Source organism: Devosia marina (genome assembly GCF_009758415.1).
Taxonomy (GTDB): Bacteria; Pseudomonadota; Alphaproteobacteria; order Rhizobiales; family Devosiaceae; genus Devosia; species Devosia marina.
This window is the reverse complement of the sequence record NZ_WQRF01000001.1, coordinates 1,473,313-1,588,655: the sequence shown is the minus strand read 5'-3', so window position 1 is coordinate 1,588,655 and position 115,343 is coordinate 1,473,313. Positions and strand designations below refer to the sequence as shown.

The 115,343-nt window shown below is 59.1% G+C and carries 89 protein-coding genes, 4 pseudogenes and 1 other annotated feature (1 of these 94 running past the window's edge); of the genes and pseudogenes, 65 read left to right on the top strand and 28 right to left on the bottom strand.

Annotated elements, in window-relative coordinates; translation table 11 throughout:
* Positions 1-238 precede the first annotated feature (238 nt).
* Genes GO014_RS07570 through GO014_RS07560 form a run of 3 tightly spaced genes read right to left on the bottom strand, consistent with a single transcriptional unit; the run spans position 239 to position 7,795 of the window.
* Positions 239-1,594: an MgtC/SapB family protein gene (locus tag GO014_RS07570; RefSeq protein ID WP_210252418.1), complete on the bottom strand. Its 1,356-nt coding sequence runs from the start codon at positions 1,592-1,594 to the stop codon at positions 239-241.
* Positions 1,560-2,843, bottom strand: a complete 1,284-nt coding sequence (locus GO014_RS07565) for a hypothetical protein (protein ID WP_157289714.1) — start codon at positions 2,841-2,843, stop codon at positions 1,560-1,562. Before GO014_RS07565 ends, GO014_RS07570 begins: the two co-directional genes overlap by 35 nt.
* Positions 2,840-7,795 (bottom strand): AAA domain-containing protein, encoded by a 4,956-nt coding sequence (locus GO014_RS07560; protein ID WP_157289713.1) that lies wholly within the window; start codon positions 7,793-7,795, stop codon positions 2,840-2,842. Before GO014_RS07560 ends, GO014_RS07565 begins: the two co-directional genes overlap by 4 nt.
* Before the next feature lie 597 nt (positions 7,796-8,392).
* On the opposite strand from GO014_RS07560, the gene GO014_RS07555 reads away from it, so the two are divergent.
* The 15 genes and pseudogenes from GO014_RS07555 to GO014_RS07490 all read left to right on the top strand — a co-directional run bounded on the left by GO014_RS07555 (position 8,393) and on the right by GO014_RS07490 (position 23,286).
* On the top strand, positions 8,393-10,357 hold the full coding sequence (locus tag GO014_RS07555) for an AAA family ATPase (protein ID WP_157289712.1): 1,965 nt from the start codon (positions 8,393-8,395) through the stop codon (positions 10,355-10,357).
* Positions 10,350-10,586 carry a hypothetical protein gene (locus GO014_RS07550; protein WP_157289711.1) on the top strand — a complete coding sequence of 79 codons (237 nt, stop codon included), beginning with the start codon at positions 10,350-10,352 and terminating at the stop codon, positions 10,584-10,586. The genes GO014_RS07555 and GO014_RS07550 overlap by 8 nt, the downstream gene beginning before the upstream one ends.
* 295 nt (positions 10,587-10,881) lie before the next feature.
* Complete coding sequence (locus GO014_RS07545; protein ID WP_179952935.1) at positions 10,882-11,586, top strand: hypothetical protein; 705 nt, start codon at positions 10,882-10,884, stop codon at positions 11,584-11,586.
* A complete protein-coding gene (locus GO014_RS07540) occupies positions 11,580-12,221 on the top strand; it encodes a hypothetical protein (protein ID WP_157289709.1) in 642 nt (213 codons plus the stop codon). Before GO014_RS07545 ends, GO014_RS07540 begins: the two co-directional genes overlap by 7 nt.
* A gap of 52 nt (positions 12,222-12,273) precedes the next feature.
* Positions 12,274-12,426, top strand: a pseudogene (locus tag GO014_RS19100) (transposase); the annotation flags it as partial.
* A complete protein-coding gene (locus tag GO014_RS07535) occupies positions 12,393-13,463 on the top strand; it encodes an IS3 family transposase (protein ID WP_246204516.1) in 1,071 nt (356 codons plus the stop codon). The pseudogene GO014_RS19100 and the gene GO014_RS07535, both read left to right, overlap by 34 nt.
* 51 nt (positions 13,464-13,514) lie before the next feature.
* Positions 13,515-15,215 carry a DDE-type integrase/transposase/recombinase gene (locus GO014_RS07530; protein ID WP_157289707.1) on the top strand — a complete coding sequence of 567 codons (1,701 nt, stop codon included), beginning with the start codon at positions 13,515-13,517 and terminating at the stop codon, positions 15,213-15,215.
* Positions 15,212-16,249, top strand: coding sequence for an AAA family ATPase (locus tag GO014_RS07525; protein ID WP_157289706.1), 1,038 nt, complete (start codon positions 15,212-15,214; stop codon positions 16,247-16,249). Before GO014_RS07530 ends, GO014_RS07525 begins: the two co-directional genes overlap by 4 nt.
* Positions 16,250-16,251: 2 nt before the next feature.
* Positions 16,252-18,198 (top strand): hypothetical protein, encoded by a 1,947-nt coding sequence (locus GO014_RS07520; protein ID WP_157289705.1) that lies wholly within the window; start codon positions 16,252-16,254, stop codon positions 18,196-18,198.
* Positions 18,199-18,373: 175 nt separating this feature from the next.
* Positions 18,374-19,270 (top strand): AAA family ATPase, encoded by an 897-nt coding sequence (locus tag GO014_RS07515; protein ID WP_157289704.1) that lies wholly within the window; start codon positions 18,374-18,376, stop codon positions 19,268-19,270.
* Positions 19,267-19,734 carry a hypothetical protein gene (locus GO014_RS07510; protein ID WP_157289703.1) on the top strand — a complete coding sequence of 156 codons (468 nt, stop codon included), beginning with the start codon at positions 19,267-19,269 and terminating at the stop codon, positions 19,732-19,734. Before GO014_RS07515 ends, GO014_RS07510 begins: the two co-directional genes overlap by 4 nt.
* Positions 19,731-20,234 carry an HORMA domain containing protein gene (locus GO014_RS07505; protein ID WP_157289702.1) on the top strand — a complete coding sequence of 168 codons (504 nt, stop codon included), beginning with the start codon at positions 19,731-19,733 and terminating at the stop codon, positions 20,232-20,234. Before GO014_RS07510 ends, GO014_RS07505 begins: the two co-directional genes overlap by 4 nt.
* A complete protein-coding gene (locus GO014_RS07500) occupies positions 20,234-21,130 on the top strand; it encodes a CBASS oligonucleotide cyclase (protein ID WP_157289701.1) in 897 nt (298 codons plus the stop codon). Before GO014_RS07505 ends, GO014_RS07500 begins: the two co-directional genes overlap by 1 nt.
* 11 nt (positions 21,131-21,141) lie before the next feature.
* On the top strand, positions 21,142-21,867 hold the full coding sequence (locus tag GO014_RS07495; protein WP_157289700.1) for a DUF6602 domain-containing protein: 726 nt from the start codon (positions 21,142-21,144) through the stop codon (positions 21,865-21,867).
* A gap of 39 nt (positions 21,868-21,906) precedes the next feature.
* Positions 21,907-23,286, top strand: coding sequence for a hypothetical protein (locus GO014_RS07490; RefSeq protein WP_157289699.1), 1,380 nt, complete (start codon positions 21,907-21,909; stop codon positions 23,284-23,286).
* A gap of 250 nt (positions 23,287-23,536) precedes the next feature.
* Here the strand turns inward: GO014_RS07490 and GO014_RS07485 are convergent, their stop codons facing one another.
* Positions 23,537-25,429, bottom strand: coding sequence for a DUF262 domain-containing protein (locus GO014_RS07485; RefSeq protein ID WP_179952934.1), 1,893 nt, complete (start codon positions 25,427-25,429; stop codon positions 23,537-23,539).
* Positions 25,430-25,848: 419 nt separating this feature from the next.
* Here GO014_RS07485 and GO014_RS19630 point away from each other — a divergent pair.
* Positions 25,849-25,962, top strand: a pseudogene (locus GO014_RS19630) (hypothetical protein); the annotation flags it as partial.
* Positions 25,963-26,383: 421 nt separating this feature from the next.
* Here the strand turns inward: GO014_RS19630 and GO014_RS07475 are convergent.
* Genes GO014_RS07475 through dgoD form a run of 3 tightly spaced genes read right to left on the bottom strand, consistent with a single transcriptional unit; the run spans position 26,384 to position 29,099 of the window.
* The gene (locus GO014_RS07475; RefSeq protein ID WP_179952933.1) at positions 26,384-27,103 is read right to left on the bottom strand and encodes an FCD domain-containing protein; all 720 of its coding nucleotides are present in this window, start codon (positions 27,101-27,103) and stop codon (positions 26,384-26,386) included.
* A gap of 59 nt (positions 27,104-27,162) precedes the next feature.
* Positions 27,163-27,924: an SDR family oxidoreductase gene (locus GO014_RS07470; RefSeq protein WP_246204404.1), complete on the bottom strand. Its 762-nt coding sequence runs from the start codon at positions 27,922-27,924 to the stop codon at positions 27,163-27,165.
* 2 nt (positions 27,925-27,926) lie between these two features.
* Entirely contained in the window at positions 27,927-29,099 is a 1,173-nt protein-coding gene (gene dgoD, locus GO014_RS07465) for a galactonate dehydratase (protein ID WP_157289695.1), read from the bottom strand.
* Between the two features lie 135 nt (positions 29,100-29,234).
* Here dgoD and GO014_RS07460 point away from each other — a divergent pair, with 135 nt between their 5' ends.
* The 6 genes from GO014_RS07460 (at position 29,235) to GO014_RS19625 (ending at position 36,545) form a co-directional block, all read left to right on the top strand.
* On the top strand, positions 29,235-30,140 hold the full coding sequence (locus tag GO014_RS07460) for a carbohydrate ABC transporter permease (RefSeq protein ID WP_210252417.1): 906 nt from the start codon (positions 29,235-29,237) through the stop codon (positions 30,138-30,140).
* Positions 30,141-30,142: 2 nt separating this feature from the next.
* Positions 30,143-30,988, top strand: a complete 846-nt coding sequence (locus GO014_RS07455) for an ABC transporter permease subunit (RefSeq protein WP_157289694.1) — start codon at positions 30,143-30,145, stop codon at positions 30,986-30,988.
* Positions 30,989-31,022: 34 nt separating this feature from the next.
* The gene (locus GO014_RS07450) at positions 31,023-32,315 is read left to right on the top strand and encodes an ABC transporter substrate-binding protein (RefSeq protein WP_157289693.1); all 1,293 of its coding nucleotides are present in this window, start codon (positions 31,023-31,025) and stop codon (positions 32,313-32,315) included.
* Positions 32,316-32,377: 62 nt separating this feature from the next.
* Positions 32,378-35,068 carry a glycoside hydrolase family 2 protein gene (locus GO014_RS07445; protein WP_179952932.1) on the top strand — a complete coding sequence of 897 codons (2,691 nt, stop codon included), beginning with the start codon at positions 32,378-32,380 and terminating at the stop codon, positions 35,066-35,068.
* Entirely contained in the window at positions 35,065-36,123 is a 1,059-nt protein-coding gene (locus GO014_RS07440; protein WP_157289691.1) for an ABC transporter ATP-binding protein, read from the top strand. The genes GO014_RS07445 and GO014_RS07440 overlap by 4 nt, the downstream gene beginning before the upstream one ends.
* Before the next feature lie 98 nt (positions 36,124-36,221).
* Positions 36,222-36,545 carry an SMP-30/gluconolactonase/LRE family protein gene (locus tag GO014_RS19625; RefSeq protein WP_157289854.1) on the top strand — a complete coding sequence of 108 codons (324 nt, stop codon included), beginning with the start codon at positions 36,222-36,224 and terminating at the stop codon, positions 36,543-36,545.
* Positions 36,546-36,967: 422 nt separating this feature from the next.
* On the opposite strand, the gene GO014_RS07430 is transcribed toward GO014_RS19625, so the two are convergent.
* From GO014_RS07430 to GO014_RS19520, 7 genes are all read right to left on the bottom strand, one after another.
* Positions 36,968-37,642 (bottom strand): ABC transporter ATP-binding protein, encoded by a 675-nt coding sequence (locus tag GO014_RS07430; RefSeq protein WP_157289690.1) that lies wholly within the window; start codon positions 37,640-37,642, stop codon positions 36,968-36,970.
* Positions 37,639-38,844 carry an ABC transporter permease gene (locus GO014_RS07425; RefSeq protein ID WP_116589526.1) on the bottom strand — a complete coding sequence of 402 codons (1,206 nt, stop codon included), beginning with the start codon at positions 38,842-38,844 and terminating at the stop codon, positions 37,639-37,641. The genes GO014_RS07430 and GO014_RS07425 overlap by 4 nt, the downstream gene beginning before the upstream one ends.
* 4 nt (positions 38,845-38,848) lie before the next feature.
* Positions 38,849-39,946 (bottom strand): efflux RND transporter periplasmic adaptor subunit, encoded by a 1,098-nt coding sequence (locus tag GO014_RS07420; protein ID WP_157289689.1) that lies wholly within the window; start codon positions 39,944-39,946, stop codon positions 38,849-38,851.
* A gap of 1,022 nt (positions 39,947-40,968) precedes the next feature.
* The gene (gene glgX / locus GO014_RS07415) at positions 40,969-43,029 is read right to left on the bottom strand and encodes a glycogen debranching protein GlgX (protein WP_157289688.1); all 2,061 of its coding nucleotides are present in this window, start codon (positions 43,027-43,029) and stop codon (positions 40,969-40,971) included.
* A gap of 88 nt (positions 43,030-43,117) precedes the next feature.
* On the bottom strand, positions 43,118-45,382 hold the full coding sequence (gene treY / locus GO014_RS07410; RefSeq protein WP_157289687.1) for a malto-oligosyltrehalose synthase: 2,265 nt from the start codon (positions 45,380-45,382) through the stop codon (positions 43,118-43,120).
* Positions 45,379-47,091: a malto-oligosyltrehalose trehalohydrolase gene (gene treZ / locus GO014_RS07405; RefSeq protein ID WP_281351144.1), complete on the bottom strand. Its 1,713-nt coding sequence runs from the start codon at positions 47,089-47,091 to the stop codon at positions 45,379-45,381. The genes treY and treZ overlap by 4 nt, the downstream gene beginning before the upstream one ends.
* Entirely contained in the window at positions 47,091-47,432 is a 342-nt protein-coding gene (locus GO014_RS19520; RefSeq protein ID WP_343030818.1) for a DUF2934 domain-containing protein, read from the bottom strand. Before GO014_RS19520 ends, treZ begins: the two co-directional genes overlap by 1 nt.
* Before the next feature lie 236 nt (positions 47,433-47,668).
* Between GO014_RS19520 and GO014_RS07395 the strand changes: the two genes are divergently transcribed.
* The 3 genes and pseudogenes from GO014_RS07395 to GO014_RS07385 all read left to right on the top strand — a co-directional run bounded on the left by GO014_RS07395 (position 47,669) and on the right by GO014_RS07385 (position 49,671).
* On the top strand, positions 47,669-47,899 hold the full coding sequence (locus tag GO014_RS07395; RefSeq protein WP_157289685.1) for a TOBE domain-containing protein: 231 nt from the start codon (positions 47,669-47,671) through the stop codon (positions 47,897-47,899).
* Positions 47,884-47,991 (top strand) — a sequence feature (AL1L pseudoknot). (Overlaps the previous gene by 16 nt.)
* A pseudogene (locus GO014_RS07390) lies at positions 47,902-48,822 on the top strand (IS3 family transposase); the annotation flags it as partial. (Overlaps the previous feature by 90 nt.)
* Positions 48,823-49,020: 198 nt before the next feature.
* Entirely contained in the window at positions 49,021-49,671 is a 651-nt protein-coding gene (locus tag GO014_RS07385) for a response regulator transcription factor (protein WP_157289684.1), read from the top strand.
* Positions 49,672-49,772: 101 nt separating this feature from the next.
* Here GO014_RS07385 and GO014_RS19515 read toward each other — a convergent pair whose 3' ends face one another.
* Complete coding sequence (locus GO014_RS19515) at positions 49,773-51,062, bottom strand: ATP-binding protein (RefSeq protein ID WP_179952931.1); 1,290 nt, start codon at positions 51,060-51,062, stop codon at positions 49,773-49,775.
* 282 nt (positions 51,063-51,344) lie between these two features.
* On the opposite strand from GO014_RS19515, the gene GO014_RS07375 reads away from it, so the two are divergent.
* From GO014_RS07375 to GO014_RS07360, 4 genes are read left to right on the top strand one after another with little or no spacing between them, the layout of a single operon-like run.
* Positions 51,345-59,951 (top strand): peroxidase family protein, encoded by an 8,607-nt coding sequence (locus GO014_RS07375; protein ID WP_157289682.1) that lies wholly within the window; start codon positions 51,345-51,347, stop codon positions 59,949-59,951.
* Positions 59,952-60,011: 60 nt separating this feature from the next.
* A complete protein-coding gene (locus tag GO014_RS07370; RefSeq protein ID WP_157289681.1) occupies positions 60,012-61,757 on the top strand; it encodes a type I secretion system permease/ATPase in 1,746 nt (581 codons plus the stop codon).
* 6 nt (positions 61,758-61,763) lie between these two features.
* On the top strand, positions 61,764-63,797 hold the full coding sequence (locus tag GO014_RS07365; RefSeq protein WP_157289680.1) for a cadherin-like domain-containing protein: 2,034 nt from the start codon (positions 61,764-61,766) through the stop codon (positions 63,795-63,797).
* Between the two features lie 27 nt (positions 63,798-63,824).
* A complete protein-coding gene (locus GO014_RS07360) occupies positions 63,825-65,165 on the top strand; it encodes an HlyD family type I secretion periplasmic adaptor subunit (RefSeq protein ID WP_157289679.1) in 1,341 nt (446 codons plus the stop codon).
* A 272-nt stretch (positions 65,166-65,437) separates the two neighbouring features.
* Here GO014_RS07360 and GO014_RS07355 read toward each other — a convergent pair whose 3' ends face one another.
* Together GO014_RS07355 and GO014_RS07350 are read right to left on the bottom strand one after the other, a co-directional pair.
* Positions 65,438-66,139: a FadR/GntR family transcriptional regulator gene (locus tag GO014_RS07355; RefSeq protein WP_157289678.1), complete on the bottom strand. Its 702-nt coding sequence runs from the start codon at positions 66,137-66,139 to the stop codon at positions 65,438-65,440.
* 24 nt (positions 66,140-66,163) lie between these two features.
* Positions 66,164-67,159 (bottom strand): Gfo/Idh/MocA family protein, encoded by a 996-nt coding sequence (locus tag GO014_RS07350; RefSeq protein WP_157289677.1) that lies wholly within the window; start codon positions 67,157-67,159, stop codon positions 66,164-66,166.
* Positions 67,160-67,270: 111 nt separating this feature from the next.
* Here GO014_RS07350 and GO014_RS07345 point away from each other — a divergent pair, with 111 nt between their 5' ends.
* The 5 genes from GO014_RS07345 (at position 67,271) to GO014_RS07325 (ending at position 71,609) form a co-directional block, all read left to right on the top strand.
* Positions 67,271-68,206 carry a dihydrodipicolinate synthase family protein gene (locus tag GO014_RS07345; RefSeq protein ID WP_157289676.1) on the top strand — a complete coding sequence of 312 codons (936 nt, stop codon included), beginning with the start codon at positions 67,271-67,273 and terminating at the stop codon, positions 68,204-68,206.
* 40 nt (positions 68,207-68,246) lie between these two features.
* Positions 68,247-69,242 carry a tripartite tricarboxylate transporter substrate binding protein gene (locus GO014_RS07340; protein ID WP_157289675.1) on the top strand — a complete coding sequence of 332 codons (996 nt, stop codon included), beginning with the start codon at positions 68,247-68,249 and terminating at the stop codon, positions 69,240-69,242.
* A gap of 70 nt (positions 69,243-69,312) precedes the next feature.
* A complete protein-coding gene (locus GO014_RS07335; protein ID WP_157289674.1) occupies positions 69,313-69,783 on the top strand; it encodes a tripartite tricarboxylate transporter TctB family protein in 471 nt (156 codons plus the stop codon).
* Positions 69,784-69,785: 2 nt separating this feature from the next.
* Complete coding sequence (locus GO014_RS07330; RefSeq protein ID WP_157289673.1) at positions 69,786-71,306, top strand: tripartite tricarboxylate transporter permease; 1,521 nt, start codon at positions 69,786-69,788, stop codon at positions 71,304-71,306.
* 117 nt (positions 71,307-71,423) lie between these two features.
* Complete coding sequence (locus GO014_RS07325; RefSeq protein WP_343030850.1) at positions 71,424-71,609, top strand: DUF3606 domain-containing protein; 186 nt, start codon at positions 71,424-71,426, stop codon at positions 71,607-71,609.
* A 75-nt stretch (positions 71,610-71,684) separates the two neighbouring features.
* Here GO014_RS07325 and GO014_RS07320 read toward each other — a convergent pair whose 3' ends face one another.
* Positions 71,685-73,532, bottom strand: a complete 1,848-nt coding sequence (locus tag GO014_RS07320; RefSeq protein WP_157289672.1) for a methyl-accepting chemotaxis protein — start codon at positions 73,530-73,532, stop codon at positions 71,685-71,687.
* Between the two features lie 208 nt (positions 73,533-73,740).
* On the opposite strand from GO014_RS07320, the gene GO014_RS07315 reads away from it, so the two are divergent.
* The 10 genes and pseudogenes from GO014_RS07315 (at position 73,741) to GO014_RS07270 (ending at position 85,417) form a co-directional block, all read left to right on the top strand.
* Positions 73,741-74,766 carry a diguanylate cyclase gene (locus tag GO014_RS07315; RefSeq protein ID WP_157289671.1) on the top strand — a complete coding sequence of 342 codons (1,026 nt, stop codon included), beginning with the start codon at positions 73,741-73,743 and terminating at the stop codon, positions 74,764-74,766.
* On the top strand, positions 74,760-75,389 hold the full coding sequence (locus GO014_RS07310; RefSeq protein ID WP_157289670.1) for a hypothetical protein: 630 nt from the start codon (positions 74,760-74,762) through the stop codon (positions 75,387-75,389). The genes GO014_RS07315 and GO014_RS07310 overlap by 7 nt, the downstream gene beginning before the upstream one ends.
* A complete protein-coding gene (locus GO014_RS07305) occupies positions 75,386-77,923 on the top strand; it encodes a sensor domain-containing protein (RefSeq protein ID WP_157289669.1) in 2,538 nt (845 codons plus the stop codon). The genes GO014_RS07310 and GO014_RS07305 overlap by 4 nt, the downstream gene beginning before the upstream one ends.
* 169 nt (positions 77,924-78,092) lie before the next feature.
* A pseudogene (locus GO014_RS19620) lies at positions 78,093-78,482 on the top strand (LysR substrate-binding domain-containing protein); the annotation flags it as partial.
* 450 nt (positions 78,483-78,932) lie between these two features.
* Entirely contained in the window at positions 78,933-80,009 is a 1,077-nt protein-coding gene (locus GO014_RS07295) for a substrate-binding domain-containing protein (protein ID WP_210252416.1), read from the top strand.
* Positions 80,006-81,262 (top strand): extracellular solute-binding protein, encoded by a 1,257-nt coding sequence (locus tag GO014_RS07290; RefSeq protein ID WP_157289668.1) that lies wholly within the window; start codon positions 80,006-80,008, stop codon positions 81,260-81,262. Before GO014_RS07295 ends, GO014_RS07290 begins: the two co-directional genes overlap by 4 nt.
* 72 nt (positions 81,263-81,334) lie before the next feature.
* A complete protein-coding gene (locus tag GO014_RS07285; RefSeq protein ID WP_116588181.1) occupies positions 81,335-82,408 on the top strand; it encodes a carbohydrate ABC transporter permease in 1,074 nt (357 codons plus the stop codon).
* Positions 82,408-83,286 carry a carbohydrate ABC transporter permease gene (locus GO014_RS07280; protein ID WP_116588661.1) on the top strand — a complete coding sequence of 293 codons (879 nt, stop codon included), beginning with the start codon at positions 82,408-82,410 and terminating at the stop codon, positions 83,284-83,286. The genes GO014_RS07285 and GO014_RS07280 overlap by 1 nt, the downstream gene beginning before the upstream one ends.
* Before the next feature lie 29 nt (positions 83,287-83,315).
* Positions 83,316-84,308: a glycoside hydrolase family protein gene (locus GO014_RS07275; RefSeq protein ID WP_210252415.1), complete on the top strand. Its 993-nt coding sequence runs from the start codon at positions 83,316-83,318 to the stop codon at positions 84,306-84,308.
* 26 nt (positions 84,309-84,334) lie between these two features.
* On the top strand, positions 84,335-85,417 hold the full coding sequence (locus tag GO014_RS07270) for an ABC transporter ATP-binding protein (RefSeq protein WP_157289667.1): 1,083 nt from the start codon (positions 84,335-84,337) through the stop codon (positions 85,415-85,417).
* Positions 85,418-86,058: 641 nt separating this feature from the next.
* On the opposite strand, the gene GO014_RS07265 is transcribed toward GO014_RS07270, so the two are convergent.
* A complete protein-coding gene (locus tag GO014_RS07265) occupies positions 86,059-86,712 on the bottom strand; it encodes a GntR family transcriptional regulator (protein WP_157289666.1) in 654 nt (217 codons plus the stop codon).
* Between the two features lie 79 nt (positions 86,713-86,791).
* On the opposite strand from GO014_RS07265, the gene GO014_RS07260 reads away from it, so the two are divergent.
* The 3 genes from GO014_RS07260 to GO014_RS07250 are packed head-to-tail and all read left to right on the top strand — an operon-like array spanning position 86,792 to position 90,544.
* Positions 86,792-87,802 (top strand): Ldh family oxidoreductase, encoded by a 1,011-nt coding sequence (locus GO014_RS07260; protein WP_343030814.1) that lies wholly within the window; start codon positions 86,792-86,794, stop codon positions 87,800-87,802.
* A 5-nt stretch (positions 87,803-87,807) separates the two neighbouring features.
* Complete coding sequence (locus GO014_RS07255) at positions 87,808-89,064, top strand: iron-containing alcohol dehydrogenase (RefSeq protein ID WP_246204403.1); 1,257 nt, start codon at positions 87,808-87,810, stop codon at positions 89,062-89,064.
* 1 nt (position 89,065) lies between these two features.
* On the top strand, positions 89,066-90,544 hold the full coding sequence (locus GO014_RS07250) for an NAD-dependent succinate-semialdehyde dehydrogenase (RefSeq protein ID WP_157289664.1): 1,479 nt from the start codon (positions 89,066-89,068) through the stop codon (positions 90,542-90,544).
* Here the strand turns inward: GO014_RS07250 and GO014_RS07245 are convergent.
* Positions 90,534-91,280 carry a FadR/GntR family transcriptional regulator gene (locus GO014_RS07245; protein ID WP_157289663.1) on the bottom strand — a complete coding sequence of 249 codons (747 nt, stop codon included), beginning with the start codon at positions 91,278-91,280 and terminating at the stop codon, positions 90,534-90,536. The genes GO014_RS07250 and GO014_RS07245 overlap by 11 nt on opposite strands.
* A gap of 132 nt (positions 91,281-91,412) precedes the next feature.
* Between GO014_RS07245 and GO014_RS07240 the strand changes: the two genes are divergently transcribed.
* Both GO014_RS07240 and GO014_RS07235 read left to right on the top strand, forming a co-directional pair.
* The gene (locus GO014_RS07240) at positions 91,413-91,910 is read left to right on the top strand and encodes an RpiB/LacA/LacB family sugar-phosphate isomerase (protein WP_343030813.1); all 498 of its coding nucleotides are present in this window, start codon (positions 91,413-91,415) and stop codon (positions 91,908-91,910) included.
* Positions 91,911-91,934: 24 nt separating this feature from the next.
* Entirely contained in the window at positions 91,935-92,711 is a 777-nt protein-coding gene (locus GO014_RS07235; protein ID WP_104893759.1) for an RraA family protein, read from the top strand.
* A gap of 133 nt (positions 92,712-92,844) precedes the next feature.
* On the opposite strand, the gene GO014_RS07230 is transcribed toward GO014_RS07235, so the two are convergent.
* From GO014_RS07230 to GO014_RS07220, 3 genes are read right to left on the bottom strand one after another with little or no spacing between them, the layout of a single operon-like run.
* The gene (locus GO014_RS07230; protein WP_157289661.1) at positions 92,845-94,602 is read right to left on the bottom strand and encodes an apiosidase-like domain-containing protein; all 1,758 of its coding nucleotides are present in this window, start codon (positions 94,600-94,602) and stop codon (positions 92,845-92,847) included.
* Between the two features lie 18 nt (positions 94,603-94,620).
* Complete coding sequence (locus GO014_RS07225; RefSeq protein WP_157289660.1) at positions 94,621-95,409, bottom strand: enoyl-CoA hydratase/isomerase family protein; 789 nt, start codon at positions 95,407-95,409, stop codon at positions 94,621-94,623.
* On the bottom strand, positions 95,406-96,632 hold the full coding sequence (locus tag GO014_RS07220; RefSeq protein WP_157289659.1) for a CaiB/BaiF CoA transferase family protein: 1,227 nt from the start codon (positions 96,630-96,632) through the stop codon (positions 95,406-95,408). Before GO014_RS07220 ends, GO014_RS07225 begins: the two co-directional genes overlap by 4 nt.
* A 139-nt stretch (positions 96,633-96,771) precedes the next feature.
* Between GO014_RS07220 and GO014_RS07215 the strand changes: the two genes are divergently transcribed.
* The 14 genes from GO014_RS07215 to GO014_RS07150 all read left to right on the top strand — a co-directional run bounded on the left by GO014_RS07215 (position 96,772) and on the right by GO014_RS07150 (position 110,041).
* Entirely contained in the window at positions 96,772-97,476 is a 705-nt protein-coding gene (locus tag GO014_RS07215; protein ID WP_157289658.1) for a GntR family transcriptional regulator, read from the top strand.
* 191 nt (positions 97,477-97,667) lie between these two features.
* Positions 97,668-98,441, top strand: coding sequence for an RraA family protein (locus tag GO014_RS07210; protein WP_116588663.1), 774 nt, complete (start codon positions 97,668-97,670; stop codon positions 98,439-98,441).
* A 52-nt stretch (positions 98,442-98,493) separates the two neighbouring features.
* Positions 98,494-99,405, top strand: coding sequence for an amidohydrolase family protein (locus tag GO014_RS07205; RefSeq protein ID WP_343030812.1), 912 nt, complete (start codon positions 98,494-98,496; stop codon positions 99,403-99,405).
* Complete coding sequence (locus GO014_RS19510) at positions 99,402-100,304, top strand: NAD(P)-dependent oxidoreductase (protein WP_343030811.1); 903 nt, start codon at positions 99,402-99,404, stop codon at positions 100,302-100,304. Before GO014_RS07205 ends, GO014_RS19510 begins: the two co-directional genes overlap by 4 nt.
* A 14-nt stretch (positions 100,305-100,318) precedes the next feature.
* On the top strand, positions 100,319-100,615 hold the full coding sequence (locus GO014_RS07195) for a YciI family protein (RefSeq protein WP_157289656.1): 297 nt from the start codon (positions 100,319-100,321) through the stop codon (positions 100,613-100,615).
* Between the two features lie 337 nt (positions 100,616-100,952).
* Complete coding sequence (locus tag GO014_RS07190; RefSeq protein WP_157289655.1) at positions 100,953-102,299, top strand: ABC transporter substrate-binding protein; 1,347 nt, start codon at positions 100,953-100,955, stop codon at positions 102,297-102,299.
* A gap of 112 nt (positions 102,300-102,411) precedes the next feature.
* Positions 102,412-103,389 carry a carbohydrate ABC transporter permease gene (locus GO014_RS07185; protein ID WP_246204402.1) on the top strand — a complete coding sequence of 326 codons (978 nt, stop codon included), beginning with the start codon at positions 102,412-102,414 and terminating at the stop codon, positions 103,387-103,389.
* Positions 103,376-104,272 carry a carbohydrate ABC transporter permease gene (locus GO014_RS07180; RefSeq protein ID WP_157289653.1) on the top strand — a complete coding sequence of 299 codons (897 nt, stop codon included), beginning with the start codon at positions 103,376-103,378 and terminating at the stop codon, positions 104,270-104,272. The genes GO014_RS07185 and GO014_RS07180 overlap by 14 nt, the downstream gene beginning before the upstream one ends.
* Before the next feature lie 18 nt (positions 104,273-104,290).
* Complete coding sequence (locus tag GO014_RS07175) at positions 104,291-105,469, top strand: ABC transporter ATP-binding protein (protein WP_157289652.1); 1,179 nt, start codon at positions 104,291-104,293, stop codon at positions 105,467-105,469.
* 61 nt (positions 105,470-105,530) lie between these two features.
* Positions 105,531-106,256, top strand: coding sequence for an RraA family protein (locus GO014_RS07170; protein ID WP_157289651.1), 726 nt, complete (start codon positions 105,531-105,533; stop codon positions 106,254-106,256).
* 51 nt (positions 106,257-106,307) lie between these two features.
* The gene (gene dld, locus GO014_RS07165) at positions 106,308-107,993 is read left to right on the top strand and encodes a D-lactate dehydrogenase (RefSeq protein WP_343030810.1); all 1,686 of its coding nucleotides are present in this window, start codon (positions 106,308-106,310) and stop codon (positions 107,991-107,993) included.
* Positions 107,994-108,238: 245 nt separating this feature from the next.
* Complete coding sequence (locus GO014_RS07160) at positions 108,239-108,790, top strand: gamma carbonic anhydrase family protein (protein WP_157289650.1); 552 nt, start codon at positions 108,239-108,241, stop codon at positions 108,788-108,790.
* A 253-nt stretch (positions 108,791-109,043) separates the two neighbouring features.
* A complete protein-coding gene (locus tag GO014_RS07155; RefSeq protein ID WP_157289649.1) occupies positions 109,044-109,298 on the top strand; it encodes a hypothetical protein in 255 nt (84 codons plus the stop codon).
* A gap of 221 nt (positions 109,299-109,519) precedes the next feature.
* Positions 109,520-110,041, top strand: coding sequence for a DUF2087 domain-containing protein (locus GO014_RS07150; RefSeq protein WP_157289648.1), 522 nt, complete (start codon positions 109,520-109,522; stop codon positions 110,039-110,041).
* Here GO014_RS07150 and GO014_RS07145 read toward each other — a convergent pair.
* From GO014_RS07145 to GO014_RS07135, 3 genes are all read right to left on the bottom strand, one after another.
* On the bottom strand, positions 110,038-110,256 hold the full coding sequence (locus tag GO014_RS07145; protein WP_157289647.1) for a hypothetical protein: 219 nt from the start codon (positions 110,254-110,256) through the stop codon (positions 110,038-110,040). The genes GO014_RS07150 and GO014_RS07145 overlap by 4 nt on opposite strands.
* Before the next feature lie 115 nt (positions 110,257-110,371).
* A complete protein-coding gene (locus tag GO014_RS07140; RefSeq protein WP_116588212.1) occupies positions 110,372-110,593 on the bottom strand; it encodes a hypothetical protein in 222 nt (73 codons plus the stop codon).
* A 61-nt stretch (positions 110,594-110,654) separates the two neighbouring features.
* Complete coding sequence (locus tag GO014_RS07135) at positions 110,655-111,299, bottom strand: LysE family translocator (RefSeq protein ID WP_343030808.1); 645 nt, start codon at positions 111,297-111,299, stop codon at positions 110,655-110,657.
* A 151-nt stretch (positions 111,300-111,450) separates the two neighbouring features.
* Between GO014_RS07135 and GO014_RS07130 the strand changes: the two genes are divergently transcribed.
* Positions 111,451-113,148, top strand: a complete 1,698-nt coding sequence (locus GO014_RS07130) for an ABC-F family ATP-binding cassette domain-containing protein (protein ID WP_157289646.1) — start codon at positions 111,451-111,453, stop codon at positions 113,146-113,148.
* Here the strand turns inward: GO014_RS07130 and GO014_RS07125 are convergent.
* Together GO014_RS07125 and GO014_RS07120 are read right to left on the bottom strand one after the other, a co-directional pair.
* Entirely contained in the window at positions 113,093-113,566 is a 474-nt protein-coding gene (locus tag GO014_RS07125) for a fasciclin domain-containing protein (protein WP_425482065.1), read from the bottom strand. The two genes, GO014_RS07130 and GO014_RS07125, sit on opposite strands and share 56 nt — an antisense overlap.
* A 191-nt stretch (positions 113,567-113,757) precedes the next feature.
* Positions 113,758-114,699 (bottom strand): nucleoside hydrolase, encoded by a 942-nt coding sequence (locus GO014_RS07120; RefSeq protein ID WP_157289644.1) that lies wholly within the window; start codon positions 114,697-114,699, stop codon positions 113,758-113,760.
* A 144-nt stretch (positions 114,700-114,843) separates the two neighbouring features.
* On the opposite strand from GO014_RS07120, the gene GO014_RS07115 reads away from it, so the two are divergent.
* Positions 114,844-115,343: the start of an AI-2E family transporter gene (locus tag GO014_RS07115; RefSeq protein WP_157289643.1), read on the top strand. 751 nt of this gene lie beyond the right edge of the window; 500 of the gene's 1,251 nt are visible here — the first part of the coding sequence; its start codon is at positions 114,844-114,846; its stop codon lies beyond the right edge, outside the window.

Below are 115,343 nucleotides of genomic sequence, written 5' to 3'. Positions count from 1 at the left end.
GGGGAGTCGGCTGGAATCGGCGTTCCCGGTTTTTACCAAAGTGGCGGAGGGGACGGGCCTGAAAGACAACCTTCTCCGCAAAAAACAGAACGGCATACTGCTTCGCTTGGGGTCAATCAAAGACCAACAGCTCGGCTATCTCAGAGCCTCAGAGCCGACATCTTCGCCGCGAAGTTGTTTTTGGACCATCCCATTCCTGATGTGTAGCGATTTACGCGTTTGCGCCGCGGCATGAGGCTCAGGGCGCGACCATTATGCTGATGGCTGCTGCAAACCACCACCCCGCCCAGACAGCAGCGGCCGTCAGCATCAGGCCGCCGGCAACAGACCAGCCGAACGCCGCCGCTCCTCCCCGCAAGGCCAGGACGATCCGTACCCCGGCATTCACGCTGATCGCTGCTGCCAGCGGCACGACCGCCTCGGATGCGGGCAGCTGTCCGGCCACAACCAGCGAGGCCAACGCAACCGCAGCGGATCCCGTGCTCACCAGCCCAGCGAGTGCCGCCGACACCAAGATGGCCTCGCTTCCGAAATACTCGTTCAGGACAGCGGAGACGACAATGACTGTTGCCACCATAGCCGCAAAGCTCACGGCGCCCCGGACGCTGAATATCCGACTGGGAAGTTCGAGCCCATCGGGCTCTGCTCCGCCGCCGCGCGATCCGATGCGTGCAAGCACGGTCCCGTAGAGCAATGCCACTAGCGAAGGGATGATCAGGATCGGGGCTGCAAGTGTGAACATCGAAGGGCTGAGAAACAGCAGTACGATACCGGTCTGCGCGAGCGACGAAACTGAGGAGAACGTAACACCCGCAGCGGCGGGATAGGCCTCGAGCGGCCGATCCTGCACCTTCTTCAACATAGCCACCACGGTGGCGGTGCTCGACACGAACCCGGAGAGGAAACCGCTTAATGGCAGACCCAGCCGTGAACCGAAGACCCGTGTGCAGATGTGGCCGACAGCGCCGATCGCCATGACAAGAATGACGATCACGAACAGTTTCTGTGGATTGATCGCCCCGCCCGGATCCAATGCTTCGTTGGGCAGGATCGGCAGGATCAGGAGCGCCGAGACGCCGAGGATGAGACCGTCGCGGATCTCGAAATCGTTTAGCACCGAGCGGCTGAAGTCGCGCAGCACCGTGCGCGCAGCCAAGAGCGCCGCAACCAGGACGCCCGATGCCGCCGCAAGGAACGTGTGCTCGATTGACAGCGCACCCAGCACGACCACGATCAACAGGGCAAGGCTGGTGGTCAGGCCCGCTTGGCGATCCGGTTGGGACAGGTGCGTCGCCATGCGAAGGCCGCCGATGACGGCGACGGCGACGGCGAGCATTGGCCATCCACCGGCAATCTGACTCAGCGCGCCGGTCAGTGAGGCGAGCGCAAAGGTGCGCACGCCTGCCGGGACAAGCCCCCCGGTCACGCCTGCATTCCGCTCGCGCTCGATCCCGATCAGAAGTCCGATGCCCAAGGCCTCGAGCAGCAATAATGCCTCTGATGTCTCCAAGTTTACTCCCCCATCCGTTGCCGTGTGCGACAAAACCACTATTCGTACGCTAAACTGTAGCGCGACAATCTGGAAGAGAAGCAAGCAATATCTCCAAGGTAGAAGAAAATGCTGGGGCCTCGCTGTTAGCTATTTGTCCAAATGCCTTCCTCAGATGAGCATCGGCCCACCCGGAAACCAGTCCCACCGAGATTGCAGATTTTTCATCAGCTTGCCGATCCATCCGAGAGACCATGTTCCTGACCAGCTCAGGCAGGGCCTTTGTCGCTCCCCAACACTTTACCCTGGGGACAAGCCAAACCAACGTTGATGGGGTAGCGTAATTCCGCAGTCCGTAACCATATGCCTCGGTTAGCTTGCGGACGTTGTCTCGCGTTAAAAGAGAACCAACGAATGGAATCGTCTGTCTGTTGGAGCGTACTTCGCCAACCCGATTGAACGTTTCACGATAGTATTTATCGACGGCCAACCCATCCTTCCGAGTGAATTCCTTCATGAATTCTGGGGCTATCGAGACCAAGGCTTCATAGGCGTCGGCATCTTCGCTACGCTGGCTGACCGAAAGCTCATCAACGAACGCAGCCACGGCATCCAGTATTTCGGCCCGATCCTCCTGCTCGACTTCACTGCGCCATTCGCTCAAATCCGCCTCCCCCGCCCAGGGGCGCAATCCGGTGGACCGGATGGTGAACTTCACAAGTCCCGAAAACCGGTCGCCTGGTGTGACGTTGTCAATTGAGTAGAGAGAGCGCTTGTCCGCCGCTCCTTTTTCCTTGCGGTTGGCGATCTCTGGATAGGCTTTCCTGAACGCAGGTTTTAGATTGGCCGCGGCCGCGCTGGCACGTTCTGGATGCAGTAAGGGAAGTTCAGGCAGCATCCTCGAAAACTCATCGAGTCCACGGGGCTGTTCGTATGCCAATGAGATTAGATCAAAACCGACGTTTTCTGTTCGAGATTCAACGTCGAAGATGCTCGGCTCGTCGGACTTCTCCAAAAACAAAGACATGCCTGAAATGGTCATCCATAGGCGACCTTCCCTGCGGTCCACGTATCCGAGGCCGACAACTTCAGCCAGGACATAGGACATGTCCCTCAGCGCAAAGCCGAAGAAGGCAGCGGCTTCGTTTTCATCTATCCCATCGACGGATTTCACAAGTCGCAACAAGAATTCCGCGGTAAGTGAAACTCGTCCCAGGACGGCAACCTTGTGATCGACGTCGAAACGGCGACAAGGCAGAAGAACCTCATAGCTCGCCAGTTCGAGTTCCTTGTCTTCTTCGGGTCTTACTAATCCGGCGATGGACAATATTGGCCTAGAGCGTGCCGCGATCATTCTTGAAGTTCCATTTCTTGCTTTTCGCTCTGGCCGTCGACGCGTTCACCCAGCAGTGCCGAGGAAGATAGGACTTTGGCTTCGCCGGCTCTGTATTGGGCTTCAACGGCTTCGGATAATCGATGCATTGGCGTTCCAGTTTCCCAGCGCGACTTCGCACCCACAATGATCAACCGGTCCATGGCACGGCTAACTGCAACGTTGATTCTGTTTGGCCTTTTCAAGAACCCAGCTCGAATCGTAGCGACGCCTCCCTCGGCGGGACCGGAGGTGTTATTGCGGACCAGAGAAAGGATCACGATTGGGTTCTCCTTGCCTTGGTAACTGTCGACCGTGTCAATTTTGATCGTGCGCCGAAAAGCTTCTGGCAAGTTAGCCGCTTGAATTTTCCTACGAATGAGATCGCGTTGAGCCGCATACATGCAAATAACGCCAATCACATGAGAGTGCTTGGTTTGGCCTGCGATCCAGTCGGCGAACTCCGAGGTGGCCGCCCATTGCTTTATTAGAGCGACGATACTGTCAGCCTCTCGCGGATTTACGCGGCTGGTACCCGCGCCTTCCAACTTCTCCTCACCGCCAGCTCCCAGGCCATCTGTAGTGATCCAAGTCAGCGGAAGATCCAGACCTTCTGGCAAAATTTTTGGATCGATTTCAGGCTGTGAACGTCCTGCCTGAAGCTCGCCATTGTAGAAGGCGTCAGAGACCACCTTCCCGATTGGAGGAAGCATGCGGTACTGCGTCTTCAGTCTGGCTCCGACAAGTTTGCCGTAGCCATTTTCAAAGAGACGCTCGAAGTCACTCTGAATGACGGCCAATTCCGTGGTTCCAAGCTCGGCCGCAACCTTTGAAGCGACGGTTGCAGGATGCTGAGGCTCAAGTTGGGCATGATCTCCCACCAGAACAACCCAACGTCCTGACTGCATCGGGACAGCAAGTTCACTTGCGGTGCAGCGAGCCGCCTCATCAATAATAACAAGATCAAATGGCGTATTCGTCAGACCTAGGGATGTGCGACCGAGCCCGACACATGTGCCAGCAACAATCTGTCGAGTTCCGGCCAAAAACGCTTCAAAACCGCGCTGTTGCGTTGAAACGCTACCGACGAAGTCCTTGGCCAGCCGGAACACGGATCTCATTCTGCCCATCCGCTCTGGTGCTGGTCGTTCCCCGGCAGGCATTTTGTGCACAACAAGGTCAAGCACCTGTTCCAGCACTTCCAGAGGATCGTCAGCGACAAAATTTAGCGGGTCAGCGCCGGATATTTTGGCTCCCATGGCCTCTAAAGACTCCGTCAAGCCATTTAGGCGATTCAAGTCTGGATCGGCCTGTTCCCTGAGCCGCAATATCATTTCGGCAACTGGTCGCATGTTGCGTTCGATATCGACCATTGCCTCAACGACTGGCGACGGCACACCTAGGGAACGTCCAGCGATCCTCATTCTCTCTCGAAATTCCGCCCCAAAGCGGTCTTTGTACAGTTGCTCCAGGCGGTCGGTGAAAAAGGGCATCAGCCTTTCGGAGACCACGCCTTCATTACCCACCCGAAGGATGCTGGGCTGCTCGTCCTGGTTGGCGAACAGTCGCAATACTGCCTCCGCCGCATTATTCACGGCTTCATGGGACTGACTGGCCAAAAGGATGTTTTTCGCAAGCCCGCGGGTCAACGCGAAGTGAGCAAGCGCAGCAATAAAGAGTGTTTTGCCGGTGCCTGGAGGACCCTGCAGGGCCCCTAGTGGGCGAACGGATATTAACTTCTTGAATGCCTCACGCTGATCGCTATTCAAGCCATAGCGGGCAAGGTCCTCGTCGCTCACCTGCACATCAAGCCGAGATGGAACTGCTTTAGTTTGAGGCTCGAATAACGACGGCAGGGATTTAATGCGAGCTTGCCCAGCGAGCGTCCTGCTAATTGCAGATTCCCGTCGTTTCAAGCTTTGCACTGAGAAGTGGCTTATGAACCTCAGACGTTGCTCTTCGCTGACCAAACTTGACGGTGAAGATGAAGTCCAACCGGCACCGTCAATGAGTATGCGGTCTGGCTTCGATCGCGAAATGTCGAGCTCGCCTATGCGATGCCAAGCTCCCTTCCGATCCAGCCTTTCGACCCCGACGCGATCATTCTTATTGAAGTCAAAAGTTCCGCTGGTCAGTTCAAATGGCACTATGTGACGATCCAGATCGCGGTTGTATCCGCTATCGGCTGCTGCCACACCGTCCGTGGTGAGCTCGCCCTCGGCTGCGATCAGTGATTGCCACAAGCGCGGAATGTCTATGCTCTGCAAAACGCGCGTCGGTGGCACACTTGCGGATTCACTGAACTGGTCAAATGCACTGTCGTCGAATGCGGGTTCGGGTTGCGACTCGGGGATCTCGTCAGTGGAACCAGCGTCGACACCTTCGACGTTTTTGCTGACCCAGTTGGAGAGGAATGACTGGTCGGAGAGAAGAAAATCAAGGCACTCAGAATTGAGCGCCATTGAGCCCACCATTTCGATTTCGGCTTCGAAATTCATGAACTCGAACCTGGTCAGGCGGCCGATTTTCTTTTGGTCAATCGTCCTGAGATTTGCCCGAAGCAGGCGCAGTTTATCATCTATGAAAACCTCCAGCTCCTCACAGGCTCCACGGATAATTACGCTTGATCTCTCAATGCTTCCCTTGCGAACGTAGTATCTTCCCTCGTCGGAGAGCAGCGGTCTGTCTGCGAGGCCTGGGAAGCTCAACTTGATCGACCGAACTGCTGGTCCCTGGCTTTCGGGCGACAGGGCGTTTTGTAGAGCCTCTATCAAGGGTAGAAGTGTACCGTTCTCTGGCGCCGTCTCGCGACAGTTAGTAATCGACCTCGATATGGCAGCTGCCACAAGCGCATCCAAGTCGGCTGCGGCCATCACTTCATCTACGATCCGCGTTACCGCAAAGCGGTCCCTTTCGAGGCGACCTCCTGTGTTTGGTGAATAAGCTGTATTTGCAGGTTCGCCGTCGTCGCTGGCCTGGAAGTCAAGAGTGTCGATCAAGATCGGGCTGCCATCGTCTGTCACGATGATATTCTGTGGTTTCAGGTCTCCATGCGTCAGCCCCAGGTCATGCAGTGACGTCACTGTATTGGCAAGGGCAAGGCAAAATTCGATGCAGCGTGTGGTTTCACCTTGGAAGCGGCTCGAAACCAAATCCTCCGACAACACCGTGCCTTCGACCCATTTCTGGACAATTGCCATGGCATCGTCGAGCCAATAGGCATGCAGGATTTCAGCGCAGCCACTTATTGGAGATAGGGCCATATCTTGTGCCTTCGACAGAAAGTCCAAGATGCGTGGCCCTTCACGCGTCTGATCCCCCCAAGCAGCCCGTTTCCACAATTTGACCAATAGGGAATTGCCATCGGCGTCTATGCTTTTCCAGATGTCGACGCGGTCGCTCTCTTTCAGAATTTCAACTTCGGGATAGGCTTGAAAGAACTGTCGTTGGGAGCGGAAAGTCTCCCTAAATCGTTCCAATCCGCGAATGACCTCACCGGCGTTGGGCCGGTCTGCGGTGGCAGCATTAAACGCCTCTAGTGCGGCCTGTGCGTCCGGAAATCGGTCCTGCGGGTCAAAAGAGAGTCCCACGTCCAGCCAGTGGTGCAACGCTTCGTACTTGGCGTCTGTGTCTATAGAGGGTGACCATTCAAATGGCATGCTGTCGTCACCCGCGGACGCAGGCTGTACACCAAATAATAGCCAATGGACGGCGGCCGCGAGGAGGAACACATCCCGACGCTTCGGTATATTTTCTCCGCCCAACACGTCTTCAGGGAGAGTAGCACTCGCAAGGAACTGGTATCTGCTCTCTCCCAAGGATTCTACCTGGGGGAACTTTGCGGCCATCAGGTGAGAGAGCTTTACCGTCGAAGGTGACTCTAACCAGATGCTATGACCACCAAGGTCGAGGTGGGCCGCATCGACTGCATGCAAAGCAGCAACACGGGCCACCAACTGCCTCGCAAGCTCAAGCCGCCTGTCTCGTTCAAGATGTGAATTTTCAGAAGTGACGAATTCAGACAGACGTCGAAGTCGCTGACGTCTGTCAAAAATCTCCCAGTATGCAACGCCACGTTCGGGATCTTCTGCACGCGGGTGAAGAATAGCGTTTTCGCAAGCCTCGCCCCGGTCCTTCAAATACTCGACAACGTTTCGCTCACGTCCAGCAATTTCTTGCCGTGCTTCATCGTTTTGGAAACGCGTATCCGCCTTCGTGAAGTCCCAGATACGCAAGGTACCCAGTGTTTGCGCAGCGTTCTCATCTACGGCATCGTACTCGCTATATATCTTTTGCGGGTGCTGGAATGTCGCCTCGTCGGAATTGGCTACGAAGCTATTGTAGCGGCGCCTCCCAGGTACCAGAGGCCCAGTTCGCGCATTGAAAAATTTGCTCAACTGATCCTTCCAGACCCTCTCGGTCAGCAATCCCTGTGAGGAAATTGCTACTTTTCCAAAAGTCGCCAAGCGAGAACCGGTATTGCTAACCAGCGCCGAGAAATCCTCAACGTTGAATACCGATCCTTTTTCAGTTTCTGAGATGCCCGTGAGGTCTGCTTTGCCGGTGACTACAACCAAGCCTACAACCCGAGGAACTATCTCCCCCTTCATGTGCCGTTTGAGATGTTCGGTCAGAAGCTGCCAAACCGCCTTAGCGTTGGCATGAATTTTTGAAACAGGGGACAGACCGGTGTCTCTGCCGTTGTGCAGCCAATTCCCGCCCTCGCTCTCAATTCGGCCATGCCAGTCCTTGAGGTCGATAAGGAATATGCGGTCTTCAGCAACCAGCACCAGATCTATTTCGCGGGAACGACCCCTGCCAGTGGCGATGTCGAGGTTGGTGAAGCCGTACCAGTCGTTAGGAAGTTTTCGCAGTCGTTCGATACCAACGACTTCCCGAATATGTACGCCTCGCCCACAGGTTGTAATTTGCATGCTTTATCGCCCCGTAATTGTAATTACGCTCGTCCGAAAATAGATGCATTGCAATACCCTGGCGGTGGATTGGCATGGAAATGCTGTTCCTAAACTGCCGCTCTCTAGAAAATTAGAGGCATTGCGCAGTCTGAAGATGTTGTGCCACCAACCGTATAATGGCGCGGCTTGACAGGCCTTCCCTAGTTCACTATTTGTTCACTTATGTATGAGGAAAAAACGATATCCCAACGCGAGAACCTATGGGCGGCGCCGACCGGCAGCCGCACGGATCGCGTTGTCCTCCAGCGCTCCGAACCGCAGGTTTAACCGCGGTTCTTGGGAGGACCCCATCGGGTATTCTCCCATGTCGTTTTCCAACATCGACGTTTTCGGCGAAGCTGATCCGGAAGCGCGAATGCGTCTCCTGTCCGCTCGTCCTGCCGTGCGCCTGGTCCAGGGTCGAATAGACCACCGACTATGGGTCAACGCGCCCACTCTCTGAGAACACACATGCACATTTTCAATTTCGGGCGACCTGAATGGCGCCCAAGGAACCGGCCAGGTCTGGTGGGCGCGTAGGCGCTCGGCCAGCTCCTGCCGGAGAACGAGGCAGCAATGGCCGACAATGACGAAGAACTCGACGACATGTCGATGGAAGAGCTGAACGCGCTGGAGGAAGCGATTATCCAGCGGGACGACGACCGTCGCTCAGCAACGCACACCATCCCCGAACTGATGGTGCAGAAGGGGTTGAGCCCTGCCCAAGCCAAGGTGCTCCGTCGCGATTACCGCATCTGCGTAGTGATCCAGGCGCCATCATCAGACTGGGTCGCGCCGCTGGCGCGTGCCTGCCGGCGGATGGGTGAATGGCGCTATATCCATAGCGTCAACGAAGCCCCGCGCCGGACGATCAGCCAGGACACCATCACGGATCAACTGACGACCTACCTGTCTGACGGTCATCGGATCCTGGCGATCTCGCACAATCTTGACTATCTGCCAACCAGCATCGTGGCGTCGGCCGACATCGTGCTCAAGCTCGGTCCTCCCGACGATCATATCGTGCGCGAGGCCATCAAAGCAGCAACCCGCCGTACGCCGCGCGACATGCCTGATGGGATTGCACAGGGACTGAACTACGGCGAGATCTGCGGGGCCATCCGCACCGGCAGTTCGGCAAAGCGGTGCGTTGAGCGCCTGGTTGCTGCGCGCAATGCAGTGTCTAAGCCCGCCTCCGGCTTGTCCGACGTACCGGCCCTTGAGAACTTGCACGGTTATGGCAAGGCCATGGACTGGGCTCAGGCACTGATCACTGATCTCGATGCCTGGCGGGCCGGCAAGCTGGATTTTTCCGCGATCGAGCGCACGGTCGTGTTGGCTTCAGAACCAGGGTTGGGCAAGACAACCTTCGCCCGGAGTTTGGCTAAGTCCGCTGGCGTGCCGTTCTTTCCCACATCGGTGAGCCAATGGTTCTCCAACAGCCCCGGCTATCTCGACAGCATCATCAAGCAGATCGATGAGCTCTTTGCCACTGCGGCAGCGGTAGCGCCGGCGTGCATTTTCCTCGATGAAATTGAGAGTTTGCCAAGCAGATCCAGCAATGATCGACATTCGTCTTGGTGGACGCCAGTGGTCGGTCACATGCTGCTCAAGCTGGATAGCGCCGCTTCCGGCGTCAGTTCCAAGTTGATCATCATCGGCGCCACCAATCATCCCGAAAAGCTGGATGCCGCTCTGGTGCGCCCGGGTCGGCTGTCGAAGATCATTCGCATCGAGACACCGGACGCCAAGGCACTGGCTGGCATTGTTCGCCAGCATCTGGGTCCGGACCTGCCGAACGCCGACCTGACCATGTTGGCAAAAATGGCCGTCGGCGCCAGCGGAGCTGATGTGCATGACTGGGTGAAGGCTGCCCGTCGCGTCGCGCGCCAAGCCCATCGTCCGATCGCACTCGCCGATGTGATGGATCAGGTACTGCCGCCAGAAAGCCGGCCGCCGGAGTTTGTGCGCCGCGTTGCGGTGCATGAAGCGGGCCACGCCGTCGTTAGCCACATCCTCAAGCCTGGCTCCGTCAACGCGATTCATACGGTTGGGCGGAACGCCAGTGAGGGCGGTCGCACCTCGACTAGTTGGGACGCCGGCGGCCTGTGGCTGCGCGCTGAGATCGAGAACGCCGCCACGGTCTTTCTCGCGGGCCGGTGCAGCGAACAGGTCTTGCTCGGCTCCGCAAGCGGCGGATCTGGCGGGGGAGTCTACAGCGATCTTGCCCGTGCCAGCCACATGCTCGCAATGGTCCATGGCTCTCTGGGACTGGGTGAAGACCTGCTGCACCGTGCCACTTCTGAAACAATCGGCGCAGTCCTTTCACTCGACGTCCGGTTGGCCAAAGCCGTTGAAGCGGATCTGCAGCGGCTCAACAAAAAGGCGATGGGCATCGTCCAGGACAGCTTTGTCATGATCAACGCTGTCGCCGATGCCCTGGTTGAGCACCGTCACCTGACGGGTGAGCAGTTCGCTGCCATCTGCGACCAGGTCCGCGGCCGAGCTACCAAGAAGTTGATGGGAGGCAATCATGGATGAATTGTTGATCCGAGTCCTGACTCGCCTGCTGCGCGTCCATGACGAGCTGGGTGAAGAGAGCTTCGAGGAAGCGGCTCACCGCGCACTCGTCGCCATTGCCTTGGCGGTTCAGTTCGAGGCCGATCGGAAAGCCGGAACGCTGAAGCCGACGACCGTGGAGGGCGGGGTTGTCGCATTCCCGCTGTCAACCAGCCGACGGAAGACAAAGGTTCCTGACCAGTCGTCATAGGATTGGGACTGCCTCGCGAGTTCACCGCTCGTTAGGCAGTCCTTCTCAGCCTTTTACAAGATTTGATGCCGTATCAATCCCTTGGGGGAAATGGAGGAGACCAGTCATTGTGGTCTTCGTCCATCTCATCGCCGCAGAAAGACGGTGCAACATGGCACAGACACATCAACTGGCAACCAGACGGCACATCCATCTTGAGGATGGTGGCGCCATTGCAGAGATTTTCACCCGCGGGTCGGACCCATACCGCAAGATCGTCAACGGACGGCAGCGCAAACCTGTCGGCCGGCCAGTCATGATCAAGGCCGGAATGCGAGCGGTGGAATGGGAGTCCATCAAGGCCGAAAAGCCGATGTATGAGCTCTGTGAAGTCGCCACGCCTGTGCATTCAATGTTTGCGCAACCGCATCTGCTTCGAATGAAGATCGTCGGGAAATATGAGCGACTCGACTTCATCCCCGATCTCAGGTTGTCAGTCGATACCGGCTTTGCGGTTCAAGTCGCCAAGGGGGCATTTGTAGAAGCGGTGCGGAACTGGACTCCGGTTCGGCAAGGCACGTTGTCGACCCTGATCGTCGAGGTGAAGGACGACGCCGATCCACGCATTGAGGATCCCGACTATCAGAACAAGCTGCGCCTCGCTGAGCAGGTATACCGAAACGTCGGGTGGTTTTTCACGACTGTTGTGCGGTCGACGCACATCTCTCATCCCAAGACCGATCCCGCCATCGCAGCCCTGTTCTTGAAGCGGAAGACCACTCTTTCGCCTGGTGATCTTTCCGCCGTGCGTGAAGCGTTCGGCTCGCAGGAAAAATTGCCATGGAAAGAAGTCGTGGCCGCCTTGGGTGGTGGTCCAACCGGCGTCCGTAAGGCCTCTGCCATGCATGTGCGCCGGCTGATCAGCGTCACTGTAACTGAGCCGCTGACTGATCGCTCAACCGTCGTCCGGGTCCAGGATGGCCGACCGCTGTTCGAGCTGCCGGGGAACTACCCATGGTAAACGATAGCGATGTCGCCGAGGGCCAGGTTTACGAACTGCGATTGCCTGAACACGAAGGGCCAGTTCTGGCGGAGTACCGTGAGTGCATTGATGAGCGCGGTGCGGAGCCGGCCTTTGTGTTTCGCCAAAAGGTCGTCAATGCCCCGATTGTCCTCGAGAAGTCCGTTTTTGACCAGATGCGCGGTGACGGCCAGGCCATTCGCTTGGGTAAAACCAATATTGTTCGGCGTGCGGGTGATATTGACCCGCTGGCTTTGCTCTCGATCGATGATCCGAACATTAACGTTCGCGAGCGTGATCGGCGGGTGAAGGCGCGAGCGCGCCTTCAGGACGCACGGACCCTCCGGTTCTATTGTCTGGAGTATGACAAAGCCGGCGATGTTGGTTACGGCACGGTCGGCGTGCGCAGGTTCATTAGCGAAATTTATCCAGAAGCCCAATCCGCCGGATTTGATTGGAAGCCCTCTCCGGGCGCTTTGTTGCGGGCGGTAAAAGGCTGCGGCACCCCTCACGAACGCCATCTGGGTTATTTCTACGACAATCGTGGCAAGCATGACCGTGCCGAACGCTGGCCAGAAGAAGTCCTTCGGCTCGCGAGTGCTGTCATTGCCTGGTACTGGGTGACCTGCCACTGAGTTTTTCCTCCAGTTGAGATTAGAGTCCGGCCCTCATTTGAAGGACGGACTGATGAAGCGAAAGCGGTTTACGGAAGAGCAGATCATCGCGGTTTTGCGCGAGCATGAGGCGGGTGCGAAGGCGGGCGATCTGGCCCGCAAGCACGGGGTCTCGGAGGCGACGCTGTATAACTGGAAGGCGAAGTATGGCGGCATGGACGTGTCGGACGCCAAACGCCTGAAGGCCCTGGAAGACGAGAACACGAAGCTGAAGAAGCTGCTCGCCGACCAGATGCTCGAAGCCTCGGCGCTCCGCGAGCTTCTGTCAAAAAAATGGTAGGGCCCGCCGCCAAGCGCGAAGCCGTCGCGCATCTGCAGACCATCATGGGCCTGTCGGAGCGTCGGGCCTGTTCCTTCGTCGAGGCCGATCGCAAGATGATCCGCTACCAGTCCCGGCGTCCGCCCGAGACGGAGTTGCGCGGCCGGCTGCGCGACCTCGCCAACGAGCGCCGGCGGTTCGGCTATCGGCGTCTGTTCATCCTGCTGAGGCGCGAGGGGGAGACTTCAGGGATCAACCGCATCTATCGTCTTTACCGCGAGGAAAGACTGGCGGTGCGCAAGCGCCGCTCACGACGGCGAGCGGTGGGAACGCGGGCGCCGATCCTGGTCGAAGCTCGGCCGAACGCGCGCTGGTCGCTGGATTTTGTGCATGACCAGTTTGCCTGCGGGCGACGCTTCCGGGTCCTCAACATCGTCGACGACGTGACGCGTGAATGCCTGGCAGCGATGCCGGACACGTCGATCTCCGGCCGCCGTGTGGCCCGGGAACTGACCGAGTTGATCGCCCGCCGCGGCAGGCCAGGCATGATCGTGTCCGACCACGGCACCGAGTTCACCTCGAACGCCATCCTCGCCTGGTCGAAGAACCACAGGATCGAATGGCACTACATCGCGCCGGGCAAGCCGATGCAGAACGGATTCTGCGAAAGCTTCAATGGCCGGATGCGCGACGAGCTTTTGAACGAGAGCCTGTTCTTCGGCCTCGATCATGCCCGCAGCGCCATCTCCGAATGGGTGGAGGATTACAACACCGCCAGGCCGCATTCCTCGCTCGGCTATCAGACCCCGGCAGCCTATGCAGGAACTATCACCGCAACCGGCTCCGACGCTCCGCTGATTGAAGGCTCCGCGCCTTCACCGGTTGCTCAACCCGCGCCCTACGGCGTAACAGAAATGGTCGAGGCTCTAATGGCAGCTGGATGAAAGTTCAGTGGCAGGTCATGGGCCAAACGATCTCGCAGGGAGATCGACGCGTTGGCACTCTTTGGCCGAGGCTACCGACTTTTGGCAGCACGGCGGGCGAAAGGCCAGCCAACCGACGACCTTGATCCATTCGGCAGGCCCCATGACCAGACTATTCGGAACTGGATCAAGGTCAGCACCAACTACTGGAACGTAGAGCAGAAATACGGAGCCAAGGAAGCGCAGCGTCGGTTCGGCGGGCGTCAACGTCAGATCACGGCGACCGAGCCGCTGGAAATGGTCATGATGGACCACACCCAGATCGACGTATGGTCCACGGTTCTGGATGAATATGGCAATCCCGTCGCGGTAGGCCGCCTTTGGCTGACCTATGCGATCGACTGCTACAGCCGCATGATCCTCGGAGCCGTGTTCACCTATGAGCGCCCGAGCTTGAATTCAGTGGTCGAATGCCTCCGGCAGGTGGTTCGTCGCAAGAAGTTTCTGATTGATGAGTATGGCCCACATAAGGGCGCTACCGATGGATATGGCAAGCCATCAACCGTGATCGTGGATAATGGCTGGGAGCTCGTCGGCACTTCGTTTCAGACTAGCTGCGAGGCGGCCAATATCGACGTCATCTGGGCGCCGGTGAAAATCCCCATGTTCAAGGCCTACGTTGAGCGCTTCTTCGGCACCCTCAATGAAAACATCTGGCATCGTCTCGACGGTGGCCTTCCCCTGACGCCGCGGGACAGGTCGTTGCTGGACATCGATCCAACCGCGGACGCAGTGCATGATCGGGAACGGATCCAGGACTTGTTCTGGCAATACGTCGTCACCCGATACCATGTCGAAGTGCATTCCGGCATTGGCTCTTCGCCGACGCTGAAATGGCGCAAGGGTTTGGTCAAGAACGGACGGCCGACAGTGGATGATCCCGTGGTCTTGGATACTATCATGGGTATTACCCAAGATTGTCTGCTCACGGCGGAAGGGGTCGCATTTCGGGGGCAGCGTTTCCATGACCCTGCAATCACGACGCAGTTGATGAGCGACCTCGCGCGCCACATCAAGGTGCGCAAGCAGCGCAAGGGCGTCACGTCAACGCGATCGATTGATGTGGTCGTCACAGCCTCTCCTGGAAATGCCGACCAACTCTACGTCTGGCATCCGGACATGCGAAAGGCCATTGCCCTCCCGAACTGGGACGTCAACTACAAGAAGGGCACGTCCTGGTATCTGCTCGACAAGATCAAGAAATTTGCCCGACGAGAAAACCTGGCATTTCACACGCCAGAAGAGCAGGCGGAAGCCAGGGTCGCCTTCCTTGCTGCTGTCGAAGGCGCGCCATTGCGAGGCAAATATGCAGAGCGGAAGCGCCTTGCGCCGTTCCTCGACACGACACCCCAGCTCGCGCCCGGCCATGAGGTCATTTTCAAGCATCTGGAACGGTCTGAGGACATTGCGCAGGACCTTGCCGCAATCCGAACGCCTGAGGACCGGGTTGTCAGCCATTCGCCACGTCGGGGAGGCAAGAAGGCAACAGCGAAGGCGGTGCGTACTCGGGCCGAAAACAGGCGGAAAAAGTCCGAGGATGGTGCGGTGATCGACGGCGTGTTGGCGCCGGAAGAATTTGCGTCACCTGTTCATCGCGTTACCTCGACCATTCCGGCAAGCACCCGGGCAGCACCGCCGCGTGAAAATCAGATTTCGGCAGCAGAGCGACTTGCTGAACTCATGAAGCAGGTTGAACAGGAATCCAAAAAGTGACCGCGACCTTATCCCTGTCCGAAATTCATGCCGTGTTCAAACAGATGCGCATTGTCCATCCCCGCGTCGACAATATTGCCCGGGTGTGTGAAGGCGCTAGAAGAGCCGCCCAGCTTGCTCCCAATGAGTCTCAGGGTTGGCTGGGGCTTTTTGCCCTCAGCCATTCCGGTAAGTCGCACGCCATCAAAATGTATCTCGAGCGGGTTGTGGTCCCGGAGCTCATCGCTTCCGGCGCCTTCCCCAAAGAGATGCCGGCTGAGGAAATTGCCCGAAAGCAATCTCGCGTCATTCACGTAACGCTTAACGAGAAGGCGACCCGGGAGAGCCTCTACGTGGACATTCTGCTTCGACTGGGGTGTTCGGTTAAGGCTAGTGCCAAGATCGGTACATTGCGTCGGCAGCTTTATCAGTTTCTCCGAGGCGAAAATGATCCAATCAACAATCCTAACAAGAAGCGACCCTGCGATCTGCTCATCATCGATGAAATTCAGCACCTCTCTCAAGGCGTGCTGAAACAGATTAAGGGCAGCAACACCAAGTCTTTTGAGGCGACGGGAACGGATGTCACTGACGCTCTGAAATTCATGATGATCGAAGGCATGGTGCCTCTCATGTTTGTTGGTGTGCCAGAATCCAGGGTTCATCTGTCTGTCGACCCACAACTGCGCAATCGCCACATTGAGGCGATTGACTTCTCGCCATTGCGCTGGAGTTCGGACTCAGATGCTGAAATGTTCACGAACTACGTTGGCAAAATTGGCATTATGATCAATAGGCACGGCCTCCTGCCTAAGGTGTGCGACCTGCTCGACCACGACATCCCTCATAGACTTTGGGCATCCTCCGGCGGGCTTATGGGGCTTGCCAGCCGAATTGCCGAAATGGCTGTTTACCACGCGCTGCGGGTGGGCAAGGACCGAATTGGTTTCGAGGAACTGGCGCTTGCGGTGGACACACGCGCCATCCCGGATGGGTATTGCCTGTATAATCCCTTCCGTGAAGGGGTCATCGAATCCGGCGACGACAGGGTGTGACCATGACTCTGTTCCGTCCCATGCCACCTATCCACGATGAGTCGTTAACTGCATTGGTGTCTCGAGCAGCCGCCACCAACGGATATGACCATGCAAAGGACATCCTCTACTTCGCAAACCTGAGTATGAAGAGGGTCGAAAACCTGTCCTTTTCCGACCCACAGATTGCAAAGCAGCTCGCCTGGCTTCTGGGTGTTCCCGTGCATTCTATTGAGGATCGATTCTACAGGAAGCTGAGGCGCGGTACCGTTGACTTTTTTGGCACGCCGGTAAGGGAGGTCTTTATTGAGCGCAGCATCCGGCGCGTCTCTCCGGTCGCATTAAAACAGCTCCCGTATGGCAGGGCGATTTGGCACATCCGAACTTTTGGTTTTGATCCTGATACCCTCGATCCGCTGCTTGACACATGTCCCGAATGCCAAAGCCAGTTGGGTTTTTCCCGAACTCAAGGGATGGATTACTGCGACTACTGTATTGCGGAAACGCCGATGGGCTTTCCGGCTCCCTCAGTCGATCTGCGAAAATTAGAGCAACGTCCTTATGAGACAGATGATCGGACTGCCCTCGATTTTGTCACTGGCCTTCTTGATCCTCGAGTTTCTGGTTCCGAAGTCTCGGTTGTGCCAGATGCCGTGGGGACCAGGAACCGTGGTGAGTTGTTTGAATTGGCGCAAGCGATCGCAGCGGCTTTGAAAATTAATGCGGAAGGCAACTATTCGCAGGGCTATTTTGCGCGATCCGAAATTGGTGCCATTGAACCACAGTTCCTTTCACAAGCCGGCCGCGCGATTTTGAACTACCCCGAAGGCTTTTCAGAAATTTGTCTGACGGCGGCAACGGGAGCAACAAATCGAACAGGAGAGTGGGGGCTTTCAAAGGCATTTGGGGCAATTTCTTTGTTGGCCCAAGACGGCTATTTGCCCAAAATTGTTCGGAAGAATGTTTCTCTGTTGATGCGAGAGACGTTGGCTGGCTGCGCTGAGAATGCCGGTGTTGTCGGGAAAGGCAGCTTTCGACCAGATAAATACTGGCCCCTGCTTGAGCTCAAGCGAGCCTTCTTGGTTAGCCATCCCGTTGTTGCTAAGCTTGCAAAACACCCGAAGTCAAAACGCGTGTTCGCTGGGACTTCCGCAAAGGCGCCGATTCTACTTCACCGGTCTCAGAGCCAAATGACAATGATCCAGTATAAAGACCAGGTGCCTGCAATGGCGGTCGCGTGGTCACTGGGTGCACCGCCTCACGCCGTCTCGGACCTGGTTCGTCGTAGGTTGAATTTTGTTTACACCGGTGCCAGCACGCATATCACCACCGCTGACACCTACATGTCTGGTCGGTCAATGCGTCTCTTGGAAGAGCGGTTGGTTGGCGGCCGAAAGCCGATCAAGCCAGACCCGGCATTCTGCACATTTGCCCAGGCCATGCTGTTGTTTCCGGCCGGTCGGCGACCTTGGGTGCCTCTGATCGAGCGTTTGCTTGATAGTCGAATTGAGTATGTGCTTCACAAGCGCCCGGGCCAGGGGATCTTAAGAGCAATTTCGGTCAAGGGCGTCGAGCTTGTCCGCGACCTGCTGATTGAGGAGCAAGCCCATTTTCCGGCTTCGGAGTTCGACAGACTTTCGGCAGGCAGCGTCAATTTGATGCTTGGCATCTCCGCATATGGAGTGCTGCAGGCGCTGGTGGCAGCCAAGGAACTCGTTCCCGATGGCGATGCAAAATTTGCAAATGACAACGTCATTTCATTCGCGTCCATGTACATTTTCGCCAATGAAATCGCTGCTCGGGGAAGGAGACCAACCAGCTTGGTGAGGTCCTGGATGGAGGCGCATGAAGTTCACCCGGCCTTTGATTTTCCGACCAAGGGTGGACTTATCTACTTACGAGACAACGTTGAGCCCTTGCTGGAGCTCGGCTCCCCTTACGCTGCAAGCAAGATCCCGGCGGTTATTTGATAAGCACCTACTTAGACTGCAAAATTTCTTTTCACCAGGCCTTGACCTTGCGAAGGTGGCATCCCATCTCACTGGCGGACTTGGTTAATTTAGTGTGAAGATTCATCAAAAGAAGCGGTAACGCTCGAAGATGAAGGTAGCGCCTCCGAGTCTCACAGGATTTGGAGGTATTGTTATGCGTGACTTTGAGACTGCAAAAGGCATTCAGCGCGCCCGCGGTCTACCCGATCGTGGCCTCGAGGATCTGTGGGAATCCATCATCCTCGATAAAGTTGTGAAAGATCGCCTCGTAGCTCAAGCTATGCTGAATTTCACGCTGCGCCCGGCCGTTGATCGCAGTGTCCTCCCGCTCCACGGCGTTATCCTCTTGGTTGGGCCGCCAGGTACGGGCAAGACTTCACTGGCCAAGGGGCTTGCTAACCGCGCTGCCCAGTCCTTCCGTGGCCAGGAATTCAAGCTACTTGAAGTAGATCCTCATGCTTTGACAAGCTCGGCAATGGGAAAAACTCAGAAGGCCGTGTCCGAGCTGTTCTCTCAGTCCATCGCAGAAGTTGCCGCTTCAGGCCCAACTATCGTTCTTTTAGACGAGGTGGAAACGCTTGCTGCCGATCGCTCCAAGATGAGCCTTGAGGCAAATCCAATCGATATCCATCGCGCAACGGACGCTGTCCTGGTGCAGTTGGATGCCTTGGCCGAGACCCACAAGAATCTGCTTTTTATCGCCACCAGCAATTTTCCAGATGCGGTCGATGCTGCGTTTACCTCCCGCTGCGACCTGGTGATGACCATTCCCCTCCCAGATCGAGAAGCTTGCGGCCAGATCCTGCGAAGCTGTCTTGAAGGCTTGGGTGCGACTTATAAGCCAATCGCTCGTTTGGCCAGCTCCGGCACTCTTGATCGAGTCGCATCGGAATGCGTCGGACTCGATGGGCGCTCTATTCGCAAGATGGTTGTTAATGCGCTGGCCAGTTCGCCTGAAACGGCGATGAATCCTGAGAAGCTATCAATCGATCAACTAGTCGCTGCGGCGAAAGCTGCGAAGAAGAACCGGGCAACGGGGGCATCGAAATGAGCACCGTCGCCAGTCGCACTTTCCGCAGCTCACCTCATCGCAATGCCGTTGACACCTGGGTATCGATCGTCGACCTGCTGACCAAGGGTAAGAGTGGGAGTGATCGCGACAAGCTACTTGCGGTCAAAGGGATTGCCGCAAGCGTAATTGCAGATCAGGCACCAAAGGATGCAGCAATTGTTGTGACCTGTGATGGGCCACGTACCCGTATTTACTGCACATACGATGATGACGCGATCGACGGCACTGGCGAAAACGAGGCGTCGCTCGGCTTCGATCCGCTAGAGGGAAAATGGCATGTTTCACTGCCATGCCCACAATCTGATCTGTCTTGGGTGCAGTCGGCGCTGAAGCAGCACGGCGACCAAATCACCGCCCGCGACTTAAATGAGACCGTAGCCGAAACCAAAAGTGACAAAAGCTCTGCTTTGGTCTTCGATCCGAAAGGATTCTTGGGATCATGAGCGCCGTTACGGTCAATACCTACACGCACTCGGTCACTTATGTGGCCGACAACATTCTCAAGAGCATCAAAGATATCATCGTAAAGAGCGGCCTCGATCCCGCCGGCTTCTTTGGTGACTGGGATGTCCTAACTCGGGGCCTGCAGACCTGGTTGAATTCCCAACACCTTGAAAGAGTGGTGCTGGAGATCTTCAATCCGACGACGAACGCTCTGATCCACAGGTGGGATATCGATATCGTTTACAATTGGTCTGGTGGAGGCGATGGCAGCTTCTGGACGGACACCGATGCCCTGAACTACGCGATCAAGAAAAACGGCATCCCACCAAGCACAGCCAAGTACCGAATAATTACAACTCAGAAGACAGGGTATCCCGCAGTGGCGGGGTGGAGCGACACTACATACCGTTCGACAGAAGGCATGGTCCGTCAAAGCCTCGGTGGAACCGTCGACCACAATGGGTTGGGTGGGTCAACGTCATACTGGAGGAAAGCCTGATGCTTACCGTCGACGAAGCCTTCAGGAAGTTTAAAAGCCGTCTTGAATTGAATGACAAGGAGCAGAAGAACGCTTCCGCTCGTCAGCAAGAGGTCCGCGATTACCTGGACACCAAGTTCAAGATCGACCGTAGTTTTCTGACTGGCTCGTATGCCCGTTGGACCAAATCCAAGCCTCTGAAGGACGTTGATATCTTCTTTGTGTTGAAGGCGTCGGAAAACCACTATGTTTCGAAGGCGCCCTCGGTCATCCTTAAAGATTTCCACGACGCGCTGGTGGAAAAGTATGGTGACAACGCAAAGAAGCAAAATCGGTCCATCAACGTCGATTTCGGTGTGAAGGCAGATGCCGAGGACAACACTGACTATCGGGTCATCAGCGTCGATGTTGTTCCAGCCTTCGACAAGGGAAGCGATTATGAGATCCCAGACAATGACCTTGGAAAGTGGATCGGAACAAATCCGCAGACCCATGCGGAAAAAGCCGTAGCAGCCCACCAGGCCTATTCCAACGAGTGGAAGGGGTTGGTCCGCATGGCCAAGTACTGGAACAACAACCCCAAGCACGGCGAGAAACCTATCAAGCCATCCTTCCTCATCGAGGTTATGGCTATGCAGTGTCTGTACGGTGGGTGGGGAGGGTCATTCGACCGCGAAATGCAGGGTTTCTTCGCCACCCTTGCCGACCGAATCTTCGATGAGTGGCCGGATCCGGCGGGGCTTGGCCCGGCAATAAGCAACGGCATGGATTTGGCGCGCAAACAACGCGCTCAAACACTACTTCGCGCAGCAGAACGTGAGGCTACCCTGGCGATAAATCATGTTCGCCAAGGGCGAAATAAGGACGCACTGCGGGCATGGCGCGAATTGTTCGGGCCTAAGTTTCCTCTTTCATAACGGGTGATAAAATGGCCGAATGGTCACTTCCAACGCTATTATCTAGTCTTCACGAAGACATTCAATATCGGCTGCGCCTTGTTCGCGAAAGTATTCACCACCCGGGCTCCAAGGGTGATGCGAGCGAGGGCGTATGGATCAGCTTGCTCCAGAAATACCTTCCTCAGCGCTACCAAGCCGACAAGGCTTTTGTGGTGGATAGCAAGGGCATTTTCAGCCAGCAGATGGATGTGGTGGTTTTCGACCGCCAGTACTCACCTTTCGTTTTCAATCACGAAGGTCAGATCATCGTTCCGGCAGAAAGCGTCTACGCAGTTTTCGAAGCCAAGCAGTCTGCTGACAAACAAATGGTCGAGTATGCTCAAGAGAAGGTGGCGAGCGTACGTCGTTTGCATCGAACCAGCCTTCCGATCCCTCATGCTGGCGGGGTGTACCCACCCAAGCAGCTGATCCCGATTATGGGAGGCCTTTTGACTTTTGAAAGCGATTGGTCCCCAGCGTTTGGCGAGGCATTCAACTCATCCTTATGCTCCGATCTGGGCGACGGGCAGCTCGACATTGGCTGTGTTGCCTCTCATGGTCATTTCTATTTTGACCGTGACGCCGACCAGTACGTGTTCGAAAGTGAGACCAAAGCCGCTACGGCCTTTTTGTTCAAGCTTATTTCCCGGCTGCAGTTTAGTGGGACTGTGCCCATGATTGACGTCGATGCCTACGGTGAGTGGCTGACGAAATAGACCGAAGGCACTGGCTCGCGGCGTTCCCCCGGAAGAACAATGACTATCCCTCCTCTCACACCGAAGGAATTCTTGGCGACGGCCAATCGCCTTCATCCAGTTATTCTGCTTCAAAAGTTCGGTCCGGTATCTATCGATGACGCGACCGTCGACGCACTTTGGCAAAAATCGGTTGTGTGCTGGGATTTGAGCCAGCGTGCGGAAAATCTGGAATATATACTAGAGCTGCTACACAACGCGTTTCAAATGGATCCAGACCGATTCCTGGTCGAACTATTCGTACCGTGGACTGGGATTTCCAAACGCCTTGCAGACCAGATGATCCGCATCTCCGATGAATTCGCGAGGTTGAAGGATTTCGAAGCCTATTCCATCGAAGACACAGCACACATAGCAACCAAAATTTATCGCCCACTCGTTGCTGACATATTTGACCCAATGTTGACGTTGCTTTCGGGTTGCTATGACTTCTTGGAAGGAGAGTTCGTTAACATTGAAATTTCAAACCTCAGCAAGTCTGAGCGTAGCAAATCCGACATTGTTCTAGCTCGAGTTCGGAAACGGGGCGGACCTCTTAACCTTCTGGATGGCTACCATCCAATGGTAAGAAACGCTCTATCCCATCCTGGCAGTGATGGGGTTATCTATGAAGGCAGCGCGATACTCTTCAGAAACATCAAGCGCCAAATTCCCCCAGATATAACGACCGTACGCTGGTCACATGAAGAGTTGCACCATCGGGTCCTGCAGATCTTTGACCTAATCAATGCCATCAGAATAGCGTCTGAAATCTTCGCTTGCAGCAAGATGGATAGGTTGCTTACGAAGCCGGCTTTCGACCAGGTCTACTTGAAGGTTTTGGATAGAGGTCAGCGCGCTTCTGTCCGTGACGTTAAAGATCCGAAGATTACGGCAATTTTGGAAAGTCCAGAGGTTCCCCTTAAGGGCAAATTCGAGCTGATTTCCTATTTGCTATTTACTCACTTCCGAACGGTGGGCCTGCCCTGCAATTCCGCGTTTCTTAATATGGAACTGAGCGTCGCTGGTTTAGAAGTGCCCATGACGGAGGCACCAGTGACCGATGAGGAGATCAGAGAGTCTGTCGTCGGATTCATACGGTATCTTCTATGCATGGAAGATGTTGGACGGGCGAACTTCTCGCACTACCGTATCAGAGGTGTTGTTGGCACCGTAGAAACGTTTCAGGTTCAGCTGCCAGCTGCAGCACTTTCAGATCATCGGGATGAGAAAGCAGGCTTGATCGACTTGCTGAGCGAGGCTTGGGTATGGGTAGAGGGCGTCGGTCAGATAGGAATTGAGTGTGATCTATCCGCCGTGCAGCTGCTCGAAGACAAAATGCAGATGCCGAGATTCCCAAGGCGAGGCAGGGTTCTTCGGGATTATGATCCACTGCTATAACCATCGACTCGCGATTTTTGTTCTCAACCGCAAAATAGATTCGAACCTTCTGTAACAGTCGAATCTGGATTTTTGCTCGAAGTCAGGCTTTCTGCGGGTACCATCGATTCTCGATTTTCAGTTCCCGACACGGTTGTCGGATAAAATTGAGTCGGAGTCGATTTGTACGAATCGAGAATCGCCGGCCGCTTCATCCGACAGCGCTCCGCATCTATAACTTGTTGATCTCGTTTGCTGAACTGCTTCCCGCCTAAGGGGCAGGCCAGACGGTAGCGGCGCGCTTCGCGAGATCGGTGGAGCGGTCGGTGATGGATGTATGGGTCCAGGCATCTCCGGACGTCACCTCGAGGTTCAAGGCGAGAAGACTCTTCAGTAGCCACGGCTTCTTGTCGACAAAGCCCGAGTTCGAAGCCGCTGTATTTCCCGGAACAGTGATCAGGGTGAGATTTCCGAGTGTGTGAACAAGCCCATCACGAGCCCGGATATCTTCGAGCATTTTTTGGTCGGCGCCGGTGACCTTGTCGCCCGGAGCCAACCGCCCGTCGGGCAGAGGCCAGCGGGTCGCCCATGTCTGCGGCATAACATGTTCTACCGACATGTTGTCGGGCCTGGGGGTATCAACGCTGAACTTGGTTCGCGTTGCCATCTCCAGATCCCACAAGACATCCGCCAAGCGATCCTTGCGGTTGAACATGGTGTAGACTGCCTTCGTCCGTACCGCCTCCTCCAACTCAGTATCGGTAGGGAAGCGTACTGCGTTCCCGGTCTGGTTGGCGAAGGCGCCTTTGAAGGTCTCTAGCGACACCCCGTGAGACAGCATCTCCGCGGTAAGGCGAGCGAAGGTCTTGTTGAGGTTCTTGGGGGTTAGGCCACACAGGGCCCGCCGTACCAGATAGCTGTACACCAAGCGGTAGAGTGCCTTCTTCTCCTGGTCAGGTGCCGAAGAATTTGCGATGCGGAAGATCAAAGGATAGGCAGTGGAAACCTCCCAGATTGCCAACTTTCGCCCGATCCAGGTGAGGTCAGCGTCCGCACCGCCGGCCTCCAAGGTTTCGTAAATGGACGCGAACTCAACCAGTGCGTCCAGCTCTGCCTCAACGGTCTGGAAGCGCGGCTTGCCTCCAGGGCGCGTGAACGCTCGATACTCGGAGTACAACTCACGTAGCGACGTCTCCTGCCCGGTTTGGGCGGTTAGAGCGTGGCTGAGAAAGTGGTCGATCCTTGGGCGCTTCGGTTTCGCGCGAGGCGAGTCAGCCTTCCAGAAGGTCGAGTTCTTATCGAAGGGCCGCCACTTCTTGTCGAACAGTTCCTCGACCTGCTCGCCCTGAGCGGCAGCGCGATGGAATATGTTGTTGCGAACCAAATCCATTGCCAGCAATGGCTCTGCCTTGCTGTTAAGCGTTTCAAAGATGACTTGAGCGTCGTCATCCTCTGACAGTGTGATGACCACCAGCTTTAGGTGATGCAGCATGGCCTTCAGCAGGGCGTGGAGGCGCAGTCCTTGCGCTCCAGCATCTTCATCCGTCCCGCCGTTCCCATCCTGCTCCTCGTCCACGAGCCCAAGCCGGGCATAGCGCTCGATCTGCTCGATGAAATACCAAAAGGCTCGAACAGCGACGGGGGCAGAGCCACGGATCAGCTTGCCGTTCTGGAAGAAAAGCTTGGGATGCTGTTTCCGCACCCCTGCCAGACCGGAATCGATGATGAGGTGGAACACCGCGCGGTCTTCGGCCGTAGGCACTAGCCGGTGCTTCTTGGGCGAAGTGTCGCCCTCCATCTTGGGCATATAGAGATAGGGAAGTACCAGATTTCCCACATCTGGCACGTTGAGCCGATTTCCGACTTCGCGGAGGGCCGCAAGAAAGATCTGGAAGGTGGTAAGCCGCTGCTGACCGTCAATCACCTGTACCAACGGAGTGGCACCGATGGTGAAGCCGTCACTGCCAGGCGCCAGGATCAGTGCGCCCATGTAGTGATTGAACTTCGGCTTGCCTTCTGTGGTCTCCTCGGCTTTTGCAACGACGTCCTCCCAGAACGCCTTCAGCCGCTCCTCACCCCACGCATACTGCCGTTGGAAGATGGGCACCACGAGCTGGCGCTGGTCACCAAGAACAACAATTACGGGATGGTCCTTGGTATCCATACGTGCGCCCTCACAAACAGTAGGTAAAGTAGAAGATTCTTTTGAAGCATCAAGCTGCCTTAACATCCCCCAAGATCGGAAAGGTATCCGCTGCTTTTGGCATCGTGCTGGCACCAACCTCTACAAAATCGCTGTTGACTCGACTTTCCAGGTTCTCTATCTGTTCTCGCCATGAGCAAGCTGGTGACTATACCAAAACGTGAGAACCTACGGGCGGCGCCGATCGGTAGCCGCACGGATCGCGTTGTCCTCCAGCGTTCCGAACTGCATCTCTAGCTGCAGGTTCTGGGAGGACCTCACCGGGTATCCTCCCATGTTCATTCGAACCATCATCGACGGCGAAGCTGACCCAGAGACGCAAAAGCTAAGCTAGCCTAACTTCGTGTCCACCGAACCGGCAGCAGCTCACCCGTGAATACGGCCTACCATGCGTTCGTGGCCTGCCTGGCGTGACAGGAATCATAAAGGATGGCGACCTGCTCGAAGTCGACGGTACGAACGGTATCGTCAAGATGCTCGAGAATGTGTCCTAGACCGATAAGGGTGTCGCCAGTTCTGGCGGCGGCCAGCTTATTGTGGGAGAGGATTGAGCTATGCGCCAATTTGCATTTGGCGCGATCAGGATAGCTGGCGTCGAACGCCACCGTGGACTTGGGTATGAATAATGCCGCAGCGTTAGTACTCGAAATCGGTAGCAGCTGAACGAACGTCCGCTGTCTGCGTTTTTTCACCACAACTGGACTGGCCGCAGTCGGCCCCGCTTAAGACTCTGGCGTGGAGGACTGTGGGGCAGGGTGCTTCCACCGGGCAGGTGCGCGCCCATTCCTGCCGCTCAGCCGTCCTCGGCTGCCTCTGAAAAGCCGTCCGTCTGCATGCAGGTAGTCAACGTCAATGGCACAAAGCGGTTGGGTCTTTTACACGCGGTGGCGTGCTCCCAAACGCCATGATGAAGTTTCAGGCGAGTCCCAAATCAACCAGAGCGATGCTCAGTAGTCGTGCCATGGAGGCATATGCGCCCTCGCTATCACGCATCCGAATACGCTCTATGACCTCACCATGGTTTGGCAGGGAAGCGCCTGGTTCCTGGGCACGCGATACGGTCAGCCGGAACGAGTATGCCAGCGCTGCGCCGATGGTGTTCGACAGCTGCTGGAAAACGATATTTCCACTGGCCCGCAACAGGGCGGTGTGGAAATCGATGTCCGCCTTGTTGAACGCTTCAAAGTCCTGGGCGGACTTGAAGCGTGTCATTCTTACGAAGGCATCTTCCATCGGCGCAATGCTGGTTGCGGTCGCGCGCAGCGCGGCAAGCCGCGCCGCCGCAGGCTCTATGACCTGACGCGCCTCGATGAGGCTCAGCACCAGTTCCGCGCTCGGTTGCAGTTCCATGGACCAGGCGAGGATATCCGGGTCCAGGAGGTTCCAGTCTTCGCGCGGTCTGACGATGCTTCCAGTTCGCGGGCGCGTGGTCACCATACCTTTGCTATCGAGGACTTTGACAGCTTCACGCACGGCACTACGGCTGACACTGAACTCTTCACAGAGTTCCGGCTCTGATGGCAGTGCCGTGCCTGACGCAAACCTGTTCGACAAGATGCTTTGCGCGAGCGTCTTGACCACGTGACGGTGCACACGAGGTTTTAGAAGGGTCTTTGTGGTCTCGGCGACTGTCACGTCAAGGAGTTCTCCTGCTCTTTCAAATCCATGGCTTGCGGATGCCAATAAGGCAAACGCTAGTCATGATATAGCACCGATCGACCCCCATCGATGGTTATCGTGGCGGCGTTGATGAAAGGCGCCTCATCGCTGGCCAGAAACACGGCCGTCATGGCCACTTCCGCTGGCGTGCCGATGCGCTTTGGCGGGTGCAGGTCGTAGGTGCGCTGCCGTTCGGCTGCGGGGTCAGGAAACGTGTTCCAATATTCGATTGCCAGGTCGGTTTCGATATATCCCGGCGCAATCGCATTCACGCGAATGTTGCGACTGGCGTATTCAATCCCCAGCGAGCGTGTCAGCCCCAGCAGGCCGTGCTTGGCCACCGGGTATGGAAACGTGCCCGGTATGATGGTGAAGCTGTGCGAGGATGCGATGTTGACGATGCTGCCGCCCGATCCGGCCAGCATCGATGGCAGTACCGCGCGGCTCATGCGCCATACCCCTTCCAGGTCCACGGCCATGCATCTCGACCATTCCTCGTCGCTTGTGGCCAATGGCTCGTGAAACACGTTGATGCCCGCATTGTTGACAAGGATATCGATGCTGCCGAAGGTCTTCCTCGTTGCTTGCACGGTGGCATCCACCGACCCCTGATCGGTCACATCCGTTTGCACAAACAGCGCGTTTTCGCCAAGCCTTGACGCCGTGGCCGAGCCCGTCGCCGGATCTCGCTCGGCAATCACGACCTTTGCGCCTTCCCGCGCAAAGGCCTCGGCTATGGCTGCGCCTATGCCTCGGCCCGCGCCGGTGACAATGGCAATCTTGTCCTTGAGCCGCATAACTACCAATCCACAATAGTGCCGTCCGGCAATACCGCATTCTGTGTGTGCAGCACTTCCTGCTTGTAGGGGTGCCGGGCGCATTCGGCCTCGTCCACGACAATACCAAGACCGGGTGCATCAGGCACCTGCCAGCAACCGTCGACCCGACGGATCGGTCCCTGCACGACGTCAAAATACCAAGGCACCGCCCCCACCATCTCTTCCTGAATGACATGGTTTGGCGTCGAGACCGCAAAATGCAGCGCTGCCACGCCGGCGATGGGGCCGAGAGGGTTGTGCGGCGCTACGCCGATGCCCAAGGCCTCGGCGCGCGCGGCGATCTTCTTGGCCTCCATCAGTCCCCCGCAATGGCAGATGTCCGGCTGCACGATGTCAATGGCTCCCGTGGCAAAGAGGGCATCGAAATCCGATCGGTCGATGAGGCGTTCACCAGTCGCCAGAGGCAGGTTGGTTCGACGGGCCAGATTGGCCAGACTCTGGAGGTCCCCTGGCTGTACCGGCTCCTCGATGAACATCGGTCGTCCTGGCGCCAATGCCTCGATATAGGCGAGGGCTGCACCTGCCGAGGCAGGCCGACCGTGAAAATCCACCATGATCTCGATCTCGTCACCAACCGCGGAGCGCAGAGCGTCCATCATCCGGGCAACCTTGTCGATCTGCGGCAAGGGCGCATGGTAATGCGTGTAGGGCACGATGACCGCCTTGAAGGCCGTGTAGCCGTTCTCGACCACTTCCCGGGCCCGCTCTACCAGAAGATCCGCCGAGTCCGTTTCGTATACGGCGCGCATGTCCCCCATGCCCAGATGGGTGTAGACCCCCACACGGTCGCGAACCTTGCCGCCCAGAAGCCTCCAGACCGGCACATCAAGGTGCTTGCCCAGAATGTCCCATAGAGCCAGCTCAATGCCCGAAACCGCGCTCATTCCCACTGCGCCCAGCCGCCAGAAGCTCTGTTTGGTCATCGCCCGATAGGCTTGCTCGATGTCGCGCGGATCGCGCCCCAGCAACAGCGGGGTGAGGTCTTCTATGGCGCCGACAACCGCTCTGGTTTTCCACTCTAGTGTCGCTTCGCCCCAGCCCACCAGTCCTGGCTCGTCCGTGCTCACCTTGACGAACACCCAGTTCCGCATTTCGGCATTTACGACACGCGTTTCGATTGCGGTGATCTTCATGGGCATCTCAATAAATCAGATTAATATGGTAGGGTTTGCCTCTAAATGGGCAATGTGTCAACGGATTTTCGCCCATTGATCATATTGACGTTCATCAATCATCTGATTATAGAAGCGCCAAATGGGAAGGTGATCATGGCAGCAGCGAATGTGAGATCGGGAGTGATGGTTCGGCGCAACAGGGCGTTCTACGCCTCGGTCGCGCCATTCTTTGCGATCTTTGTGGCCTTCTCCATCTTCCCGGTGGTCTTTTCTTTCTATCTCGGCCTGTCGGACTGGGATGGCTTTTCCGAACCGGAATTCGTGGGCCTGGCCAACTATTCGCGTGCCCTTCAGGATCCAGTGTTTCAGAAGGCTATCTGGAACACGCTCTATCTGTGGTTCTGGTCCACCATACTGACGGTCGGCTTGGCACTCGGCCTGGCGGTGATGGTCAACGAGTACGTCCTGGGCGGAAAGACCTATTTTCGCCTGGTCTTTCTCTTGCCGCTGCTCGTTGCCCCTGCCATCGCGGCCATTCTGCTTCGGGTCTTCTTCACGTCAAACGGCGGCATTGTGAACATGCTGGTTGGCGCCGCGCAGGGGCAGCCGAGCTACTTCAACTGGCTTGCTTCCGAATTCTGGATCAAGCCGCTGGTCGTGCTGCTGGTCATCTGGCGATGGACAGGATGGCACATGATTATCTTTCTGGCCGGCCTGCAGTCCATCCCTAGAGACATCTATGAGGCGGCGCGCATGGATGGTGTCGGGCGATGGGCAATATTCTCGCGCATTACGCTGCCTCTGCTGTTTCCCTCGCTTGCCTTCTCGATCATCACCGCGACACTGGGTGGCGTTCAGATGTTCGATGAGCCCTTCGTGCTCACGCAGGGGCAGGGTGGCACCAACAACTCGACCACCACTCTGGGCATGTACCTTTACGCCACGGCCTTCTCGCAATTTGATTTCGGCCTCGGCGCAGCAGTGAGTTGGTACATCTTCGCCGCTGTTGTGGCTTTCACCCTTCTGCACCGGTCCATCACCAAGCGTCTGGGAGCCTGATCGTGAGAAACCTGCTCGCCAACCGGGAAAAGCGGTTCAATCTTGCGGTAACGGTAGCGCTCTTCCTGATGTCGTTGCTCTTCGTGCTGCCCCTCTACTGGACCGCAGTATTTGCGACGCGCACCCTGAGCGAAGTGTTCCAGTTTCCGCCGCCTATCTGGTTCGGTTCGTCAATGCTGGACAACTATGCGCGCATCGAGGCAGTGTTTCCGCCATTCCGGCCGATCATCAACAGCATCATCGTCGCCGTGCCCAAGACGATCGGTCTGGTGCTGGTCAGTGCTCTGGCCGGATATGGTTTCGCTCGCTATGTGCGCGCGCCCGGTCGCGGTTTCCTGCTCGGTGCCACCTTTGCGACCCTGTTCTTCCCGCCATCTCTGGCCCTTATCCCTTTCTTTCTGCAAATGGGTTGGCTGGGCTGGCTCAACACCTTCTGGCCACTGATCGTCCCAGCGGTAGCATCCGGCTTCGGGGTCATCTGGATGTACACCTATATCGGCTCGACCATCCCTCGCGAGCTTTACGAAGCGGCCGAGATGGACGGTGCCAAGGGCTTTGCGACTTTCTTTTTCGTGGTCTTGCCCATTATCCGGCCAGGACTGGCTGCGTTGGCCGTCTGGACCGTGATCGGCACCTGGAACGAGTTCCAGCTTCCGCTGGTCGTCCTGGGGGACGGAACCCTGTTCACAGTGCCGCTGGCGCTCACCACGCTATCGACCACCCACTATACCGACACTCCCGCCGTCATGCTGTCGACATTGATGGGCCTGGTGCCGGTCTTTCTTCTCTTCGCCCTTCTCAGCCGCCAGTTCATCGCGGGCCTGACCTCGGGTGCGGTGAAATCCTGACGAAATCGCTCGTACAATCTAGGGAGGATATTCGATGCGTTTCTTTTCACTCTTGGTAGCGGCGGGTTTGGCCGCCAGCATGGTTCCGGGCGTACTCGCCCAGGAGGCCCAGCTCTACCGGCCGGGCCCCGAGACTTCGGGAACCATTAAGGTCTGGACCTGGCCGAACAACGACCGCACTTTCCAGGCACTCATGCCCGCATTCAACGAGGCGTATCCGAACATCAAGGTTGAGGTGCAGGGGTTCCCCAACGCTGATAACAACTATCTCAATACCGTGCAGCGGGCTCTGTTGAGCAATACCGGCCCGGATGTGGCAATGATCGAAATCGGCGTTCTGGCGCTACTGCGGGAGCGTCCGCAATGGGTCGATCTGTCTCAAGACCCGTATAATGTCGATGACGTCATCGACGATTTTGCTCCCTTCGCCGCAGGCAATGTTACCCTCGACAGCGGCAAGATCGTTGCCTTGCCCAAGCATACCGGCCCAGGCGGTCTCTTCTACCGGCGCGATCTCTTTGAACAGGTAGGCTTGCCCACTGAGCCGACCGAAGTAGAGGCGACCTTCTCGGACTGGGATGTCTTTATCGAGGAAGGCAAGAAGGTCGTCGTGCCGAACGAGCGCTGGCTGCTGGCCAATGGGATGGAAATCCTCTCCACCATGATGGCGCAGAAGGGCGTGAGCTGGTTTGACGCCGAAGGTGAGCTGCAGCTGGACGATCCGATCGTTCTCGAGGCCTTGACGGTTATCGACAAAGCCGCCGATGCGGGACTGATTTCGCCCTTCAATATGTGGTCTCCTGAATGGCAGGGTGCTTTCGGGCGCGGTCAGATCGCCACAATCATGTCAGGCAATTGGTTTGGGGGTCTGCTCAAGCGGGCTTTTGCTCCGGACGATGCTGGCAAGTGGGGCGTGGCCTCGGCGCCGGCGGACGAAACCGGAAACCGTTCCTTCAATGCCGGTGGCGACCATATCGGCATCCTGGAAACGTCCCAGAACAAGGAGGCCGCCTGGGCCTTCGTCAGCTGGATCGTGACGGATGGGGAAAGCCTCCGCCAGCAGTATCAGAACGATGACCTCTACCCTGCCTGGACACCCGCGGGGTCGGCTGAATGGATCAACTTCGAAGATCCATACTACGATGGCCAGAACGTCAACGAAGTGTTCGCGGACGTGCAGGCCAACCTCATCCCGGCAACATTGAACGCAAACGACAATATTGTCGGCTCGGCGATGGAGACCGCCGTGAACAATGTCGTGCAGGGCGTCGCAACACCCGAAGAAGCGCTGGCTCAGGCAAAGACAGAGGTCGCCGCGCGCCTCTAGGCGTCCGCTCAATGGGCGGCGCCGACGGCGCCGCCCGCCCCACATTCAAGAAGAGAACAACTATGCTGCACCGCCTCGATCTTTCGGGCACCTGGTCATTCGCCCTGGACCCGGACAATGTCGGCCTTTCCTCAAAATGGGCCGCAACCACGCTTGGCGACTCCATAGCTCTGCCGGGCAGCGTGGACGAGGCAAGAAAGGCGCCAGCATCGTCGGCAATCACCATGGCGCATCTGAGCCGCCGGCACCCATATGTGGGCAAGGCATGGTATCAGCGGATCATTAAGATCGCCGCCGACCAGAGCCAGCTCTATCATTGGCTCTATCTCGAGCGCCCCCATGGCCAGGTCGATCTGTTCATCAATGGTATAAAGATTGGTCGCGACGAGAGCCTGTCGACGCCCAACCGCTTCTTTCTGGGACGGCTGGCCGAAGGCGAGCACACGGTTACACTGCTCATCGACAACGGACGGTTCGAGGCGGTCGGTGATGCCCACATTGCCGGTGACATGCCAGATGTGGCGCATTCAAAGACCGAGCACACCCAGACCAATTGGAATGGGGTTGTGGGCAGCATTGAGCTTCATTCAGCTGGTGGCGGGATTCACAATCTTGCCGTGGATGCGCCGTCGCGACACCTTCGCATCTGTATGGACCTGGAGGCCTACGACACCAACGCCTTCTGGCCGACCTTCTGGAAAGCCGATGCCACCGACATGGTCCGCTTGTCGTTCTCGATCGCGGGTCAGGACCGTCCTGTCGTTGAGGAGCATGCTGTGTCCATCAGCTCCGCTCTCACCAGCTTGCAGTTTGATGTCGAACTGCCCGAAGCCGCAGGAAATTGGGACGAATTCGATCCCATCGTCCATTCGCTCGTGGTGGAATGGTTCCGGGATGGTCAATTGCTGGATCGGGCCGAAACGCCTTTCGGTATCCGCACGATCCGCAGCCAGGGTCGACACATTCTGCTCAATGACCGTCGCGTGTTTCTTCGCGGCACGCTCGATTGCTGCATTTTCCCGCTCAGTGGCTACCCGCCAACTGACAAGCGGGGATGGCGCAAGGCCTTCGAGACCGCTGCTGCCTATGGCCTGAACCATATACGTTTCCATTCTTACTGCCCGCCAAAGGCGGCATTCGAGGTAGCAGACGAATTGGGTTTGCTTCTGCATGTGGAAACGCCCATCTGGGCCATTCTCGGCGCTGATCCTGCACTTGATCGCTACATCCTGACTGAAGCCGAGCGCATTGTTGCCGAGTATGGCAACCACCCCAGCTTCGTCATGCTGACAGTGGGCAATGAAGTTTATGGCGCACGGATGCATGCCTTCCTTGAGCGCTTTGTCGAATATTGGCAGGCAAAGGATGCGCGGCGCATCTATAGCGGTGGATCGGGATGGCCGACCATCGAACGGGCCAATTATGTGAGCAAGCCCGAGCCCCGCAGCCATCGCTGGGGCGAGGGGCTCAACAGCCGATTGAATGCCCGTCCGCTCGAAACGCGAACCGATTGGTCCGAGTGGGTCCAGAAGGTGCCGATGGCGCTGGTCAGCCACGAGATCGGACAGTGGTGCGTCTATCCCGACCTGCGGGCGATCGACAAATACACCGGCGTTCTGGAAGCGCGTAACTTCATTGTTGTGCGCGATGACCTGGCGGCCAAGTCCATGCTGCCGCTGGCCGACGACTTCACGTTCAATAGCGGGCGCCTGCAGACGATGCTCTACAAGGAGGACATCGAGGCAGCGCTGCGCACCCCCGATTTTGCTGGTTTCCAACTGCTTGGCCTGCAGGATTTTCCGGGCCAGGGCACGGCCCTCGTCGGGGTCGTCGACGCCTTCTGGGACGAAAAGTCCTATGTTTCTCCCCAGGCGTTCCGCGAGTTCTGCGCGCCGACCGTGCCATTGCTGCGGGCCGATGGGTTCGTCGTCGCCCAGGGAAGCGCCTTCACGGCTGACCTGCAGATTGCCCACTATGGTGCCAACAGCCTTCCCGCGGGTCAGGTGACTGTCACTCTGGTCGATAGCAATGGCGGCGAGCGTCGCAAAAGTCTCGTTGACGTCGAAGAACTCAAGACCGGTCAGTTGCACGACCTGGGACCAATCTCGATCGATACGACAGACCTGCCTGACGGACTTTACCAATGCGTCCTCTCCGGCAATGGCTTTGCCAATCGCTATGAGGTCGCCGTATTCGCGGACGCCGCACAGAGGACCCTGGACATCGTGGGTGCTCTGGACGCCACAACGCTCGAACGCATTGAAGAAGGCGCCACGGTCGTGTTCTCGCCTTCACCCGAGACCATCAAGCCGAATGCGGAACTCGGCCACACGACGGTCTTCTGGAACACGCTTTGGACCAAGGGGCAGGCGCCGCATACGCTGGGCCTGATCAACGACATCGATCACCCCATCTTCTCACTGTTCCCCGCCAACAGCCACTCCGGCTGGCATCAATGGGCGCTGACCTACGGTCGCCGCGCCCTCGACATGAAGACACTGGACGCTCGCGCACTCATTCGCGTCATCGATGACTGGAACCAGAATCGAAACCTGGTGCTCCTGGCGGAGGTGAAGATCGGACGCGGCCGCCTGCTATTGAGCGCCTGTGACCTCACAGCGGACAACGAGCACCTGGTTGCCCGGGCCCTTCGCAACGCCGTGGCCGGCTATCTCGAAGATGGCAGCTTCGCAAATGCGCCCAGTGCCTCGGTTGATGAACTCACAAGCTGGTGGGAGGACATACGAGCATGAGCGAGATCTCTCTAAAGGGCGTCCGAAAGAGCTTCGGTCAAACCGAAGTCGTGCATGGGGTCGATCTGGAAATCGCCTCCGGGGAGTTCTGCGTCTTCGTTGGTCCTTCCGGTTGCGGCAAGTCAACCTTATTGCGCATGATCGCGGGCCTCGAAGATATCTCTGCGGGCAGCGTCAGCATCGACGGCGACATGGTCAACGAGGTGGAGCCATCGGCACGCGGCTTGTCCATGGTCTTCCAGTCCTACGCGCTGTATCCGCACATGTCGGTGCGCGACAATATGAGCTTTGGTTTGCGCATGACAGGCACGCCAAAGGCTGAGGTGGCACGGCGGGTCACAGAGGCAGCGCGCATCCTGCAGCTTGAGCCGCTGCTTGCCCGCAAGCCGAGTCAATTGTCTGGTGGCCAGCGTCAGCGCGTCGCCATCGGCAGAGCAATCGTTCGCCAGCCCAAGGCGTTCCTGTTCGACGAACCATTGTCGAATCTGGATGCCGAGTTGCGCGTGGCCATGCGGGTGGAAATCGCCAAGCTCCACCAGGATCTGAAGTCCACGATGATCTATGTCACGCACGATCAGGTCGAGGCGATGACCCTGGCCGACCGCATCGTCGTGCTACGTGCGGGCCGGATAGAACAAGTGGGTACACCGGTAGAATTGTACTCGGACCCGGCAAACCTGTTCGTTGCCGGCTTCATCGGATCTCCGCGGATGAACCTCATCCAGGCTCAATACCATGCTGGCGTGGTCAGAATCGGTGAAACTCAGTTTTGCCCGACCATCGAGACCCAGATGGCGGATGGACCGGTCACGATCGGAATTCGCCCCGAGCAATTCAGTTGCGATACGTCGCTTGCGCTTTCTCTGCGACTGTCCGTCGAAGTCGCTGAAAACCTGGGTGCGACTTCAGTGCTGCACGGGCGATTGCCCGATGGTCAGATCATCTTGGTCGAGCAGCGCGGCAAGCACCGTTCAAGTGCCGGAGACCAAATCGATATCAGTTGTGACCCCAGCGAGATCCTTATGTTCGATAAAGATGGGCAAAGGGTTCGATGATATCGATCGAATTGGTTCTGGGTTGCCGCAATGGGGTGGGTGAAAGCCCTTTTTGGGTCGCCGCCGAGCAGAGTCGCTGCTGGACGGTTCCACATTGACTGCGGACAATATCCTTATCAAACGCGCTCGCGGGTGGTGGTGGGCTGGCCCTGCTGGAACCCGGCACGGGGTCGCTTGCAAACTTCATCGGATTACCGATGCATCGCCCAATAGTATGTGCTTTCGGCGGCCAAGAGCTCAGTACGCTGTTTGTGACATCTGCCCGGTTTGGACTGGACGCATGCCTCCATGCAGTCATCCCCGGAACAGGGTCGCACTCTCGCTATTCGCGGATTTGGCAAAGGCATGCCGACCGACGAATTCGGATAGTTGCCTGCAACGACCAAGGTGCTCGTACGCCTGCGGTGAGCAGCACGGGGTAAACGCAACATGCGATTTCCCGAGACTGCAAGGCGCCCCAACCCACACTTGGAAGGCTGCAACTAACGTTGACTCTGGAGACGCTCAGGCTGGCTCGCGGCCCCTTTTTCGCTGTCGGCGTGTCCGCCTCTCCGCAAGCACTCTAAATCGCAGCCAGACCGCTACCGGCCCCGCTGGAGGCGCTAGCGAGGAGAGTTGTGCGGCAGGGGTAGTTCTCCCAAGGCTGCACGTCGCTGGCTGACGAACTGTTCGTCATATTCGTTCTCCCCGATGGCCGATATTGGCCAAAGTAGAATGAAAATGGGTATCTCACAATATGACCCCGCCGCCAGAGGTCGGCCGGCGAGGAATGCCGGTCGGCAAGTTGGCGCCAAGCGTCCCCCTTTCCCTTGGGCGCGGTCACAGCCCTTGGTTGCGGAACGGTTCAGCCTACGCTGCCATCCAGCACACGGATCTGCCGGCGGCAGATTTCGGCGATCCTTTCGTCATGAGTCGAGATCAGAAAGCTGGTCTCTTCCTGGCGATTGATTTCCCCGATCAGGTCCATCACTTGCGTGGCCGACTCCCTGTCGAGATTTCCGGTTGGCTCGTCGGCAAGGACCAGCTCGGGCTGGTTCATCAGTGCACGCGCAATTGCCACCCGCTGCTTCTGTCCGCCAGAAAGCTGGGTGGCCAGATATTCCATGCGGTTGCCAAGCCCGACCCGGTCCAGCAATTCGCGTCCACGCGCCCGCGCTGCCGCGGTTTCGCGCCCCGCCTTCACAGCGGTTGGAAAGATGACGTTCTCCAAGGCCGTGAAATCGGGCAGCAAGTGATGGAACTGGAAGACGAAGCCGATGTGGCGGTTGCGAAACTCGGTGAGTTCGCGATCATCTGCCGAGGTCAGATCCTGGTCCAGCATGAGGTGCTGCCCCGATGTCGGCTTCATAAGCGTTCCCAGAATAGTCAGCAGCGTGCTCTTGCCAGAACCCGACGGGCCCAACAGGGCCGCCAATTCTCCGGTGTCCAGTGTCAGGTTGAGACCCTTGAGGACAGGGGTTGCCGTATCGCCTTCCCCATAGGTTTTAACCAGATCTCGAACTTCCACCAGCGTGCTCATTGGCCGATCACCGAGACCGGGTCGACACGGGCAGCGGCCCGGGCGGGAAGAATGGATGCCAGAATGGCGCCGATCGTGGTCAGTGTTATGGCCAGATCATAGGCGCCTTGTCGGACGTCTATGGGCAACCCCCCTTGCGGTGCTACTTCCGGTAAAGGAAAGGGAGAAAGGGCCGCATATCCCAGTCCGGCGCCTATAAGTCCGCCAAGCAGACCAATCATGGTGCCCTGGGTCACAAAGACGAAGATTACAAAGCCTTGGGTGGCCCCCATCGCGCGCATGATGCCAATTTCGGGCCGTCTTCTGTAGGTCGACAGCAGCAGCGCGCTGGCTACGCCGATCACGATGGTAATCAGTGCAAATCCCTTGATGAGATTGCCCGAATTGGCCTGCGCCCTCAGGCCATCCAGCAATTGGGCGTTGCCCTCCGTCCAGGGCTTGGCCTCAAGGCCGGTATCGGCTGCCAGTTGGCGCGCATAGTTCTCCGCCTGATTGAGGTCGTCGAGCTTGATTTCTAGACGTGAGATCCCTTGGGGAGCGTCGAACAGCGTTCGTGCGACAGAAAGGCTGACAAAGGCCGAGCGACTATCCAGCGCGTCCAAACCAAGTTCGAATAGGCCACCAACAACCAGTGGCAGTTCGAGCCCGTTGGCGGAGCGAAGGCGCACCACCTGCCCGACACGCAACCCCAGGTCCTCAGCCAGGCTTGTCCCCAGAAGCACATTGGAACTGTTGAGGTCGGTGCTGCCTGCCCGGATGTTCCTGCCGATATTGGCAATCGCAGAGACTTTGTCCGGCTGCACGCCAGTGACGCCCACGGGTGCTGTTGCCTGACCCCGCACCAGAAATCCGTTGCCTACGATTTGGGGCGACACTGCCGACACTCCGGGTGTCGCCTCGATCAGCGGGATGAAGGCATCTGCCGTGCGCAACAGTTCTAGCTGTGTGGTGTCACGCTGCCGAACAATAAGCAGGCCAGAATTCTCGGGCAGCAACGCGCTGGCGTCACGGCTGGGCGCTTCCATGGTCACATGCGCTATGTCGCCGACGGTGCGTTGCACCAAAAATACCGCAAGCCCTCCGATCAGGGCGCTCATGAATATGAAAACGAACACGCCAACGGCGACGCCCGTGATGAGCAACCCAGTTTGTGCCTTGTTTGCCGTCAAATAGCGCGTAGCGATCTTGAGACCGTAGAGCATAGGCCTACTCCGCAACCGCCAACTGGCCCGGAACCACGCTCGAGGGATTGAGCACCACAACATCGCCTGGTTCAATTCCATCGGTCACCATGACCCGTTCGGCCGGCCAGTCCGCGAAATTGATGACCTGCTCGCGGATCACGCCGTCTTCAAGAAGTAACAGATGGCTTTGCGTGCCCGCCGTCACGATTGCTCCCCTCGGCACGGAAATGGCCGAGTCTATCTCAGACACGATAATGTTGGCGTTTACGGTCAGTCCGACAGGCAGATCGACCGGGGTGCCAAAAGCAATTTTGATCGCCCGTCCGCCCGTGGTCGTATCGACAGTGGGGGAGGTAAATACGATTGTTCCTTCTTGAGCGACAGTATTGCCGGCTGGCCTGAGCAGGACATCGAGGCCGTTGGAAATGCGAGAGGAATACAACTCGTCGACGTTTGTCTCGACCAGCAGTTCGCTGAGGTCAGCGACAGTGTAGAGATTGGTCTGTGTAGCCACCAATTGTCCGCGATCAATGGACCGATCCAGCACAACCCCGTCGATTGGTGATTTGATCGTATATTGCTCCAACTGACTTCTGGCCTGGTCGAGCGCGGCTGCAAGGCGCGACACTTCATTGCTGGCCTCAGTCAGCGCAAGTTCAGCGTCTTCGCGAGTGGAGCGCGGCGTATTTTCGCCTAGGGCTCGCGCGCGTGCCGCATTAGCCTCGGCCTGTTGCTGGCGCACCAAGCCGGCATCCAGCGCGGCTTGCGCTTGTTCGAGCAGCGCGCGAGGTTGGGCAGTATCGAGTTGCACCAACACCTCGTTGGCGCTCACGCTTTCCCCCTCGCCTGCTCCGACTGAGACAGCCATCCCTGAGACAGCGGAGCGAACCTGGATGGTTTCACGCGCCACAACTCTGCCATTCACCGCCAAAGCCTGTATTAGCTGGTCCTGTTCGGCTATCTCGACGCTGACGCGGACGGGTTTTTCCTCCCACGGGCGTTCCAAGTAGGCATAGGCAGAAACGGCAGCGACCAGCAAAAAGCCCGCCACCATCCAGCCGAAGCGCCTCTTGCGACGCCCGCTGACTTGGGTGCCGGGAGTTTTTTGGTTCGATGCCATAACTTATGTCTCGTGATTGCTCTGAATCACTACGGCGTTGGTGCGCAACCAGATTTGATTGCATCCATCCCGATGGATGTTTCCTTCATCCCTGCGCGAGGCGCACAAACCCCTACCGTTGTTCGGCCATTCCCGGGCGGTGTCAGCCAAAGACCTTGACGGCATGATCTGCGGCGTCAACCCGAGTCCTGGGAGCATGGCCATATCCACCAGCACACCGCTTTCTCATTGGAAACACGACGAACCCCAGGTGGCACCAAGGCGACGAATGGGGTGAGAATTCCTGCTTTGCCGAGGATATGGTCGCCTGGGTTTTGGTTCCCGTGGCGCCGCCAACGTTCTGGGCAAGAGCAAGTCCATGGCCAATCGGTACCTCAAGGAGCTGGAGGACCGTGGCCTTCGTGCGCCAGTGGGAAAGCGCTTATTATCAGACTCGGATGACGGTGGAATGGTATTTGACGGATGCGCGGACCGACGTCACTGGCGAAACACCCACCCATCTTATTCCCAATTGGCCGAGCATCGAAAATCAAAGGCCAGTCCCACCAGTGGCTCGACCAGTCCGACCAGTGGGCCAGAAACAGAAACTTCCAGCGAGTTCGGCCTGCCACAGTCCAACCTGTGGGACTAAAACGACAAATAATGGCAAGGCGGGTGTTTGGGTGCGGGTGTTCGAGGAACTGGCCGCCAGACCCCCAGATTCTATGCAATTCATCGGCTCTTCAATCATCCGAGCCCACCAGCACGCGGCCACTGTTAAGAGGGGGCGGATCACGCCATCGGCCGTTCTCCTGGAGACCTGATCACCATAATCAATGCCATGGTCGACGCGAATGGACTGCCTGTCGCAATCACTTTGGCATCCGGTCTGGCCTCAGACAATGCGGCCGTTCTCGCTCTTCAGGCAACACGAGAGGTGGTCGGCGACATGGTCGCGGATCGCGGCCATCTAAGCGGAGCGATCATCCACTTACTGGCCCGAGCACGTCCCAACGCATCCATCCACGTCCGCCCGAAGGGGTTCAGCGCCCGTAAACCTGGACCCCCTGCCATGGCACCGCGACTGATCCAGACTCGGGAGTGGTCTCCACGAATGACCGCTCTGTTGTATCAATATGCCGTGTCCAGGAGCCCTCGGGCAGCAGGAATTGGCGGTCGTCGCCCGCGTTGAGCACGATGAGCAGTTCCGGGTCGAGCGGGAAGACGATCTTCAGGCCGAAGCATCTCAATTCGGCGTCTTCCCAATCGGCGTCTCCCATGGCTCTGCCATCGGGGTGGAGCCATTCCAGCACCGGATTCTCGTCAGGGCCATCGTTCTGCGCGACGCCGAAACGGGCGCGGGACAGGCTCGTCTCCCTGCGCAACTTGCTCAGCACCGAGACGGCCTCAATCAGTTCCGATCGCGCCTTGCTCCAGTCGAGCCAGCTGATCTCATTATCCTGGCAATAGGCGTTGTTGTTCCCACTCTGGCTATTGCCGAATTCGTCTCCTGCAAGGATCATCGGTACGCCCTGACTAAGCAGAACGGTAGCCAGCATGGCTTTGGCCCGGCGCAGCCTGGCTCGCAGGATGGCTTCGTCCTCGGTCTCGCCCTCTGCGCCCATATTGTCCGACAGGTTGTGGTCGTGACCGTCATTGTTGTCTTCGCCGTTGGCCTGGTTGTGCTTCTCGTTGAAACTCAGGGTGTCCCAAAGCGTGTAGCCATCGTGGGCGGCAACGAAATTTATGCTTGATGTGGCCGGGCGGTGGCTGTGGTTAAACTGGACGGGCGAACCTGACAGGCGTTCGGACATTGCCGCGATCCGGCCCGGATCCTTGCGCCAGAATGCCCGCGTATCGTCGCGGAACTTGTCGTTCCATTCCCGGAACGGCCAACGATAGCCGCCGACCTGGTAGCCCCCGTCACCAATGTCCCAAGGCTCGGCAATCAGCTTGACCCCGGCCAGCACTGGATCCTGTCGCAAGGCGTTGAAGAATGAGCCATCACGCTCGAAGCCCTCCGATTCCCGGCCCAGGGTTGAAGCAAGGTCGAAGCGGAACCCGTCGACATGCATGGCCTGCACCCAATAGCGCAGGCTGTCGAGCACCATACGCAGAACCATGGGATGGGCGACATTGAGCGTATTGCCGGTACCGGTCGTGTCAAAACTGTGCCGAGGGTTTTCGGGCGATAGTAGATAGTAGCTGGCGTTGTCGATGCCGCGGAAGGAAAGGGTCGAGCCCAGTTCGTTGCCTTCACAGGTATGGTTGAACACCACGTCGAGGATAACCTCGATGCCGGCGGCATGAAATTTGCGGATGGCTTGCTTCACTTCGCGGATCTGACCGGTGTGCAGATAGCGCGCGTGCGGGGCGAAGAAGGAAAGGGTGGAATAACCCCAATAGTTTGAGAGCCCTTTCTCGACCAGGTAGCGATCATTGGCGAAGGCGTGCACCGGCAGCAGTTCGATGGTGGTTGCGCCGATCTTGTGCAAATGCTCGATGATGGGATCGCTCGCCAGCCCCTGGAAGGTGCCGCGCAGATCTTGCGGGATATCGGGATGCAGCATGGTGAGGCCACGCACATGCCCTTCGTAGATCACCGTGTCCTGCCAGCGGGTTCGCAGGGCCCGGTCGGTGTCCCAGTCGAATGCCGGATCGGCAACAACGCCCTTGGGCATGAATGGGGCGCTATCGCGCTCATCAAAGCTCAGGTCATCCTCGCCGATTGTATAGCCATGCAGAGCGTCGTCCCAGACGATCTCGCCCTTGAGTTCACGGGCATAGGGGTCGAGCAGCAGCTTGTTGGGGTTGAAGCGATGGCCCTCTTCGGGGGCATAGGGACCATGCACGCGGTAGCCATAGACCTGGCCGGGCTTGATGCCAGGAAGATAACCGAACCAGATGCCGCCTTCCATGGCCGGCAGATCCAGGCGGTGGATTTCATTGGCTCCCGACTTGTCAAACAGACACAGCTCGACCCGCTGAGCGTGCTCGGAGAACAGGGCGAAATTGGTGCCCTCGCCCATGAACTCCGCGCCCAGGATATCAGGCCGGCCGGCGTGATGATCAAAGGTCGGCTTGGGGTTTTGCGCTTTACGCATTGGAGTGGTTCCTGGGGTGGAGCGGGTTGGGTCCGCTGGAGAGTTGCTTGTGAACGTGGATGACTCCACGCCAGTTCCGGCAGGTCGGCTATGTGGCGGACATTTCGGTGTCCCATCCGACAAAGATCACCTTACGGTTGATCTCGGTGTGCCAGATCGGCTCGATAATGGCAGGCAGATCAGTGGAGAAACCGGCAACCAAAGCCCGCTGCCCGTCGCTCCGGCGCAACAAGACGCTGTTCGGGTTGAGAACGACCTTGCTCGCTGCCCGCTCGAGGAATTTGCGTTCGGTCTTGCGCAACCCAAGCAGTTCACGGGTCAGGTTCATCTTGGCTGTGGCGATCGGGCTACTGACGGTGCCGGCGGCTAAGCTCCCCCAGTCCACAGGGCGTCGGTTGTCCGGGTCGGTCAACGCAAGCAAGACGGTTTCGCTGCCGCGATAAAAGTCGGGAAAGCCCGGCAGGAGAGCCTTAAGGGCAAGCTGGGTGAGGATCAGCGTGTCCGCGCTCGACACCAACTGCTCGAGTTCGATCGGCAGAGTGTCGCGCCATAGCGCAACCGCCGCATGGGCAAAAGCGATGGCCTTGTTCTCAGCATCCTCGTTGGGCTTGGTCCAGAAACTGGCTTGCTTGGCTTCACGCATGGCCTTGCGAATGTGATCGCGCAAACGCTCGTCGAGATGCGCGTCGGCTGGGTCCCAAATGGCCAGACAGGTCTGGATAATGTACCAGCGCCAGGCGGGGGTGACCTCGGCAGCTTCGCGTAGCTCGCAGGCCCGAAGGTAGAGGGCCTTGAACCCCTCCGGCTGATGGCTGATTGCCACCATGCGCATGCGCGAGTCCTCGGAACGCTTGGTGTCGTGCGTCGAACTCAGGTTCATGTCCCAAGGGGTTCGACCTGACAGGAACTGGTCGGCCTCCCGTTGATCCACGGTCGGCTCGGCCGGTTCGGCGCCGACTTCGTTGGCAGCCAGGTAGCGTGACCACCGGAAGCCGGCGGTATCTTCCTGCGCCTTGGCAAGCAGAGCGCCAGACACCTGCTGGAAACGCAAGGCGAAGGTCCGCGCCTGCGCTGTATCTGGCGACTGCATGAGCGAGGCCACCGCCTTAACGCCGACCTCCGAACGCAGGCCCCTTGCTGCCGTTTCGCTCATTCGGGTGACGATGGCGTGGTCAGCTTCCTCGATGCCGTTGCTGTCTATATAGGTCCGGTAGCGTGGCACGGCCCCGAGCAGGGCCATGACAGCTTCCCGCAGCGTCTCGGGACCCGGTTCTGCGAGCGGTGAGGCCTGGAGCGCAGCGGCAGCCAAGGCGACGAGCTGGTGCAGTTCAGCCGCGAGTTCGAACTCGAGGATGTCTTTCTTGGCTCGGGTCAGCGCCTGCGGAAAACTGTCTGGCTCCTGGACCAGATCGCGCCAGATTTGATCCAGTTCTTCAATACCCTGGCTGTGCGTAAGCGCGCGCGCCAGCAGACGGGCAGATTCGTAACCGGTCGTGCCCACCGTGTTCCAGTTTTCGGGCAGGCGTTCTTCGCCCACCAGAATTTTTTCGACCCATATGGGCGTGCCGGGGAGCGCTTGCGACAATCGTTCGAGATAAGCGGCCGGGTCGGCAAGTCCATCGATATGGTCCACGCGCAAGCCATCGACCAATCCAGCCCGGACCAGGTCCAGCGTCAGGGCATGGGTATCATCGAAGACCTCGGGATCCTCGACGCGCATGCCGATCAAGCTTGTGATGTTGAAAAAGCGACGGTGGGTAATTGAATCGCGTTCGGCTTCCCAGTGTCTGAGGCGCCAATGCTGCTGCTCATGCAGCTTTCGCAACGCGTCAGTTTCAGTGACGTCTTCACGCGCCGTCTCCGCAAGGGGAATCTGCGTTTCGTCGAAGACGAAATAGCCGCCATTTGCGCTGAAGCGGCCGGCGGCCAGCATTTGCTCGAAAGGTTGGGGCAGAATGGGCAATACCAGCGGCCCCGCATTCCAATCGATATCGAAATGCCTGGCATAGGCGCTGTTCTTTCCCTCCCTTAGCACCTCCTGCAGCCAGGGATTCTCCAAGGTGAAAGCGGTGTGGTTCGGAACGATGTCGAGCACGATCCCCAGTCCTGCTCGCCTTGCGGTCGCCACAAGACGTTCAAATGCCCGTCGCCCACCCAATGCGGGATCAATCTGATTCGGATTGATGACATCGTAGCCATGGGTAGAGCCGCTCGATGCGGTGAAGATCGGGGAGAGGTAGAGATGGGACATGCCCAGACCAGCGATATAGTCGACATGCCGGGCAAGATTGTCGAAGTCGACGCCCTCCCGCAACTGTACCCGGTATGTGGCGGTCGGGGCCGAGTGCATCATGTCAATTTGCTCCAGACGGCAAGGGCGTAGGGATCGCGTTTGAGGTCGAAGAGCGCGAAGTCGGGCGCGCGCGCCCTTGGCGCGTGCCGACCTACCTCTCCAAAATTGAGATCAACAATCAACTCGCCCGCCTCGAACTGCCAGTGCACAGTCAAGGCCTTGTCGCCGACGACGTGAGCCGCACTATGCTGGCGCGAGGTCGCGGTCAGCGGGAATATACAGGCCTTACGAAATGCGAGGACCTGCTGAGTGAGCCGCAGCCAGTCATCAGCGGCCGGAGATGAGGACCAATCCAGCCGGGAGCGCCGGAGGGTTGCCGGATCGATAGGGTCGGGTACCGCCTCTCCAAGTGCGGCGATGCCCGCGAATTCCTCGGCCCGCCCCTGGCGCACCGCTTCAGCAAGATCCCCCTCGTAGTGGGCGAAGAACTGGAATGGAGACACGGCGCCGCGTTCCTCGCCCATGAATATCATGGGCGTGTAGGGAGCAGTGAGCAGTAAGGCGTATGCCGTCTTTACGGCGCTTTCGTCCGCCAGCGCCAGCAGCCGTTCACCTTGGGCGCGGTTGCCGACCTGATCATGGGTCTGGATGGCATTGACAAAGCTGGTGACCGGCAAATGGGCGCAGTCCGAACCGCGTGGCGTGTCGAGCCCAACTCGCGGCTGGCCTTCCTCGATATGTCCACGCTCCAACGCCCGAACCAGATCTGCAATCGGGTCGTGTGCGAAAGAGACATAGTAATCCTGGCTTTCGCCGGTCAGGCTTGTATGCACCGCATGGTGGAAATCATCGTTCCAACTGGCGGCATAAAGCCCCGACTCGCGCAAAGTGGGCTCGTTACGTTCATCCTCGACGATGAGATGGAGCGGCCTGCCCAAGTCCAGTTTCCGGACAGCCTGGCCCAATTCCATCATGAACTCCGGCGCCCCTTCGCCCTGGATTTGATGCACCGCATCGAGCCGCAGCCCGTCGAGCCGGTACTCGTTTAGCCACATAAGGGCGCAATCGATCCAGAACTGACGCACCGCTTTCTGCGAGAAGTCGATGGCAGCGCCCCAGGGTGTGTGCCGGTCCGGGTCGAAAAATTCCGGCGCAATCGCGTGGAGATAGGCGCCGTCTGGACCGAAATGGTTCATGACCACGTCAAGAATGACGCATAGCCCGTGGCTCTGCGCGGTATTGACGAGATGCCTCAGATCGTTGGGTGTGCCGTAGCTTGGATGTGGGGCAAAGGGCAGCACCCCGTCATAGCCCCAGCCTCGCGACCCGGGAAACTGGCTGATCGGCATGATCTCGATTGCGGTGAAACCGAGCTTTGCCAATTCCTCCATCTTCTCGGCCGCGGCGCGGAATGTTCCGGTCGGTGCAAAGGTGCCTATGTGTAGTTCGTAAAGGACATATTCATTGAAGGGGCGACCTTTCCAGGAAGGTGACCACTCGAAATCCACGCCCGAAACAAGGCGTGAAGGCCCGTGGACGTCCGAGACCTGCAGGCGGCTGGCCGGATCGGGATAGCGTTCGTCGTCAACGATGAAGCTGTAGTCCTCACCTTCTTCAGCAGTGAAGGCCGCTTCCCAGAAACCATTGTCGCTACGAAGGAGGGGGATGGGCCGCTCTCTCCCATTTTCAACGGCCACCATGCTGGCGGAAGGCGCCCATAATCCGGCCCGCCACTGAGCGCCTATCCGCTTTACACCCCAATGTGACATCAGGAATGGCCTTTCGGCAAAGCGGGGGGTGGCTCTTGAATCATTTCGTCAGCTTGTCTTTCGCGCAGGCAACGATCGAGGGCTTCAAACCAGTATTGTTGTTCCTGACCAACGGGTCGACCAGCTTGTTCCCATAGAAAGTACGCGGTTTCACGTACCCGGAGCTCGAAAAGGGGATCGACCCAAGGGTCCGGTGCGGCATTCTGCATCAGCTTTCTCCAAATGCACATCGGTAATGCGGGAAAGCGCGTTTCGCTCCATTGAATGGGAAGCTGGTGGCCCTGGTGCAGCGCAATGGCTATCGCGAACGCGACGTGCAGACGCCGCAGCTTTTCGAGCACAACTGCCACTGTCCCCAACAGGCCCAGAAAACCTCCAGGCAGAAATGCGCGTTGGTCACAGGACTGCGTGATAGGACAGTTTCGCCTCCGGCCGGCCACATCGCGGACGGTATTCGAGACGGAGAGGTTCGCCACGACGTTTCTCCCGAGTTTGCCTCGCTTTCTTATCGCGAACCTTCGGGCGCAACGATGAAACGCCCCGACAGGTCCCATTTTCTTGCGGGAATTTGGGCGGATTGGGCACGCGGTCTGCGCGGCTGGGCACCGGCGAACCGGTCACGGTAGGCATCCGGCCCGAGCATCTGGGGCTCAAACATCCCGGTGATGTCGCGGTTGAAGGCACCATCATCCTGGTCGAATATCTGGGCAGCGAGCTGTTCGTCTATGCGAAGCTGGCCGATGGAGAGAGCCTGCTGGCCCAGGCGCCCGGCAACGCCCCGTTCAAGCGTGGCGCATATTTCGCTTGAGGGGAGCTCGACCGCCCACTGACGCGATGATCGCCGAACATCGTGGGCATTACGGGGTCGAGCCGATCTGCAGGGTCCTGCCAGTCGCCCCATCCACCTATCATGAGCATGTCGCTCAACGCCTTGATCCCTCGCGGCTGTCTGTCCGTGCCCAGCGCGATGAAGCCCTCAAGCCTGAGGTCATGCGGGTCTTTGCCGAGAACTTCTCGACCTATGGCGTCAGGAAGGTTTGGCGACAGATGCAGCGGGAAGGGTTCGATGTTGCGCGATGTACAGTGCAAAGGCTGATGCGGGACCTCGGTCTACAGGGTGTCATTCGCGGCAAACCGGTCCGCACCACGATCGGCGACAAGGCGGCGCCTTGCCCGCTCGATCGCGTCAACCGCCAGTTCCATGCCCCGGCGCCCAACAGGCTCTGGGTCTCCGATTTTACCTATGTGGCGACGTGGGCTGGGTTTGCCTATGTAGCCTTAGTGATCGCCGTATACGCCCGCTATATCGTGGGCTGGCGGGTCAGTCGCACGGCCCATGCCAGCTTCGTTCTTGACGCCCTCGAGCAGGCCATCCACGACCGCCGTCCCGTCCATAGCGGCGGTCTGGTTCATCATTCGGATCGCGGGGCGCAATACGTCAGCATCCGCTATACCGAGCGCCTGGCCGAGGCCGGCATTGGGCCCTCAGTGGGCAGCGTTGGAGACTCTTATGACAATGCCTTGGCCGAGACCATCAACGGTCTCTACAAGGCAGAGGTCATCCATCGACGCGGTCCCTGGCGCAGCTATGAAGCGGCAGAGTTTGCCACCCTCGAATGGGTCGACTGGTTCAACAATCGGCGCCTGCTCGAGCCAATCGGAAACATCCCGCTCGACGAAGCCGAGGCCAACTACTACGCCGCACTGGATCAACCGGCCATGGCCGCATAGCTTAGACCAAATGGCCTCCGGCAAAGCCGGCGTGGTTCAGGTTAAGGTAAGTCGCACAAGTCCAGTTCAGTCTACAATGGATGGTCTGGTGTCCTGAAAAGGTAATTAACGATCCCTTAACTACATTGTAGCCAAGCAACCTCTTCAGGTCTACTATTGGTGCAGCGTCCCAATTGAATAGCGTGCTGCGAGGGCGATATGAAAGACTCATTTAGAATTGCCTTCGCGGACGACCATCCCGTCCTGCTGAAAGGCATGGCATCGATTTTCGCGAGCGAACAGAATCTTGACGTCGTCGCTGAAGGGGCTTCAGCGGACGCTGCCATGGAGATCGTTGAGACGCACAGGCCGGATGTTCTGATCACCGATTTGTCCATGCCGGGAGATGTCTTCGCGATGATTTTGCGAGTGTCGCGCACCTTCCCCGATGTTCATGTCATCGTGCTCACGGCCTTTTCCAGCGCCGACTCCGTACTGAAGGCGCTTGACGCCGGTGCCACTGGCTTTGTCCTTAAAGGCGGCCGGGTTGAGGAGATAATTGAAGCTGTGGAAACTGTGATGCGCGGGGAGCTGTACATTACCAAACAGTTCGCAAGCCAGGTTTTGGGCGGACTGCGCGATAAGGAGGCGCGAAGCCGACTTAGCAATGCCATTCGTCTCAGTGTGCGAGAGAAGCAAATTATCGGGCACCTGATGCAGGCGAGAACCAATCGAGAGATTGCCACCCATCTATCAATCAGCGAAAAAACCGTAAAGTACTATATGAGCGGCTTGATGACGAAGTTGAACGCCAAGAATCGACTTGAGGTTGTTTTTGCTGCCCAGAAGCGCGGTGAGCTGGATGGTTAACGCAAGCGATGGTTTTACCGCTTTATGGATCGCCTATTGATCGGGAAAGTGGTCATTCCGCCGGTAGTGTCGCAAGCCCCGCTCTTTTGGACCACGGCCTGCTAACTAAGTGGCAAAATCACCTTCAGCAAAGTGCCTTCTCCCGGTGTCGAGGAAAACTCGACGTCACCGTTCAGCGCGGCCACACGGTTCCGTAGACCTGATAGCCCAAGTTGGGTCCGACCATTCTGTTGCTCAAGCGACTTCAAAGCTCCCGGTCCATCGTCGTGAACCTGAATCTCGACCGCATCACCCGAGAGCGCGACGCTTACCGTGGTTGCGGCGTTCGGCGAGTGTTTGGCGGCGTTGTTCAAGCCTTCCTGTATGACTCTAAAGGCGCAGGTCTTTAGCGCTTCACTGACAGGTTCGGGCACCGCCACCACAGACAGTTCTACATGGTTCCCGGTATGCGCCCTATGCCGCTCCACCGCTCGATATATGGTTTCTTGGAGAGTCAGGCCGGCAATTTCTGGCAAGCTCAGTCCGGTTGCAATTGCGCGGAGTTCACCCAAGGCGTTCTGGGTCATCTCTACAGCCGTCTCGATCTGTTGCTCTATGACACTTCTGTCAGTTCCTGCGTTTCGGAGAATTCTCACTGCGGAGGTCAATTTAAGTGTGGACAGCGTTAGCAACTGAAGGGGGCCGTCGTGCAAGTCCGAGCCGATCCGGCTCAAGTGGTGCTCAGTCTGAGTGCTTGCATTGAGACGGGCTTTATCCGCAGCCAGGCGCAACGCTCTATTTTGTTGCGCCAGTCGGCTCTGCTGAACAATTCGAGACCGCAGAAGCTTCCGCTGCGCCACGATGGTTTGACTCGCCCGCCAGACGATCAAATAGAGACACCCGACAAGCCCTGTGGCCGCAGTTGCGACTACGAGCCAGGTCATCTGCTGGCTTTGATCCAACGCGTCCGAGAGCGCGCTACCGCGCTCGTAGGTTTCCGCAATCGCGAGGACCTCATCTGACCCAGTCCGAAAGAGAGGTGCATAAACCTCGACCAGCTTGTCTTCAACCAAGCGTTCATGAGCGTGTTCAGAACGGTAGACGCTCTCGAATTGGGCCACGATCTTTCCAGCGGCAGCCTCGCGCACGTAGATAGGATCGAACAGCTGGCCGATTAGGTCGTGGTTGGTCGCGTAGAGTACAATGCCGTCACTCCGCCAGATTTTGATCGATACGTAGAGATCCGCAAAGGGCGTCTCGCCCAGGAGCGCGTCAATCGCATTGATGCTTGCTTCGTCAAGGGTTCCGCCCGCCTCCAGATTTTGCACGAACGGCGCCAAGATGGTTTCCGCGAACAGGCTTGTCTGGACGCCCGTCGTAACCAGGACTGAATGCTTGATCTGGTGGCTCACCCAGCTCCCAAGAACCAGCATTGACGCAAAGATCGTTACTACGGAAGCGATGAAAAATTGCGCTGCGACTGATCTGAAAAGGATTCCTCCTTTAGACCAAAGTCTAGTTCCAATACCGACCAAGGTCTCAACTCCGGATAGGTCCTTTTACAGATTAAATGACCTGACGATGTGCAGTATCGCTTAATTGCTGACAAGAGCAACACTGAACCCCAGCAATTCACAGTCGTGTCCGGCCCGAGCCCTGTCTCGGCGGTTTGGCTGTTGGAACAGGAGGGACAGATGGCGATCGAACTTAACCTCAATGACCTGCAATTCATTCTCAAGCAGATCAAGATTGGTGAGGCACATGCAAATGGTGCCGCGCTGACAGAGATCAGGATCGATCCTGCCTCCGGCGAAGTGATTACGGATGGCGTCTTCTACGATTCAAATGGGGTCTTCACGGGTGACGCCGGTTGGCCGCGGGCCATTCCGGACACCAAGACCCCTTTTGGCATTCGGACAGTTGACGGGAGCTACAACAACCTGGTCGCAGGCCGGGAACTCTGGGGCGCGTCCGACCAGCCAATGCCTCGCTTCCTGTCTCCGAACTACATGAATGATGCCGATGGCGACACGATGAATTTCGGCCCCGGAGGTTTAGTCACAAATACCGATTATAGCATCCTCAACGGCGTCCCCGGCGCTGCCAATGGCGGAAATACCGGCAACGTGGCCGATGCGGATCCTCGCATTATATCCAATCTCATCGCCGACATGAGCATTAATAACCCCGCTGCAATATTTGCTGCGTTGGTTTTCGCCGGTTCGGAAGACCCTTATGCCGACCTCGCGGCATTACTGAGCGTACGCGGTGCCGGTGGCGCGGACCTGACCACGTTGGAACAGGACCTGGCCGTAGCCGAAACGAATTTTCAGGCCGCGATGGCAGGTTATGATCCGCTGGACTCGACTACCTGGGATGCAATCCAGGATGCCGGTGCCGCCCTCACTATTGCTGAGCAAGCGCTTGCGAGTGCCCAGGCTGCCTCAGCCGATCCGAATGGAGCATTCCTCGCGATGGCCCATGACATGGGCATTCTCGATGAAACCAACGGACTCATCATCCCCAACGTGGCGCCCGATGAAGGCATCTCCGCACCCTTCAACGCCTGGATGACATTTTTTGGCCAGTTCTTTGATCATGGACTGGATCTGATCAGCAAGGGCGGCAATGGCACCATCTATGTCCCGCTCCAGAACGATGATCCGCTGGTGCTCGGTGCTGATGGCATCCTCGGTACCGCCGACGATTTGGCTCCGCAACTGCGCTTCATGGCGCTGACCAGAGCCACGACGGTTCTTGATGAAAACGGTATCCCGACGCAGAAAAACGTCACTACACCGCATGTGGACCAAAACCAGACCTATACGTCACACGCTTCGCATCAGGTGTTCCTGCGCGAATATGTGATGGGCCCAAATGGTCCTGTCTCGACGGGACGGCTTCTTGAGGGCCAACAGGGTGGGCTGGCAACCTGGGGCGACATCAAGGAACAAGCCCGGAGCTTGCTCGGGATAGAGCTGGACGACCGCGATGTGCACGCTGTTCCATTGCTTCGCACGGACGCATATGGCGAATTCGTCCGGGGTCCGAACGGATTGCCCCTGATTGTGACCAATATCGGCCTGGATGGTATCCCCAATACTGCCGACGATACGACGATTGAGGGGAACCTCACGACGCCCGTAGCCACGTGGAACGTCGCCGTGAAGATCTCCAACGCATTCCTGGATGACATCGCACACGATGCCGTACCGGTGTTCGTGGATCCTGACCGTAACCCTGCCACCCTCAACAGCGTCTGGACTTCAGCAGACGCGGATGGGGACACCGGGAATGCTCAGGCTCTCAACGCTTTTGGCGTTCGCACTGAATACGACAACGAACTGCTCGATCGTCATTTCATCACTGGCGACGGACGCGGCAACGAAAACTTTGGCCTGACCGCGGTCCACCATGTTTTCCACTCCGAACATAATCGCCAGACCGTAGTCCAGAAGCTCAAAATCCTGGAAGAAGGCGATCTTGCTTTTGTTAACGACTGGCTGGTGACCGACCTTACCGCCGGCGAACTGGCCAGCCTGCATGCCTCTCTGGATGCGGCCGTCGACAAGCACGCCTTTATCAACGGGCTAACGCTTGCGTGGGATGGCGAACGCATCTTTCAGGCGGCCCGCTTTGCTACCGAGATGCAGTATCAGCATTTGGTGTTTGAAGAATTTGGTCGCAAGATTCAGCCGGCGATCGACCCCTTCGTTTTCAACTCCGTCACTGACATCAATCCGGCAATTTTCGCTGAGTTTGCGAATGTGGTTTACCGGTTTGGCCATTCGATGCTGACTGACAGTCTGCCGCGCGCGTTTTATGATCCACTCGGTACGGCCGACACCGCCTTTCTCAATACAGTCGATAGCGGCTTGATCGCGGCGTTCCTCAACCCGGTGCAGTATGACAACGATGGTGGCATATCCAGTGAAGCAGCGGCGGGCGCCGTTGTCCGGGGGCTGACGAATGTGCGCGGCAATGCGATCGACGAGTTTGTCGTCGATGCCTTGCGCAATAACCTGCTTGGACTGCCACTCGACCTCGCGGCAATAAACATTGCTCGCGGTCGAGACACCGGAATGCCGACCTTAAACCAGGCACGCGAACAACTATTCTCTGCCACGGGTCATAGCTTCCTAAGACCCTATAACAACTGGGCCGACTTTGCGGTGGGCCTAAAAAACCCGCTCTCCGTCGTGAACTTCGTCGCCGCCTATGGCACTCATAGCCTGCTTTTGGCAGCGGACACCCTTGCAGAGAAGCGCGAAGTTGCAATGGAACTGGTGTTCGGTGTCGATGCCGCCGGCAACGCAACCGACATCGCGGACCGCAACTCCTTCATCAACGGCACGGGCACTTTTTCCGGCAATCTGGGCGGCCTGAATGACGTCGACTTGTGGATTGGCGGCCTTGCCGAGAAGATCTTGCTGTTTGGCGGCATGCTTGGTTCGACATTCACTGCAGTGTTCGAAGCGCAAATGGAGGCACTGCAGGATGCGGATCGATTCTACTACCTGACGCGCACACAGGGCTTGAATTTCCTGGACGCACTGGAGAACAACGCCTTTTCCAAAATGATAATGGCCAACACGGACCTGACCGAACCCGGTCTGGACGGCATTCGCGGCACCGCTGATGACGTGATCCGCCATCACATCGGCATCGACTCGTTCGCGAAGTATGACCTGGTGCTGGAGGTCAACCAGAACTACCAGCAGGACTATAACGGCACTGATCCTGGCAAGGACCCCAACGACATCGATGACGTTTTGGCCGGTCTTGGTTTCACCCAGGTGGGTCGGACTCTGCCCGCCGCCTTTCAGGCCTACTATGACAATTACCTCCGCTACATTGGCGGCGAGCATGTCGTGCTGGGCGGCACCTCAGCGAATGATGTGTTGATCGGCGATCTCGGCGACGATGCGATCTGGGGCGATGCCGGCAATGACTATATTGAGGGTGGCCAAGGTGTCGATCTCATCATGGGCGGGGCGGGCGATGACATCATCCTCGATGAGGGAGACGAGGGCGACTTCATCAAGGGCGATGCCGGCGACGACGTTATCGCCAGCTCCAACGGACTCGACGTCCTGATGGGCGGCGAAGGCAAAGATGTTGTCTTCGCCGGTAAGGACGACACCGAAGTGTTCGGCGGTGAAGGCGATGACTTCATCCTCGGCGGGGATGGTGCGGACTTCTTGCTCGGCAATGAAGGGGACGACTGGATAGAAGCTGGCGGGGGGTTCGACACCACCGCGGGTGACAACTCCGAACTATTCTTCAACTCGACAATTCTTGGTCATGACGTGATGTTCGCCGGCTCGGACGAGCACGACTTCGACGCCGAGTCGGGTGACGACATCATGGTGCAGGGCGAGAGCGTCATGCGCAATGAAGGCATGTTCGGCTTTGACTGGGTCAGCTACCAAGGCGCCACTTTTGATGCCAATGCCGACATGCGCATCCGCATCTTCACCACCGAAGAAGCCGATATCCTGCGAAACCGTTTTGACAAGGTCGAGGCACTCTCGGGCGGCGACGGCAACGACACTCTGCGCGGCGATGATCGCGTTGCTGGCACTCCCCCAGCCATACCCACGGTCAACAACACTGAAACCCTGTTCTTCAAGGACGAGCTGAGCCAGGCTGGCCTGGATCGCATCGAAGGTCTTCGCGAGCTCTTGGGCAACCTGGTGTCCGGTGTCCCGGTAGGGACCAGTGAAGACATAGTCGCCTTCACCGGTGGCAATATCTTGCTTGGCGGTGGCGGGAGCGACATCCTTCAGGGCAATGGAGGTGACGACTTCATCGACGGCAATGCTCGCCTCAACGTACGGATCCGCCTGACCGATCCGGGCGCTGAGAACACAGCTGCCAACGAGATCGCAACAATCTACACGCTCAAGCATGTGTTCACCGCCGTTGATGCGGTTGCACCGACCTGGATCGGCAAGTCGCTGTTCGAACTGCTGGTTTCACGGACGATCGTGCCCAGCCAAATGCACATCGTACGCGAAATCATTGCCGATGACGGTGCCGTCGAGGACGTCGACACCGCTGTTTTCAACGACAACTTCCTCGCCGATGACGGCACGGAAAACTATACGGTCACCCTGAACGCGGATGGTTCGGTCACGGTCGCTCATGTGAATGTTACCGCCGATATTGATCCGGTGACCGGTCGTCGGCTGATCTCGGATGGGGTGGACACTCTTCGCAATATCGAGCGGCTGCAATTCCGGGACCAGACCATTGTGCTGGCCGATCTTATCAACCAGCCAGCCCAGGGTGCGCCGGTCATCAGTGATCTAACGCCAACCGAAGGTCAGCCGCTCACCGTTGATGTGTCCTCAATCACGGATGCAAATGGCGTGGGCCCACTCAGCTTTCAGTGGCAGGTATCTGTCGATGGGGTCATCTGGGCAAACGTGCCGGCTCTTCTCGGTGGCAACAGCCCCAGCTTTACGCCCACCGATGTCGATCTCGGTCCTTTGGGCAATGCTGCCAATGCCTTTGCAGGAATGCAATTGAGGGTTGCGGTCAGCTTTACAGACGGAGGGGGAAATCTGGAAACACTGGTCTCTGACGCCACGGCGCCTGTGGGGGCCAACTGGGCGCGCGGCCCAATTGCCCCGAGCCCCTTCAATGGCACCGCCGGAGACGATATTGCAAATGGGTCCTTTCTCTCTGACGTCCTCAATGGTGCCGCCGGCAATGATATCCTCAACGGCAATGGTGGCGCCGATACTCTTAACGGGGGCTCCGGCGACGACATTTTGACCGGAGGGACCGGCAACGACACGGTCAATGGAGGCGACGACAACGACACCATCATCTGGCGAACTGGCGATGGCCGCGATCGTATCGACGGCGGCGCAGGCAACGATACCATTGTTATAACGGGCAACGCCGGCGCCGAGACCTTCCGCATCTATACAAGGGCTGAAGCAGTTTTGGCTGGCATGACTGGCCTGGCCGCTGCCACCGAAATAGTCATCACCAGGAACGGCACCAGTAATGCATCCATTATCGCCGAGCTCGACAATATCGAGGAGATCGTCGTCAACACGCTCGAGGTGTCAGCCAATGACGGCAACGGCGTACCAAATGGCGGCGCGACCGGCGGTGACACAGTTCTGGTGATCGGCAACTTCCTCGGAACGAGCCTTAACTTCTCGACCATCACCGTCAACGGCAGTGCGGCAGATGACACCGTCGATTTCTCGGCCCTGACTTCAGCGCATCGCATAGTATTCCGTTCCAATGGCGGTAACGACACCATTGTCGGCACGGTCCGGCCGCAGGATGTTATCGAACTTGCACCGGGTGAAGATGTCTCGGACTACACCCTCGTTGACAATGGCAACGGCACCCAGACCTATTCGAACGGCACACATTCAGTGATGTTCACCGGCTCGGTACCTCCCCAGTTCCAGAACGGCCCTGGCAACAGTGGCAACTTGCTGGACGACGAGGACATCGAGGACTTGCTCGACATGGTGCGAGACCCAGCCTTCGACAGGAACTCGTCCGGCTATGGCAACAATGTCGACAACCCGACCTGGGGAGCGGCCGATCATCGATTCATTCGCCTGACTGACGCTTACTTCACCGATGGCGCTACCGGGATCCGGCAGACGGCGCTCACCCCGCGCGAAATTTCCAATATCCTGTCCAACCAGGACAATGATGGGGATGGCATCGAGGAAAGCATCGTCAATGCCTTTGGCGGCACCAGCCTGCTGACCTTCTTCGGCCAGTATTTCGACCACGGTCTCGACTTCGTGGCCAAGGGGCAGCCTGGCTCGGTCTACATCGGCAATGTTGGTCCAGTACCGGTCAATGCCCCGCGATCCAATATCGTCTTGGGTACAGGTGTGGATCCGGACGGCATTCCCAACAATGGGGATGAGGTCCCGGCAGAGTACATTAATCATGCCTCGCCCTATGTCGACCAAAACCAAGCCTACGGGTCTCATGATGCCATCACCGACATCTTGCGCCGCTGGGAAGTCGGCAGCGATGGTGGCCCCGTCCAGACCGCCTATCTACTGACGGGCGACGCGGACTCGACAGGCTACATGCTTTTGCCCACGCTTGCTCATATCCGCGACAATTTCCGGCTCATGACCGGAGGCGGCGAGCTGACCTCGGACGATGTCGGGAACTACCAGGGCACCGGGCAACCACTGTTGATCGATTTCATTCCGAAATTCGTCACATTGCCCGATGGAACAGAGTCCAATTATCTCGACCTCGACCAGATCGGCCACTACTTCGTGGCCGGCGACGGTCGCGCCAATGAAAATGTGATGCTGACCTCGATCCACACGATCTGGCACCGAAATCACAATTTCTGGGTCGACGAGCTGAAGGCCCGCACCAACAACGAGTGGACCGAACAGGAATACTTCGAAGCGGCTCGTATCCGGAACATCGCAGAATACCAGCGCGTGGTGTTCACCGAGTTCATCACAGCAATGGCCGGTGGGTTTGGTGATAGCGACGACAATGAGCACGGTTTCGAGGGATACGACCCAACGATCAACGCTTCGATTTCGGTAGAGTTTGCCCAGGCGGCGTACCGCTTCGGTCATTCCATGCTCAACGAGACCGTGAGCTACGTCGATGAGAATGGTGCGCTCCAGGAAGTGTCCCTGGTTCAGGCCTTCCTCAGTCCCGCCCAGGTGGTCAATCTGGGCGTAAGCAACCTGCTGGCAGGCGCGATCCAGGTGCAGCATCAAGCGATTGACGAGGATGTGGTCAATGCGCTGCGCAACCAGCTCGTGGGTCGGCCACTCGATCTGGCCGCACTCAATATCTTCCGCGGCCGGGACATGGGCGTTGCGCCGTTCAATGTAGTGCGCTCGCAACTGTACGAACAGACGCACCTTAGTGCCTTGAAGCCCTATACCGGCTGGGCGGACTTTGCTCTGCGCAATGGCATCTCCAGCGTGATGCTTGCCAAGCTCCAGCAAGCCTATCCCGATGGGTTCGATTCGATGGATCTGTGGGTCGGAGGTCTGCTTGAAAAGCCTGTGGCTGGCCAACTTGGTTCGACCTTCGGCTACATTTTCCTTGAACAGCTCAACCGCCTGCAACACGGCGACCGTCTCTACTATCTGGAAATCTTCGATGACTCGCTGTTCCGTGGGGAGAGCAGCGTTACATTTGCCGACATCATCGCCCGCAACACGGGACTGACGGGGCTGCCGGACAACGTCTTTGATCTCGATGGCTCGAATGCACCGGAGAACGATGACGACCATATCTTCAATAGCGTGGATGCAGACGACGACGCCGTTGGCCAAGATGGCAACGACGACGATGATGATGATGCAGCCGGTCAGGATGATGACGACCTCGAGGAAGACTTCGAAGACGAAGACGATGAGGGCGACGAAGATGACAGCGGAACCGACGGCTCAGGTCTAGTCGCTCCCGTGATCGGGACGCCCGCTGGTGGTGTCCTCATGGGAACATCGGGGCCGGACCTGATCTTCGGGATGAGCGGTGTCGATTTCGTCATTGCCGGAGCCGGAGCAGATATCATCAGGCTTGGTGATGGCGACGACTTCGCCGACGCTGGAGCGGGCAACGATGTCGTCTGGAGCGGCACAGGTGATGACGACGTCCTAGGCGGCGACGGCAACGACATGCTCTATGGCGAGGCCGGCGATGATTGGATATCTGGCGACGCTGGCAATGACATGATCGACGGCGGTGCCGGCAACGACGAACTGTACGGCGGCTCCGGCGACGACAAATTCATCGGCCGCATCAATGACGGGGACGATCTGATTGATGGCGGGGCGGGCATCGATACGCTCGATCTCGGCTCAATGACCGAAGCGGTCCATGTGAACCTGGGTACAGGCATAGGTGGTAGAGGCCATGTGACTGGCAGCCAATCGGGTACTGATACGCTCTATGGTGTCGAGAATGTTACGACCGGCTCCGGCAATGACACCATCATCGCCAGCATTGCGGTTAACATCATGGATGGCGGTGCTGGAGAGGACGTATTCGTGTTCGGTAGCGCTGCCGCCGCCGACGGCGACACCATCCTCAATTTCGAGGCAGGCGACAAGATAGACCTGTCCGGCATGCTAGCCGGCGGGACCTCCTTCTCGCTGGTGAATGGCGCTCCTTCTGCTGGTCAGATCGCGCTAAGCCACGAAGTGCGGGAGGACGGCGAATACACCGTGGTGACCGGCAACGTCGATGGGGGTGATGCGGACTTCCGCATCTCGATAACTGGCAATCACAACCTGACATCCTCAGACTTCAATCTCTAGATGTCCTTGCCCGACCGGCGTCCCGCCGGTCGGGTTTCTTGCAGTTGAAGGGGTCGAAAAATGGCCAAGCCAACGTCTGGTAAGGCTCTCGCAGAGCGCCGCAATGACGCGATGCTCAAGCGAGAGTTCAAGGGAATTGGAGTCTTTCTGTTCTGGATCTCGGGCATCATCAACGTGCTGGCGCTCACCGGCTCGTTCTACATGCTGCAGATTTACGACCGGGCGCTCACGAGCGGATCTGTGCCGACACTGGCGGCGCTTTCGGTCCTGGCGTTAGGACTTTATCTCTTTCAGGGCGTTTTCGACATCATACGATCTCAACTGTTGGTGCGCATTGGGGCGAAGATCGATCGTATTCTCTCCCCGATTGCTCATCGCGTAAGCGTTGACATGCCTCGTTTTGGCTTCTCCTCGGCTGAAGCATTGGAACGCGGCCGAGACGTGGACACTCTGCGCACCTTCATGGGAAGTCAGGGGCCGGTAGCTCTGTTTGATCTGCCCTGGGTGCCGCTCTATATTCTCTTCGTCTATTTCCTGCATCCTGTGCTGGGTGCTGTGACACTGGGCGGGGCAGTATTGCTGACCCTTTTGACTGTCTGGACAGAACTCAAGTCCCGCCAGCTCGCCAATGCCGTCCACCAGGCGAACATAGCGCGTAGCGCGATCGCCGATTCCAACGCTCGCAACTCCGATATCATCAAGGCGATGGGCATTCAGGATCGTGCCGTCCATCGTTATACCCAGGCCAATTCCGAACACTTGGTCCTGCAGACGCAGGTGACCGACATTACAGGCACTTTCAGCGCCATTTCACGTGTGCTCCGGATGCTCCTGCAATCGGGCCTTCTGGGCTTGGGTGCCTATTTCACCATCCATGGCCAGATGTCAGCGGGGGCCATTATCGCTGTCTCAGTCGCGGCCTCTCGAGCGCTGGCCCCTATCGACATGGCCATCGGCAACTGGAAGGGAATGGTGACGGCCCGTCAGGCATACAAGCGCCTGCGTGAAACCATGGTGGCCCTGGCAGATCTGCCCGAGCGCATTGATCTGCCGGCCCCCAAAGAGACACTGCGGGTTGAGAAGATCACTGTAGCAGCTCCGTCCTCAGGCCAGGTCCTGCTTTCCGAAGTGAGCCTGGAGGTCAAGGCCGGACAGGGCTTGGCCATTATTGGCCCGAGCGGGGGTGGCAAGACGACACTGGTTCGTGCCTTGACCGGCATATGGCCGGTGTTGCGCGGCTCGGTGCGCCTGGACAATGCCGACCTGCTGCAGTGGAAAGAAGAGGTCCTGGGGCGCTATGTGGGCTACCTTTCCCAGGAAGTGGCGCTGATGGACGGCACCATTGTGGAGAACATCTCGCGCTTCGCGCCCAAGCGCGACGGTAAGGGTGTGGTAGCCGCCGCAATGGCCGCGGGCGTTCATGAGCTGATCGTGCGCCTGCCTGATGGCTACGATACTCCGCTCGGGTCCCAGGGCACCGCCCTGTCAGCCGGACAGCGCCAGCGCATTGGACTGGCCCGCGCGCTCTACGACGATCCATTTGTGGTGATTCTTGATGAGCCTAACGCCTTTTTGGACACCGAGGGAGAGCAGGCCCTGAACAAGGCGATTGCTGGCATCAAGAAGCGGGGTGGCATTGTCATCGTTGTCGCCCATCGCCCCAGCGTACTTGAGCAGATGGATCTCGTCGCCGTTGTGCAGGCGGGCAAACTGACAGCATTTGGCACCAAGGCGCAGGTTCTGGGGGCACAGCAGGCGCCCGAACGAAGCAAGCCGAACCTGCAGCCGGTGCGGGCAGCGGAGTGATGTGTCATGTTGATTGAGGTCAAATCCGCGCAGAACGACGAATCCGAACTTAAGGGCGCCAGGCGTTTCGAGTTCAATACGGCCGAGCGCCTGACGCGCCTTCCAGCCTACTTGGCGCTCATGGTCGTTGGCATTGCTGCCTATATTCGTTCGATCACGGCAGCGCAGGCGCGTTTGCCTGAAACGGACCGCGCTGAGGGGGGTGAAGGCGAGTCCGTCAATGCTCCCCCAGCTCAGGAAACTGATGACCTGGCGGTCGCAGGGATCGATGACACGGAGACCGCAAGCATTGAGGGCGAGGGAGGCCGGCGGGGCCTAGGTCTCGAACCGGGAAATGCCTGGCCTGCCTCCTTCGTGGTGCCGGAGTATCCGCGCTTTTATTTTGTCGAGCCGACAATCCTTGCCACCAGGGGCCATCCCTTCTCGCCGACGGCGCTACTGCAGTTTCCCATGAACGACAATTTCGGTGGTCAGACCGGTTCATCCATCGGGTCCAGCACGCCGCTTACCAGCAGTCCTGCGGACTTCGGTCAAGGCGGCGGCGGGGGCGCCCGCCAGCCTGACGGCTCCGGTCCTGATGACGGCGCTGATGACGACGATGGCGGCAATAACGGAGGCAATAACGGCGGCGGCTCTGGGTCCGGGAACCGGGCACCAACAGTCATGGGACCGGTGCGGCTCAATGATGTGTTTGCAGGACAGATCGTTCTGATTGCCCTTGTTTATCTTTTGCAGGGCGCTTCCGACCCGGACGGCGATACCCTTAGCGTTGAAAACGTAGTGATCAAGGGCGCCAATCTGGTGGCCACGGCGGATGGCTGGCTGCTCGAGACCAAGCCCGGCATGGTCGGCCCCGTCCTTATAACCTATCGCATCTCAGATTCAGAGACCTGGGTGGCCCAGGAAGCGACCCTGGAGATCGTGCGTAAAGTTATGGCTCTGGGTGATGATGACGACCTCATCGTCGGCTCCCCTTACGACGACGATATCTTCGGCAGGGGTGGAGATGACCTGATCGATGCCCTCGAGGGCAATGACCATGTTGATGGCGGCAGCGGCGACGACCACATTCATGGCGGCGACGGCGACGACGTGCTTTTGGGCGGTCTTGGCAACGACGTCATTTTCGGAGGCGGGGGCAACGACCTCATCAAAGGTGGCGAAGGCAATGATCGCCTTTTCGGCGAAGCAGGCGCGGACACGATCTTTGGTGAAGCTGGGGATGATTACATCGAAGGCGGCGCTGGCAAGGATCACCTGGACGGCGGGGAGGGCAACGACGCTATTTACGGCGGGGAAGGTATTGATCGGCTGATTGGTGGCGCCGGCCACGACCTGCTCGAAGGCGGTGCCGACGACGACCTGCTCGAAGGTGGCGAGGGCGATGACACGCTCAAGGGCGGTGCCGGCAATGATGTGCTGGTCGACGGCGGGGGGCAGGATGCCGTTTACGGCGAGGAGGGCGACGATATCCTCGTAGCATCTGCTGGAAATGACACGATGGACGGAGGCGACGGATATGACAGGCTCGACCTGTCCGCCGCCCAAGACGACATGGTCATCGACGCCGTGGGAGGAACCAGTTTCAGCGGCGAACTCGGCACGGACAAGTTCTCGGCGATCGAAGAGATCACGGGCGGTGATGGCAATGACATGTTCATTCTTGGCGGAAAGGCCATGGTGTTGTCCGGCGGCAAAGGCAGGGATACCTTCATTTTCGAGGTCACCGACAGCGCCCCCAGCCTAAGCGAGAATGTGGTTCACAAAATATTGGACTTCGTTGTCGGCGATCGTGTTCGAGTACGGGATTACGACCTGGATCGCGCAGCCCGAGATGTTGAGCGAGACATGTTCGAGGCAATTTACGGCGATGACAAGGATGACTGGCTGCTGTCTGACATTCCCCTGCAGGTTTCGCACGAACTTATCGATGATGAGCACTGGACCTTCATCGTCGCTGATCTGAACGGTGACAGCATCTACGACCTGGCCATAAACATTCAGGGCGTCATGTTGACCCCGCCCGACAATCTGGCCTGAGAAGTGAACGGTTGAGGAATATCCATCATGACAAGCATTGACGCCGCGGGCGTGTTGCATTCGTCTTCATCCGGGTTGGACCGTAAGGGGCGCGATCCTGCACAGTTCTCCATGAGGGGACGCGTGATCTGGGGGACCCTGTTTGCTATCGCCCTCGTGGGCGGACTTGGAGGCTGGGCCTCTACGGCCCGGCTTTCCGGTGCTGTTATTGGGCAGGGGACCGTTCAGATCGATGAAGATCTCAAAGTCGTCCAGCATGTCGATGGGGGGGTGGTGCGCGAAATTCGCGTGAAGGTGGGCGAAAGGGTTGTCGCCGGCCAAGTGCTGCTGCGCCTCGATGCTACCCAAGCCCGATCTGAGCACAGTATCCTCTCGGGTCAGATAATCGAGCTCGAAGCTCGCCGTTTCCGCCTTCTGGCGGAACGGGACGACCTGATCGGACTTGATGTTCCGACCAGTTTTCGAGAGCAGACCACAAATAGCCAAATCGCAGTTGACGAAGAGACCCAGCTTTTTGACAGCAACCTGGCATTTCGAAACACGCAACTCGATCAAATGCAGTTGCAACTAAGCCAGCTACAACAAGAGATTGTCGGGCTGGAGGCTCAGCAGACGGCGACAGCCAGTGAGCTTGAACTGGCAAGCGAAGAGCGCACTCGATTGCGTGAACTGGCCTCGGGTCAACTGGTGGAAACGTCCCGCCTCACTGTCGCCGAGCGTGATATGGCCCGGTTGGAAGGACAGATGGGCGAGGTCAGTGCCGCCATCGCGCGGGCGAAATCGCGGATCAGCGAACTGCAATTGCGGATCATGGGCATGGACAGTGACCGTCGTACCGTTGCCCAACGCGAGTTGCGTGCCGTCGACGCACAACTTGCCGAGTTGCGCGAACGGCTTAACGCGGCTGCTGCAAGGCTGGCCCGCGTCGAGATCCTGGCACCCACCTCAGGGGTAGTGAACGAACTGAACGTATCCACGTTGGGCGGTGTAATCTCGCCGGCCGAACGATTGCTGACAATTGTGCCCGACGACGCCCTTCTGACTATCGAATTCCGCGTCGCTGTCACCGATATCGATCAGGTCACAGTAGGCAAGGAGGTCAGCCTCCGCTTTTCAGCTTTCAACCAGCGCGTCACGCCGGAATTCGATGGCGTCGTGACGCGGGTGGCAGCAGCTGCACAAATTGATCACGCCAGCGGCCAGCCATTCTATACCGCTGACGTTGAAGTCAGTGATGATGCGGCAAACTTCCAGCTGGTCCCCGGCATGCCCGTTGAAGTTTTCGTCACTACCGAGGAGCAACTGGCAATTGCCTATTTCATGAAGCCCTTCACCGATCAGATTTCCAGAGCCTTCCGGGAGGAATAGTTCGCCCCATGTCCGCATGGCAAGATTCAGAGTCCAAAACAGACTGTCGGTAAATGTGAAGAGTTTCGGCTGCCGGCAGCCGAAACTTTTCACGAAAGCGGTCGGTCCGCTTATGCTGACCACCGTCTTTATCGGGTGATGGGTTGTAGACCGACACTTTTTTGGCGGAAAGTACGCAAAGCAGTCTGTTGGCTACATTCGTGCAATACAGATTCTGCCAGCGGCATAGATTGACTTGAAATGCGCTAATGTCTCGAAAAGCCGACCATTTCTTAGCTCCCCGAATACATGCGCTCCAATGCGCCGGTTAGATGGTCATGCATGGCTTGCTGTGCCGCCTCGCTGTCTTTGGCGGCGATCGCCTGAAATATCCGGTGGTGTTCGGCTTCGACAATGACGTAACGCTGCGTCGTCGCCCGCAAGGTGAGGCTGCGCGAAAGGTGCATGCCGAAAGCGATCTGGCTGGCCATCGTTTCCATGGCCGCGATATGGAACTGATTGGCCGAGCTCCGGGCGATGATCATATGGATCTCGAGATCCGCGTCAGTGCCGGTTTCGTGCTGGCGAAACGTGTCGTTGAAACGGGCAATGGCGCGCTCGAGCTGGAGTAACTGCTCATCGGTGCGCCGGATCGCAGCCCATTTGGCGCAGAGCGGCTCGAAGTCGATGCGGAACTCATAGCAGCGTTGAATATCGGAAAGTGAACTCAAGGGCACGATCTTGCCGACGGATCGGTCCGGGCGCCGGGAAACATAATTGCCCGACCCCTGACGGGTCGCGATGATGCCGTCCTTCCGCAGCCGCGCCAGCGCCTCGCGCAGCACCGGGCGCGATACCTTATAGTCGGCAGAAAGCGATTGCTCTGCAGGGAGCCTCGCTCCAATGGCGAAGCGCCCGTCTATGATCTCCTGCATCAGGCGATCATAGACGCTGTCTGCCAGATTGGGTTCGCGCGGGCGGCTTTCGTCGGCCATGGACACTATCCTTGAGTGACGCCTCTATACCGCAATTCCCGCCGCCCGATAAACAGACTCCATCAGCTTGAGTGTCTTGAGATTGTCCAGCCTATCGGTCGGGAAGGGCGCGCCTGTGATCAGCCCGTCGGCAAAGGCGTTTACGGCGCCGGTGAAACAGGCCTGATAATTGGCCTTGAGGTCGTGTACGGTCAGGGGCTCCTCAACGGACAGTTTGCGGATCACGGCCTGATCGAGGACCAACGTGTCCCGGTCTCCAAGAACCTCTAGCCGATCCGTTGGCAAGGGTGGATAGCCGATCGCTGACACATTGGCATCGATCACTATGGTAGCGCCTGCAGCGCTTCGCAGGGTCACGAGCGCTACATCCTCCCCCTTCACGTCTGAGTTGACTCGGTCGAGCACGGCGGACGTCACGTCCATTTCTCCGAAAATGGATCGCAACGCATCGAGGTGATGGATCAGAATCTCGAAAACAAGGAGTCGATCAAACCCTGCAAGATAGGGTTGGCGTCCCAGCAGAAAGGGCGTCTTGCCCGGGTAATCGAACAGTGATGACGAGCGCACGGTCAGTCTTGCGTGACGGACATTTCCTACCTCACCATCCGCCACCCGGCGCGCCATTTCGGCATAATGCGGGCGGAAGCGATAATTCTCATGCACCATGAAGCGCACGGTTTCGCCGACATCGGCGATTAGGGCCTCTGCCTCAGCGACGGTTGCGGTCATCGGCTTCTGGCACATCACGTGAACGCGTTTGCCTGCGGCCAGCCGTACGAGATCGGCATGCGTGCCTACGGGGGTAATGATGTCGATTGCGTCCGGATTTGTTTGATCGAGCATGACTTCGACGTCGGTGAAGACCCGATCAATCCCAAACTGTTCGGCGCGAGCTTCGGCGCGGGCCTGGTCAGGGTCGCACAGCCCACAGATCTCTACATCGGACCGGGAGCGCCAGCCGCGCAAATGGAATTCGCTGATGGCGCCGGCGCCGGCAATGGCAATTTTCAAACGAGACATAATTCCTCCGCAGATCAGTTCATCTAACCGTTTTTTACCAATCTAACAACTGTTGACGAATCTGGGTCAGTCCGTTATCGGTCTGGTCCTAACAAGGTTGGAGCCCTCCGTATGCGCACTGAAGTCACACCGGCTGATCTGTCCAAATCTGTCATGGCTGTCCCGCCACTGGCACGCAGCGCCGATGGGGCCTTCGACATTGCTGCCAATGCGGCGCTGGTACACCACCTCGAGGCTGGCGGTGTCTCGACACTGCTTTATGGTGGCAATGCCCTGGCGCATCACTGGCCTATCTCGCAATATGCCAATTGGCTGGATCAGCTGGAACTGTCCTGCGGCAGCAATACTTGGCTCTTGCCTTCGGTCGGCTCGGATGGTGGTCGGCTGGTAGATCAGGCCGCTCAGCTCAAAAGCAGGAAATACCCGGTCGCCCTGCTGCTGCCGATGATTGCGCCCCGGACCGAGGAGGGGACCATGGCATCGCTGCGGCGCTTCCATGCCGAGTGCGGTGTCCAGCTAATCGTTTACATCAAGACCGACGACTACCTGCTGCCCCAGTCCCTGGGCGCGCTTGTTGCTGATGGTGTGGTCTTTGGCGTCAAATACGCCGTGCCGCGGCCGCAGGGCGGTCGGGATAGCTATCTAGATGCCATTATCGCCGCTATCGGCGCCGAGCGGATCATTTCCGGCTTCGGTGAACCGCCAGCCATTGCGCATATGCGCGATTATGGACTGGCGGGTTTTACCGCAGGCTGCGTGTGCCTGGCGCCCGCCATCTCCATGGCAGCCCTGGCGGCCTTACGCGAAGGCCGGGTCGACCAAGCGCAGAGCCTTATTCAGCCTATGCTGGCATTGGAAGCTGCGCGCAATCGCATCAATGAAATTCGCGTTCTGCACGAAGCGGTGAGCCTTGCCGGCATTGCACAAATGGGCCCCATTCTTGAGCCTTCCAGTGGCCTTCCGGCAACCGAGCGGGCGGAGGTCGAAACGGCCGCCCGCGCTCTTTTGGCCGCTGAACACGCATTCAGGGCGCAAAGCGCGGCCTGAAACGCGACTGAAAATTCAAACTGCTCAATGGGAGGAACTTATGAGCTTGAATAGACCCATCACCCGTCGAACCGTTCTTGGCGGGGCCGCCGCCGCATTGGCATTGTCGGTGGCGCCGCGCAGCGTCCTGGGCGCTGACTATCCAAGTCGTCCGGTTACCGTAGTCGTCCCCTGGGGCGCTGGCGGCGGTACCGACGCCACCGGCCGCATGATTGCCGCTCTGCTCGAAAAGCGTCTGGGCGGTAGCTTCAACGTCGTCAATCGCACAGGCGGTTCGGGCGTTGTCGGCCATTCGGCGATCGCTAATGCCGCCCCCGATGGCTACACTATCGGTCTGGTGACAGTTGAAATCACCATGATGCATCATGTTGGCCTGACCGAGCTCACCTCGGCCGACTACACGCCACTTGGCCTGATGAATGCCGACAGCCCCGGCATTACCGTTTCATCCGACAGCCCCTATGGCGATGTCGAAAGTCTTGCCAAGGCCATTGCCGAGTCTGAACCCGGCACGTTCAAGGCCTCCGGCACCGGACAGGGCGGTATCTGGCATCTGGCGCTGATCGGTTGGCTGCTGTCCATGGACCTGGCGCCGGACCACGTCACCTGGGTGCCGTCGGAAGGCTCGGCGCCTGCCATGCAGGACCTGATCGCCGGCGGCATTGACCTGGTGACGGTATCGCTGGCCGAAACCAAGGCCATGGTCGATGCCGGCCGTGCCAAGAACCTGGCCTTGATGGCGGATGCCCGCGCTGCGTCCCATCCTGATGTGCCCACGGTCAAGGAAGCGGGCGGCCAGTTCTCGCTCTCGACCTGGCGCGGCATTTGCGGTCCCAAGGACATGGACCCCGTGGCCGCCGAAGCCATTTCGACAGCCCTGGCCGAAATCGCCCAAGACCCCGAATTTGTCGAGTTCATGAACAGCCGCGGCTTTGGTATCACCTATCTCGACCCGGCTGCGCACGCAGATATGATGAGCACAACCGACGCCATCATGTCGGATGCCCTTACTGCGGCGGGTCTGGCCTCGAGCTAGGGCGCGGGACCAATCAGGCGGCGGGCGCAGTCGTGCCCGCCCCAATCTGTTGCCGGGAGGAGGAACTGGCATGCAATTGAGCGACTCTCTTATGGGCGCGCTGTTTCTGGCCATTGGCCTTGTCATGTTCGCCATGGCTACCCAGTTTCCGGCCTTTCCCGGCCAACCCTATGGCGCCTCGCTGTTTCCCAGCATTCTGGGGCTTGGTTTGGCACTGAGCGGGCTTTTTATGGTCTTTTCCGGTTTCAAAAGCGCCGAAGGTCGCTTTGCCGTTATCATTGACCCCACCCTCAAGACCGCTTCGGGATTGGTCAGCGCGGCGCTGGTCGTTGCTGCGGTCTTGGCGCACATCTTCCTGGCCGGACTGATCGGCTTTATTCCCGTCACGATCCTCTCGCTTCTGGCGCTGTTTGTGTGGTTTCGCGTGCCGCTGGTTCAATCCATAGCCTTTGCCATCGCGGGCGCGGCCTTGTGTTGGATCCTGTTTGCCGTTGCGCTGGAAGTGCCACTGCCGCGCGGGCCCATCGAGAGCCTGTTCTGACCATGGTTTCACCCGACATTCTGTGGCAGGCACTGCAGCTGGTCCTTGACCCTGAAGTGCTGCTTGTCGTCCTGTGCGCCGGCGCCTTTGGCATGTTTGTGGGCGCCATGCCGGGCCTCACGGCCACCATGGCCACCGCGCTTCTGGTGCCGGTTACATTTTTCATGGACCCCATTCCAGCTATCGCGGCCATCGTTACCGCCAGCGGCATGGCCATTTTCGCCGGCGATATCCCTGGCGCTCTCCTGCGCATGCCAGGCACCCCAGCTTCGGCAGCCTATGTTGAAGATGCCCACAAGCTGGCCCTGGCCGGCAAGCTCAATCTGAGCCTGGGCACCAGCCTCTTGGTGTCTGCCATTGGCGGGCTCTTCGGTGTGCTGGTGCTCATCCTGGCGGCTCCGGTGCTGGCCGAATTCGCGCTGAAATTCACTTCGTTTGAGTATTTCTGGCTGGCGGTGCTTGGCCTATCCAGCGCGGTCTTTATCGCCTCGGACAATGCACTCAAGGCAGGTATCTCACTCCTCATCGGGCTGTCACTGGCTACGGTCGGGCTCGACCCTACGTCAGGCACGCCGCGCTTCACCTTCGGCAGTGTCGATCTGCTTGCAGGCATCGAGTTCGTTCCCGCCATGATTGGTCTTTTCGCGATAGGCGAGGTCCTGCGCGGCGCCATCCGCATGAACACGGCCGCCCCCCTGCCACAAGTGCCGCCGACCAAGGGTCCGCTATTTGCTGGCCTCGGTGCGCTGATCATGCGCTATCCCAAGAACATCCTGCGCAGCTCAACGCTGGGCACGATGATCGGCGCCTTGCCGGGTGCGGGGGCTGATATTGCCGCCTGGATGAGCTACGCGTTCTCCAAGCGCATGTCCAAGACACCCGAACAATATGGCAAGGGGCACCCGGAAGGACTGGTCGATGCTTCGGCGGCAAACAACGCGGCAGTCGGCGGATCATGGATCCCGGCCTTGGTCTTCGGTATTCCCGGCGACAGCGTCACCGCCATTGCCATCGGTGTCCTCTACATGAAGGGCATAAATCCCGGCCCCACAGTGTTCCTGCAGACGCCAGAGATTATCTATGCAGTGTTCATGCTCTTCATCCTGGCCATCATCGTCATGGTGCCGCTGGGCTGGGGCACGGTCAAACTGGCCCGCCGTGTGCTGACCATTCCGCGCCGCATTCTCATGCCGCTGATCCTGACCTTCTGTATTGTCGGCTCTTTCGCCCTCACCAATTCCCCCTATGGCATCGTCCTGATGCTGTGCATCGGCTTGGCCGGCTGGTTCCTGGAGGAAAACGGATTCCCCTTGGCGCCCATCATCCTCGGCCTGGTGCTCGGGGGCATGGTGGAGCGCAATTTCCTCACCTCGATGATCAAGTCCGACGGTGACCTGCTGGGCTTCTTCGAGCGTCCAGTCGCTGCAGTGCTGGGGGTGCTCGTGATCCTGCTCTGGGGAACGGTGATCGTTCGCTTTGTCATGCGCATGACGGCGTCGCGCACCCAACAGGCGGAAAGCTGATTGCATGAGTCACCGCTCTTCCCTCCATCTCCCGTGCAATAGTTCATCTGTCACGTAGAGATGCGCATCCATGAGTGAACCAAGCGCTGCCCGTCGCCTTGGAGACGCAGCAGCCGCATTGTTTCGGAGGCAAGGCATGCAAACAACAGTCAAGATCGGGCGCGGGTCGCAGGCCAGCAGGATCATGGGGTTCGTTATGAGGCGAACAGGCAGAACGTTTCGAAGGACGAGGTGAGGAGGGCCGTCAAGGACATGAGAAATTCGCGCGACAAGGTCGATGACAAGCTCGATCGCGAAAGCTAGGACGCCCTCTTTCCCGTTAAGGCAACCACCCCAGGAGGGCGTCGGCATGGCCGGCGCCCCCAGTTTTTATGTCGGTCAGGCGGCCTTGAGGCTGGACCTCGATTTCCCTGCCGATGGAGCGCTCTGCTCCCCAGCTCGGAACACCTCAACGATGCGATCAAGCGCGCTAGCCTGCGCTTCTGCCTGCGCAATGGCTGCACTAGTCTGCTCAACCAGGGCAGCGTTGTGCTGGGTCATCTTGTCCATTTGCTGGATAGCGGCGTTGATTTCGTTTATCGCAGAAGCCTGCTCTCCACTGTCATTGACGATTGCCTGCATGCGCTCTTTATTGGAGCGAGCCGCCTCGAGCATGGCAGCAAGCCGCTCTGCGGCCTGGGACACAAGCTGCGAACCACCACCGACCTCATTGCTCGACTGCTCGATCAGGGCCTTGACGTCCGATGAGGCCTCGGCCGCGCTCTGAGCAAGGCGACGCACCTCGATAGCCACAACAGCAAAGCCCTTACCGGCGTCACCGGCGCGCGCCGCTTCCACAGACGCATTGAGCGCCAGCAAATTGGTTTGAAAGGCGATGTCGTCGATCAACCTGATGATATCTGACACCTTGGCGGAGGAGGCCGTGATCCGGCCCATCGCAGCGGTTGCCTGTTCCATGACCTTCCCGCCTTCCTCAGCGGCTTGGGTGACCACGCTGGCGGTAGATGCGGCGTCCTTGGCGCGACGGGCATTTTCCATCACTGTCGCCGCGAGTTGCTCCATGGCTGCAGAGGTCTCTTCAATTGACGCGGCCTGCCGGGTGGTGCGCTCGGACAGATCGTTGGTGCCTGTCAGCATTTCACCAGTGGCATTCCTCAACTCTTCAGAGGTTCGCCGGAGATTGACAATGATGTCGCTCAGGCTATCCGCAGTTCGGTTGAAATCGTCCTTGAGCCTTTGCGTTTTGGGCGGAAGTTCGGCGGTGATCCGGTATCCAAGGTCGCCGGCTGCCAATGCCTGCAGGGCCCTTGCCAGCTCCTCTACCGAGGCAAGATCGCTTTTGGCCTCTACCGCCTTGGCTTCCTGGCTCGCCAGACGCTCCTGTTCGGCCCGCACCCTTTCTGCTTCGCGGCTCTGGCGCACCTCGGCAGCCTCTGCCTCCGTTGCCAGCTTGTCGATGGCAGACTGCTTGAACACAAGGACGGCGCGCGCCATGTCGCCGATCTCGTCACTCGCGGTCGTCGCCGGCACCTCGACTTCGTGATTGCCCTGGGCCAAGCCAGCCATCGCGGCGGTGAGCGAGTTGACCGGGCGCGTTATCGAACGGGCAATCAGGTAGGCGGCTGCTGCCATGATGGCTATACCGGCGAGAAGCGCTGCCCCGAGCAAGCTCACGTTGTCCCAAAAAGCTGCTTCGAGATCATCCACATAAACGCCCGTTCCCACGATCCAGCCCCAAGAGGTGCCTGCGACGTGGGAGAGCTTGGGCTGCGGTGCATCATTGCCTGGTTTAGGCCAGAGATAGTCGACAAACCCGGCGCCGCCCGCCTTCACCGTCTTGACGAATTCAACAAAGAGCCGCTTGCCGTCTGGATCGGCGGTCTGCGTAAGGTCCTGACCGTTCAGATCAGGTTTAATCGGGTGCATGATCATGACGGGCGTCATGTCGTTGATAAAGAAATATTCATTGCCGCTGTAGCGCATGGCCTCGATGGCAGCGATTGCCTGTGTCTGGGCGTCCTCGCGGGTTAGCTCCCCTGCTTCAGCCCGCGCTGCGTAAGCCTCGATCACCGAGGTGGCTGCGTCGGTCATGGCCGAAAGCATTGCTTTACGGTCTTCGACCAGCCGGGTCTGGCTGTTATAAAGTGAAAATATCGTCCCGGCGATCATCATGGTCAGGGCCAGCACCCCCATGATAATCAATTTGGTCGAAATGCGCAGGCTCATGACGGTTCCCCCGTAACTTTCTGACCAAGCAAACAATCGCACCTTGGTAAAAAATGTGACAAGACCGTCATCACATCTTTGTCCTGATCAGATTTTCCATTGAGTAACCATGGCTGCGCATGTGATCGGAATTGCGAGACAAAACCGTTGTCATTAAGCACTCGATAAGTTCGGGCGTGGAACTTTGCGGCGAAGGGGGGATCTCGCCGTGGAAGCCTTGCAGATCAAGCAGTTAGAGGTTGCTGAGGTGCGTGGGTCGACCGACCACGATGCTTTTGGCTGGGACGATTTCACCCTCGATGAGGGCGGAGCAGCTGATGCCAGGCTGACGCAGACCGCATTGTCCGGGGCCCGCGAACTCATGGGCGTTGCCCTCGATGTTCTGCCAATCGCCCTGCTGTTCCATTCCGCACAAGGGGTGCTGTTCAGCAACGGCATCGCCAATCAGTTGTTGGAGAGTGAGCCTGGGGCGCTTATCGGCCAGCACCTGCTGGACTTCGTGGGGCCCGACGACCTGCCTTTGGTTTCGGAGGCATTGAGCGAGGCCCTCGCGCGGCATGATCACAAAACCTCAGTGGAGGCGCTGCTGCGAGTGGCACGGGCCGAGCGCCTCTGCAGATTGACGATTGTCCGGCTTCCCTGGCCCGGAACGCCCCTTGCGCAGGTCGTTATTCACGACATCACCGACCAGAAACGCGCTGAGGCGTCACTTCGACGGCTGACGATCGTCGATGAACTCACCGGTGCCTACAATCGGCGGCATGCCTTTTATGAAGGCTCGCTTTATGTGGATGCCTATCTCCATGACGGCTCGCCTTTTTCCCTGGCGGCCCTGGACATCGACCACTTCAAATCCATCAATGACGGTTTTGGTCATGCCGGAGGCGACTGCGCCCTCATGCACTTTGCCGCGGCCTGCCACGCCTTCTTGCCGACCATGCGAAAATCGGACTCGGCCATGTTCGCGCGCATTGGCGGCGAGGAATTTGTGCTCCTGATGCCAGGGATGGCGGAGAGCTGCGCCCTGGCCGAAAGCGAGCGACTGCGCCGGCAGATCCAGCAACTCGAAGTGCGTCATGGCGAGCAAAGCTTCCGGATGACTGTTTCGATCGGCGTGGCGGCGATGTCGAAGGGGGTAAGAAGCTTTGAAGATCTGCTTGCTCGGGCCGATGGTAATCTCTACCGGGCCAAACATGCCGGTCGCAACCGGGTCGTTGGGGGCATGTCATGCTAGACAAGTGTACGGCCCAACTGATCACCCGCAAAGATGCAGAAACCCGGCAGCTAGATCGGATCGCCCAGATGGCGGGATTTGCGACCATCGAACCGATCGCCTCCCGGCGCCAGTTCGACGCGGCGGACAAACCGAACCGCATCAATTTTTTCCTGGCGCATGAGGGGGTGGGCATTGGACCGCTCGGCGCCATTCTGCGCGCCGTCCGCTCCCGCGAAGAGATCGGTGTCCGGTTTGCACCGGTGATCCTTTTTGCCCATGACATGGATTTCGAAGCCTATCTTGGCCTTGTCCGCATGGGCTTTGACGACGTCATTACGCTGCCCGACAAGCTGACCATGATCAAATCCCGGCTCTGTAACCAGCTGAGCTGGCTGCAGGTCTATTATGAGACCAAGGACTATTTCGGGCCCGATCGGCGCCGGATGGAACTTGGTCCGCCCTCGGGCGTCGAACGCTCCGCGATCCCCCATTCTCATGTCCGGCACGAATTCATCCGCAACCCTTCAACGGGCATCCGCATCGAGCGCAGCATCATCAGGCTGCCGATCAAGCGCGAAAAGAGTACCCATGACCGACGCCACGCGGACAACGGCCATTGGGAAAGGAAAGCGGTAGCATGACACTGGCCATGTCCACCCAAGCCACCCGGATTGAGCTGGCCGATGACGTTGCAACCCTTGCCGGGCTGCTCGACCAGTCCCCCTTGCCCAGCTACATCCTCGATCTTCAGGGTGTCGTACTTTATGCCAACCCGCCTGGAGACAGACTGCTCGGCTTCGGACAGCAAGGCTGTCTGGGGCTGAATCTGGAACAAGTTGTTTATCCTCCCGACCTGGACGAGGCCCGGTGGCTGGCTGAAGGACTACTCGAGGGGCGGCGCCCCCCCTACCGGTCTGAGCATCGCCTTATCGACGCTGAGGGTCGACGCTTCTGGACCGCTATCTCACTCTCGTTGCTCAATGACTGTTCAGGGCACCCGAAATATCTCTGGCTGCAGGCCACCGACATTGACGAGCAGAAGACAGCAGCTCTGGAGCTCGCGGACGCCGAGAAGCGCTGGAGTTTCGCTCTCGAGAGCGCAGGGCAAGGGGTCTGGGAATCCGACCTTGAGAGCGGCGAGGTGTTCTATTCGCCGACCTGGAAGCGACTGCGCGGCTACGGGCCGGATGAGCATGTCGACGGAACGCGCGAGGCTTGGCTCGAGCGTGTCCACCCGCTTGATCGGCAGCGCGTGCAGCTTCATATCCTCAAGGCCGACCAATTGCCTCGAAATGTCTTCGAATACCGCGAACGGCACCGCAACGGCCACTACATCTGGATTCAGAGCCGGGGCGCGCCGGTGAAATTCGATACCAGGGGACGCCCCACTCGGTTCATTGGCACAGATACCGATGTCACCGAACTCAAGCGCACCGAGGCGCTGAGCCAATCCCTGGCAAAACGACTGGATCTGGCACTCACCATCTCGCGGATCGGCGTCTTTGAATATGACGTCACCACGCGTGCCCTCGAATACGATCCGCGGCTGCGCCAGATTTATGGCTTTGGGCCATCGCGGACGCTGACGCACGAGGACTTCGAGCGCGCGCTCCACCCCGATGATGTCGAGAGGGTGCTCGCGTCGAACGCCGAGCTGCTGCAACGGCGTGGAGAGCACTCCTCGAGTTTCCGCATCATTCGATATGACGGTGAGATTCGCACGCTCACCTCCCATATCACCTATAGCGAGGACGAGGAAGGGAACCCAAAGATCATCGGAACCAACTGGGACATCACCGATGACGTCCGCATGCATGAGGATCTGTTGGCCGCCAACCAGCTGACGGAAGTGCGCAATGCCGAGCTGCAGATGGCCAAGGAGCAGATCGAAAAGCAGGCCCTCACCGACCCGCTGACCGAGCTTCCCAACCGCCGCTTTCTGGAAAAGATCCTTGGAAATCTCGAACGGGACAAGCAGTTCCCGACCTCCATCCTTCACCTCGACCTCGACCACTTCAAGGAGATCAATGACAGCGCGGGCCATCTGGCCGGCGACGCGGTACTCCGGCATGCCGCCGGGATTGTCTCAAGCCAGGTCAACTCCGCCCAGTTCGTTGCGCGCAGCGGCGGAGATGAGTTCGTCATTGTCAGTCCCGGAATGTGCAGCCCCGAGGACCTGCGCCAGCTCGCTCAGAACATCGTTGAAGCCCTGTCCCGGCCCTTCAGCTTCAATGGGCAGCCGTTTCGGCTCGGGGCCAGCATCGGCATTGCCTGCCAGAACCGGGGCGAGCTGAAACTGGACAGACTACTCGGCGATGCAGACGCGGCTCTCTACCGCGCCAAAGCGGCCGGAGGCGGGCGATACGAGTTCTTTACCGCAGAGCTGCGCACCGAGCTCGAGGTTGCACGACGTACGGCCGAAGAGGTGATGGATGCAATTGCGCAACGCCAGTTTGTGCCTTTTTACCAGCCAATCGTCGATGCGAGGACCCATGAGGTCGTGAGCCTCGAGGCTCTGGCACGCTGGCGCCACCCGGTTCAGGGCACTCTGGCGCCGGCGCGCTTCATGAAAGCGGCGGAGGAGCGCCAGGTTCTCAGCGTGATCGACGGGATGATCCTTGAGCAGGCGGTTGCTGACATGAAGGACTGGCGCGAAAAGGGGATCGTCATCCCCTCGGTGTCGGTCAATGTCTCGCTCAACCGCCTTGCTGATGAAGACCTGCTATGTGCGCTGAGGAAGCTCGAGTTCGAGCCGGGGACCCTGAGCTTCGAGCTCCTTGAGTCCATCTTCCTTGATGATGAAAGAGACGACTTCTGTGCCAATATCGAGGGCATCCGCAAGATGGGGATCGGCATCGACATCGACGATTTCGGCACCGGCCACACGTCTTTCCTTAGCCTTTTCCGCCTCAATCCGCGGCGCTTCAAGATCGACCGCCAACTGGTGCAGCCCATCATCGAGAGCCAGGAAAAGCGGGCCGTGATCAAATCGATTATCGGCATGGGCAAGACCCTTGGACTCAAGGTCGTGGCCGAAGGCGTGGAGACCAAGGCGCATGCCGATCTGCTGCGCCGGTTGGGTTGCGATTATCTCCAGGGCTATGCGTTTGCCAGGCCCATGTCGGCAGAGAACCTGCAAACCTGGCTGCGGGAGAGGGACGGTCAAGGCAACTAAGACAAATTTTACAAGAAGACTTGAGAAAGTGGGGCACACTTCATGCAGATGATCAAACTGACCAGCGCTTTGGCATGGGCTCACCCTAGACCTCTGTCCTCGCTTCGGAGAGTTGCCTGACCGAACCGACATAGCTGCCCGTCCGCTCGGATCGTAACGCCTCACTCTTTGCGCCGCGCCAGGCTATCTCGCGGAAGCAGGGGAGCCGACAAGCCTACGAGATCTCCAAAGTCATGCCTGCGTCCTCGGTGGCAGACCAGGCAGAGCGGCGCCCTGGCGCTTCGTCGATGAGGACGGACAGGCGACGTCCATTGAACACCTGGTGACTGACTGGGAAGTGGTCATCGATATGGCGGTTGCAGGTTTCGGCTTATGCCAAATGCCGCAGTCTCTCCTGCAGCCTCACATCGATCGAAAAGAACTGTTTGAAGTGTTGCCGGATCAGTGCCGGGTGCGATCACCGTTCAGCGCTGTCTGGCCCGCAACCCGTGCGATACTCCCCAGGGTCCGCATTGTTGTGGATGAGCTCGTTCGGCGGGCCAACGCCGGAGCTCTCTAGCGAGCAACCAAGCGCTGTTCTTACGCGCAGGTCAGCCCCCACCAGCGTCGAGGACCGGAATGGGATCTGGACCTGCCGATCGGCAACGCGCCCCGATACTGTCACTCCGATTGTCATTTCGGATTCCCGAAAGCAGTCGTTCCGGTCCCAAAGCGGCAATGTCGTAGGGGGCGCGGACGAGGCAGCTTTTTTGGGCTTACTCGTTCCGCAATATCGGAGGCGTGGGTCGGCCGGCCCTGGGCTTCCAGCACCAGAACGATTCCTCAAGGCAGCCACCACTGCTTCAGCATTCACTAAACGCATGCTTGACTCGTGACACCAACTCGATCATGTATGACACCGATGTCATGACATCGGTGTCATCAGAGCGCCGGCGACATCTCGGTTGATCGTCACCCACGCCAGGTAAGCGCGTAGATTGGGGGGTGATTCAGCCGGAGGAGGATTGAAGTGGCTACCATATACGACGTTGCCAAAGCGGCTGGCGTATCACCCAAGACGGTGAGTCGCGTGATGAACGGCGATGCGCCCGTCAATCAGGTAACCCGTGAGGCAGTTGAGCAGGCCATGCTGGCGCTCAACTATGTGCCCTCGAGCGCCGCTCGCACCATGCGTTCGCAGCGCTCGGGTCTAATCGGCATGATCACCGGTGCCATCAGCACCACCCATCAGTTCGAAGATGCGGGTCTGCCCGAAATCTATCTGGTGCAGGGCGCTCAACGAGTCATAGACCAATCAAACCGCACACTGCTGATCGCCGACAGCGGCGGCCAGGCGGAGCGCATTCCCACCTTGCTGCAGACTTTTCGAGAGCATCGCGTGGAAGGCGTCCTTTATGTGGCTGAGTACCATCGCGAGGTAACCCTGCCAGCCAGTTTGCGCGACCGGCCGATTGTGCTGGTCAATTGTTTTGATGCCGAGGACACACCGTGCGTGCTGCCTGACGACGAGGGTGGGCAATTCGCTCTTGTCGAAGGGCTCATACGGCGTGGCCACCAGCGTATCGCCTATCTGACACTGCCAGAGCATCAGGTCGCATGCGGATTGCGCGTCAGCGGTTATCGAAGAGCGCATGCCCATAATGGTATCGACGTTGACGAGCAGCTGGTTCAGGTGGGCGCACTTCCCAGCTCTACTCACGAATACGATCTGCTCTGGGACGCGCTGGATCGAGTGCTCAAGGCCGAGCCGACCGTCATCTGCTGCGCCAACGACAAGATGGCCATGCGCGTCTACGGCCTGCTGCGCGAGCGCGGCATTGCCATTCCGCAACAGATGTCAGTGGCGGGCTATGACGACTACCGCATGATCGCCGAACACCTGCACCCCGGCCTAACCAGCGCTGAGCTGCCCTATGGTGCCATGGGCGCCCGTGCCGCCGACAAGCTATTGCGCCTCATGAGCGGCACCACCAAAACCAACGAGCCGAGCCGCGAACTGGTCTCTGCTCCGGTCGCCTGGCGCGAAAGCGTCCAATCCCGTGACCTGAATGTCACGCAACTGAATTCAAGGAGGAGAGAAACATGACATCCCTACGCCTTTTGGCAACCAGCATCGCCATCACGACTGCAATGAGCAGCGCCGCATTCGCCCAGACGACGCTGACCATGTGGTATCACGGCGCCGGAAATGAGGTTGAATCGAATATCGTCAACCAGATCATCTCGGATTTTAACGCCAGCCAATCCGACTGGGTGGTCGAGATCCAGAGCTTCCCGCAGGCAGCCTATAATGACAGCGTCGTGGCTGGCGCGCTGGCCGGCAATCTCCCCGATATCCTGGACGTCGATGGTCCTGTGATGCCCAATTGGGCTTGGTCGGGCTATATGCAGCCGCTCCAAATCGACGAAGCCAAGATTGCCAATTACCTACCCGGCACCAAGGGCGTGTGGAACGGCGAGCTCTATTCGATCGGTCTGTGGGATGCAGCCATTTCGCTGGTGACGCGGCAGTCCTATCTCGACGAACTGGGCCTCCGCACGCCCACGCTGGCCGAGCCATGGACCGGGGAAGAATTCATGGATGCTCTGGCTAAAGCCAAGGCTTCCGGCAATTTCGACTATGCATTGGATCTGGGCACCGCCTGGACCGGCGAATGGTATCCCTATGCCTTCTCGCCATTCCTGCAGAGCTTTGGCGGCGACATCATCGACCGCTCGACCTACACGAGTGCTGAGGGCGTGTTGAACGGCGATGCGGCCGTGGCGTTCGGCAATTGGTGGCAGGGGCTGTTCGAGGACGGCTACGCCCAGGCCACGCAGGACCCGGCTGACCGCGACAATGGTTTCAATAGCGGCAAATACGCTTTCTCCTGGAACGGCAATTGGGCCGCGCTGGGGACACTGGACGCCTATGACGACGTGCTGTTCCTGCCCGCGCCCGATTTCGGCAATGGCTCCAAAATTGGCGCAGCCTCCTGGCAGTTCGGCGTTTCGGCGGCATCCGAACATCCTGAAGGTGCTTCCGCCTTCATCGAGTTCGCGCTTCAGGACAAGTATCTGGCCGAGTTCTCCAACGGCATCGGCCTGATCCCGGCCACCGCGTCGGCTGCGGCCATGACCGAGAACTACAAGGAAGGCGGGCCGCTGGCCGTGTTCTTCGATCTCTCCGAGGCCCAGGCGCTCGTGCGTCCGGTTACGCCCGGCTATGTCGTTGCTGCAAAGGTCTTCGAAAAGGCCCTGGCCGACATTGCAAACGGCGCCGATGTCCAGGACGCGCTGGACTCAGCGGTCGATGAAATCGACGCCGACGTCGCCAAGAACGACAATTACGGCTTCTAGGGCTCACAGCCCCCAACACTCCCAAGGGATCCCGGCCAATGCCGGGGTCCCGACAAAGGAAGGTTTTGGCAGATGGCCTCAAAGTTCACACGCTCAAATTCTACCGGCTGGCTGATGGCCGGACCGGCCGCTGTGCTGATGGGGCTGTTCATCGTACTGCCCTTCCTGTTCGCCATCGGCCTAAGCTTCACCAATCAGCGCCTGATTTCGCCAAATCCCACGCAATTTGTGGGCCTGAGCAATTACAGCCAGCTTCTGGGTGTGGGGCTTCTAACGCTGGAGCCGGAGCGGAACGAAGCCGGCGACGTTGTACGCGCCGAGGACGGGGCGGTAAGCTACCCGGCGCTTCGCGGCTATACGCGCAACAATCCCGACTATCCTCAGCTCGACGGTATGCGCGAGTGGTTCAGTTTCTCGCTCGGCGAGAGCCGCACATATGTGCTGGCGCGAGACGTGGTATTCGCCAAGGCTGTCGTAAACACCATCATCTTCGTGCTCGTGGTGGCACCGGTGCAGGGCGGGCTGGCACTGGTCCTGGCGCTTTTGATCAACCAGAAGCTGCGCGGCATAAATGTCTTCCGCGCCATCTATTTCATGCCGGTCGTGGTTTCGATCGTGGTCGTCTCGCTCCTTTGGCGCTTCATCTATGACGGGCAGAGCGGCTTATTGAACAATCTGCTCAGCGCCCTGACTTTCGGTGCCTTCCCCCGTATTGACTGGCTGGGCAATCCCAGCACGGCGCTTGGCGCGATCATCGCCATGTCGATCTGGCAGGCCGTGGGTTTTCACATGGTGATCTGGCTCTCGGGCCTGCAGACCATCAGTCCATCGCTCTACGAAGCGGCAGCAATAGAAGGCGCCAGCAAGTGGCAGACCTTCCGCTATGTGACCTGGCCGGGTCTGCGAAATACCGCAGTGCTGGTGCTGATCGTCATCACCATGCAGGCCTTTGCCCTCTTCGCACAGATCGACGTGATGACCAGCGGCGGGCCGCTCGATTCCACCCAGACCATCGTGTTCCAAGCTGTCGAGCGTGGCTATGGCAAGCAGGACATCTCCGGCGGCTCGACCATTTCGGTGATCCTCTTCGTTTTCGTTCTCGCCATTTCGCTGCTGCAGCGCTGGCTCACCAGGGAGAAGAAGTGATGGCTCAGCTTTCCGCAGACAATCACGGGCTGCGCCTTGTGGTACGTTATACCGTGCTGGGGTTGATCGCCCTGATCTTCGTGTTCCCGCTGGTGTTCATGCTGATGTCGAGCCTCAAGCCCGACGCACAGCTGCTCAGCGACACCCGCAGCCTGCGCGCCTTTTTGCCGGTGGGGGACATCTCGCTGGACAATTATTTCGACGCCTTCCGCCGCGCACCGGTGGGCCTCTTCATCTTCAATTCCGTCATCGTCACCGGGGTCACGGTGGTCCTGACCCTGTTCATCTGCTCGGCGGCGGCCTTCGCCTTTGTCTTCGTCGACTGGCGCGGGCGGGATCTGGTTCTGACGCTGATCCTGGCGACCCTGATCGTGCCCTTCGAGACCATCGCCATTCCCCTGCTGCTGATTGCCTCTAAGCTGCCCTGGCTGGGCTTTGACGGCCTGACCTATGGTTGGCTCAATTCCTACCAGGTGCAGATCATTCCCTTCGTGGCGGACGGGCTGACGATTTTCCTGTTCGTTCAGTACTTCAAGGATCTGCCGGGCGAACTGATCGAGGCGGCGCGTGTCGAGGGTGCCAGCTGGTGGCAGGTTTATCGCCGCGTCGTCATTCCCCTGGCGGGGCCTGTTCTCGCCACCGCTGCCATCCTCAAATTCCTGGTCATGTACAATCAGTATCTATGGCCGCTCATGGTGGTTCAGGAAGAGCGCTACCGGCCGGTCATGGTCGGCCTGCAATATTTCTTCCAGCTCAACCGCGCCTGGGGCGAGATCATGGCCTATCTCTCGCTGATCACCGTCCCGGTGCTCGCTTTCTACCTCTTCCTTCAGCGCGCCTTCATCGCCTCGATCGCCTCCACTGGCGTCAAGGGCTGATGCGGCACCTTCTTTGAAAGACACGACAAGTGGTTATTGCCCTTAGAGACAAATGGATTTGGGACTTCTGGATTTATCGCGACGGCGATGACTATCACGCCTATTTTCTGCAGGCCGACAACACGTTGGCCCATCCGGACATGCGCCACCGTCATGTCTCCCAGGGGCACGCGGTCTCAAAGGACCTGATCAACTGGACGCATCTGGGCACCACTTTCGCGCCGGCGGACGCGCCCGCCTGGGATGACTGGACAACCTGGACCGGCTCGACGCTGCGCGACGACACCGGGCACTGGCACCTGTTCTATACCGGCACGGAGCACGCCGAAGAGGGCATGAAGCAGCGCCTTGGCCATGCAACTTCCGCCGACGGCCACAACTGGAGCCGTGTCGGCAATGGGCTGGCCGTCGATCTGTCCGGTCCCGACTATGAAGAATATTCGCCCGGCCACTGGCACGACCGCGCCTTCCGCGACCCCTGGGTGATGAAGAACCCAAAGGGCGAGGGCTGGATCATGTATTTCGTCGCCCGCCGTCCGGGCGTTGCAGAACCCAATGCCGGCGGCACAATCGGCTTTGCCACCTCGCCCGACCTTTACACCTGGACCTTGCAGCCTCCCGTCTATGCTGGCGGCATGTTCGGACAGATGGAAGTGCCGCAAGTCTTCGAGGTAAACGGCAAATGGTACATGCTGTTCTGCACCGACGGCACACACTGGTCGGAGGCCTATAAGCGCTTGAACCCGGAAAAACCGGTTCGCGGAACGCATTATCTGATGGCTGACGACCCATTTGGCCCCTGGGAAGTGGCGCCCGGCCCATTCTTCGACGGCGCGCAGGGCAGCCGCTATGCCGGCAAGATCGTCCAGACCGACCATGGCCTGGTCTTCATGGGCTTTCTCCATGACGCGCCAGATGGCTCGTTCATCGGCCAGGTCTCCGACCCGATCCCGGTCCGCATCGATGCGGATGGCCTTTTGCACACCGAACTCGACAAGCTGCCCCCGGGCGCCAAGGTCTGACCCTAAACCCTCGCAAGGACACTAAAATGGCCAGCGTTTCTCTCAAGAATGTCCGCAAGAACTACGGTGCCGCCGACATCATCAAAGGCGTCGATATCGACATCGCGGATGGTGAGTTCTGCGTCTTTGTTGGGCCTTCGGGCTGCGGCAAGTCGACCTTATTGCGCATGATCGCCGGCCTTGAGGACATTTCCGGCGGCACACTGAGCATTGGCGACAGGGTGGTCAACGACCTGCCACCCAAGGATCGCAGCATTGCCATGGTGTTCCAGTCCTATGCCATCTTTCCGCATATGACGGTGCGTGAAAACCTAGCCTTTGGCCTCACCATCGCCAATGCGCCCAAGGTCGAAAAGGATGCCAAGGTCGCTGAAGCGGCCCGCATCCTGCAGATGGAGCACTTGCTCGAACGCCGCCCCAGCCAACTCTCTGGCGGTCAACGTCAGCGCGTCGCCATTGGCCGTGCCATCGTGCGCAAGCCCGGCGTCTTCCTGTTCGACGAACCGCTCTCCAATCTTGATGCTGCGCTGCGCGTGGACATGCGGATGGAACTTGCCAAGCTGCACAATGACCTTGGCGCGACCATGGTCTATGTAACCCATGATCAAGTCGAGGCCATGACGCTGGCTGATAAGATTGTCGTGCTCAATGCCGGCATTGTGCAGCAAGTCGGCTCGCCGCTCGAGCTCTATCATTGCCCCGTGAACAAGTTCGTTGCGGGATTCATTGGCTCCCCCAAGATGAATTTCTTCGACCTGATGGTTGAGAGCGGCGACGACGCCGGCTTGCGCATTTCGGGCCCGGCATTGCAGGAATTTTCGCTTCCCTTGACTGGGGCAGCGGAACGTCTGGTCGGTAAGAAGCTGACCATGGGTGTTCGGCCACACGATCTCTACCTATCGGGTGACGGGCCGCTCAAAGGCACTGTGATACTGGTTGAACACCTGGGCAATGAAACGCTTGTCAGCCTGTCTCTAACCAACGGACAAGCCGTTATCGTAGCTCTTGACGGTGACACCGAGTGCCGTGTCGGCCAGACTCTGAAGGTCGGTTTTCCAGCAAATAAAGTTCATTTGTTCGAGGAGAATGGTAACCGCGTGGCCGTCTGATACCGGTCGCAGCGACTACTCTCGCGCTGTAAAACCGGAGCTACGTCAACGACATGACGTCACCGGTCCGTAGCCTTTAATGTCGGTTTGGTGGCGCAGCGCACAGGCAAAACGGCCACAGAGGCGAGGGGCCATACAAACGGTAGTTCAGATGCCGGCCTTTACTTGGTTATTCCACGAGCAGATCGGCAAGGCAGAGTGGGGCTGGATCCCACCTGACGGGCATGCGCCCCATGCACGAACCCGCTCCGCGAGAGGGGTAGGCGCGGAAGGTTGAGCGTCATCGTTTAGGCCTTTGAGCGACTGAGGTCGCAGTCGGACCATGGAGTTACCTTCAACGAGAGGAACTCCCCATGGTTTCGCCAACGACCGTCGCTCCGCCAACGTCGGACCGCAGATACTAGCGGATGGTGTTGCGCGACAATCCCGTGCGCGCTCAATCTCCCGGATCGGAATCCGCTCACGCAAATGCCAGCGCCGGATTACGCTCAATAACGCCCTGTCGATCACTCCTGGATCCTCCGACCAACAGCCAGGGGACGATCAAAACAAGGGACAATTCTCAGTGAAAACTGATGCCCCTAGCGGGTCAGATCTCGGTGACATTCAACACACCGGCCATGGTCCGGCTGGTCCGGGCGTCATGCAAAACGGTTTCGCGAACAAAGAATATGATTGCGCATGGCCGTCTCTGCTGCCTGCGGATCTGCAGCGGCGATCGCCTGGGCAATGCGGCTGTGTTCCTCGATGGCGTCGGACACCGCTGTCGGTGGCTGCGACATGCGAAACAGATGCACATGGAGATGCAGGGCGGACAGCGCGTCTTTTATGACAGTATTGCCGCTGGCCACGGCGATGGCGTGGTGGAAGGCTTCGTCGAGGCGCGAGAAACGGGCATAGTCTTGAGGCGTGTGGACGTCGTGATCGGACTCCATGCGCCTGCATTGCGCGAGCAGGTGGGTGCGCTCCAGCGCGCTCATTCTTTCTGCGGCGCGCGCCGCCATGTGCGGTTCGGTGAGCAGGCGAAACTCGTAGATCTGCTCAAGACGGTCCGGCTCGATGCGATCAGCGACGCGATAGCCGACCAGATGAACCTTGACGACCAGCCCCTGGGCTTCAAGGCGCGCCAGCGCCTCACGAATGGGGGTCTGAGAGACGTTGAGCGAGCGGGACAAGGCATCGACCGAAAGCTTGGAACCCGGCGCAATGCTGTGGGTCATCAATTGCTCGAACAGCCTGGCATGAACCTCTTCGGTCAATGCCGGGGGTCGCCGGATGTCGGTTAATGAACGCATTGCCGTCCTCGTCTTGACAGTTCCAGAGCAATACCACCAATATGGCACCGCGACAATCAGATATCCTATAGGATTTGGCGTGCCTCTAATTGATGTCAATGACCTGCGCCGGATTGCGACAAGCATCCTGATGCATGCCGGCGTGCCGGAGCCGCTGGCGAATTTGCAGGCGGACCTGCTGATCGAGGCTGAGTTGCGCGGCGTACCTTCCCACGGCCTGCTCCGGCTCCGCCGAATCGTGGAGCGTATCGCCAATGGATGCGCCAATCCCGCTGCAACTGGGCATCACGTCTGGCGCCGGGAGGGTTTCCTTGAAGTCGATGGGCAGATGGGGCTGGGGCCGGTGGTTGCCGATGCCGCGTTGCAGGCGGTCTGCGCAAAAGCCAGGCAGACGGGCATAGCAGTTGCGGCCATTCGCAACTCCAATCATATCGGCATGCTCGGATACTACGCCGAGCGTGTCGCTGCGGCTGGGCAAACGGTGCTGGCCTTCTCTACCAGCGAAGCCCTGGTTCACCCCTGGGGCGGGCGAAGAGCCATGCTGGGGACCAATCCGATCGCCATTGGGGTCCCGACAAACGCGGCCCCCTTCGTGATGGACACGGCCACCAGTATTGTCTCAATGGGCGAGGTGCATGACTATGCCAATCGCGGCGAGCCATTGAAGCAGGGGTGGGCACTGGACGCGGAGGGGAACCCGACCACCGATGCCGTTGCGGCAAAGTCCGGGTCGCTCGCGCCCTTTGGCGGGGCCAAGGGCTACGCGCTCGGCCTGGCCTTTGGCCTTCTGACATCGAGCCTGGCGGGCGCGGCCCTTGGGCGGGAGGTGCGCGGCACCCTGGACTCTGATGCGATCAGCAACAAGGGCGACCTGTTTATCGTTATCGATGGCCCATCCGCCGCCCTGGAAGATTATCTCGACCTGCTGCGGCAGACCGAGCCCGTCGATGGTGTAGAGAAGGTCCTGATTCCCGGCGAGCGCGGGCGGGCCTGCCGGGCCGAACGCCTGCGCGATGGTGTGCCGCTGGCAGATGGGCTCTGGCGGGATCTGCAGCAACTGGCCGATGAGGCCGGGCACAAAGGAGCTTGAGCGACATGATGGAAACTGGCTTCGGCGTGGTCAGGGGACCGCGAAACTTGGTGTTCGGTGCCGGACAGCGCCTGGCCCTGCCGCAATTTGCCAAGGCTTTGGGCAAACGCGCGCTGCTGGTTACCGATGAGCGCATGGCGGGGGAGGCGAGCTTTGTCGAACTGGTCCGGGCGGTAGAAGCGGCCGGGGTCTCGGTTTCCATATTCGCCGGGGTCGAAGCGGAACTGCCCGCCGAATGCATTGCCGCCGGCGTGGGTCAGGGTAGGGCTTCTTCGGTCGATCTTGTCGTTGGCATTGGCGGTGGCAGTTGCCTGGACGCGGCCAAGATAATCGCCCTGCTTCTCGCCCATGGCGGTGATATTCCGGACTATTACGGCGAGTTCAAAGTGCCCGGCCCGGTGCTGCCGTTGATCGCAATACCCACCACGGCGGGTACCGGCTCTGAAGTCACCCCGGTGGCCGTGGTGTCCGACAAGAACCGCGCGGTCAAAGTCGGCATCGCCAGCCCGCATCTCATTCCGCATACCGCCATTTGCGATCCGGAACTGACCTATGGCTGCCCTCCCGGGTTGACCGCCGTCTCCGGAGCCGATGCGCTGACGCACGCCATCGAGGCCTTCACCACGGCGCGGCGCGAACCCGAAGGATCGACTGTCCATGACCATGTCTTTCTAGGGAAGAACGCCCTGAGCGATTTCTATGCCCTGGAAGCCATCAGACTGATCGGTGGCAGTCTCGCCAAGGCTGTCGGTGACGGAGGGGACCATGCGGCGCGTGCAGCCATGATGCGCGGGGCGACGCTTGCGGGCCTGGCATTTGGCACGGCTGGAACGGCCGCCGCCCATGCCGTGCAATATCCCGTTGGCGCATTGACCCACACCGCCCATGGCCTGGGCGTGGCGGCGATGATGCCCTATGTCATGGAATTCAACCTGCCCCTGGCGCGATCCGAAATGGCGGAAATCGCTGCCGCTTTGGGGTTGCCTGTCGATGGACTGAACCAGTCCCAACGGGCCGCGGCAGCAGTGGATGGCGTGGCGGAGCTGTTTGCCGGTATCGGTATTCCCCCCGATATCCGCTCGCTTGGCCTTGCCGAAAACAAGTTGGACTGGACTGCCGAGCAGGCGCTGGCGGCGACGCGGCTGGTCAAGAACAATCCACGGCCATTGGACGCCCAGTCCATGAAACGGCTAGTGCAAGCCGCCTATCGCGGCGACCGCGCATCTCTGCGCAACGATAATTTCGAACCTGAGGCGAACTGATATGAGCATGGATCCGCAAATCTCCGGGCACCTGAGTTTTGATCCGGCCAGCATTCCCGGCCAGTTGTTCATTGGAGGGCAATGGCGGCCGGGCAGGGGCGGCAGCGATATCGATGTGATTGATCCCTCGACCAGCAGCGTCATCGGGCGGGTGGCAGATGCCAGCGTGGATGACGCGATGGATGCCGTCGCGGCCGCTCATGATGCACTTTCCGGCTGGGCGGCCACGGCTCCGCGCAAACGCAGTGAAATCCTGCGGCGCTGCTTTGAACTGATGATTGAGCGCAAGCAGATGCTGGCGGAGCTCATTTCGCTCGAGAATGGCAAGGCGCTCGGCGATGCGCAGGGCGAAGTGGTCTATGCGGCAGAGTTCTTCCGCTGGTTTTCCGAGGAAGCAGTCCGGCTCAATGGTGATCTGTCCATTGCGCCGAGCGGCGCCAATCGCATTCTGGTGCAGCACCAACCCATCGGGGTCGCTGTGCTCGTCACGCCCTGGAACTTCCCGGCCGCCATGGCGACGCGCAAGATCGCGCCGGCCCTGGCCGCCGGCTGCACCTGCGTGCTGAAGCCGGCTACGGAAACCCCGCTGACGGCTTATGCACTGGCGGAAATCTATCGCGAGGCGGGTGTGCCCGATGGGGTAATCAATGTCATCACCACCTCCAAGGCGGGTGCCACGGTCAGCGCCATGCTGCATGATCCGCGCGTGCGGAAACTGTCCTTTACCGGCTCGACTGAAGTCGGACGCCGGCTGTTGCGGGAAGCCGCCGATACGGTCATTTCCTGTTCAATGGAATTGGGCGGCAATGCGCCCTTCATCGTGTTCGATGACGCGGACCTCGAGGCGGCGCTGGATGGCGCTATGGTGGCCAAGATGCGCAATGGCGGCGAAGCCTGTACGGCGGCCAATCGCTTCTATGTACAGGAAGGCATCGCCGAAGCCTTTTCAGCCGGTCTCGCCGAGCGGATGAAGGCTCTCAAGGTCGGACCAGGTTATGATGCAGCAACCCAGTGCGGGCCGCTGATCAACCAGGAGGCCGTGTCGCGCATCGGTGGCTGGATCGGCGAAGCCGTCGAGGGTGGCGCCAAGGTCCTGGCCGGGGGCGAGGTGGGGGGCGGAAAGGGATATTTCCTCTCGCCTACCGTGCTCACATCTGTGCCGGCGCAGGCAAAACTGATGCGCGAGGAAATTTTTGGCCCAGTGGCCCCCATTGCGCTCTTCAAGACCGAAGACGAGGCCATCGCCCTTGCCAATAATACCGAATATGGCCTGATCGCCTATGTGTTCACCCAGGATCTGGCGCGTGGCCTGCGCGTATCCGAGAAGGTGGATTCAGGGATGGTCGGGCTCAATCGCGGCCTGGCATCCGACCCGGCGGCGCCCTTTGGTGGCACCAAGCAGAGCGGGCTGGGTCGTGAGGGCGCTCACCACGGCATCCTCGAATTCTGCGAGACCAAATATATCGCGGTCAGCTGGTAGGCGAGCTCCGGTCACGCCCGGCGGCGGCGCGCCGCTGATATTCGGTGCCGATTGCAAAGTGCTGCATCAGCAGCCGATCGGCGCTGTCAGCGTCTCTGGCCGCCACGGCCGCCAGCAGTTCGCGATGGTGTTCGACCAGATAGGTCTCGATGCCGTCCAGGCTGGTGATGCGTTCGCGTCGCTCCAGATGCGAGCGCTTGAGCAAGACGGCTATTGCGGCGTGAAGGCTCGCGAGGGTCGGGGAGTGTGCCGCCGCGATTAAAGCGGCGTGAAAGGCAAAATCGGCATCGCCACCGACCTGCGGGTCTTTCACGGTTTCTTCAACCCGCCGCAGCGCCTCGCCGAGTGCGGCCAGATCTGTTGACGTCGCGCGCGCGCAGGCCAGTCTGATGGCCTGCCGCTCGATGGCAATGCGCGCCTCCATCACATCCTCGACCACCTCGCCCTGCTGGGCGAGCATCATGGTGAACAGGTCGCCCAGCTCGGCGAAATCGGGGCGCCGGACGACGCTGCCATAGCCATGGCGAATCTCGATTACGCCGATAGCGGCCAGCGCCCGCAGCACTTCACGGATCACCGGCCGGCTGACGCCGAGCCGCGTGGCCAGTTCTCGCTCAGGCAGCAGACGGTCTCCGGCCTTCATCTGTCCCGAGAGCAATTGTTCGCGCACAAAGGCGAACACCTGGTCGTACCCGGTGGCCTCGTCGGCGGGCTCTCGCGTCAGTCCTGCTCCCATCCCCGTCTTTCCCCCGTTGTGCCGCGCGAATTGGCTGGCTTGGCCCGGTCCTGTCAAGCGCGGGATGATCTCCAGTCCTTGTCAACGTGGTAATACCACGGTATGAACTCATTGGAAACGAGGAGGACGACCGTGACGGAGACGCTTTCAGCGAGGGGATTTGAGATACCGCGTCGGGCCGCAATCGGCCTGGCCTGTGACCATGCGGGCTTCCCGATGAAGCCGTTCATCCGGGACGTCCTGGCCCAGCATTGCGATGAGGTGATCGAGATGGGCGCGACTTCGGAAGAGCCGGTGGACTTTCCCGATGTCACCCGTTCGGCCATCGGCCTGATCCAGAGCGGCAAGGTGGAGCGTGTGGTTCTGGTCTGTGGCACGGGCGCCGGTGCCTGCATTGCAGCCAACAAGATTGCGGGCATTCGGGCCGCGGTTGCCAATGATACCTATGTCGCCCGGCAATGTGTCGAACATGACAATGTCAATGTGCTCTGCATTGGCGGCTGGATCATCGGGCCCCAGATCGCAGCCGACGTCACCCGAGCATTCCTCGCCGCAGAGTTCAGCACCGAACCGCATTTCCGCCGCCGCGTGCAGAAGCTGGCTGAGATGGATCGCCAGCGCGGCGAATGAAAATTGTAAACAAGGGAGGCATTAATGGACGCCAAAAAACGCAAGGAAATCCTCGATACGGTCGCCAAGCTCAGGGTGACCGATATCCGCGATGGCATGGATTGGGTCGGGCTGCATCACGTCGGTACAGTCGACCCGGAAATCCGGCCGCTCTACCGCACCAAGGCAGCGGGCTTTGCCCAGACCTACCGGCACATTCCGACCCAGCAGCGGGTACCGGAGCTGTCGCCAGAGGACTACACCAAGTGGGCTTATGAATATTGGTATCGCCAGCTCTGGAACATGGGAGACTTCAAGGATCAGGTGGGGGAAGGCGATTTTCTGGTCATCGACACCATGGGCCAGAAGACACCGGCCATTGGCTCGATGGACTCCATGGTCTGGGCCGCGAACGGGGTGAAGGGTGTCCTCACCAATGGCGGGGCCCGCGATACAGATGAACAGCTCTACCAGAAGGCCATGCCATGCTGGCACCGCTGGGTGGTGCAGCCCATGTATCAGGGGCGCGTCGAATTCGGGGAGCCCAATTCCACGGTGGAGATCGGTGGCGCGACGGTCCGTCCGGGCGATCTTGTGGTGGCGGACGGCGATGGCGCCATCGTGGTGCCGCAGGACGTCATTGATGATGTGCTCTATTACGCCAAGCAGGAGTCCGAGAACGATCGCTACGACCGGGGCATGCTGTTTGAAGCGCTTGGCATTGCGCCCGATGAGTCCACCCAGTCCATGTTCCCCGACATGCCGCCGCATCCCTACAAGAAGAACCGTGAGGACTTCATGAAGCGGCTGCGGAAGAAATAGCGGGGATCAGAGGATATGGTCCGAGGGGCGCTGCAAGGCGCCCCTTTTCGTTGGGCTGCTGCCCGCCGACCAAAGCGAAGGCGCCGGGCCTTTCAGGCCCGACGCCTTCATTCCCTGGGAGGAAAGTGCTTGCTTAGAGACGCTGCAGCATCAGGCCCCAATCCATCGCATCAGGACGGGGAGGCAAGGGCAGCACACCATTGCGTGGCACCGAAATGGCTTCGCCCGGATCGTGCCAGTTGCCGTTGCGCGGATCAAAGAAGCGCGGCAGGAACCGGTCACCCGGCCTAACGCCACGCAGCCGTGCCTCCATCGGCGCGTCGGCCTCGAAATAGAGCATGATCAAGGACCGGTCCGGCGTGGCCGCACAATAGCTCCATCCCTTATAGGCGTATCCTGGCCCGGTCTTGTTGGGGACCACCATTTCGGTGCAGGGGGTCAGCTCGAGATAGCGCTGGCCCTCGACAGTCGCGAATGTCTTGAGATGCTGAACCTGATTGCCCGACTCCCAACCGAAGCTGTCCCACATCTTGTGCAGGGATTCGGGTTCGACGTCGGATTGCCAGATGCCCTCGGCCCCGTAGATGAAGCCGGCCAGCCCGCCCGAGAGGAAGCTGCCATAGAGGCCTGAGCGGACATAGATGCGATCATCTTCACTGTCGGGTGGCACCCGCAATGGATAGGGCTCCCCAAGCTGGTGCAGGCCAGCATAATAGGGTTCGCCATTGATTGCCGGCTTGCGTTCGGCCTCGAACATCTCGGTCAGGTACCAATAGGTATAGTGCTCGCGCACGTTGCCCGATTGGTGCAGGTCGATCCAACTGTCCGTACCGAAATTGACCAGCGTCGAAGGATTGGGATTGGCCGTCAGCATGGTGCCGAATGGCGGCTTGCCATAGCGCTCGATCGCCAGGTTGATCGGCACATTGTAGTCTTCTGCCGGGATCGTCTGTTCATAATAGTCGTAGTGGATGGGGCTCAGAAGCGTGATATGGGCCCCATAGCGGGCGATCATGTACTGCACATATCGGGCATAGGATTCTGGCCAGTCATGGAATTTCTGCCAGCACTGGCCGCTGTCGCGCCGCGAGATCTCGATGAATGGCACCATGCCCTGCTCATTGAGATAGTCGATCTTGCGATCCAGGGTCTTGAAGTAGTCCGGATTGATGCGGTCCATGTCCGGAAATACGTCCTCGAAGCCCGGCACCTTGCCGGGGAATTCGAATGGGCGACCGCCTTCATTGTGCATGTCCTTGGCGGACTGTGTGCCCGGCTGTTTCCAGGCGGCCCGCACCCAGGTGCCATCGTCCATTTGCAGGCTGTTCGGCTTGCCGTCATTGGCCCAGGCGGGCTGGGCAGCAATCAGGCCGACGCAATTGAATCCCTGAGCCTTGCGCACGGCCACATAGTCGTTGAGCGTGGATTGGGGACCGAGCGTGCCGGTAGCCGTAGCTTTATCTGCGAGCGGAAAGCGGAAGCTGGGAAGAGACCACCATGTGTCGCCCAGAAGGAAGAATGGGGTGCCGTCGGCATATTGCAGCCCACGACCATTCGCGCTCGCCCCGATCATACCGCGACGGTTTGGATTGGCATCCAGTTCCGCGGCCGTCCAGCTCTCGGCGACAAACCTGCCGGATTGCCCTGATAGTCCGGCATCCTTGGGGCTGCTGCCACTGGTCCAGTGCCACTCGCCCGGGGCGTTGGCAAGCACGCGGACGACCCACTCGTCTCCGCCGTTCCAGAACCCGTATACGCGTCTGGAGAAATCTGGTCCCTCAAGGTCCACCCAGACCAGCGCATCGGCATAGGGGTTGTTGAATTTGGTGCTGGCCCTGAAGGTCAGATCGATCCTGGTCCAAACCTTGATGCGGTCATTGGACGTGCTCACAGTAATCCTCCCGCCGCTTCAGCGGCCCTGCCATTCAGGCTTGGTTTTGTTGACGAAGGCCTCGACGCCGCGCCGGAAGTCCTCACTGCCATAGGTGAGGCCGATGAGGTCGTCCGCCGGGTCGATATCGCGGGCCAGGACGCGGCCTATGGCTGCCTTGCTGACGCGCAAGGTGATGGGGGCATTTTCCAGCAGACGCTCGACCACCTCCTGCGCTGCCTGGTCGATTTCGTCAGGCTCTACCAGACGGGCAAGAAATCCTGCCGTCATGGCTTCCTCCGCCGCGATGAATTCGGCCAGCAGCAGCATTCGCTTGGCACGCGCCTCGCCAAAGCCACCGACGACACGGGCATAGGTTTGCATGGATACGCAATTGCCGATGGTGCGCGCGATCGGGCTGCCGAACCTGGCTCGGGTGCTGGCAATGCGGATATCGCAGCAGGCTGCAATATTGAGCCCGCCACCAACCGCCCAGCCATCCACGATGGCCACCGTGGGTACCGGTACCGCCAGGATGCGCTGGAAATAGCGGTTCATCTTGGCTTCATAGGCAATGCCGTCATCGCCGCCGCTAAATTCCCTGAATTGGGAAATATCGGATCCGGCGACAAAGGCCTTTCCACCGGCGCCCCGCAATGTCACGACCCGCAGTTCGCTGTCCTGGCTTAAGGCAGCGAGAATAGAGTCGAGTTCTTCATACATGGCCCAGGTAAAGGCATTGTGCGCCTTGGGCCGGTCAAAAGTTATCCGTGCTACGGCGCCATCCCGATCAAGACGCACGCGCCCCTGGTCAACGGGTTCTGTCATACCGGGACCGCTTTGCGGTTCTGCTGGTCGATCAGATCCAGTTCAGCCAGTATCTCGTCATTGTGCTGGCCAAGCAGAGGGGGCGGGCGTCGGACGGCAGCGGGGGTGTGCGACAGCTTTGCCGGAAACCCCAATGCCTTGAAACTGCCCTCTACCGGATGCTCGATTTCGATCACCGCCTTGCGGTGATGGACATGTTCATTGTCGAGCGCAACGCTGTAGTCATTGATTGGGCCGGCAGGAACGCCGGCGCCCAGAAACAGATCGACCCATTCCTCGGCAGTGCGGGTGAGGAAAGTCGGACGCAGCTCGTCTGCCAGCTCGCTGCGCCGCTGAACGCGGTCTATATTGTTGGCGTAACGCGGGTCGTCCTTGAGTTCGGGACGGCCAATTGCATCGCAGAAAATCAGCCAGAGCTTCTGATTGGCCGCGCCGACCACGAAGTAGCCATCCGATCCGGCAAAGGCCTGATAAGGCGCACTCATGCGATTGGCCGTACCCAGCGGTCCCGGCGACTTGCCTGTCGCCCAATATTCGGTGCTCTCCCAAACCGACAGCGCAAGAGCAGCGTCGAGCAACGAGGTGTCGATATACTGGCCCTTGCCGGTGCGCTCGCGTCCAATCACGGCCGAAAGGATGCCATAGCAAGCGAACATGCCGGCGCCGAGGTCGCCCACAGGAATGCCCGATTTGACCGGTTCTGCCCCTGGAATGCCGGTGCCGCTGATAACACCGCCCATGGCCTGGGCAATCAGATCGAAACCGGGGCGCTGAGACCACGGCCCGGTCTGGCCGAAGCCCGAAATGCTGGCATAAATCAACCGCGGGTTGATCCGCGACAGGGTCTCGAAGTCGGCACCGAGCTTCTTGCTGACCCCCGGCCGGCTGTTCTCGACCAGAATGTCCGCGGTTTCGACCAGCTTGTGCAAAGTGCGCTGGCCCTCCGGTGTCTTGAGATCAAGCGTGATGCTGCGCTTGTTGCGATTGAGCGCCAGAAAGCCCGGACTGTCCTCGCCCTTCATGCGAAAACCCATCGATTTTCTGGTCTGGTCGCCGGTCCCGGGCGGTTCCACCTTGATGACATCTGCGCCCATGTCACCCAGCAACATGCAACAGAACGGGCCGGCCATGACCTGGCTGAGATCGAGCACGCGCAAGCCAGTCAATGGCGGCAGGTTATCGGGCGCTCCAGTTTGGCTGGAATTGTCAGCGCGTTCGGACATCGGCTCCTCCCAAGTGCAGAAAGGCGGCGCCGAGCCCCTTCCTGTTGTCTATTCTTGTATACAAGACTGGTGTTGGTCGAAAATCAAGGGTGGAAATCCGTGATCTTGCTTTTTTTGTGAAAGCTGCATACGAGCAAGCATGGACAAAACTGCAGAAAACGGCCCTTGGGCGGACGAATCCGGTGACACGTCAGGGCGGAAAAAGGGACAGTTGCATGCAGAAGCCGCCGGCAAACTGCGGAGCATGATCCTGTCCGGCGAGCTGCCGCCGGGTGAGCGGCTGCGAGAAATGCAGCTATGTGAACAACTTGGCGTGTCGCGCACGCCGGTCCGCGAGGCGCTGCGGACGCTGGCGGCTGAAGGGCTGGTGGACCTTTTGCCCAACCGCAGTGTTGTGGTGTCCGAATTGCACGCGCCGGATCTCGAGCATCTGTTCGTTGTCTTTGGCGCCATTGAAGGCATTGCAGCAGAGCTGGCCTGCCAGAAAATCACTGAAGCCGAGATTGGCGAGATTGGCCGTTTGCTGGCGGAGATGATCGATTTTCACGCCCGCAAGGAGCGGGCGCCCTATATGCAGATCAATCAGAAAATCCACCAAAGAACGGTAGAAATTGCCGCAAATCCAGTGCTCTACACGGTGTGGCAGTCGCTTGTCCCGAGGGTGGAGCGAGCGCGCGCCTTGGCCAATTTGGATACCGGTCGCTGGACCGGAGCGCTGTTCGAGCACACCAAGATGTTCACGGCGCTGGCGTCCCGTGACGGTAAATTGCTCGCGCAATTGACCAGGGAGCACTTCCTGAACAGCCTGCCATTCCTGCAGTCTCGCCTGGAAAATGACGGCTAGAGTTGCGGTGCGTCATCCGGCCAATTTCCCGGCATGATGCCTGGGTGAATTCCTGATTGCCAAAAATATGCGCCGAAAAGCGTTGACTCACCGAAACCTTGCATACAAGAATGGCGTGTGGATCGGGGGGAGCCCATCCAAATCACTTCATTCAAAGGGTGGCGCCAATTGAGCGCCAGCAAGGATTCGTCATGTCTTACGAGCCCAAGGATGCCGACGGCAAAGCCGTGGATCCCTATCATATCCGCAAATTTTTCGAGCCCTTGCGCGTCGTGGATGTCGCGGACGCCATGGATGGTCTTGGCTATTTCAATATTGGTCTGGTGTCCCAGGACATTCGTCCGCTTTGGCTCGGCATGAAGTTCTGGGGGCCTGCGGTCACGCAGCGCTGCGTCCCGGCCAACAAGCCGATGTGGCCGCTTGAAACGACCGAGGAAATCGTCGGCGCGCACGGTATCTGGTTCAACAAGCACGGGCACAATGGCCGCGGTCTCAATGATCTGGTGAAGGACGGCAGCGTCGTTGTCACCGACGTGGGCAGCACGGGCGAGGTTGGTTTCTTCGGGTCTGAAAATGTCCTTGCCCTGCAGGCTGCTGGTGCAGTGGGCATCGTCACCAATGGTCATTGCCGTGATACCGGCGAAGTCACCATGCAGAAGACGCCGATGGTTTGTCGGGAGCGCGGCCGGACCATCATCCCCGGGCGGATCGAGGTTGTCGAACTCAACACCACGATTGGTATCGGGGGTGCGCAGGTGCGCCCTGGCGACATTGTGGGCTGCGACGACGATGGCTTGATTGTTGTGCCGATCGAGATCGCCAAGCAGGTCGCCCTGCATGCCAAGGCGGTGCTGATCGCCGACATGAACGCCCGGCGCAAGCGCTACGACGCTCTTGGGCGAACCCATGACGAGAGTGTCGATACCGACGCTATCGATCGCTACTACGCTGAGCTTCAGGCCTAGCCAAATCGATGTCGGGAGCCGGATAACCCGGCTCCCGCAAGGGGAGGGGACTGTGCGGGTTATTGATGCACACCAGCATTTCTGGGATCTGGACGCCAATTATCTGCCTTGGCTCGCCGACAAGCCGGTGAAATTTCGCTACGGCAATTACGATGCGCTCAAGCGCAATTATCTGCCTGGCGACTATCGGCGCGATGCCGCAGCGTTCGAGCTGGCTGGAAGCGTCTTCATCGAAACCGAATGGAATCCGGCTGACCCGCTGGGTGAGGTCGCCTGGGTCGAGGCGCTTCGCAAGAAGGAAGGGCTGCCGAGCGTCATGGTGGCGCAGGCCTGGCTGGACCGGGATGACGCTGCGTCCGTGCTCGAGGCGCATGGCCAAACCGGATTTGTCCGTGGCATCCGGCACAAGCCAAAGGCGGCAGCACGCCCCGAGGATGTTGAAGAAGGTGCGCCCGGCAGCATGGGCGACCAGGCCTTCCGGCGCGGTTTTGCAATGCTGAAACCAAACGGCCTCAGCTTCGATCTGCAAACGCCTTGGTGGCATTTGGCCGAGGCCGCGGATCTGGCGGCGGCCTTCCCGGACACCCAGATCATCATCAATCACACCGGCCTGCCGTCCGACCGCAGTGCGGAGGGCCTCGATGCCTGGCGCGGTGCCCTGAAGCGGGCCGCCGAGTGTCCCAATATCGCAATCAAGATTTCGGGGCTGGGCCAGAAGGATCTCCCCTGGACCGTCGAGGCGAACGGCCCTGTCGTCCGCGACACTATCGAGATCTTCGGTGTGGCGCGTTGCATGTTCGCGTCCAATTTTCCGGTCGACAGCCTGGTGGCCGATTTCGGCACCATATTCAACGGGTTCATGGCTTGCGTGAGTGACCTGCCCGAACGGGACCAGCAGGCTCTGTTCCATGACAATGCCGCCCGCATCTATCGTATTCAGACTAAGGAAGGAGTTGCGCCGTGACCGGACTTGCCTTCGACACCTCGACCCGTCTTGGCCTTGTGGGTCTGGGCATTATGGGCGCGCCAATTGCGCAACGGCTGCGAGAGCAGGGCTATGAGCTCACTGTCTGGAACCTGGAGCCGGAGCGTTATGACACAGTCAAGGAAAGCGGCGCGAAATGGGCGTCGAACCCGGCCGACGTCTGGAAAAATTCTGATGTCGTGTTCGTCTGCGTCCTGAGTGACGCAGCCATAGAAAGCGTCTGTTTCGGCTCTAGTGGCTTTGCCGCGGCTGGTCGCGGTGCACGCATGCTGGTCGACCTTTCGACCACTTCGCCGGAGGCGACGGTGAAGTTGGCAGGTCGTCTTGAAGAAGAGCTGGGCGCGCAATGGGTCGATGCGCCCATGTCTGGTGGTCCGGCACCAGCCCGTCAAGGGGAACTCACAGTCATGGCGGGTGGCGACCCCTCAGCGTTTGGAGGTGTGGAGCCCCTGCTGCGCGCCATTGCACAGAATGTCACGTTGATGGGGCCGCTGGGCGCGGGTCAGAAGACCAAAATCCTGAATCAGGCGATCGTGGGCGCCAATTACATCCTTATGGCCGAGATTCTTGCGAGCTGCCGCGCCGCCGGGATTGACCCGGATCTTCTGCCTGTCTGCCTCAAGGGCGGACTCGCGGACAGCGCGATCCTGCAGCGCATCTATACGCAGATGAGTGCCGAAGACTTCGACCCACCACGCAGCTATGTGCGCCAGGTGAACAAGGACCTGAAATCGGTGGAACATTTCGTGCATGATCTGGGGCTTGATTTACCTCTGCTCGATGTCGCCGTGCGGCAATATCGTCGCTACGCGGAGGCCGGCAACGAAATGGAGGACGGCGCTTCGGTGTCGCGCCTATACCAAAAGACCACTGGCTAGTCGGGGAGGGTGCAGTGCTGTTCATCGTCAGTGGCCGCGACAAGGCGGATGGCATGGCAGGCAGGCTGGAACATCGCCTGCAGCACCGTGCCTATTATGCCGGACTGGACGAAGATCTCATTCTTGCCGGTCCCTATCTTGATGCGGATGGAGAACCGATCGGCAGCATGATCGTGATGCGTGCCGAGTCTCAAGAGGCCGCCGAAAAATTTGCCTTTGCTGACCCGTATTGGACCCAGGGCGTGTTCGAAAGCCTGACGGTGTCCCGATGGGATTGGTTCATGAAGCGACCTGACGGACTGTCTGGATAGTTGCATACAATAGTCTTTCGCCGCGCGCGGTCGCCGAGTGTGCCTTGTCTACCTGTGCGTGCGTCCCTGCGGGGCAATTTGGTTTGAATTTTCTCGGACATCTGCCTTGCGCGGCAAGGCATGCAGGGTGTTCGGGGGGAATCTGCGTCAGTCAGGAGAAGCGACAAATTAGTGACTCATTATCGTTGACAGTCGCGTTTCTTGCATACAAGAATAGTCCGGCAACGAGGCGCCGGGTGCTCGCGGAGGGGTGAGCGGCGTGTCGCGCCAGAACAGAAATTGCCTGCAGGCTGGTTGTCAGACGCGCAGGCGAGGGAATGTGCAAAGGGAGGAAACCATGCAAGAATTCCGTCTTAAGAAGAGGGTGGCTGGATCACTGCTCGCTACCTCGATCCTGGCTCTGTCCATGGCCGTTTTGCCAAACGGCGCGGCCGCGCAGGATAGTGACCTGCAGGGCGAGATACGGTTCAGCTGGTGGGGCGGTCAGGTCCGTAACGACAAGACTGACCGGATCATCCAGCTTTTCGAAGGTCAGCACCCGAACGTTTCGATCGTTCGCGAGAACGCTGACTGGTCGCCTTACTGGGAGCGCCTGACGATCCAGTCGACCGGGAACAACCAGCCCTGTGCCATCACCATGCAGACGCGCTGGTTGGCAACCTATGCGCGTCCCGACATCCTGATGCCACTCGACGAGCTGGTCGAGAACGGAACCCTGGACGTGTCGGGTATTCCTGAGCCCGTGCTGAACTCAGCACGTGGTGCAGATGGCAATCTCTACATGATCCCGCATGGCGTATTCTACTTCGCCCTGATGTATAATGAGCAGATGGCGCAGACTGCAGCTGATGCCGGGGTTGCACCGCTCGACTACCCCTACACGTGGGACGAGTTCGCTGAATACCTAACCGCCATCCTTCCGCATCTGCCCGAAGGCGCGGCCTCGGTGCACAATATGGGCCGCGAGCAGGATGCGTTCGTGACCTGGGTGCAGTCGCATGGCGAAGAGGTGTTCGACGGCTCGAATGTCGGCTTCACCAAGGATGTCGCCGTCCAGTGGTTCGAATATTGGGAAGCCCTGCGCACTGCTGGGGTCACCGAGCCTCCCGAGGTCATGATCAGCGATAATAGCGCGCTGATCGAAGAATCCAACATTGCCAACAACCGCGGCTTCATGACCAACCGTCCGCCTAACCAGCTTGGTTCGGTGCAGACTACCGTGGATACTGTGAGCCCCGGTACCACGATCGGGATCACACCCTATCCGGTTGGCCCTGATGGAACGGTCGGCATGGACATCGGTGCCAATGGTATCGCGATCGGCGCCAGCTGCGATGAGGCGCGAGTCCCCGTGGCCGCCGAGTGGATCAACTTCTGGACTCAGAACGAAGAAGCGGCCGGGATCTATGAGTCGGATAATGGCGTGGTGTCCATTCCGGCCCTGGCGACCGCACAGGCCGAGGATCCTGATACGCAGCCGACCCAGGTTGAGCATATCGAGCTGTATCAAGAGCTTATCGATACCGCCAACCCGGTGTTCTGGCCGGCCGGTGGATATCAGGCTCTGACCGATACGCTCAATCGCGCCTACGACGCGGTGGCCTTTGGTCAACTGACGCCCGAACAGGGCGCTGATCAGCTGATCGCCGATCTGCAGCAGCAGCTGTCTCAGGCTGCCCGCTGATCTAGCGCTGGCGCGCGGGCCGGTGAGTGCCCGCGCGCCCACTTCGGCGAATGGCCGAAGCTGATTTCGACCCAGCATGGTCTGCGTCAGGCAGGCGAAAAGGGAGACTGAATTGAGCTCGATTGATGCCGCCAATGATCCGGTACTGACCGCGTCGGAAACGGCGAGGTCCGTGCGGGAAATCCCTCGCAATAGAACCGGGTCTGCCCTCAAGAAGGCCGATAACAGGGCGGCCTATCTGTTCCTCTTGCCCTGGTTTGCCGGCATCATCCTGATTACGGCCCTGCCTATGCTGGCTTCGCTCTATCTCAGCTTCACCAATTATGCGGTGATCGGCCTGCCCTCGTTTGTCGGGTTCGACAATTATGTACGGCTGTTCACATCGGATCGGCGGTTCGTCACCTCGATCTGGGTGACTTTGAAATATGTGGGTTTCTCGGTGCCGCTGGTGCTGCTGTTCTCGTTGACCGTTGCAGTTGCCCTCAATCGCGGTCTGCGGGGGCTGGCGATCTACCGCTCGCTGTTTTATGTGCCTTCGCTTATCGGTGCCAGCGTCGGTATCGGTCTGCTCTGGAAGGAAGTGTTCGGCGAGCGCGGCGTCGTCAATGACATCCTGGCCCTGTTCGGTGTGGCTGGCCGTGGCTGGATTAATAATCCGACCTTTGCCTTGCCTTCGGTCATTGCGCTGAACGTCTGGACGTTTGGTGCGTCCATGGTGATCTTCCTGGCCGCCCTGCGGCAGATCCCGGAATCCTACTATGAGGCCGCCTCGATCGATGGGGCCAATGCCTGGCAGCGTTTCCGCCGGATCACCCTGCCGCTGATCACGCCGGTCATCTTCTTCAACACAGTGCTGCTGCTGATCAATTCGTTCCAGTCCTTCACCCAGGCCTTCGTGGTTTCCAATGGGCGGGGCGGGCCGGTGGATTCGACGCTCCTGTATTCTCTCTATCTCTACCAGCAGGCGTTCCAGCAACTGCAGATGGGTTACGCCTCGGCGATGGCCTGGATCCTGCTGATCGCTATCGGCCTCGCAACGGCGCTGATGTTCTGGTCCTCACGCTATTGGGTGTTCTATGGCGACCGTTAAGACATACGATCCCGAGCTGCTGCGCGCCGAGCGGCGCAAGCGCGAAAATATTCGCCGGCTTAAGGGATTGGGCCTGCATGCCCTGCTGATCACCACCCTCGGTGTCATGCTCTACCCGGTTATCTGGATGGTGCTGAGTGCGCTGCGCCCCGAGACCGAGATCTTCGGCGACATGGGGTTCATCCCCACCAACTGGACGCTCGAGAACTTCGTTCGCGGCTGGCAGCTCTACGGGAATCTCACATTTACACAGTTCTATGTGAACTCGTTCATTATCTGTGCCCTGGCGATCATCGGCAACCTACTGGCCTGCTCGATGGCGGCCTATGCCTTTGCGCGGCTCGAATTCCGCGGCAAGTGGTGGCTCTTTGCCATCATGCTCGGCACCATGATGCTGCCGATCCATGTGCAGTTGATTCCGCAATATATCTTCTTTCTCAACATCGGCTGGGTGAACACCATCCTGCCCCTGGTGGTGCCGAAATTCCTGGCGCACGATGCCTTCTTCATCTTCCTGATGGTCCAGTTCATGCGCTCATTGCCACATGAACTTGAGCAGGCAGCGATCGTTGACGGTGCGTCCTATTGGCAGCGCTACTGGCGGATTATTCTGCCGCTGTCCATGCCGGCTCTGGCCACCACGGCCGTATTCACCTTCATCAACACGTATAACGACTTCTTCAGCCAGTTGATCTACCTCACCGACACCGACCGGATGACGGTTCCGGTAGCTCTGCGGCTTTTCCTCGATCCGAGCGGCGGTTCCTCCTCCTTTGGTGGACTGTTCGCCATGGTGCTTGTCTCCATTGGCCCAGTGCTCGGCTTTTTCCTCGCCTCGCAGCGGCTGCTCACCAAGGGCATCGCCACGCAAGGTTTCAAGTGATCCGCCCGGAGCAGACCCATGGCCAGTGTAACTCTACAGAATTTGACCAAAACCTATGCCGGTGGACAGCTTCGCGCCGTCAACGATGTCTCCCTTGAGATCGAGGATGGGGAATTCCTCGTCCTGGTCGGTCCCTCGGGTTGCGGCAAGTCGACGGCTTTGCGCATGATCGCTGGACTTGAGGAGATCACCGACGGGGCCGTCTGGATCGGAGATGAGTTCGTCAACGACACGCATCCCAAGGATCGCGACATCGCCATGGTGTTCCAGTCCTATGCGCTCTATCCGCATATGAGCGTTTACGACAATATCGCTTTCCCGCTTCAGATCGCCAAGATGCCCAAGGAGGAGGTCGACAAGCGGGTGCAGGAAGCTGCCCGCGTGCTCGAACTCGAAGCCTATCTCAAGCGGCGTCCCGGCCAGCTATCCGGCGGTCAGCGCCAGCGTGTTGCCATGGGCCGTGCGATCGTTCGCAAGCCCTCGGTCTTCCTGATGGACGAACCACTGTCCAATCTGGATGCCAAGCTCCGCGTGCAGATGCGCGCCGAAATTGCGTCGATCCAGCACCGGCTGGGTGTCACCACCGTTTATGTGACCCATGATCAGGTGGAAGCCATGACCATGGGACACCGGGTGGCCCTGCTCAAGGATGGCGTGCTGCAACAGGTCGACACCCCGTCCAATATCTACAACAAGCCGCGCAATACCTTTGTCGCCGCCTTTATTGGTTCGCCCACCATGAACATGTATTGGGCCGAGCTCGAAAACGAGAGCGATACGCTTTTCCTCCGGCTGGGCGACAATCGGTTGAAGCTTCCGGCAACGCTTGTCCAGCAGTTCTCCAGTCTGTCTCAATATGCCGGACGCAAGCTGATCGTGGGCATTCGTCCCGAGGATCTTGCCGAGGCATCCTCGATTGCCAATGCCGATCCGTCCGATTGCATCGCTGCTGAAGTCGATCTGGTCGAAGCACTTGGTTCGGATGTGATCGTCCATATCGGCATCGACGCAAAGCCGGCCGAAGTGCGCAGCTCGGACAGCCTGGATGAGATCAAGTCCAAGGCCGGCAAAGCGCGCTGCATTGCTCGCTTCAATGCGAAAAGCCAGGTGCGCCTGGGGGACACGGTGAATGTCTGGTTCGACACCACCCGCATGCATTTCTTCGACGGCGAGACAGGCCTGTCGATCCTCAACTGAGCTCATCAGCGCCCGCACGTTCGGGCGCCGTCAAACCTGCAATCACCAGAAGGAAAGTAACATGGCTATCAATAGCAGCACACTCGAGATCCTGCGCAAGGTACGTACCTCAGATGTGACCGACGCCCTGGATTCCATGGGCTATATGAACACCTATGAGATGGATCCGCGGCTGCGCCCGTTGTTCCCCGGCATCTTTTTCGCCGGCATCGCGACCACAGCGGAATTCAACATCATCAACCGCACCATCCCGGCGATGAGCTACGAAGAGTTCGATGATCGCCAGTACAAGCGCAATCCGGACCGTAGCACGCACCCTGACGCCCTGTGGCCGGCTGGCCACAGCTTCGGTGCTCCTGATGAAGTGCACGTCGTGGACACCAAACAGTCCCGCTGCGGCCTGCTGGGCTCGAACAATTTGCTTGATGCGCGGGTCAAGGGATCGGTTGGTTTCATTATCGACGGCGCTTGCCGCGACTCCGGTGAGTGCATCATGCAGAAGGACCCGGTGTTCTGCTCGGTCCGCTCGATGCGCCACATGGCAGGCCGGCTCGAGCTCTCCTCGATGGGCAAGCCGATCACCTGCGGCGGAGTCTATGTGCGACCGGGCGACGGTGTGATCGCCGATGACGATGGGATCGTGGTGATCCCGCAGGAAGACGGCGAAGAAATCGCCAAGCGGGCCTGGATGGTTCAGGACAAGGACCGCCGCATGCGTCGCGCTTTCTACGAGAAGCTGGGCATGCCCTTCGACAAGACGGTCGAATTGGAAGAACGCCCCTGGTAAAGCGGATATGCAGGCGCCTTCGGGCGCCTGCTCTTACTGCCGGGAGATGACGTGCACGCGCTGATCGAGACATTTCAAAGCATCGTCGGACGCCGTCATGTTCTGGTGGGAGACCGGCAGACGCGGCGTTTCCGTAAGGGCTATCGCTTCGGAGAGGGCAGCGTGCTCGCAGCCGTGCGTCCCGGCTCCCTGATCGAGCAATGGCGGGTCATCCAGGCTTGCGTGGCCCATGACGTCATCGTCATCGTGCAAGCGGCCAATACGGGCCTCACAGGGGGCTCAACGCCGGATGGCGAGGGCTATGATCGCCCCATTGTCATCATCAACACCATGCGCATGGACCGCTTTGATCTCCTGGACGAGGGCCGGCAGGTCCTTTGCCTGCCCGGCGCGACACTGGACAAGCTGGAAAAGCGCTTGCGGGATATCGGTCGGGAGCCTCATTCGGTCATCGGCTCATCCTGCATCGGCGCTTCTGTGACAGGCGGCGTCTGCAATAATTCGGGCGGCTCGCTGATCCGGCGTGGCCCGGCCTATACGCAACTTGCCCTGTTTGCGCAGGTCGACAGCGCGGGAAAGCTGCATTTGGTCAATCATTTGGGGATCGAACTTGGCGGCGATGCCGAGGAGATCTTGCAGCGGCTGGACAAGGCAGATTATGGCCCAGCCGATGTGCTGGGCAGCGACAATCAATGGGCGTCGGACCGTGGCTATCACGAACATGTCCGGGACGTTGATGCGTCAACGCCCGCACGCTTCAATGCAGATCCGCGACGGCATTATGAAGCCTCGGGCTCGGCAGGCAAGATCGCCGTATTCGCCCTCAGGCTCGATACCTTCGAGGCCGACAAGGATGTGACGGTCTTCTATATTGGCAGCAATGATCCTTCGGAACTGGCGACCATCCGGCGCGATATTCTCACCGATTTCGAGCATCTGCCGATTGCCGGCGAATACATGCATCGCGGCGCGTATGAGTTGTCGCAGGATTACGGCAAGGACCTGTTTCTGTTCGTCAAATATTTCGGCACGGACCATGTACCGGCTGCTTTTGGGGCCAAGAGCTGGCTGGACGGGCTGACTGAGAGCATCGGCCTTGGCGGCCATCTTACGGATCGCTTGCTACAGGCGGTCATGCGCTGGTTGCCGGAGCATCTGCCGCAACGACTGAATGACTACCGGGACCGCTATGAGCATCATCTGCTGCTCAAGATGGGCGGTGGGGGAGTCGACGAAGCACGCCGATATCTCTCCTCCCGGTTTCCGACGGCCAATGGAAACTATCTTGAATGTAGACCAGCAGAGGGGCAGGACGCATTCCTCAACCGCTTTGCTGTCGGCGGCTCCGTGGTAAGGTTCCGCGATGTGCATCCGGATCATGTCGAAGATATCGTGGCGCTCGACATTGCCCTGCCACGCAACACCACGGACTGGTTTGAAACCCTTCCAGCAGCGCTCGACAGCCAGTTCGTACGCAAGATGTATTGCGGGCACTTCTTCTGCCACGTCATGCACCAGGAGTATCTTGTGCAAAAGGGCGGGGATCTGGAGGCTATAGAGGAGCAGTTGCTCCATCTGCTGGACCAGCGCGGCGCCGAGTATCCGGCCGAGCACAATGTCGGCCATCTCTATCATGCCAAGCCGGCATTGCGCGATTTCTACCGCGCGCTCGATCCGACCAACAGCTTTAATCCCGGTATCGGCAAGACTTCGAAAAAGAAGGACTGGGCGCGTTGACTGTCCATCGCCCGTCCGGCGGTGGCGAACAGGCTGACGCCGTTCAGCGGATACGGCCGGAACCCCGGCCGCAGTGGGCTTGTTCAACGGCAAATTGACCATCATGGTGGCGCTTATCCTGCCCGGCATTATGCTGTGGCATAGGATGGCGGCGATACATGCGCTCAACGCAGCCCGAACCGTGGTGAAGCGCCCCGGCCAATGCCGAAGAGTCCGGTTGGAGTTTCGTTTGGGAGGAGACCGAGATGCCCCTTTATGCCCTTGATGGCCATGCACCGAAAATCGACCCGCAAGCGGCCTGGATAGCGCCAACAGCGGTGCTCGTGGGCAAGATCGTGATGCATGCCGACGCCAGCGTGTGGTTTGGCGTGGTCGCGCGTGGAGACAATGAAGAGATTACGATTGGGGTGGGTAGCAATGTGCAGGAAAACACAGTGCTGCACACTGATATGGGACACCCGCTGACCATCGGGAAAGGTTGCACCATCGGCCACAAGGCCATGCTGCATGGCTGCACGATCGGCGACAATACCCTGATCGGAATGGGGGCGACCGTACTTAATGGCGCCAGAATTGGCCGTGACTGTCTGATCGGCGCCGGGGCATTGATCACGGAAGGCAAGGAAATCCCGGATGGGGCACTGGTTGTTGGCAGCCCTGGAAAGGTGCTTCGGACACTGGATGCAGATGCAATCGCCTCCCTCGAGCGTTCTGCATTGGGCTACGTGCAGAACGCGCGTCGCTTCGCCAAGGGTCTGGTACCCATAACTTCCTTTGCGAGCTTCGACCCAGCGTGAGTGTGGTGGGAAACCGCGCTGCAATCGCTTCGTCATCGGTGCCCGCCCGCTTCATCGACCGTGAGCGTTAAGCCGCCGCCTCGATCGTGATGATCGGTGGCAATCGGTCGCCGAAGACGACAGGCCCATCTCGAAGGGGTGGAACTGGGTACCGCCACGCCGCAATTGCGGGCGGCCATGGCGGCGTTGACGCTGCCTGCCCACGGGCTACCGCACCTCATTTGGTGGCGACGTCGAGCAGATCGCCGAGGCCATGGACGCGGTCGGTTCGGCCCCGCTGTTGTCGGTGATTTTCGGCATGCGGCCGCTGGCCCCCAACCTGCGTGGCGGCAGCGGCGGGAAAGCCCCGATGGCCCACGCGTTGATTGGCGAGCCGATCAGTTCGACCACCCCGACGCTGCTCGTGGTGCCGGTGTTTCTGACCTATATCGACCAGTTCAGCTGGTTTGCCCGCCGCTTCCTGCCCATGGCGCCGGATGATGCCGAACACGCGCAAGCGCCAATGTAAGACGACACGCGCCTGGCCCAGAGCCGGGCGCTTGATTTTGGCAGAGGAGCGGCGTATCCGGTTAGGGCCGGTCTGCAGTTCACCGAGGCGTCGCCGTCCCGACAAGGGAAGCTAAACCTGCCCGATCATAATTTTCGACACGCACTTTCCTCGTGCCCGTCGCAAGCCGGCGACCACCGACACTGCCCTTCAGGCAGCTCTGGGCACACTGAGGATGCGCCATGTCGAGACAGATTCAACCCCTGACCATTCCCGATCTATCGGCTTTTGCCAAAACGCTGCGGACGCAGCTTGCGGCCGTCGATGACACGCCCAGCCATGTCGAAATTCTGACCATGCTGGCGCGCGCTGCGGGGTTCCGCAATTACCAGCACTTCAAGGCGGCCAGTGCCGAGCGGCCACCGGTCGAAGCTCTCGACCTGGCGCTGGTGGAGAAAGTGTCCCGGCATTTCGATGGTCAGGGCGTGCTGATGCGCTGGCCGTCGCGGAACAGCCTGCAGCCATTATGTCTTTGGGCACTTTGGGCCAGGATGGTGCCGAGGCGGGAATATGCCGACCGGGAGAACACTGAACTGCTCAATGGACTGGCCAGTTTCGGCGACCACGCCCTGTTGCGGCGTGCGCTGGTGGAAATGGGTTATGTCGCGCGGACGCGGGACGGGCGCACCTATCGGCGTATTGAACAGAAGCCGCCTGCGGAGCTGTCTGCATTGCTGCGGCGCATTGCGCCCACCCAAGGCTAGACGCGTTTGGAAATACGCTGCATGGCAACCTTGGAAACAAGATTGCCAATCGCCACAGCCTGGTTCTTCTGGATTGCAGCAAGGCTGTTGGCGAGCGCGGCCTGCTTCTGCGCCATGGCCAAAGCCTCCGCCCTGCGGTCGCGCTGATACTGCAGCCGCTCGTAGGAAGAGAGCTGGTGCATGTTGAAGCGGGTAATTCTGCCTGAATAGCTCATGGCGCAAGACTGAATGTCGGCGCTTTACGGCACGTAAATTTGTGCGTTCTGTTTTATGAACGCTGGGCGGTAGTTCGCTTGTCCAAACAGGTTTGCAAGGAAATCTGATGCGGAATCAGGCGGTCTTGGAGATGCGCTGCATGGCAATCTTGGAAAACAGATTGCCGGTTTCCACTGCGCTATTGCTCTGTATCGAGGCGAAGCTGTTCGCCATGCTCGCATTTTTCTGTGCGATCTCGGCGGCGGCAGCCCGGCGCTCGCGCTGATACTGGATCCGCTCATAGGGGGAGAGCTGATGCATGTTGAATCGATTGATCTTGGTGCTGCCGTAGGCCATGCACGAAGCTTCGCCGATTATGGTTAATCGGGCGTTAAATGCTTAGCGACTGGTAAAGGCGTCAGTGCTGGGTCACCACGAGACCGGCGGCGCCCGCCATCATGGCGCCAGCCGCTTTGTTGAGGCGGCCAAGGGCTTTTTCGCTGCGGAACATGTCGCGTGCAGCGGAGGCCAGCCAGGCATAGCCGCATCCAATCAACAGCAGCACAACGACCACAATTGCGGTCAACTCAACGAAGGCCAGCGGCGTCATCTCGCCCAGCGGCACGACTGTCGGCAGGATCGCCAGATAGAAGACGATGGTCTTGGGATTGCCCATGGTCAGCGAAAATCCGGCCAGGAAAGTCTTCCAGCGGCCTTCATTCTTTGGCTTCATCTGTTCCGAGCCGGGGCGCGCGGTCCAGAATTTATAGGCGATATAGAGCAGGTAGGCGGCGCCGGCCCAGCGCACGATGGCGAAAACCGGCCCAAACCAGGTGGCGATGGCGGCCAGGCCAAAAACGGCGAAGAAGAAATAGACCAGATCACCGGCCAGAATGCCCAGCACCATGGGGAAAGCACCCTTGAAGCCGCCACCAAGAGCGCGGGCCACTACGGCGGCAACGCCTGGGCCGGGCACGAGCACGGCGATTGCATAGGCGATGGTGAAGGCGGAAAGGGTAAAGAGGTCCATGGCGGGCACCCGGCGATATGTGGTGGCGGACACTAGCCCCGCGCCGGCCATTTGGCCAGCGGGAGGTTGACGCAGGCGCTTGCTCGATTAATTAGGAGCCATCGCAACCCGACCGGACGGTTCCCAATGGATCGCATCCTCACAGCAACGCCGATTTGCCTTGCCCCTGAGGATTTGACAAACCATGCCTTCCGTGACGCTTGCGCAACTAACCTATACCGGCCCTGACGGCCAAACCCTCTTCTCCAATCTCGACCTGACATTCGGCCCCGGACGGACCGGGCTTGTTGGCCGCAATGGCGTGGGCAAGACCACGTTGCTGCGTCTGATCGCAGGCGAGCTTACGGCCAGCTCAGGAGCGGTTACTGTTGCCGGTCGAATTGGTGTGCTGCGCCAGTTGGTGCAACCGGCGGCGGACGAAACGGTTGCTGACCTATTCGGCATGCGGAGCGGCCTCGCTTTACTTGAGCGCGCGATGGCGGGCGAAGCGGATGCCGAAGAGCTGGCAGGGGCCGACTGGACGCTCGAGGCCCGACTCGGCGAGGCGCTGAGTGCACTGGAGCTCGAAGCCAGCCCGCAGACCCTCTTGTCGACGCTGTCCGGCGGGCAGCGGACGAGGGCCGCGCTTGCCGCGCTGGTCTTCGATGCGCCGGAGCTGATCCTCCTGGACGAACCGACCAACAATCTGGATGCGGAAGGCCGCGGGACGGTCGCGGAAATGCTGGAAAATTGGCGCGGCGCGGCGATCGTTGTCAGCCATGATCGGAACCTGCTCGAGCGTATGGATGCCATTGTCGAACTGACCAATGTTGGAGCCACGAGCTATGGGGGCAATTGGAGCTTTTACCGCGAGCGCAAGGCACTGGAGTTATCCGCCGTGCAACGCGAGTTGAGCCAGGCTGAGCGACAGGTACGGGATGCTGCCCGGGCAGCACAGTTGGCACGAGAGCGCCAGGACCGACGAGATGCGGGCGGACGGCGTAAGGCGGCCAAGGGCGATGCCCCCAAAATCCTGCTCGGTGCCATGAAGCGCCGGGCCGAGGCGACAGCGGGTGGTCTGGACCGGCTTGCGACCAAACAAGCGGATGCCGCGCACCTCCAGGCCGCCGCGGCTCGCGCAAAGGTAGAGGTGTTGACGCCCTTCGCAGTCAAGCTGGCCCCGAGCGGCCTGCCCGCAGGCAAGATCGTCCTGCGGGCCAGCGCCCTGACTGGCGGCCATGATCCGGAGCGCCCCGTCATCGTGGATAAGTCGCTGGAAATTATCGGCCCGGAACGGGTTGCGGTGACCGGACCGAACGGAGTGGGCAAGACCACGCTGCTCAACTTGCTGACCGGGGCTCTGACGCCGCTCGGTGGCGTTGTCGAGATCGGCGGTCCTTTGTCGGTCCTCGACCAGCAGGTGGGTCTGCTGCGCCGGGACGCGTCAATCTTGGACAATTTCCGAAGACTCAATCCAGACAGTTCGACCAATGACTGTCGGGCCGTTCTGGCGGCGTTCAAGTTTCGCAACGACGCAGCGTTGCAAAGCGTCGGCAGCTTGAGCGGCGGCGAGGTGCTGCGAGCCGGCCTCGCCTGCGTCCTGGGTGGGAAGACCCCGCCGATGCTGCTGGCGCTTGATGAACCCACCAACCATCTGGACATTGATGCCATCGAGGTCGTTGAGGCTGGGCTGCGGGCCTATGACGGGGCATTGCTGGTGATCAGCCACGACCGGGCGTTTCTGGAGGCGATCGGCGTTACGCGCAGGATTGCGCTGGGTAGAGGCGCCGGCGGAAACGGGCCCTGCGGACTAGGCGCAGGGCCCGTTCTCGCGCCGGGAGGAAGGATTATCGCGGCAGCAAGACGTCGTCCACGACGTGGATCACGCCATTGGATTGATTGACATCGGCAATGGTCACCAGGGCCGCGCCACCGGCTTCGTCATAGATATAGACATGCGAGCCGCGCACTTCGGCGGTGAGGGCGTCACCGCTGACGGTCTGCATATTGTAGCGGCCGCCATTGGCGCGGGCGCGGCTAACGAGATCTGCTGCACTGAGCTTGCCCGCCACGACATGGGCGGTCAGGACCTTGACCAGCTGGTCCTTGTTTTCCTCCATCAGCAAAGTGTCCACAGTGCCATCGGGCAGTTTGCCAAAGGCATCATTAGTTGGCGCAAACACGGTGAAAGGGCCTGGGCTCTGCAGGGTTTCCACTAAGCCGGCGGCCGTGACGGCAGCGACAAGCGTGGTGTGGTCGGCCGAGTTGACGGCGTTTTCGACAATGTTCTTGTCGGCAAACATGGCGGCGCCGCCGACCATGGGATTGTCCTGAGCAATAGCAACGCTCGAGGCAAAGGCAAAAACGGCAGCGGCGATAGACGCCTTGGCAAATGACATGACTTTTCTCCCTGTTGTGTCGACCGTCGATTTCTTGTTCGCCGGTCCGATCACAGGGAGCTACGTGGTGTCTGTGAGGGCAGTTTCAGCCTCCACATCACGCTCGCGTGAAGTCAGGGCAGGCGGGCGAGGCGCTCAGTCAGCAGGGCATAGAAGCCGTCCGCGTCGCCGCTGCGGATCCAGTTGGCGTTGTAGCTGCGGCCGGTGACGTGCCAGAAATCGGCCACGGTCATGCCCATGGTCAGCTCGCTTGCCGTTTCGATGGTCACATTGCAGTGGCGGCCGTCAAACAGCTCGGGCTGCAACAGATAAGCGATGACTGTCGGATCATGCAGGGGCGCCCCGTCCCACCCGTATTTTTCGAGATCGAAAGTTTCCGAGAAGGTGAGCATGGCATGCACGGCCTCGCCCGACTGGTTGCCCAGCGCCTTGATGGCCTTGAGGCGCGCCGGGGTCGACTGGATCATGTGGGTGACATCGAGCGACAGGACGGTGATCGGGGCACCGCAGCGCATCACCACATCGGCGGCTTCGGGATCGACATAGATGTTGAACTCGGCCGCTGGGGTGATGTTGCCAACCTCGAAATAGGCCCCGCCCATCATCACGATTTCCTGGATGCGCTCGGCAATGGCGGGCTGCTTGACCAGCGCCATGGCGATGTTGGTCAAGGGCCCCAGCGTGCACAGGGTGATGGTCTTCGGCGCCGCGTTCATCAGGGTTTCGATGATGTAGTCAACGCCGTGCTGGGCCTGCAGCGGAATGGTAGGGTCGGGCAGGTCGGGACCGTTGAGGCCGGTTTCGCCGTGCACATGTTCGGCGGTGACAAGATGGCGGCGCATCGGGCGCGAACATCCGGCATAGACTGGAATTTCGGTGCGGCCGGACAGTTCGACGACCTTGCGGGCATTGATCGCATTCTGCGCCAGTCCGACATTGCCGGCCACCGCAACAATGCCCAGCACATCGAGCTCTTCGGGCGAAGCCAGGGCGAGGAGGATGGCGACAGCATCGTCCTGGCCGGGGTCGGTGTCGATAATGATCTTGCGGGACATGAAGGCTTCCAAAAGACTCAGGAGTTGATTTTGGGCGGGACCTTATCCAAGGCCGTGGGCGCGGTCGATGCACCAACTGGTCGCGGCGGAACGAAAGCTGTTCGAGGCGCGTTTTTGCAGTTCCTCCCAGTTGCGGAAACCCAAATGCGCCACCCCCCAGCCGGCCTTCCTGCCGATGTCGATCAAAGCCAGTTCGAGCGCGTGCTGAACAATGCTGCGCGCCTGGCCGTTGTCGGCATTGGATTTGCTGTGCTGCTGACGGTATTGCAGGCGGGGCAAGTGTTTCTTGCACCGGTTACGCTGGCAATCGTCGTCGGCCTGATGTTTGGGCCGGTGGCTGACCGGGTGGAAAGCTGGAGTGTGCCGCCAGCGCTTTCCGCTGGCGTCGTGGTGTTGCTTCTGCTTACGGTTATCGCAGGGTTTGCGACACTGTTCGCGGTGCCGCTGAGCGAATGGGTGGCGCGGGCGCCCTTGATCTGGGAGAAGCTGCAGGCGCAACTGGCCAATCTCAGGGAGCCGCTTGAATCGATAGGCCAGTTTCAGGAGCAGTTGACTTCTGTTCTCGGCACCGATGGGGCCATGTCGGTGCAGGTTGAAGATGCCAGCACGGTGACCGGGGTGGCCATGCTGGCCCCGGCGGCGTT

Bases quoted from the DNA above. Each gene is read 5' to 3' on its own strand.
- GO014_RS07565 (WP_157289714.1), bottom strand. From the start codon at position 2,843: ATGATCGCGGCACGCTCTAGGCCAATATTGTCCATCGCCGGATTAGTA.
- GO014_RS07560 (WP_157289713.1), bottom strand. From the start codon at position 7,795: ATGCAAATTACAACCTGTGGGCGAGGCGTACATATTCGGGAAGTCGTT.
- GO014_RS07555 (WP_157289712.1), top strand. From the start codon at position 8,393: ATGGCCGACAATGACGAAGAACTCGACGACATGTCGATGGAAGAGCTG.
- GO014_RS07550 (WP_157289711.1), top strand. From the start codon at position 10,350: ATGGATGAATTGTTGATCCGAGTCCTGACTCGCCTGCTGCGCGTCCAT.
- GO014_RS07545 (WP_179952935.1), top strand. From the start codon at position 10,882: ATGATCAAGGCCGGAATGCGAGCGGTGGAATGGGAGTCCATCAAGGCC.
- GO014_RS07540 (WP_157289709.1), top strand. From the start codon at position 11,580: ATGGTAAACGATAGCGATGTCGCCGAGGGCCAGGTTTACGAACTGCGA.
- GO014_RS07520 (WP_157289705.1), top strand. From the start codon at position 16,252: ATGACTCTGTTCCGTCCCATGCCACCTATCCACGATGAGTCGTTAACT.
- GO014_RS07515 (WP_157289704.1), top strand. From the start codon at position 18,374: ATGCGTGACTTTGAGACTGCAAAAGGCATTCAGCGCGCCCGCGGTCTA.
- GO014_RS07510 (WP_157289703.1), top strand. From the start codon at position 19,267: ATGAGCACCGTCGCCAGTCGCACTTTCCGCAGCTCACCTCATCGCAAT.
- GO014_RS07505 (WP_157289702.1), top strand. From the start codon at position 19,731: ATGAGCGCCGTTACGGTCAATACCTACACGCACTCGGTCACTTATGTG.
- GO014_RS07500 (WP_157289701.1), top strand. From the start codon at position 20,234: ATGCTTACCGTCGACGAAGCCTTCAGGAAGTTTAAAAGCCGTCTTGAA.
- GO014_RS07495 (WP_157289700.1), top strand. From the start codon at position 21,142: ATGGCCGAATGGTCACTTCCAACGCTATTATCTAGTCTTCACGAAGAC.
- GO014_RS07490 (WP_157289699.1), top strand. From the start codon at position 21,907: ATGACTATCCCTCCTCTCACACCGAAGGAATTCTTGGCGACGGCCAAT.
- GO014_RS07485 (WP_179952934.1), bottom strand. From the start codon at position 25,429: ATGGATACCAAGGACCATCCCGTAATTGTTGTTCTTGGTGACCAGCGC.
- GO014_RS07470 (WP_246204404.1), bottom strand. From the start codon at position 27,924: ATGCGGCTCAAGGACAAGATTGCCATTGTCACCGGCGCGGGCCGAGGC.
- dgoD (WP_157289695.1), bottom strand. From the start codon at position 29,099: ATGAAGATCACCGCAATCGAAACGCGTGTCGTAAATGCCGAAATGCGG.
- GO014_RS07460 (WP_210252417.1), top strand. From the start codon at position 29,235: ATGGCAGCAGCGAATGTGAGATCGGGAGTGATGGTTCGGCGCAACAGG.
- GO014_RS07450 (WP_157289693.1), top strand. From the start codon at position 31,023: ATGCGTTTCTTTTCACTCTTGGTAGCGGCGGGTTTGGCCGCCAGCATG.
- GO014_RS07445 (WP_179952932.1), top strand. From the start codon at position 32,378: ATGCTGCACCGCCTCGATCTTTCGGGCACCTGGTCATTCGCCCTGGAC.
- GO014_RS07440 (WP_157289691.1), top strand. From the start codon at position 35,065: ATGAGCGAGATCTCTCTAAAGGGCGTCCGAAAGAGCTTCGGTCAAACC.
- GO014_RS07430 (WP_157289690.1), bottom strand. From the start codon at position 37,642: ATGAGCACGCTGGTGGAAGTTCGAGATCTGGTTAAAACCTATGGGGAA.
- GO014_RS07425 (WP_116589526.1), bottom strand. From the start codon at position 38,844: ATGCTCTACGGTCTCAAGATCGCTACGCGCTATTTGACGGCAAACAAG.
- GO014_RS07420 (WP_157289689.1), bottom strand. From the start codon at position 39,946: ATGGCATCGAACCAAAAAACTCCCGGCACCCAAGTCAGCGGGCGTCGC.
- glgX (WP_157289688.1), bottom strand. From the start codon at position 43,029: ATGCGTAAAGCGCAAAACCCCAAGCCGACCTTTGATCATCACGCCGGC.
- treY (WP_157289687.1), bottom strand. From the start codon at position 45,382: ATGATGCACTCGGCCCCGACCGCCACATACCGGGTACAGTTGCGGGAG.
- treZ (WP_281351144.1), bottom strand. From the start codon at position 47,091: ATGTCACATTGGGGTGTAAAGCGGATAGGCGCTCAGTGGCGGGCCGGA.
- GO014_RS07385 (WP_157289684.1), top strand. From the start codon at position 49,021: ATGAAAGACTCATTTAGAATTGCCTTCGCGGACGACCATCCCGTCCTG.
- GO014_RS07375 (WP_157289682.1), top strand. From the start codon at position 51,345: ATGGCGATCGAACTTAACCTCAATGACCTGCAATTCATTCTCAAGCAG.
- GO014_RS07370 (WP_157289681.1), top strand. From the start codon at position 60,012: ATGGCCAAGCCAACGTCTGGTAAGGCTCTCGCAGAGCGCCGCAATGAC.
- GO014_RS07365 (WP_157289680.1), top strand. From the start codon at position 61,764: ATGTTGATTGAGGTCAAATCCGCGCAGAACGACGAATCCGAACTTAAG.
- GO014_RS07360 (WP_157289679.1), top strand. From the start codon at position 63,825: ATGACAAGCATTGACGCCGCGGGCGTGTTGCATTCGTCTTCATCCGGG.
- GO014_RS07355 (WP_157289678.1), bottom strand. From the start codon at position 66,139: ATGGCCGACGAAAGCCGCCCGCGCGAACCCAATCTGGCAGACAGCGTC.
- GO014_RS07350 (WP_157289677.1), bottom strand. From the start codon at position 67,159: ATGTCTCGTTTGAAAATTGCCATTGCCGGCGCCGGCGCCATCAGCGAA.
- GO014_RS07345 (WP_157289676.1), top strand. From the start codon at position 67,271: ATGCGCACTGAAGTCACACCGGCTGATCTGTCCAAATCTGTCATGGCT.
- GO014_RS07340 (WP_157289675.1), top strand. From the start codon at position 68,247: ATGAGCTTGAATAGACCCATCACCCGTCGAACCGTTCTTGGCGGGGCC.
- GO014_RS07335 (WP_157289674.1), top strand. From the start codon at position 69,313: ATGCAATTGAGCGACTCTCTTATGGGCGCGCTGTTTCTGGCCATTGGC.
- GO014_RS07330 (WP_157289673.1), top strand. From the start codon at position 69,786: ATGGTTTCACCCGACATTCTGTGGCAGGCACTGCAGCTGGTCCTTGAC.
- GO014_RS07320 (WP_157289672.1), bottom strand. From the start codon at position 73,532: ATGAGCCTGCGCATTTCGACCAAATTGATTATCATGGGGGTGCTGGCC.
- GO014_RS07310 (WP_157289670.1), top strand. From the start codon at position 74,760: ATGCTAGACAAGTGTACGGCCCAACTGATCACCCGCAAAGATGCAGAA.
- GO014_RS07305 (WP_157289669.1), top strand. From the start codon at position 75,386: ATGACACTGGCCATGTCCACCCAAGCCACCCGGATTGAGCTGGCCGAT.
- GO014_RS07290 (WP_157289668.1), top strand. From the start codon at position 80,006: ATGACATCCCTACGCCTTTTGGCAACCAGCATCGCCATCACGACTGCA.
- GO014_RS07285 (WP_116588181.1), top strand. From the start codon at position 81,335: ATGGCCTCAAAGTTCACACGCTCAAATTCTACCGGCTGGCTGATGGCC.
- GO014_RS07280 (WP_116588661.1), top strand. From the start codon at position 82,408: ATGGCTCAGCTTTCCGCAGACAATCACGGGCTGCGCCTTGTGGTACGT.
- GO014_RS07270 (WP_157289667.1), top strand. From the start codon at position 84,335: ATGGCCAGCGTTTCTCTCAAGAATGTCCGCAAGAACTACGGTGCCGCC.
- GO014_RS07265 (WP_157289666.1), bottom strand. From the start codon at position 86,712: ATGCGTTCATTAACCGACATCCGGCGACCCCCGGCATTGACCGAAGAG.
- GO014_RS07255 (WP_246204403.1), top strand. From the start codon at position 87,808: ATGATGGAAACTGGCTTCGGCGTGGTCAGGGGACCGCGAAACTTGGTG.
- GO014_RS07250 (WP_157289664.1), top strand. From the start codon at position 89,066: ATGAGCATGGATCCGCAAATCTCCGGGCACCTGAGTTTTGATCCGGCC.
- GO014_RS07245 (WP_157289663.1), bottom strand. From the start codon at position 91,280: ATGGGAGCAGGACTGACGCGAGAGCCCGCCGACGAGGCCACCGGGTAC.
- GO014_RS07235 (WP_104893759.1), top strand. From the start codon at position 91,935: ATGGACGCCAAAAAACGCAAGGAAATCCTCGATACGGTCGCCAAGCTC.
- GO014_RS07225 (WP_157289660.1), bottom strand. From the start codon at position 95,409: ATGACAGAACCCGTTGACCAGGGGCGCGTGCGTCTTGATCGGGATGGC.
- GO014_RS07220 (WP_157289659.1), bottom strand. From the start codon at position 96,632: ATGTCCGAACGCGCTGACAATTCCAGCCAAACTGGAGCGCCCGATAAC.
- GO014_RS07215 (WP_157289658.1), top strand. From the start codon at position 96,772: ATGGACAAAACTGCAGAAAACGGCCCTTGGGCGGACGAATCCGGTGAC.
- GO014_RS07210 (WP_116588663.1), top strand. From the start codon at position 97,668: ATGTCTTACGAGCCCAAGGATGCCGACGGCAAAGCCGTGGATCCCTAT.
- GO014_RS07190 (WP_157289655.1), top strand. From the start codon at position 100,953: ATGCAAGAATTCCGTCTTAAGAAGAGGGTGGCTGGATCACTGCTCGCT.
- GO014_RS07180 (WP_157289653.1), top strand. From the start codon at position 103,376: ATGGCGACCGTTAAGACATACGATCCCGAGCTGCTGCGCGCCGAGCGG.
- GO014_RS07175 (WP_157289652.1), top strand. From the start codon at position 104,291: ATGGCCAGTGTAACTCTACAGAATTTGACCAAAACCTATGCCGGTGGA.
- GO014_RS07170 (WP_157289651.1), top strand. From the start codon at position 105,531: ATGGCTATCAATAGCAGCACACTCGAGATCCTGCGCAAGGTACGTACC.
- GO014_RS07160 (WP_157289650.1), top strand. From the start codon at position 108,239: ATGCCCCTTTATGCCCTTGATGGCCATGCACCGAAAATCGACCCGCAA.
- GO014_RS07155 (WP_157289649.1), top strand. From the start codon at position 109,044: ATGGACGCGGTCGGTTCGGCCCCGCTGTTGTCGGTGATTTTCGGCATG.
- GO014_RS07150 (WP_157289648.1), top strand. From the start codon at position 109,520: ATGTCGAGACAGATTCAACCCCTGACCATTCCCGATCTATCGGCTTTT.
- GO014_RS07145 (WP_157289647.1), bottom strand. From the start codon at position 110,256: ATGAGCTATTCAGGCAGAATTACCCGCTTCAACATGCACCAGCTCTCT.
- GO014_RS07140 (WP_116588212.1), bottom strand. From the start codon at position 110,593: ATGGCCTACGGCAGCACCAAGATCAATCGATTCAACATGCATCAGCTC.
- GO014_RS07130 (WP_157289646.1), top strand. From the start codon at position 111,451: ATGCCTTCCGTGACGCTTGCGCAACTAACCTATACCGGCCCTGACGGC.
- GO014_RS07125 (WP_425482065.1), bottom strand. From the start codon at position 113,566: ATGGTCGGCGGCGCCGCCATGTTTGCCGACAAGAACATTGTCGAAAAC.
- GO014_RS07120 (WP_157289644.1), bottom strand. From the start codon at position 114,699: ATGTCCCGCAAGATCATTATCGACACCGACCCCGGCCAGGACGATGCT.